A 109869-nucleotide genomic window follows, 5' to 3' on the forward strand; every position below is an offset into this window, starting at 1 on the left:
AGTGATGGCGATGGCCGTGATGGTGGTGCCTGTGCTGCGCGCTGATATCGGTTGACTGGGCGGCTGGCGCGTTCTGTTTCGCGCTTGAATAATTGGCCGCGTTCGCCGCCGATCCTCCGGCAAGCGCCGCAGCACCGACGGCTATCGCGACAATGAGATACTTCATGTCATCACTCCAGTTGAATGTCGTGTGACAACACATGGTCGTCAGGTGCGTTCCGGCCAGTGCGGGCGTCGAAACGACGCAGTTTCATGGGCCTCCGATTCGCGCGGCTGCGTGCATCTCGTGGGATTTATTGTCGCATCACGGGCGTCGATCGCAGCTCTGCCATCACTCTGCCGCGAATGACGCAATCACGTCATCGGTGGTGACGATGCGCGCGAAATCGCCGTTCAGGTTCGACAGCGTCATCGCATGGATCTCCTCGGCAGAATGCCTGTCGCCATCCGGCCCGACCCGTTCGAACGTCCAGGTCGCGTCGCGCACCAGCTGTGTGTCGAAGCCGAGATTGCCGGCCATCCGCGTCGTCGTCTCGACGCAATGATTGGTGGTGGCGCCGCAGATGACGAGCGTGCCGATGTTGCCGGCGCGCAGGCGCTTTTCCAGATCGGTGCCGATGAAGGCGCTGTTGACGCGCTTGACGATCACGATCTCGCCCGGCCGCTCGCGCGCCTCGTCCTTGACGGCATAGCCGGAGCTCTTAGGCAGAAATGAGGAGGACGGCTTGGTGCCCTCATGACGAATGTGGAAGATCGGCGCGCCGCTCGTTCGGAAGGCCGTCAGGAGATCGGCAATACGCGCCACCGCCTCCGGATTGTTGCGCTGCTTGCCCGCCGCCTCCCATTCGTCGAACGCATGCTGGACGTCGACGACGATGAGGGCGGGAAGGGCGAGGGACATGAGGGGCGGCTTTCAGACTTACCTGCAGATTTGCTTACTGCGCCGACTATGCGAGGCGATAGTGACAACACGCAATGCCAATCTTCCCTCGTTTCGCGACGCCTCGTGCCCCGGACGCAGCGCAGCGTCTCTTCGACGGTGCGCTGCAGAGCCGGGGCCCATGTCTCCAGCGGGATCTTGTGCGGCATGGGGTCCCTGCTCTGGGTCCCTGCTCTGCGCAGCACGCCGAGAGCATTGCAGCGCGTCCGGGACACGAGAGTCGCGCTGCCGGGGTTGATCAGTCGATCGCTCAACTCAACGTGATCCTCATGCGCGTTGCGCTTGATCCAGCGCAACTCAGGCCAGTGTCTCCCCATGCAATGTCGCCGCGAAAATTCGAAATTGCAGATCGAGGCAGGACATGAAGGCGTATTTCATCGGTGGCGGCATTGGATCGCTCGCGGGCGCGGCGTTCCTCGTTCGTGACGCGCAGCTGCCGGGGCGGGACATCGTGATCTACGAGGCGCAGCCGCTGGTCGGCGGCAGCCTCGACGGCGCGCTGCTCGCGAACGGCGCTTATTCGCTGCGCGGCGGGCGCATGCTCACCACCGATCACTACGAATGCACCTGGGACCTGCTATCGAGCATTCCCTCGCTCGAACATCCCGGCCTCAGCGTGCGCGAGGAAACCGTCGCGTTCAACACCGAGAACCCCGCGCATTCGCGGGCGCGCCTGGTCGATCGCAACCGCTTCAAGCTCGACGTCTCGCATATGGGATTTTCCGCGCGCGACCGGCTCGAGCTGCTGCGGCTCACGGAGGCCTCGGAGGAGACGCTGGGAAACAGCCGCATCACCGACTGGCTGTCGCCCAAATTCTTCGAGTCCAATTTCTGGTACATGTGGCAGACCACTTTCGCCTTCCAGCCCTGGCACAGCGCGGTCGAGCTGAAGCGCTATCTGCATCGCTTTATGAACGAATTCCCGCGCATCGAGACTCTCGCCGGCGTCAAGCGCACCGTCTACAACCAGTATGACGCGATCGTGCGGCCGCTTGCCGGCTGGCTCAAGGGGCAGGGCGTGCAATTCGTGCGCGGCACCGCCGTCACCGACATGGCGATCGAGAGCGAGGACGGACGCTTGCGGGTGCGCCAGCTCGTCCTCGACCGCGACGGCCGCACCGCCAATGTCCGGCTCGAGGACGGCGACCTCGTGTTCTTTCAGAACGGCTCGATGACGGACGCCTCGAGCCTGGGCTCGATGACCGAGCCGGCTCCGCGCCTGACCAGGTCCGACAGCCAGGGTTGGGCGCTGTGGGAGAAAATCGCGAACGGACGTCCCGAATTCGGCAAGCCGTCCGCGTTCAACGCGTCGATCCCGGAATCCTATTGGCTGTCATTCACTGTCACCTGCCGCGATCCGCGCTTCTTCGACAAGATGGAGGCGTTCTCCGGCAACAAGGCCGGCGCCGGCGGCCTCGTCACGTTCAAGGATTCCAACTGGCTGATGTCGGTGGTGCTGTATCACCATCCGCATTTCGCCGGACAGCCGAAGAACGTGCAGGTGTTCTGGGGCTATGCGCTGCATCCCGACCGCGTCGGCAATTTCGTGGCCAAGCCGATGTCCGATTGCGGCGGCGCCGACCTCCTGAAGGAGCTTTGCGGTCACCTGAATTTCGACGTTGGCGTGTTCGAGGATGCGATCTGCGTTCCCTGCCGCATGCCCTACATCACCAGCATGTTCATGCCGCGCACCGTGACCGACCGGCCGCTGCCGGTGCCGAGGAAATCCGTCAATCTCGCCTTCGTCAGCCAGTTCGTCGAAATCCCCGATGACGTCGTGTTCACCGTCGAATATTCGGTGCGCGCGGCCCAAATGGCGGTCTATCAGCTGATGAAGATTGATCGCCCGGTGCCGCCGGTGACGCGGCACGACAAATCGCTCGCGGTGATCTTCGCGACGCTGGAAAAGGCGTTCACGTGACGGGTGGAGCTACTTGAACGGATCCTGGATCGACGGCGCCGACTGATGGCTGACGTCTGGCGGAAGAACGCCCCGACTCACGATCGCGCCACAGCCAGTGGCAGGCTGATATGAAAGACGGCGCCTCCTGTCGGGGCGTTCTCGGCCCAGATGCGCCCGCCATGTGCCTCGATGATGGTGCGCGTGATCGAGAGGCCGATGCCCATCCCCTGCGTCTTGGTTGTGAAAAACGGCTTGAAGATTTCGGTTATCTTTTCTGTGCGGATGCCGTCGCCGGCATCTGCGATCGAGATCATGGCCTGATTGTTCGCAAGGCTGGTTCGACCGACGATGCGTCGCCGATCCTCCGGCAGATCGGTCACCGCTTCGATGGCATTCATGACCAGATTCAGAATAGCCTGCTGGAGCTGCCCTTTGTCGGCAGTTACGCGGATATCCGAGGACGATCGATCCGTCGCGAGCGCAACGTCGTAGGTCAGGGCCTGTACGGAAAGGAATCGAAACACCTCGCCGACCGTCGCGTTGAGCTCGAGTTCGCGCCGCTCTGTGCGGGCCTTCTTCAGAAATGAGCGCACCTGAACGACGATCTCGTTGGCGCGCATATCGTCTCGGCGAATGTCACCCAGTATGTCCTTGATTACGCCGAGGTCAGGTGCCGGTGTCTGCAGCACCTGCTCGGCGGTCTCAGCATTGATCAGAATGGCGGCGAGCGGCTGGCTCAGCTCATGCGCGATCGTGGCAGACATCTCGCCCGCGGTCGCAAGGCGATTCATGTGGGCTAGCTCCGACATGCGTTGGCGTGCCTCGATCTCCGCCAGGAATCGCAGTCTGCGCTCGCGCAGGAGGATGGCGATCATCGTCGTCTGCACCAGCAACGCGCCGACACTGATCATGACGCGCCAGTAATACTGCTCCCAGAAGCTTGGTTCTCGGAAACGCACCTCGCTGCCCGGAGGCAGATGGGCTTCGTCCACATTCCAGAGCTTGAGCTGCCGCCAGTCGAAGATCGGCTTCACGTTGTCCCCGGCAACGGGCGGGATGCTCGACGGCGATTCGCCGCCGAGAATACGCATTGCCAATTGGCCGGCTTCCTGTCCGATGGTTTCGGGCAGCAGCAGGAAGCCGCCAACTCCCGTCCGCCCGAGAAATGTATCGGAGGTGATGATGATCGGGCGGTTCGCGCGCTCGGCGACACGCGCAAGCGCCGCGGCCGGCAAATAGTGGGTGCCTTCGCCGTCGGAATACATCGCCGAGGTCAGAATTGCAGAGCCGGGGGGCAAGGAGCCGACCCGTTCGCGCACCTCCCGCAGCACCATGCCGGACAGATCGATAATCTTGAGATCCGGCATCGTGGCCGCGAATTCCTGTTTCCAGTGGCCATATATCAGCGGATTTTTCCATGCATCGCCAACGAGGACGACACCGGTCAAGTCGGGAACGACCGCGCGTGCCGCAGTCAGTATCTGCGCCGGAGACACCTTGGCAAAGATTGCGGTCGTGCCGGGCAGGAACAGTGCGCGCGTCTCGGGCAGATCGGGCACGAAGCCGTAAACCACGGGTGCGGCGGGCCAGATGTCGTGCTTGCGCCCCTGAAGGAATCTCGCCGACGCGACGCCGATCGAGACGATGACGTCAATCGACCGGTGCGCGTATTTGGTCTTGAGATGACCGACCAGGCTCTCCTCGTAGTCCGGTCCCGGGAAACGGGCGAGATCCAGGCTTTCGCCGTAGATCACGGTATGGATCTGTCCATTTTCCTTCGCCGCGGTGCGGATACCGGCAAAAATCTCCGAATAGAACGGCGAACGAAAGTCGGCGTCTTCCAGCACCAGGATCGAGCGCTGCCCCGGACCGTCGGCTGCAGGGCAATCATGTGCCAGGGTTGCGAACAGGCAGACGATCAGGAGCCGCTTGATCGCTATGACCATCCGCATTGCTGGACTCTGTGCCTGCCTGTGTCTGCAACGGGCGCCTCCTCAATGAGGACGCATCCGAGCATACCTGCCGGTTCCGAAGTTTCAACGAAAGGATTTGATCCGGCTGAGCCGCGCAGGCGGCAGTTCGCCTCGCCCGCCTCCAGAGCGAAGAAGGGTCGCTACTTGAACGGATCCTGGATCGACGGCGCCGACTGCCTGATACGACGCACGCTCACGGGCGTGCCGTCGGAAACGAACAGCAGTTCGTAGCTGCGGCCCTCGCTGTCGGTGGCAGAGCAGGTGACGTCAGTCACCTTCTTGGCGGCGAAATTCCCGGTCTGGCGGCAGAGGCCGGTGGAGGTCTGCTCGGCCGGCACCGGCAGGCCGTCGACCTTGGGGCGGTCCTTGGAATTGAGCAGCATGCGGTCGATCGGCAGCTCGTAGGAGTTGTCGTCGGCGCGCTTGCCGTTCTCGCCGGAGAACGACACGACGTGATTGTCATCGGCGGGATCGTCGACCGCGACCGCGAAATTGACCCGGCCCTTGTCACCATGGGCGTAGGCGACCGTCTTGCAGGCGAAGGTACGCCCGGCGACCTTCAGCGTCTTGCAGTGGCCGGACATCAGCGCCAGCAGGTCGACGTAAGCGTTTGGGGCCTGAGGGTTGTTGACGGGAATCGACAAGGAAGACTCGGCAAAACAAGGGCTTGCCAAGGCCATGAGGGCGGCGGTGAAGACTGGTCGGCAGAGGCGCATCGGAAGGCTCACATGCCAGGGAACCCCGGAAAAGTTCCGTCCAATAACCAGCGAACCGCAAATTGGTTGCGATCCCGTTTGTTCTGCCGAATTCGTCTGAAATACCACCGCGCCACCCTCAACGGCGATTCGTCCATATCGCCCAACCTATTCCCGACCGGCAATTGCCGCCCGGCCGGTGTTTTTTTCGTGGCGGAGCTAGCCCATCGTCGCCCGCCAGCGTGTATCGCGCAGGGAGGGACGGCGGTGCAGGCGCGCGTCGAGCAGCGCGCGGGCGCGCCGCAGGTCGCCGCCGCGCATGAGGGCAACGACAAAAGTGTCCTCGATCAACTCGCGCTGGGCGTGGCTGCCGCCGACGCGCACGACCTCACCGAGAACCGGCGCGAGCATTTGCACGCATGCCGCGTAATCCTCGTCCGCAAAGGCTGCCAGCGCGCGGCAGACCGCGGGCACCACGGGACCGGCCGGAAGCTTGCCATCGGCGAGCCGCTGCTCGATCGCGGCAAGACGTGTGGCGAGTGCCTCGCGATTTTGCGTCGCTGCCGCGAACAGCGCCATGTGGATATCGGCGAAGGGCAGGCTCGATTTCGGAAACAGCTTTTGCGCGGTGGCATCGCCTTCGACCCAGAGCGCTCTCGGCACGGCGTGGCCGTAAGCCGAAAGGCGCCAGAGCAGTGACGCGCTGTCGGTGACGGCATTCAGCGGCGGCGCCTGTGTCGCCTTCGGCTGCAGCACATCGGCATAGATCGCGAGCGCCCGCGCGGCATCGCCATGCTCCAGTGCGCCGAGCGCCTGATGCCAGCGGATGTGGCCGTGCAAGATGCCGGCGCGGTCGTAACTGGGGATCCAGTCGTCGACGAGCCGGTCAGCCGCTTCGATCGAACCGTCCTCGAACATCGCATGCAGCACGGCGTGCGCGGCATGGGCATTCTGCCGGCGCAGGTCGAAGCCGCGCTCGGTGACGCCGCGGCCGCGACCGACATTGCCGTTCTCGGTCATTGCCCAGCCGTACATGGTGAGGAACCACCAATCCTCGCCATAGTGATGCGCGACGCGCTCGCACAGCTCTTGCCGCGCGCGGTCGTGATCGGCCATGCCGGAAAACGCGAACAGGCCGAAGGCGCCGAGCGGCAGCGACAGCACCAATGCATCGCGCGGCCACGCCTCGACGTGCTTCATCGTCGCCGCGATCGCCTCGGGCAGCCGGCCCTCGATTGCGAGCGCCAGCGTCTCGACATGCGAACGCTCGCGTTCCGTGCCGCGTGTCGCCACGAGCTCACGCGCGAGTGCCGCCTTCTGCCGTGCCAGATCGCCTTGCTGATAGAAGCCATGCAGGCGGGCGCGGGCGATATGGGCCAGCGCAAAATCCGGATGGGCCGCAATCGCGCGCTCCAGCATCTCTGCCGTGCCGGTCCAGCCCGCGAGCATGAGGTCGATGCCCTCGCGATAAGCGGATGCCGCCTCAGGCGAAGAGGTGGTGATCGGCAGGCCGTAGCGATCTTCGAGGGCCATTCCTGTCTCCGTCTCAAGCCGTTCGCGCGCGACGTCCTTCGATCGGATAGGCCGGGTCGTTGTAGCCCGGCGTCGACGGATGACCCGGCACGACCAGTCTGTCGATCAGCGCCTCGTCCTCCGCAGTGAAGCGATAGTCGAGCGCGCCGGTGTAGCCGTCCCATTGCTCCTCGGTGCGCGGGCCGGCAACGATCGAGGAGACAAAGGCGGAGTTCAGCACCCAGGCGACCGCGAACTGGCCGGCGGTGATGCCTTTCTTCTCGGCGTGCGTCTTGATCTCCTGCGCCAGCTGGAGCGATTCCGGCCGCCATTCGGTCTGCATCATGCGGGTGTCGTTACGGCCTGCGCGCGTCTCCTTGTCGGGAGCTTCGTCGGGCTTGTATTTGCCGGTCAGCACACCGCGCGCCAGCGGGCTATAGGGCACGATGCCGAGGCCGTAATAGGAGCAGGCCGGGAAGTGCTCGACTTCGGGCATGCGATTCATGGCGTTGTAATAGGGCTGGCTCACCGCGGGCCGGTCGATGCCGAGCCGGTCGCAGATGTTGCAGATTTCGGCGACACGCCAGGCGCGGTAGTTGGAGACGCCGAAATAGCGCACCTTGCCGGCGCGGATCAGATCGCCCATCGCGCGCACCGTCTCCTCCAGCGGAGTCGTGTGGTCTTCCTTGTGCAGATAATAGATGTCGATGTGATCGGTGCCGAGCCGCTTGAGGCTCTCATCCGCTGCCTGCAATACCCAGCGCCGCGACAGGCCGACACGGTTGGGATCGGTGCCCATCGGGTTCGCAAGTTTGGTGGCGAGCACCCAGGCGTGACGGTTGTTGCCGATCGCGCGTCCCACGACCTCTTCGGATGCGCCCTTCGAATAGGCATCCGCGGTGTCGATGAAATTGATCCCGGCCTCGTGCGCCTTCGCGATGATGCGCTTCGATGTGGCTTCATCGGTCGGCCCGCCGAACATCATCGTGCCCAGACAGATCGGCGATACTTTCAGGCCGCTGCGGCCGAGCTGGCGATATTGCATGGGGCGCGTCCTTGCTGCTTCTTGTGGCATCAGCATAGCGGCCCAGTGCTGTCATTGCGAGCGCAGCGAAGCAATCCAGAAATGCGTATACGGAAAGATTCTGGATTGCTTCGCTGCGCTCGCAATGACGAGCTTGGGAAGCACGTCGCTCGTCAACGTCGTCCTGGACAAGCGGAGCGCCGATCCAGGACCCATTGCCCCGAGAGGAGATTTGACGAAGATTCGCGGTGAGCTGCTCGCGGCACGACGTCTCCCTGGGGTAATGGGTTTTGGCTTTCGCCAGGACGACAGTGGACCCTACCCCGGCCCCTTCAAAATCTTGAACACACCATTGGCCATCACCACGCAACGGCCGTCCACGCTGACCTCCGTGCTCATGAAGATCAGGCTGCGCGTCGCGCGCACCACGCGCGGGCGGGAGATCAGGATATCGCCGATCTGGCCGGCTTCGACGAAATGGGTGTCGAGCTGCACCGTTGCCATGAACTCTTTGCCGGAGACGTAGCGGGCGGTCATGCCGCAGGTACGGTCCGCGAACGTCATCATCACGCCGCCCTGGACCATGCCGCGTCGATTGTGATGCTTGTCTTCTGTCGCCAGCGCGAATTCGTGTTGGCCGTCGACCTTGCGCTCCCACAGAGGGCCGATCAGATGCATGAAGCCCGTGGTCTCCAGGATGGTCCAGCCGTCTGCTTTCAGCCGTGCGGCTGTCTTATTGGTCATGTCGTCCATTCCTGAAAGGGTCTTGCGAACTCATTTCATCGGGGCCGGACGTGGTGTAGTCAAGCATCATGAGACCGTTCGACGATGCCACACGGCGGAATATCGCGGCTGCCTGCGCGGCCTTCACGCGACTGCCGGAGGACGAGCAGCCGGCGGCGTTGAAGCGTGCTGCGGTGGTGATTGCGCTGACCGCGGCCAGCGAGGGCGATGACACGGCGTTGCTGCTCACGCTGCGCGCATCGCATCTGCGCGCCCATCGTGGTCAATGGGCTCTGCCCGGCGGACGCTGCGATGCCGGCGAGACGCCGGTCGAGGCGGCGCTGCGCGAACTCGACGAGGAGCTTGGCCTGCGCCTCACCGGCGCGGAGGTGCTCGGCACGCTCGACGATTATCCGACCCGCTCCGGCTATCTGATCACGCCGGTCGTGGTTTGGGCCGCTGATAGTGCCGCGATCAAACCAAACCCGGACGAGGTCGCGTCCGTCCATCGCATCGCGCTTGGGGCGGTCGAGCGCGAAGATGCGTTCGATTTCGTCGCGATCCCCGAGAGCACGCGCCGTGTCATCCGCTTCCATCATCAGTCGAGCTTGATCCACGCACCGACGGCGGCGCTGATCTATCAGTTCCGCGAAGTGCTGGCAGGACGGCACACCCGCGTCACCGAGCTGGAACAGCCGGTATTCGCCTGGAAGTGACGCGGGGGGCGAAAAAGAAGTAAACGGCGCGTTAACGTGACAGTTACCGGATGCCTGCTAAGAGGGCAGCATGCATCGATCGATTCGAATTGCCGTGAGACTGGTTCCACTCGCGCTCGTCCTGCTCGCGCCTGCCGCGCGCGGTGGCGAATCCGACGCGCTGCCGCCGGCCGTCCGCAATGCCAAAGCCCAACTGTTGTCGCAGTTTTTCGCGCAAGGCGGCGCGTCGCCCGCCGTGCTCGAATATCGCCGCAAGCTGCAGGATTATCAGGCGGCGCGTGCAGCCTTCGACGAGGAGGCCGGCGCCTATTGGAGCCAGATCTCCGAGAAGCGGAAAGGTCGCAACGCCAAGCGGCGCAACGGTCAGCAGGTCACGCTCGACGACTACGTGCTGGAGCATCCGCCGCTCTATAACGGGCCGAAACGGCCGGTGAATCCGGAGCCGGAGGAAACCCCGGACCGCCCGACCAAAAAGCCGATCCCCGTGGTCGCCGATCTGCTGCGCGCGGCGCAGGAACTCTATCAGTTCACGCCGCAGCGGCCGGCCAGCGAAGTCGAATTCAAGCGCGTCTATGCACGCTACGCGCTGGCCTCGGGGCTGACGCGCGAGCAGGCGGTGCGGGTCTATGCGTTCGAGACCGGCGGCACCGGAAGTTACGACGTGCAGGCGGGAATCGAGCATGGCGGCAAGCGCGCCATTTCGACCGCGATGGGCTACAACCAGCTGCTGACGACCAACAGCGTCGAGCTGCTGGCCGAGCAAGGCCATGAATTCATCCGCGCGCTCTCTGATAAGGTGGCGAGGACCTCGAGCCCGGCGCGCCAGTCGCTCGAGCACAAGCTCACCGTTCTGAAAAAAATGGTGGCGCACGCCAAGTCGGTGCCCGATACCTGGTCGGAGCACGAGAAGATCGGCAATACCGCGCAGGGCTGGGCCATGCATGCCATGGTGCTCGACATCGATATCGGGCCGATGCTGCAGACCCACAAGCTGCTCACCTCGGTGCTGTTCGCGCGCGCCAAGGGCTATAGCCGCCCGCTCAGCGCGGCCGAACTCGAGATGATGAACCTCACCGGCGACGGCACCGGCCTCGACATGGTGACGATGCCGCAGGCCATGCGCGAACAAGTGCCGACCTCGAACTTCTTCCAGCGCGGCGGCTACGAGCGCAACCCGGTCGCGATCCGCCACAACACGGTGGCGAAGCTGCTGGCGGTGACGGATACGAGGATGGACAGCAACAGCAACAACGCCGGCGCGCGGGAGCTGGCGGGGGCGTTTTAGACGGCGTCGTCCCGGCGAAGGCCGGGACCCATCACCACAGGGCGTGGTTTGGGAGGACAGTCGTTCGGTACTGCGACCGTCCGCAATCGAGGGATCACGCGGTATGGGTCCCGGGCCTTCGCCGGGACGACAGCAATGCGTGGCGTCGCCGCGACCCGCCCTACTGATCCGACCCGAACTTGAACTTGCCGTCGCCTTCCAGGTACGGGCCGCTGCGCATGTAGAGCTGACCGTTGTGGCCGAGGAAGAACAGCGTGCCCTTCGGCACCTTCTTGGCGCCTTTCAGGAGTTCGCCGGCATTGCTGGTCCCCATCTTGTAGGAAAGGGTCTTGCCGTCTTTGTCATAGGCGTAGCCGGTGTCGGGCTTGAGCTCCCAAGGTGTTGCAGCGGTCTGCGCCAATGCGGGTGTAGCGAACGCGCCGAGCACGGCCGTCACCAAAAAAATTCTTGTCGAAAATGCCATCACCCTATCCTCCCCATCGAGGCTCCCGGCTTGAACAAATCACGAACGGCGCTTGCAGGTCAATTTGCGAAAGCGCCGCAGCGCATCACGTCTTGCCGAGCAGTTTGTGATTTTCCCTTCGTCCCCGCGCGACTATGTTCCGCTTTCCGTCTAGAACGCAATTCGACAAAAACATTGGGTAGGGGATGATTCGAATGAACCTCGTCATTAAAGCTTGCTGGGCCGCCGGCCTGTTGCTGACGGCACTCGCGCCGGCCGCCCGGGCCGATGATTACCAGCTCAGCCACAACCAGAGGATTTCGTGCAGCCGCGGCCTGGCTCCGGGCAAGCTGAACACCGCGACCTGCAAGTCCTACACCTATCTCTTCAACACCAAGACCTCGGAATATTTCCGCTGCCAGGTCTCGCTGGCGCTGACCCGCGACAACAAGGAAGTTATCAACGTCCAGACCGACGGCGCCTGCACCAAGAAGCCGCGCATCTTTGAGACCGATGGCCACTACGATTTCGACGCCACCGAGACCGAGCCGCCGAACACCAATTCGTTCTTCGGCCCTGGTGGCTACTCGGTTTGGGCCGCCGACGTCAGCGCGCAGAAGGTGCGCGGCTGCATCATCATCTCCTCCGGCCTCGGCTCCGACATCTCCAAATGCCTGGACATGGCCTTCCAGTGAGGGGCTGACCAGACCTGACTGCGCCACCTCGCCGCACTCGCCGGGTTCCCCAAAAATCGAGCCAGGACAGCCATTTATCGCAGTCCTGTTTGACTTTTGGATGGGTTGACCCGCACCCCTCATCCGGCCAACTTCCCGGCCGGTTTGGGGAGTAGAAAGATCATGAAACGGACGATTTTCGGCGTGGCCACGGCTCTTGCTCTGGCGGCGTCGGCACCTTGCGCGCAGGCGCAATCCTTCATCAACGTGCTGACCGGCGGCACCTCCGGCGTCTACTATCCGCTCGGGGTCGCGATCGGGAAGATCTACGGCGACAAGATTCCGAACGTGAAGACGCAGGTGCAGGCCACCAAGGCGTCGGTCGAGAATCTGATCCTGCTCCAGCAGGGCCGCGGCGAACTGGCGTTCACGCTGGGCGACTCGCTGAAAGCCGCCTGGGACGGTGAGGAGGAGGCGGGCTTCAAGACCAAGCTCGACAAGCTCAGGACCATCGGCGCGATCTATCCGAACTACATCCAGATCGTCGCGACCGCCGAGAGCGGCATCAAGACGCTGGCGGACCTCAAGGGCAAGAGCCTGTCGGTCGGCGCGCCGAAATCTGGTACGGAGCTGAATTCGCGCGCGATCCTGGCGGCGGCCGGCATGAGCTACAAGGATCTCGGCAAGGTGGAGTATCTGCCGTTTGCCGAATCCGTCGATCTCATGAAAAACCGCCAGCTCGGCGCGACGCTGCAATCGGCCGGCCTTGGCGTGGCCTCGCTGAAGGATCTGTCGACCTCGAGCCCGATCGTTGTGGTGTCGGTGCCGAAGGAGACCGTCGACAAGATCGGCCTGCCGTTCATCGCGGCAACCATTCCCGCAAATACTTACACCGGGCAGGACAAGGACGTGCCAACCGCGGCCGTGGTCAACTATCTCGTCACCAGCTCGGCGGTGTCGGACGATCTCGCCTACCAGATGACAAAACTGGTCTACGAGTCGCTGCCCGAGCTCGCCAACGCGCATGCGGCCGGCAAGGAGATCAAGCTCGAGACGGCCGCCAGCGGCAGCCCGGTTCCGCTGCACCCCGGCGCGATCCGCTATTACAAGGAAAAAGGGCTGATCAAGTAATCAGCTCTCGTTATCGGACGTCATGGCCGGGCTTGTCCCGGCCATCCACGTTCTAAGAGCAGGCGAGAAAGTCCGTGGATGCCCGGGACAAGCCCGGGCATGACGGTCTGGAGGCGCTGTGCAATGTTATAAGCGCCACGGCGATCGGCGCGGGGACATATCGATGTTGCAAGCAGAGGGCAGCGAAGCGCCCATCAAGGTCGAGTTCGACAATTTCGAGCACGGTTTTCCGGAAGGCTTTGGCCCGGGCTGGTGGGGCGCTCTTGCGTACTGGAGCGGCATCGCCTTCGCGACCTTCCAGCTTTATGTCGCGGCCTTCAACTATCTGCCGAGCCAGGTGGTGCGCGGCGTCCACGTCGGTTTCCTCATTCTCCTCACCTTCGGCCTGATCGGCAACTTCACCGCCAAAAGCGATTTCGGCCGCGCGATCGGCTGGCTGATCGGCGGCGCCGGCTTTCTGTGCGGGCTCTATCAGTGGATATTCTATGCGGATCTCATCGCGCGTGACGGCGATCCGACGCGCCTCGATCTTATGGTCGGCACGCTGCTCGCCGTCCTGATCTTCGAGGGGACGCGGCGGCTGATGGGCGCGGCGCTCCCGCTGATGTGCGGCGCCTGCCTCGTCTACTGGTTCTTCGGCCAGTATCTGCCGTCGCCGCTCAACCATCGCGGCTATGATTTCGACCAGATCGTCACGCATCTGTCGTTCGGCACCGAGGGCTTCTACGGCGTGCCGATCTACGTCTCGGCGACCTATATCTTCCTCTTCATCCTGTTCGGCTCGTTCCTGGAGCGCGCCGGCATGATCCAGCTCTTCACCGACGTTTCTCTTGGGTTATTCGGCAGGACCCGCGGCGGCCCGGCCAAGGTCGCGGTGTTCGCCTCGGGCATGATGGGCACGATCTCCGGCTCCGGCGTTGCCAACGTCGTCACCGTCGGCCAGTTCACCATTCCGCTGATGATCAGGTTCGGCTATCGCCGCGCGTTCGCGGCCGGCGTCGAGGCGACGGCCTCGATGGGTGGGCAGATCATGCCGCCGGTGATGGGCGCGGTTGCCTTCATCATGGCGGAGACGCTCGGTGTGCAGTACTCGGAGGTCGTGAAGGCGGCCGCGATTCCCGCGATGCTCTATTTCGCCTCCGCTTTCTGGATGGTGCATCTGGAAGCCGGCAAGCACGGCCTCACCGGCATGAAGAAGTCGGAGACCCCGAGCGCCTGGAAGGCGCTGGTGAAGGGTTGGTACCTCGTGTTGCCGCTCGCAGCCCTCGTCTACATGCTGTTCGAAGGCTTTACGCCACTCTATGCCGGTAGCATGGGCCTCGCGCTCACAGTTGGTCTGATCCTTGGGACCGCCATCACGACGGGCGCGTCTTCGATGGCGATCCGCTACATCTTCTGGATCGGACTCGCGCTCGTCGTTGCCGCGCTGTCGCGCGACGGCCTTCAGATCGTGCCGGTCGCCTGCGTCGTCGTCGCATTGATCGTGATCACTGCGTTCGTGCGTGGCGGATTTTCCGCCTTGCGCGCCTGCCGCGATGCGCTAGCCGAAAGCGCGAAATCCGCCATCACCGTCGGCATGGCCTGCGCCATCGTCGGCGTCATCATCGGCATGATGTCGCAGACCGGCGTCGGAACCATCTTCGGCGGCTGGGTGATCGGCCTCGGCGAGAAGAGCCTGTTCCTGGCGCTGATCATGACCATGCTGCTGTCGATCCTGCTCGGCACCGGCATCCCGACCATCCCGACCTACATCATCACGGCAGCGCTCGCGGCGCCCGCGCTGGCGAAACTCGGCGTGCCGCTGATCGCGAGCCACATGTTCGCGTTCTATTACGGCATCATGGCCGACCTCTCGCCGCCGGTGGCACTGGCAGCGTTAGCCGCAGCACCGATCGCGAAGGAAAACCCGGACAAGATCGGCTGGGAGGCGATGCGCATCGCGCTCGCCGGCTACGTCATCCCCTTCATCTTCGTCTATTCGCCGGCGCTGATGCTGCAGGCCGGCGATCCCATGGCTGCCAAGCTCGGCTTCTACGGCGCGGTGGCATTGGCGGCCTTGAAGGCCCTGGTGGCGATCGCCCTATTCGGCATGGTCGCGATCGGCTTTTTGTTCACGCGGCTGACGCTGCTCGAACGTGTCGTCGCGCTTGCTGGCGCGCTGTGCCTGCTCGGCGACTTCCCGTTCAGCGACACCGCGGGCTTCCTGCTCGCCGCGGCGATCGTGCTGTGGCAGTGGCGGCAGCGTCCGCCGGCGCCGGTCGAGGCGGTGTGAGCCTCTGCTTCGTCACAGCCTCAGGCGTGAAGGCGCTGGCGCTGTCCGCGTTCACGCTGGTGTGGACGCATTCGATCGCGAAGGTCGACTGGCAGGAAGACTGGCGCGTCACCCCCGCCGGGCTCGAACTGACGCAGGCCCGCGTGAAGGGCACCGGCCCCGGCATGGAGCCGCCGCCCGAGGCGCGGCTGGTCGACGGCTGGTTTCAGTGGAGGCCCGCGCGGGCGCCAATGCCGGAGGTCGTGCTGGGCAATTCGGGCGCGGCTGGCGAATGGCGGCTATGCCATGACGGCAAGTGCCGGACGTTGTCCGAGATTGTCGGTCATCCCATTGGTGCTAACGTCACAAAGATGAGCGTCTGCAAAGATCCGTAGCCCGGATGGTGCGCAGCGCAATCTGGGGAAAGCGACCTCGGATTGCGCTGCGCTCCATCCGGGCTACAAAGAACAACAACACGGGAGACACGCGATGGATCGGCTCAAGGGCAAGGTTGCAATGGTGGTGGGCGCCGGCTCGATCGGACCCGGTTGGGGCAACGGCAAGGCCACCGCGGTGACCTTTGCACGCGAGGGCGCGCAGGTGTTTTGCGTCGATCGCAACGGCGCGGCCGCCGAGGAGACCGCGAAGATCATCACGGACGAAGGCGGCAAGGCGAGCGCGTTCACAACCGACGTCTCGCATGAGCGCGAGGTCGAGGCGATGGTCGCAGCGTGCCTGAAGGCCTACGGCCGCATCGACGTACTCGACAATAATGTCGGCATCGCCGAGATGGGCAGCGTCGTCGAAGTGACCGAGGAGAGCTGGGACCGCGTCTTCAGCGTCAACCTCAAGAGCGCCTATTTCGCCATGAAGCACGTCATCCCTTTGATGGTGAAACAGGGCGGCGGCTCGATCATCAACATCTCCTCGATCGCCTCGATCCGCCACATGGGCATCTCCTACGTCACCTACGGCACCTCAAAGGCGGCGATGAACCAGATGACGCGCACCACCGCGATCGAATTCGCGCGCCACCATGTCCGCGTCAACGCGATCCTGCCCGGCCTGATGAAGACGCCGATGGTGGAGCATTCCGCCGGTCTCGCCGCCAGCTATGCCAAGGGCGACGTCGAAGCGATGTGGCGGGCGCGCGATGCGCAAGTGCCGATGGGCCACATGGGCGACGCCTTCGACGTCGCTAACGCCGCGCTGTTTCTGGCCTCGGACGAAGCGAAATATGTGACGGGGATCGAGCTCGTGGTGGACGGCGGGATCACGTGCAAGGCGGGGGCTTAAAGCACTTCAGTCAGTTCCGTCATCCTGAGGTGCGAGCCATGGGGCGCAACGCGCGCCATGGGGAGCCTCGAAGGATGAGCGGCCACGATGCAGCCGGGCCGTCGCCCTTCGAGGGCGCTGAAGAAGCGGCCGCCTCAGGGTGACGGGTTACGTGGGCTGCTTTATTGCGCCAGCGCGAGAATCCCGCCGGCGAGTGAATGCCATGCCGCCGTTTCGCTGATCGGCCAGTTCAGCACCTTCACCGCCAGCAGCGCGAGCGTGCCGGTGATGTAGACCGGGTGCACGCGGCCCCCGGTGCGCCAGTCGCGCACCATGGCGACGACGAGCAGCAGCGAGGCGACCACGGCCGGCGCGATCGTGACCGGCACCGGCGGCGGCCCGGGCGGTCCGGGAGGTGCGAGGAAGGTGAGAAACCAGCGCGCGATCGCGGCATCAAGGATAGAGACCGCCGCGAGCAGCATCAGACGTTTGTGAATCTCAGGCTTTCGCGTGTTCATGATCGCCAGCACGAATACACCAGCGAAGAACGCGATCCCGCTCATCGGCACGATCGAGAAGGCGATGCCGGCCTCTTTCTGTCCGAGCGCCGCGGAATGCTGCATCACATGCACGGAGGCAAGGAAGCCGAAGATCGTCATCGCGGTCGCGAGCGAAACGCCGGCGATGCCGAGCGCACGGTGATTGACCACGCGACCTGAGGCGGCGAGCCAGGTCTGGATCACGAAATAGAGAGACCAGGTGAAGAACAATAGACCATGGAAATGAATGACGGGACTTGCGGACAGTGTCCGTTGCGCGAGCGGCACAAAATAGGTCGGTGCGAAGCCGAGAAAAGCGGTGGCCGCGCAGGCCATTGCCATGTGGAGATAGAAATATCGTGCGGGCGCCGCATCTTGCGCGCGCACACGACGGTCGTCGATCAGGGTCGTCATCTGGAGTGTGTCTGAAGAGATGGCGTTTGGTTCAAGCCCCTAACCACCTGTGCAGGGCGCTGGTCGTGTCCAACAGGATTTTAACCGCCGGCGCTCAATTCTGCGCGATCGAGCTCTTCCTCAATCCGATGGAACGCATCGTCGCCGATCACTTCCTTTGCGCGAAGGTCGAAGATCGACTTTCTCGCGGCCGCGATTCCACGACGGCGTAGCGGGTCGGCGGGCAGTTCGCCGTTGGCGATGCCGCCATGGGGATCGTCGTCGGCCTGCATCAGGATGGCGCGATATTCGAGCCGCAGGATTTCCGCTTCCTCCGACGGATCGTCCTCGATCGCGTCGAGCGCCGCGCGATAGGCGACGGCGCGGGCGCGCGCGACCTCGATGCCGACGGGATCGTCGTCCTTGAGACCGAACGCCAGGATCAGCGGCCGCAGCGTCAGGCCCTGCACGATTAGCGTGCCGAGCACGACGGCAAACGCCGAGAAGACGATGAAGTCACGATGCGGAAAGCTTTTCGGCAAGGCAAAGGCGGTGGCGAGGGTGACGAGGCCGCGCATGCCACACCAGGAGATGATGAGGCCGCCCTTGGCCGAGGCGACCTGCTTCGGGTCCTTGGCGTGATAGATCCCGTGCGCGATCAGCGCGCGCAGCGTCGTGCGGTAGAATGTGATCCAGGCCAGGCGCACCAGGACCACCGTGAGCAGGATCCAGGCCGCGGCCACGCAATACTCCCAGCGCACGTCCGCATCGAGCCGTGTCCAGATCGGCCGCATCTGCATGCCGATCAGCATGAAGGCGAGCACATTGAGCACGAACACCATGGTCTCCCACACCGCATAGGAAGGTACACGCAGCCGCGCAGGCATGCGTGCCCCCGCCGTGCGCGCGATGGTGATGCCGTAGACCACGATGGTGAGGATGCCGGAGAGCCCGAGATGTTCGGCGGCAATCCAGACCATGAAGGTGGTGGCGAACTGCACGATGATCGCGCTCGGCGCTTCCTTCACGCGTTCCATGAACAGCGGGATGATGCGGCCTGCGACCAGGCCCGCGACGACGCTGCCGACCAGCGCCAGCGCCATGGTCGGCGCGATCTGGCTCCATGCCAGATGCTCGGTGGCGACCGCGCCGACCGCGATGCGATAGATCAGGAGCGCGGTCGCGTCGTTGAGCAGGCTCTCGCCCTCCAGAACCTTGACCATGCGGTGAGGCAGCTTCACCTGGCTCAGGATCGCGACCGCGGCGGCCGCGTCCGGCGGGGCCACGATGGCGCCGAGCGCAACCGCGGCGACCCAGGGCATGTCAGGCATCAGCCGGTGCGCGACGTAGGCCACAGCGGCCGTGGTCAGGCCGACGGCGGCGACGACCAGGGTGGCGACCGGAACCCAATTGTTGCGGAGATCGCGCAACGACGTGTCGAAGGCGGCATCGAGCAGGACCGGTGCGACAAAAAGAGCCAATGCCAGATCGGGCTCCAGCGTCCAGGACGGGCTCGATGGCACAAACGCAATCAGCGCGCCCCCAATCGCGAGAAAGGTCGGGTAGGGGACCTTGATCCGCCGCGCCAGCGCCGATAATGCAACGGCGCCGAGCAGAAGCACAATGATCCATTCGAATGTCGACACGTTGACCCCCGAAACCGATTTGAGCGGCGCCACAAGCTAGCACCAATCCGGCCGTATGATGGATAGTGCGGCCATAAGGCAAGACCTCAACCCGGACCTTAACTCAAGACTTTCCAACTGTGGCGAGCATGCGTTCTCTCATTCAATGGTCCGGCGTCGGGTTGCTCTTCGCGCTCTCGTTCGCTGCCGCTCATGCTGCGACCGGCGGCGAACCGGCCGCGGTCCCGCAGGTCGACATCGCGCCCTGCCTCGCGGCTGCCGCAGCCGACGACATTGACAAGGCCGCCACGGCCTGCGCTGCCGTGATCGACAACGAGAAGACGGCGAAGGCCGACCTGATCAAGGCCCTGACCGCGCGCGGCGCGCTGTTTTCTCGGCGTGATCAGGTCGACCGCGCGATAGCCGATGACAGCCGCGCCCTGGAGCTCGATTCCGGTCTCGCCGATATCTTCAACGCGCGGGGCGAGCTCTGGCTGAGGAAGGGCGACAAGCCCAAGGCGGTGCAGGATTTCGCCGCGGCGTTGAAAATCGACCCGAACCACGAGAAGGCCAAGGCCAATCACAAGGCGATGGCGCGCGAGATCGAGCGGATCGGCGCGCAGATGGCGGTCGCGGGCAAGCCCAGCTTCAATTGCAGGGGTGCGCGCCGCCCCGTCGAGAAGGCGATCTGCGCCAACCGCGAGCTCGCCGATCTCGATCGCGAGGTCTTTGCGGCCAACGCGCGCGTCTTGCGCGAAGCGCGCAATGCAAGCGAAGCGAAGGCGCTTCAACGCGAGCAGGACGATTTCATCGCCCGCCGCAATGCCGGGTTCGGCCGGCCGGGGTACGATCTGAAGAAGGCGATGCAGGAGCGGCTGCGGCGGCTGAACGGGGCTGACGGGTATTGAGGCTCCTCGTGTCCCCGTAAGAGCGGGCGAGCAAGGGAGGGGTCGATACGCCCCTGACACGCCTCGATTTGAACCGATTCTTTGGCCGCCGCGACAATGGTGAAAGCCTGATGTCCCGGAGTCCTATGCCATGTGCGGCACGCATCCTTCCGCGCAAATGTTCTCGTTTGCAAAAATCTCGTTTCGCTCGCTCCTTCTCAGCGCGGCCATGAGCGTCATCCTCGTCGCCCCCGCGACGGCTGGTGTCGATTGCGTGATGGGGAGCAAGGCCGCCCCGGCTGAGCTGATCCCGGCCTGCAGCGCTATCGTCGACCAGGCCTCAAATCCATCCTCCGATCGCGCCGCGGCATTGCTGGTGCGCGCCGACGCCAATGCGCGGACCTCGGGCGGCCTCACGCAGGCGCTGCGAGATATCGATCGCGCCATTGCGCTCGATGGCAAAAACGCAAAAGCCTGGCGCCTGCGCGGCGATCTCCTCCGGGAGGCTGGCGGCGATCTCAACCGCGCCGCGGCGGACCTCAGCAAGGCCATCGAGCTCGATCCGCAGGATTCGGAATCTTACGAGCTGCGCGGCGTCGTCTACACCAACCAGCGCCGGCTAGATCGCGCGCTTGCCGATTACGACCAGGCGATCAAGCTGAAGCCTGACAATGCACAGGCCTGGTCCGACCGCGGCGTGACCTATTATCTCGGCGGCGACAACGAGAAGGCAATCCGCGATCTCAGCGAGGCGTTGCGGCTCGATCCGAACCGGCCGCGCAGCTACACCAATCGTGGCGCCGCCTACAAGAAGCTCGGCCAGCTCGAGAAGTCGGTTGCCGACGACGGCGAGGCGATCAGGCTCGATCCGAAGGTGCCCGAATATTACGACAATCGCGGGCTGTCGCTGGCTGCGATGGGCGAGTACGACAAGGCGATTGCCGATTACGATCAGGCGCTGCGGCTGGCGCCGCGGCCGAACTTCTTCACCAACCGCGGCGACTCCTATCACCTCAAGGGTGAGCTTGGCGCGGCGCTGAGCGACTACGAGGCCGCGCTGAAACTCGATCCGAATTTTGCGCAGACCTACAACAACCGCGCCGTGCTCTACAAGAAGACGGGCGAGCGCAGGAAGGCGCTGGCCGACTACGAAACCGCGCTCAAACTCGATCCCGGCAATGACAACGCCGCCGCCGGCCGCCGCGCTATGATCGCGGAGATCGCGAAATTCGGCGGCGAGCTGCTGCGGCCGCTCGCAGCGAATTCCGGCAATGGCCCGTCGTTCGATTGTGCCACTGCGAAGCGCGAGGTTGAGAAGGTAATTTGTGCCGATCCACAGCTGGGCGTGCTCGATCGCCAGATCGCCGAGACCTATGAGCGCGTGCTGAAATCGGCCAGGTCCCGCCCGGCCGGCGACCTCTGTCGCACCCAGCGCGATTTCCTCGCCGCCCGCAATACCAGCTTCGGCCGCCCGGGCTATGATCTGAAGAAGGTCATGCAGGAGCGGCTGCAGCGGCTGAATGCGATGGATAGCTGAGCATTGTTCTTTTGAGCTTGAACCGCGGCCCGTTCCCGGGAAAATACCCCTCAAACAAGGCCGGTACTTGATCCCTGTCATGGCGGAACGTTTGTCCTGCCACAAGGTCAAGGCCAGGCGGATAAGGGAACGGGAGCGCGGGAATGAACGTCCGAGGAAACGTCGACGGAAAAAGCCTCTATCACGAGGTTTATACGCGTTCGCTGGCCGATCCTGAGGGCTTTTGGGCCGAGGCGGCCAAGGAGATCGACTGGATCGAGCCGCCGAAAAAGATCTTCGATCCCTCGCAGGGCGTCTACGGCCGCTGGTACAGCGGTGGCGTCGTCAACACCTGCTACAACGCGCTCGACCGCCACGTCGAACGCGGCCGCGCCGACCAGATCGCGCTGATCCATGATTCGCCGCTGGCAAATAGCGTCACCAAACTCAGCTACGCCGAACTGCTGGCCGAAGTGCAGGCGCTCGCCGCCATCATGCAGGATTTTGGTGTCGCCAAGGGCGATCGCGTCATCCTCTATATGCCGATGGTCCCGGAGGCCGTCGTCGCGATGCTCGCCTGCGCGCGCATTGGCGCTGTGCACTCCGTGGTGTTCGGCGGCTTTGCCGCGAAAGAGCTCGCCACCCGCATCGACGATGCGCAGCCAAAGCTGATCCTGTCGGCGAGCTGCGGCATCGAGCCCGGCCGGATCGTGCAGTACAAGCCGCTGCTCGACGAGGCGATCAGGCTTGCGGGCGCAAAGCCGAAGGCCTGCATCGTGCTGCAACGTCCGCAGCTCGTCTGCGCCCTCACGCCCGGCCGCGACTATGATTGGGCGGGCCTGCGCCGCAAGGCGATGAACGACGGCAAGCAGGCGCCTTGCGTGCCCGTCGCCGCTACCGATCCGCTCTACATCCTCTATACCTCAGGCACGACCGGCATTCCCAAGGGCGTCGTGCGCGACAATGGCGGCCATCTTGTCGCGGTGAAATGGTCCATGTTCAACCTCTATGGCGTCAAGCCGGGTGAGGTCTGGTGGTGCGGCTCCGACATCGGCTGGGTGGTCGGCCACAGCTACATCGTCTACGGCCCGCTGCTGCACGGCGCGACCTCGATCATGTATGAGGGCAAGCCGGTCGGCACGCCCGATGCCGGCGCGTTCTGGCGCGTGATCAGCGAGCACAAGGCTGTCGCCTTCTTCACTGCGCCGACCGCGTTCCGCGCGATACGGAAAGAAGATCCGGAAGGAAAATTCATCCGGCAATACGACCTCTCGACGTTCCGCACGCTGTTCCTGGCCGGCGAGCGCGCCGATCCGCCGACGGTGGAATGGGCGGAGCAGCAGTTGAAAGTGCCTGTCATCGACCATTGGTGGCAGACCGAGACCGGCTGGTGTATCGCCGGCAATCCGGTTGGCTTAGGCCAGCTGCCGGTGAAGCACGGCTCGCCCACAGTGCCGATGCCGGGCTATCAGGTCGACGTGGTCGACGAAGCGGCAAAGCCGGTCGGTCCGAACACCATGGGCTCGATCGTCATCAAGCTTCCGATGCCGCCGGGCTGCCTGCCGACGCTGTGGAATCAGGACGAACGTTTCAAGGAAGCCTATCTCACCGAATTCCCCGGCTACTACAAAACGTCTGATGCCGGCTACAAGGACGAAGACGGCTATGTCTTCGTCATGGGCCGCACCGACGACATCATCAACGTCGCCGGCCATCGGCTCTCCACCGGCGGCATGGAGGAGATCCTGGCTTCGCATCCCGATGTCGCCGAATGCGCCGTGCTCGGCGTCAAGGACGCGATCAAGGGCGAGGTACCCTGCGGCTTCCTGGTGCTCAAGGCGGGTGTGAAGCGGGCCCCCGCCGAGATCGAGAAGGAGATCATCGCGCTGGTGCGCGACAAGCTCGGTCCCGTTGCCGCGTTCAAGCTCGCCATCACCGTCGGCCGCCTGCCCAAGACGCGCTCCGGAAAGATCTTGCGCGGCACCATCAAGAAGATAGCGGATGGTGAAGCTTGGACTATGCCGGCGACGATCGAGGACCCCAAGGTGCTCGACGAGATCGGCGACGCGCTGAAGGGGCGGGTGTGAATTTGCTTTGCGAGGATAGCCATTGAGGCGCGACGCCGCCTCTCCAATCCCGCTGTCATCGCCTGCGCAGGCAGGCCATTCCCCGCTTTCGCGGGGAATGACACTGGTAGCGGGAACGGCGTCCAGGGACTTACATTCTCCTCATTCCGCGCTAAACAGAGCGGGCCAATAGGGGACCTCGTATGCCACTCGCCGCTGCGCCGCGCCTGCTTGCAGCTGTGCTGCTTGCCATCATTCTCTCCGCCTGCTCCGCGCGCTACCAGACACCGGTGGCGATGGGCGGCGATGATGACGACGCGGTCTGCCAGGGCCGCGGCTATGCGGCCGGCTCGCCCGAATACGTGGCCTGTCGCAAGGACCGCGACGTCCAGCGCAGTGCCGCGACCACCCGCGCCGACCGTCGCCAGCGCGACCTCGGCGAATACATGCTGAACCATCCGGACCGGCCATGATGTAAGCAGCGGCACTATCCTGCCGCGACACATCTGCAACGCCGCAGCCGAATCGCAATCGCATTTGTCCTGATTTTGATCGGCATCAAATCCTTCACCATCGCCTTTCTGCTCTGACGCTGATGTCGCGCAACGAAGCGCGCACATGGCTGAAGGGGAGTGCAATGGACGGAATGATAAGAAACGTGGCGCGGCTCGCGGCGCTGGGTGCGGCGCTGGTGGGGGCTATTGCCTCGGCGCGGGCCGCCGATTTGCCGATCTACAAAAAGGCGCCGCCGTCGGTAGAAGCCTTCAATCCCTGGATGGTGCGTTTGCGGGTGCTAGGCGTGTTGCCGGATGCGGGCGGCTCCACCGTCAATGTCGCCGGCGTTCCATCGCTGTCGTCGCCGAATTCGGGCCTCTCGATCAGTGATCAGGTCGTGCCCGAGCTCGACATCAGCTATTTCTTCACCAGGAATATCGCGGCCGAGCTGATCCTCGGCGTGACCCGGCATTCGATCAGCGGCACCGGCTCGCTTGCAAATCTGCCGATCGGCAAGACCACGCTGCTGCCGCCGACGCTGACCCTGCAATATCACTTCGACAATTTCGGCGCGTTCAAGCCGTACATCGGCGCCGGCGTGAACTACACCGTGTTCTTCAACAATTCCGCCGCCAACGCGCCGGCCGCGATTGTCGGTCCGCCCGCGATCGTCGCCACCACCACGAGCTTGCATGTCAGCAACGCCTTCGGTGGCGCGGTGCAGTTCGGCTTCGACTACATGCTCGATCGGCACTGGGGCTTCAACGTCGACGTCAAGAAGCTCTGGTTGCGGCCGGACTATTCGGCGACGGTCAGTGGTCTGCCAGTGACCGGCACCGCGCATATCGACCCGTGGCTGGTCGGCGGCGGCGTGACGTATAAGTTCTGAAGTTTGCGGAAGCCACAAACAAAAACGCGGCGGGTTGGCCCCGCCGCGTTCGCATTCCCATTCGATGACCAGCAGGGAGCGGAGTCTTACTCCTCCTCCTGGTCCTGCTTCTTGCCGCCGAGCGTCTTCAGCTTGGCGAACACGGCATCGACGTTGAGATCGTCGCTGGACCTCTCCGCGGGTTCGTACTCGTCCTTCTTGGTGGTTTCGGAGGCCGGCAGCAGGGTGGCGCCGCCATAGGCTGCGTCGATCGGCTTTTCCTTGGCCGCGCGCGCGACCTCGAAATCGAGCTCGATCTGCGAGCAGAGGCCGAGGGTGACCGGATCAATCGGCGTCAGCTGGGAGGTGTTCCAGTGGGTGCGATCGCGGACACTGGCGATCGTGCTCTTGGTCGTGCCGACCAGGCGCATGATCTGGGCGTCCTTGAGCTCGGCATGGTTGCGCAGCAGCCAGAGGATGGCGCTCGGGCGCTCGTGGCGGCGCGAGACCGGGGTGTAGCGCGGGCCCTTGCGCTTGGGCTGCGGCGGCAGCACCACCTTGCTCTCCTGGAGGCGGAGCCGGTAGTCCGGGTTGTTCTCGCCCTTCTCGATCTCCTCGCGGGTCAGCTGGCCATTCGAGAGGGGATCCATGCCCTTGATGCCCTGGGCGGCGTCGCCATCGGCGATCGCGCGCACCTCGAGGGGGTGCATTTTGGTGAAATCGGCGACCTGATCGAAGGTCAGCGCGGTGTTGTCGAGCAGCCAGACGGCGGTCGCCTTGGGCATCAGAGGTGCGTTGCTCATGGCAAATCTCCTTTGTGCTTCGCCCACCCCTTTGGAGGCGAAACCGGTGGTCATCAGCGATGACTGGGAATTCGGGCTATATAAGCCCGGAGGGGGTAGCCACGCAATGGTTCTGCTATAGATAGTGCCTTGACAGCGCCCGAAAGGGGGCCCAATTCCCTCTGAAGTCCCTGTAAGACCGTACCCAAGCCCTATTCATTCATCGACCGCTTCCCGCCCATTTGGCGAGGTGATTCGGTCCCGAGATCGCTCAATGTCAGCCAAACCAGACCTCAAGATCGTGCTTTGTTCTCCCCGTGGCTTCTGCGCCGGGGTGGTCCGGGCGATCGACACCGTGGAACGGGCGCTCGATAAATACGGCGCGCCCGTCTATGTTCGCCATGAGATTGTGCACAATAAATACGTCGTCGATGGGTTGAAGAAGAAGGGCGCAATCTTCGTCGAGGAACTCGCCGAGATCCCGGAAAACACCACCGCGCCGGTGGTGTTCTCGGCCCATGGCGTGCCGAAATCGGTTCCGGCCGACGCCACGTCCCGCAATTTGTTCTCGCTGGATGCGACCTGCCCCCTGGTCACCAAGGTGCACCGCGAGGCCGCAATCCATTTCAAGCGCGGCCGTGAGATCTTCCTGATCGGCCATTCCCATCATCCGGAGGTGGTGGGCACGCTCGGGCAGCTCCCGACCGGCGCCGTGACCCTGATTGAGACCGCGGAGGACGCGAAGACCATCGCCCCGAAGGATCCCAACAACCTCGCCTTCGTGACCCAGACCACGCTGTCGATCGACGACACCGCGGAGATCGTGGCGCTCCTGAAGGAGCGCTTCCCGAACATCAACGGGCCGCACAAGGAAGACATCTGCTACGCCACCACCAACCGCCAGCTCGCGGTGAAGAAGGTGGCGCCGGTGGTCGACGCCCTGATCGTTGTCGGTGCGCCTAACTCGTCGAACTCGCAGCGCCTGCGCGAAGTCGCCGAGCGCGAGGGGTGCCCGATCGCCGTCCTGGCGCAGCGCGCCACCGAAATCGACTGGAAGCGGTTCGAGAACATCACCAGCCTCGGCATCACCGCTGGCGCCTCCGCCCCGGAAGTGATCGTCGAGGAGATCATGGACGCGTTCGCCGAGCGCTTCACGCTGCATGTGGAGACGGTCTCGGCCGCGGAAGAGAACGAGTTCTTCCCGCTGCCGCGTCAGGTGCGCCCCGAAGCCGCCGCCGAGTAGACCTTCATGGCGGTCTACACCGACGTTGCCGCCGACAAGCTTGCGGACTTCCTCAACCAATACGATCTCGGCGAGTTGCTCTCCTACAAGGGCATCGCCGAGGGCGTCGAAAATTCCAACTTCCTGCTGCATACGACCAAGGGATCGTTCATCCTCACGCTCTATGAGAAGCGCGTGGCGAAGAACGATCTGCCGTTCTTCCTCGCGCTGATGACGCATCTGGCCGAGCACGGCGTCAACTGCCCGCTGCCGGTGAAGGGCGCGGACGGCGAGGCGTTACGCGAGCTGTCGGGCCGGCCGGCCGCGATCATCACCTTTCTCGAAGGCGTCTGGCCGCGCAAGCCGAACGCGGCCCATTGCGCCGGCGTCGGCGAGGGGCTCGCCAGGATGCATCTGGCCGGCGCGAATTTCGCGATCAGGCGTGCGAACGCGCTGTCGGTTCCGGGCTGGCGGCCGCTGTTCGATGCCGCGTCACAGCGGGCCGACGAGGTGCAGCCCGGCCTGCGCGCGTTCCTGAGCCACGAGCTCGATTACATCGAGAGCGGGGTCTGGCCGACGCAGCTGCCCGAAGGCGTGATTCACGCCGACCTCTTCAACGACAACGTCTTCTTCCTCGGCGACAAGCTGTCGGGGATCATCGACTTCACCTTCGCCTGCAATGATATGCTGGCTTATGACGTCGCGATCTGCCTCAACGCCTGGTGCTTCGAGCCGGATCATTCCTTCAACGTCACCAAGGCGCGGGCCTTCCTCAATGCCTATGGCCGCGTGCGAAAGCTGTCCGAGGCGGAAGAAGCCGCGCTGCCGCTGCTCGCGCGCGGAGCCGCGATGCGCTTCCTGCTGACGCGGCTGGTCGACTGGCTAAACGTTCCGCCCGGCGCGCTGGTTCGGCCGAAGGATCCGCTGGAATATGTCCGCAAGCTGCGCTTCCACCAGAGCGTTTCCAGCGTGCGCGACTACGGGCTGTCGCCGTCGGGGCTGGTGGCGTGAGCGAGCTTCCGATTGTCACGATCTACACCGACGGCGCCTGCTCGGGAAATCCGGGGCCCGGCGGCTGGGGCGCGATCCTGAAGTTCGGCGACAAGGAAAAAGAACTGAACGGCGGTGAGCGCCACACCACCAACAACCAGATGGAATTGATGGCGGCGATCTCAGCGTTGGAAGCGCTGAAGAAGCCGTGCACCGTCGATCTCTATACCGACAGCCAATATGTCCGTCAGGGCATCACCGGCTGGATCCACGGCTGGAAGCGCAACGGCTGGCGCACCGCCGACAAGAAGCCGGTGAAAAATGTCGAGCTATGGCAGCGCCTCGATGCCGCGCTGAAGCAGCACGAGATCCGCTGGCACTGGGTCAAGGGCCACGCAGGGCATCCCGAGAACGAACGCGCCGACCAGCTCGCGCGCGACGGGATCGTGAAGGCGCGGTTGCAGGCGCGGGTGGCGGAGTAGGTCTCTCCGTTCGTCATCGCCCGGCTTGACCCGGCCATCCACGTCTTGCCGCGCACGACCAAGAACGTGGATGCCCGGGACAAGCCCGGGCATGACGCCATTCTTCGAAAGGGCTAGGTCTGAAGCTTACAGTTGCCCGAGCAGCGTATCGCCGCCGGATACCTCGACCTTGCCGGGCATCGCCTCGAGGTTCAGCTTCTTGACCACGCCGTCCTCGACCAGCATCGAATAGCGCTTGGAGCGGATGCCGAGACCGTTGCCGGAGGCGTCGAGCTCCATGCCGATCGCCTTGGCGAAGTCGGCATTGCCGTCGGCCAGGAAAATGGCCTCGTCGCGTTGGTCGGTGTCGCGCTTCCACGCGTTCATGACGAAGGCGTCGTTGACGGAGACGATGGCGATGGTGTCGACGCCCTTGTCCTTCATGGCGTAGGCGTTGAGGAAGATGCTCGGCAGATGCATCTTGTGGCAGGTGCCGGTATAGGCGCCGGGCACCGCGAACAGCGCCACTTTCTTGCCCTTGAATATCTCATCGGTGGTCTTCACCTGCGGACCTTCCGCCGTCATCACGCGGAATTTCGCCTCGGGCAGCTTGTCGCCAGTCTGGATCGCCATCGTTAGTCTCCCTGAAAATCGGTCCCGCTTTTTAGACCGTGCGGCGGGCCTGCACAATATTGCCGACACGGATAGTGATACGGGAAGCGGTGAGGGCGGGACCCTTCACCGTTATGTCATCAGCCGGCGAACCCGCCGCCGTCGAGGAAGGCCTGCTCGTCCGGGGTGGTGTCACGGCCGAGCAGACGGTTGCGGTGAGGAAAGCGGCCAAACCGCCGGATGATATCGGCGTGCTCACGCGCGTATTTCAGGTTTTCGGCATTGTCGGTGTTTTGAAACAGCGCGACGCAGTGCAATTGGTCGGGCAGGTGCTCGGAATGCATGAAAGGCAAATAGAGGAATTCGAGCAGCACCGGGTCGATCCTTTGATCTGCACCCCGCGCAATGGCGCGGCGGGCGACGTCGCGCGCCAGCGCGTCGCTGGCAAAGGCCTGCGACGTGCCCCGAAACATATTGCGTGGAAACTGGTCGAGCACGATGACGAGCGCGAGTGCGCCCTCGTCGGTCTCCTCCCATGACGCGAGCTCGCCGGCGACCGCCTTCTGCCACAGCGCGAGAAAGCGGCGCCTGACCTCCGCGTCGAATGCGTCGTCGCGCTCGTACCAGGCATCGCGGCCGGCCTCGTGCCAGAAGGCGAGGATGCCGGCCGGGCTGATGTTGCCGAAATCAGTCATGAACGAAAGAGGCGCTTAGGCCGCCTCCGCCTTCTTCTCGTCGCGCAGCTGCCGGCGCAGGATCTTGCCGACATTGGTCTTCGGCAGGTCGGTGCGGAATTCGATGTGCTTGGGCACCTTGTAGCCCGTCAGCTGCTCCTGGCAGAACTTGACCAGGGCCTCCGCCGTGAGGTTCGGGTCTTTCTTGACCACGAACGCCTTCACCGCCTCTCCCGACTTGGAATCGGGAATGCCGATGACCGCGCATTCGAGCACCCCCGGGTTGCTCGCGATCACTTCCTCGATCTCGTTCGGATAGACGTTGAAGCCGGAGACCAGGATCATGTCCTTCTTGCGGTCGACGATCTTGGTGTATCCCCTCTCGTCCATGATGCCGATGTCCCCGGTGCGAAAATAACCGTCCGCGGTCATCACCTTGGCGGTCTCCTCCGGCCTGTTCCAGTAGCCCGACATCACCTGCGGGCCCTTGGCGCAGATCTCGCCGGGCTGGCCGAGCGGCATCTCGTTGCCGTCGTCGTCGCGGATCGAGATCCAGGTCGAGGGCACGGGGATGCCGATGGTGCCGTTGAACTCGGGATCGGTCGTGGTGTTGCAGGTCAGCGTCGGAGATGTCTCCGACAGGCCGTAGCCTTCGGCGATGGAGCAGCCCGTGATCGCCTTCCACTGCTCGGCGACCGGGCGCTGCACCGCCATGCCGCCACCGTTCGAGATCTTCAGCTTGGAGAAGTCGAGCTTCTTGAAGTCGGGATGGTGCATCAGGCCGTTGTAGAGCGTGTTCACGGCCGGGAAGTTGTTGACCTGATACTTCGCCAATTCCTTGATGAAGCCCGGGATGTCGCGCGGATTGGGGATCAGGAGATTGCAGCCGCCGGCGCGCACGGCGAGCAGGTAGCAGGCCGTCAGGGCGAAGATGTGATAGAGCGGCAGCGCGCAGACGACCATGAGTTGATCGACATGCGGCGGCGCGGCCATCGCCGGCTGCAGCCAAGCGTCGTTCTGCAGGACGTTAGCGACGATATTGCGGTGGAGCAGGGTGGCGCCCTTGGACACGCCGGTGGTACCGCCGGTATATTGCAGGAAGGCGACGTCGCCCGGCGACAGCTTCGGCTTGTTGAAGGCCAGAGAGCGGCCGGCGGAGATCGCGTCGTTGAAGGACACCGCGCCTGGTAGCGACCAGGCCGGCACCATCTTCTTGACGCGGCGGACGACCAGATTGACGATCACGCCCTTGAAGCCGAGCAGGTCGCCCATGCTGCCGACGATGACGTGCTTGACTTGCGTCTTCGCGATCACCTGCTCGACGGTGTGGGCGAAATTCTCCAGCACGATGATGGCTTCGGCGCCGGAATCCTTGAGCTGGTGCTCGAGCTCGCGCGGCGTGTAGAGCGGATTGACATTGACCACCGCGAAACCGGCGCGCAGCACGGCTGCGGTCGCAATCGGATATTGCAGCACGTTCGGCATCATGATCGCAACTCGGGCGCCCCGTTGCAGGCCTCGCCCTTGCAGGTAGGACGCCATCGCCAGCGACATCTGGTCGAGGTCGCGATAGCTGATCGACTTGTCCATGCAGATGAACGCCTTGCGGTCGGCGAACTTGGCGAAGCTCTCCTCCAGGAGGTCGACCAGCGATGAATATTGCGTCGGCTCGATATCGGCGGGGACGCCGGGCGGATATTGCTTAAGCCAGATGCGCTCCATGGAAACTCCCCTCATTGACCAGAGCCCGTTGTGTCTCGGGCTTGCCTCATTGCCGTCAGTATCGAGCCTGCCGGAACGGGTGGCAAGCGGTCGAGGCTTAAGACAAACGTCAGGGAGTGGCTACCGGAATCCTCGCAAACGGCGCTGCCGCAAGTGCGAAGTGCGGCGCGGTCTCGCCTCGCGTCGGCGTTAACTGTTGTTGGCCGGCTTGGCGGGCTTGGTGGCGGCCTTGGGCTTGGCGGGCTTGGCCGCCTGCTCGCCGCCAGCCGCAGGCTTTGCCACTGCGTCGGGCTTGGCTGCGGCGTGCTTGGTGCCGGCCGGCTTGGCTGCGGACTTGCCGTCGGCCGACTTGGCGGCCGCCACTGGCTTGGCGTCGGGCTTCGCCGCCGCCGTCTTTGCATCCTTCGGCTTGTCTGCTGGCTTGTCTGCCGCGTCGGGCCTTTTGGCGACGCGCGACTTCTTGCCACGCGGCTTTGGCGTGACCTGCTGGTCGGCATCGGCCGCGACAGCCGCGATCAGGGCGGTCCCGGTGCGGGTCGGGCCGGTATAGACCAGCACGGGCTCGGCCGCTGCCGGGGCCGAGGCCATCAGCTCGGAGGCCTTCATCAGCGGCGGCTGAAGCCCGGCCGTGAAGAAGGTGACCTGGGCTTCGCCCCCCGTGGCGGAGGCCGATCCGGACAGGCCGCCATTGGTCGCGATCAGCGCGTCGTCATCGTCGCTGGCCGGCCGCTTGCGATGGCCGCCGCACATGTCGTCACGCAGGTTCGGCGGCGAGGCATCGACCGGCACCAGCTTGTCGACGGTGCCGAGTGAGGGCCGGAGCCAGGTGAGATTGTCTTGCGAGAAGCCGCGTTCCAGCAGCTGCGCCGCCTTCACCGCGCGCGCGGTCCCGGAGTTGGCGCCCAGCACGACGGCGATCAGCCGGCGGCCGTTGCGGGTGGCCGATGCGACGAGATTGTAGCCGGAGGCGCAGATGAAGCCGGTCTTGAAACCGTCGGCGCCGGGATAGCGACCGATCAGCTTGTTGAAATTGCCGGTGACGCGCTTGCCGAAGCGGATTGCCGGAATGTGCACGAAATACTCGTACTCGGGCAGATCGCGCAGGAACGAGCGTGCGAGAATGCCGAGATCCCGCGCGGAGGTGATCTGTCCGTCGGCGGGCAGGCCGTTCGGATTGACGTAGCTCGTCTGCGTCATGCCGAGCTTCTGCGCGGTGTCGTTCATCAGCGCCGAGAAACCGTCGATCGAACCGCCGACGCCTTCGGCGAGCACGACGGCCATATCGTTCGCCGATTTCACCATCATCATCTTGAGTGCGTTGTCGACGGTAAGCTGCGTCCCCGGGCGAAATCCCATCTTCGAGGGCGACTGCGAGGCTGCCGTCGGCGACACCGTGAGCAGTGTGTCGAGTGTGAGCCTGCCGTCCTTGACCGCCTTCAGCGTCACATAGGCGGTCATGATCTTGGTGACCGAGGCCGGATACCAGGGAATGGTCGCGTTTTCCGCCTGCAGCACCTTGCCGCTGTCGGCCTCGATCAGGAGCAGCGCTTCGGCGCTCGCCGCGCGCGGCGTGAGCAACGCGGCACATGCGAGTGCCGCGGCGAACAGGTTGAACAAGGATTGACGAAGCAGCGGGCGAAGAGCGTGCACTATCCGATTCCGGTCCTTGGAGACCCGCCGGTTCCGGTCGGCTCTCGTGATCTGATGTTCGGTTCTGAATCCAGCGCCGCCGCTTGCGGCGCCGCAAACCTATACCGGCTCGTGCGTCGGGAATAGGGGCATCAGCGGGGTATTCCGCAATGAAATGGGCCGAATTTCGACGATACCATGGGGACTTGCCAAGGCGACCTGCTAAGACTTGCCAAGGCGACCTGCTAAGGCGACTTGGCGGCAGTCGCAGCAGCCTCAGCCGCTGTCACGCTGGCCCGTGCGTTCTCCTGAACCATGAACTGCGCCCTGGCGAGGTCGGCGAAATGGCCGTCTTTGGCCACGAGTTCATCGAAAGTTCCGCTTTCGATCACACGCCCGTTCTCGAACACCAGGATCTGCGTGGCATTGCGGATGGTGGAGAGACGGTGGGCGATCACGAAGGTGGTGCGGCCTTTCATCACTTCGTCGAGAGCGGTATTCACCTTGGCCTCGGTGACCGCGTCGAGCGCGCTGGTCGCCTCGTCCAGGATCAGGATCGGCGGATCCTTCAGCAATGCACGGGCGATCGATAGCCGCTGGCGCTCACCGCCCGACAGCATGCGGCCGCGCTCGCCGGCGTTGGTCTCGAAGCCGCCGCTGCGCTCGATGAATTCGAGCGCCTGCGCGCGCTCCGCCGCCTTGCGCATCTCGGCCTCGGTGGCATCAGGCTTGCCGACGCGCAGATTCTCCGCGATCGAGCGGTTGAACAGCAGCGCCTCCTGAAAGACCACGCCGATGTTCCGCCGCAGCGAAGTCAGCGTCACCCCGCGCACGTCCATGCCGTCGATCCTGATGAAGCCGGACTGCGGATCGAAGGCGCGATGCAGCAGCGCAATCGCCGTCGACTTGCCGGCGCCGGTCGCGCCGACCAGCGCGATGGTCTGGCCGGGAAGCGCGGTGAAGGAGAGGTCCTCGACCGCCGGCCGCTTGCCGTCATAGGAGAAGGTGACGTCGTTGAATTCGACGAGGCCGGAGAGCCGACCCGCATCGATCGCGTCATGCCGGTCGTGCACCGCAGGCACCGCATCGAGCACGTTGAAGAACTCGCGCAGGCGCGGGGCTTCCATGAAAACGTTGTTGATGAAGCTCACGACCTGCTCCAGCTTCTGGATCAGCATCGTCGCGAAGCTCACGAACATCACGATCTCGCCGACCGAGGTCAGCCCCTGGTCGTGCAGCGCGATGCCGAAAGTGAAGATCGCGAGCACCGTGATCGTGGTGGAGGCGCGCGTGATGACGGTGACGAGTGCCCACCACGACAGCACAGGCATTTGCGCCGCTAGCAACTGGTCGGCGACGGAGCGCAGGCCCTTCACCTCGGACTCGACGCGGACGAAACTCTGTACCAGCGCGACGTTGCCAAGCGCGTCGGAAGCGCGCGCGGAAAGCTCGCTGTAGTGCTCCTCCACCTCCATCTGCATGCCGAAGGTTCTGCGCACCACGAAAGTGGTCAGCGCGGTGAAGACGATGCAGAGCACGAACAGCAGGATTGCAAGCCGCCAGTTCAAGTAGAGCGACAGCGGCAGCAGCACCACGACCGAGAGGATGGCGGCAAAATGCTCGCGGAAGAAGCCCAGCCACAGCCGCCACAGCGCATCGGTGCCGTTGAGCATGACCTTCATCAGCCGGCCCGAATGGGTACCGGAGTGGAAGGTCAGCGGCAGTTGCAGGATGTGCTCGAAATAGTCCGTCAGGACCGCCTGCCGCTGGCGGTGGGAGAGCCGGTCGGCCTGCAACGCCACGAGCGCGCTGCAGGCGATGGTGAACAGCCCGAATGCGACCCATGCAACCAGGAACGGCCAGGCCGAGTTGGAGCCTGCGACCGTCTTGCCGGAGAGAACATCGACGATCCGGCCGAACAGTACCGGCTCGGCGAATTGCGAGCCCGCAAGCAGGAGATTGACGATCGCGAGCAGCCAGCCCAGCCGTGCCTCCTTGCCGAGCAGCTCGAGAACGCGGGTGTAGAGGCGAAGAATGGGCATGGGCGAGGAGCTCGGGCGGATAGAACGGAGTGAGCCCATACTCTAATCAGGGATCGGCTGCGAGATATAGCGGAAGCTGTCGGTTTTGCTCAGTTGATCAACCGCCCTGCGACTGGCGGCAAGAACCCGCCGTCGAAGATGTCGCCCGCCGCCGGCCGTTTGCGGAATTTGAAATCCTGCCCGATCTGGTCGATCGAGCGATCCATGCGCGCCGGGTCGATGTCGCCGAGGCCGTTGCGACGGACCTCGTCAGTCAGGATGTTGTCGACGAGGACGGTGCGCAGGCGCTCCAGCTCAAGATCGCGGTCGCCGTCGTCGATGCGGCTCGCGCCCTCGCCCGCCGCGCGCGCCGGATCCTTGACGGTCGCGTTGATGCCGGCGATCAATGCGCGGACGAATCCCTTCACGGTGTCCGGCTTGGCCGCGGCGAAAGCCGGGTTGACCACGACGGCAAAGCCGTAGGCCTCGCAACCATAATCGGCATAGCGAAGCACGACGAGATCGCCGCCTGGCACGCCGCGGTCGCGCAGGTTCACTGCCGAGAGATAGCTGAAGCCGGCGACGGCATCGACCTGTCCCGCGGAGAGGATTGGCTCGCGCACCGCGGCGCTTATCTTGTGGAATTTCACGTGATTCGTGTCGATGCCGTTCTGCTGCGCCAGCGCCGGCCACAGCCGCATCGACAGATCGCTATCGGCAACGCCGACGGTCTTGCCGTCCAGGTCGGGCAGGAGGTGGATACCACGGCTCCTGCGGGCGATGATCGCGTAGGGCGCGCGGTTGAACAGCACGAACACCGCCTTGACCGGTGCCGCATCCTTGTCGCGGAAACGGATCAATTCGTTGATGTCGACCAGCGCGAGCTCGCTGTCGCCCTTGGCGACGCGCGCAAGCGCCTCCGGCGATCCGGCCGCGCTGCTGAAGGAGACGTTGAGACGTTCGGCGCCGAAGCTGCCGTCCTTTGCGGCAAGAAAGAACGGCGCCATGCTCGCATCGATCGGGCGGTCGAAGGTGAAGTGGATCGCAATGGAAGGCACGGCGGTTTCGGCGGCCGAGACATCGCGCGCCGTCAGCGCGGCAAGCAAGATTGCAAGGGCCGGCAGGCAGCGAAGGGCAGTGGTCCTGAATCCGAACATCAGTCGCGCCGGTCCCGCATTGTTGTGGTTTCGTCACGCTCGCAGCGCCGGCGGGCATCGCAGTCTGTTTGCGCCAATATGAACGGCGGATGAGCGGCGGTTGCGTCACGATCACGCAACCCCGTTCAGCTTGTGTTGGGGGAGGGGAACCCAACATGGGATGCGGGTGTTTGAGAGACACGAGCCTGTCATCAGGCACCATTCGAGGTCCCAAGGAGGGTCCAGGACATGTTTGATAGATTTTCGGGATTTGCCGGCCGTAAGGCCGTTCTCGCTACCACCGCGGTGCTGGCGCTGACCGCAATGGCTCCGACCGCTTCATACGCGGGCGGCCGTCATTGGCATGGTGGCGGCGGCGCGGCCTTTGCCGGCGCGGCCATTGCCGGTGCTATCGGCACCGGCCTCGCAATCGCAGCGACCCGTGACGCCTACGCTTATGATGCTCCTGCCTATTACGGCGGCGGCCCGGTCTACTACGACGACGGTCCGGTCTATTACGGCGGCGACTCGTATATCGGTCCGCGCCCGTATCACCGTTGCGGCGGCCCGTACCAATCCGCGCAGGGCGGCCAAGGTAACCTTTCGACTTGCTACTAGCTTTGGCTATCAAGGTTTGACCAGCCGGCCGTCGCGCTTGCCGCGACGGCCGGCTTTTTGCTTTTGTTGTCGTGCGTTAACGTCCCCGCTATGGGTTTAGAGTAGCTTTGCGTACATGAGTGATTCGCTTGAGCGGCTATATCTGGCTGTGCTCGCGGCCAAAGATCTCGATCCGGCAACATCGCGTACGGCCCGGCTGTTTCAGCGTGGGCCGTCCAAAATGGCGAAAAAACTGGCCGAAGAGGCCATCGAGGTCGTCATCGATGCGGTCAATGGCGACACCGAGGCCGTGGTCCGGGAAAGCGCCGATCTGCTCTACAATCTCACCGTGCTCTGGGCCTCGGCCGGCGTGCGCCCCGAGGACGTCTGGCGCGAGATGACGCGGCGTGAAGACATGCTCGGCATCGCGGAGAAACTGCCGAAATCGGCGATGAAGCTGCCCAAAGTTGCGTCACCGCGCGTCGCCGCCAGGCGGCCAATCGTCGCGCTCGAAGGCCGCACCGCGCGCAAACGCCACTAGTATTGGCACAAATCGGTCCCATCTCGGCATGGACAAATCCGTCCCATGGTGCTTCATCGCGGCGCCATGCTGAAACGTATCTACGACTGGTGCATCGACGCCGCTCACAAGCCTTACGCGCTCTGGATCATGGGCGCCGTGGCTTTCGCTGAAAGCTCCTTCTTTCCCGTCCCCCCGGACGTGATGCTGATCCCGATGTCTCTGGCGCGCCCGCAGCGCGCCTGGGTCTATGCGGCGATCTGCACTGCCACTTCGGTGCTGGGGGGCCTGTTGGGCTACGCGATCGGTGCGCTGCTCTTCGACTCGGTCGGCCATTGGCTGATCGAAGTCTATGGCCTCGGCGGCAAGGTCGACGCCTTCCGCGCCTCCTATGCCGAATGGGGCGCCGTGATCATCCTGCTCAAGGGCCTGACACCGATCCCCTACAAGCTCGTGACCATCACGTCCGGCTTTGCCGGCTACAATATCGGGCTCTTCATTCTGTGCTCGATCGTGGCGCGTGGCGGGCGCTTCTTTATCGTGGCGATCCTGCTCAACCGCTACGGCGACTGGATCCGGGTCAGGATCGAGAAGCATCTCGGATTGGTGGTTGCAGTCGGCGCCGCGGTGCTCGTGCTCGGCTTTGTCGTCGCCGTCAAATTGATCTAACCCCAAGGCGCTTTGCCACCGCGCCAGGTTCGGCTACGGTTGGCGTCATGATGCTTTCATCCGGCATTCCGGTCCTGCGACTGCGGACGCTGACATTTGCGGTGCTTTCGCTCCTGCTGGGTACCGGTGGTACCGGATGGCCGCAATCCGCGCCGCCGGCGCTCGGCTTGCAGGAGCAAGGACAGCAGGCCGCACCGGCGCCCTCGACAGCTCCTTCGTCGCCGCCGGCGCATGAGGAAAATCCCGGGCTGATCAACGAAATGGGCAAGCTGTTCGACAAGCTGCCCTCGATCCTGCCGCCGATCAAAAGCCCGAGCGAGACCATGAACGATTTGTCGCGCCTGGCGAAGCCGTCGACCATGGTGTCGGGGCGCGTGGCCTGTCCGGCCTCGTCGAACGGCGCGCCCGACTGCAAGCTCGCCGCCGACAAACTCTGCCAGAGCAAGGGCTACACGGAAGGCAAGAGCCTGAATGCCGACTCCGCGGAAAAGTGCTCGGCCAAGGTTCTGATCCCGGGCAGGCAACGCAAACCGGATGACTGCCGCACGGATACCTTCGTCACCAGCGCGCTGTGTCAGAACTGAGGACGTCGCGCGAGCAAGCAAGGAGCGCCCATGAGCCGCACGGAGCAGGACTTCCTCGGACAGCGTGAGATCGCCGACGACATCTATTACGGCGTCCAGACCATCCGCGGGAAGGAGAACTTCCACATCACCGGCATTCCGATGAACCAGGAGCCTTACTTCGTGAAGGCGCTTGGTTACGTCAAGAAAGCCGCCGCCATGGCCAACCGCGATCTCGGCGCGGTGGACGCCAAAGTCGCGGACGCCATCATCGTGGGCTGCGATCGCGTCATCGCCGGCGATATGATGGACCAGTTCGTCACCGACTTCATCCAGGGCGGGGCCGGCACCTCCACCAACATGAACGCCAACGAGGTGATCGCCAATCTCGCGCTGGAATCGCTCGGCTTTGCGAAGGGCGACTACCAGCACGTCAGCCCCAACGATCACGTCAATTACGGCCAGTCGACCAACGACACCTATCCGACCGCCTTTCGGCTGGCGCTGATCCTGCGGCTCGAGAGCTACATGACGGCGCTGCGTCAGCTCCAGGAGGCGTTCTTCGCCAAGGGCAGGGAGTTCGATCGCGTGCTGAAGATGGGGCGCACCCATTTGCAGGACGCGGTGCCGATGTCACTCGGCGCCGAATTCCGCGGTTGGGGCACCACCATGGGCGAGGAGGTCGATCGAATCTCCGAGGCCCGCGCGCTGCTGCGCGAGATCAATCTCGGCGCCACCGCGATCGGCACCTCGGTCACCGCGGCGCACGGCTATCCCAAGCTCGCGGTCCGGCATCTGAGCGCGCTCACCGGTGTCGACTTCATCCTTGCAGGCGACCTCGTCGAGGCGACGTCGGATACCGGCGCCTATGTGCAGCTCTCCGGCGTCCTCAAGCGCACCGCGAGCAAGCTGACCAAGATCTGCAACGACATCCGCCTGCTCGCCTCCGGCCCGCGTGCCGGATTCAACGAGATCAACCTGCCGCAGCTTCAGCCGGGCTCCTCGATCATGCCCGGCAAGGTCAATCCTGTGATCCCCGAGGTCGTCAACCAGACCAGCTTCCTCGTGATCGGGCTCGACACCACCGTGACGCTTGCGGCGTCCGCGGGTCAGCTCCAGCTCAATGTGATGGAGCCGGTGATCTCGTTCGCGCTGTTCTTCTCGATCCGCACCATGGAGCGCGCGGTCAACAGCCTGCGCGAGAATTGCGTGGTGGGCATCACTGCCAACGAGGAGCATACCCGCAACATGGTGCTGAACTCGTTGGGTATCGTCACCGTGATGAAGCCGCTGCTCGGCTACAAGCAATGTGCCGAGATCGCGCGCGAGGGCTACAAGAGCGGCAAGTCGCTGCACCAGATCGTCGTGGTCGAGCGCAAGCTGCTGACCCAGGAGAAATGGGATGAGATGTTCTCGTTCGAGCGGCTGATCAATCCGGATCTGATTGCGTGATGGCGTCGTCCCGCGTTGAATTCCGCGCGTTGGAATTGCGGTAACGACGTCCTCCACGGCGCCAAAACGCAATACTTGACAGTGGAAAGATTGCCTTGTTGGTATCGCTCCCAACTTCGATGTGACCGGCCAACAGAGGATCGTCTCGCAATGTCCATGCCTGCCTTGTTCAAGGGACGCCTGTCGATCCCCGTGATCGGTTCGCCGCTCTTCATCATCTCGGTGCCCGATCTCGTGATCGCGCAGTGCAAGGCGGGCGTGGTCGGCTCGTTTCCCTCGCTGAACGCGCGGCCGCCGGAGCTGCTTGACGAGTGGCTGGCGCGGATCACCGAAGAGCTCGCGGCCTATGACCGCGCGCATCCCGACAAGCCGTCGGCACCGTTTGCGGTCAACCAGATCGTGCACAAGTCGAACAACCGGCTCGACCACGACATGCAGCTCTGCGCCAAGTACAAGGTGCCGATGATCATCTCGTCGCTCGGCGCGCGCGAGGAGCTCAATCAGGCGGTGCACGGCTGGGGCGGCATCGTCTTCCACGATGTGATCAACCAGAAGTTTGCGCACAAGGCGATCGAGAAGGGCGCCGACGGCCTGATCCTGGTCGCGGCGGGCGCCGGCGGCCATGCCGGCACGATCTCGCCCTTGGCGTTCGTCGCCGAGACACGAAAATGGTTCGACGGCCCGATCGCGCTGTCGGGCGCGATCGGCAACGGCAAGGCGATCCGCGCCGCGCGCATTCTCGGCGCCGACTTTGCCTATATCGGCTCGGCCTTCATCGCCACCAAGGAAGCTAATGCGGTCGAGAAATACAAGGAGATGATCGCGGGCGCGACGGCCGACGACATCGTCTATTCCAACCTCTTCACCGGCGTGCACGGCAATTACCTGAAGCCGTCGATCCTCGCCGCCGGTATGGATCCGGACAACCTGCCGACCTCCGATCCCTCCAAGATGAACTTCGGCACCGACGCCTCCGGCGAGCGCGCCAAGCCAAAAGCCTGGAAGGAGATCTGGGGTTCGGGCCAGGGCGTCGGCAGCATCGACGGCATCGTGCCCGCCGCCGAAATGATCGCGCGCTTCAAGAAGGAATACGACGAGGCGGTCGATCCGCCGTTGTGAACTTAGTCGTCCCGGCCTAGTGCGCAATTGCGCACGGGGGGCCGGGACGACTACTCTTGCTGAGCGCCGGATGTGCATCACGGAGAAACGATGACCCCCATCTACCGCGTCGACGGCGACAGCGTCGTCACCAGCCCCGATGCTGCGGGCCCGTGGGACCGGCGTATGCAGCACGGTTCGGCGCCGGCCTCGCTGGTGACGTGGGCGGCTGAGCGCATTCCGACGCCTGTCACGATGGACATCGCGCGCGTCACCATCGACCTGATGCGCCCGGTGCCGGTGGCGCCGCTCACGATCGCGACCGAGATCTTGCGCGAAGGTCGCAAGATCCAGCTCTGCGGGGTCAAGTTGCTCGCCAACGGCGTCCAGGTGGTCGGCGCTACCGTGCTCAAGATCAAGCGCCAGGCGCTGACGCTGCCCGAGGACGTCAAGGCGCTGCCGGTTACGCTGCCGTCGCCGGAGGACTCGCTGCTCGAGGACGGTCATGCCGCTACCAGCCCGTTCGTACGTTCAGTCTCGATGCGCGCCGCGCGCGGCCGCTTCGGCCAGGCCGGTGCCGGCGCGATCTGGTTTCGCGTCGACCATCCCTTGGTCGCGGGCGAAACGCTGTCGCAGGCGATGCGCGCCGTGGTCGCGGCCGATTTTTCCAACGGCACCGCTTCGACGCTCGACTTCCGCGCCTGGACCTACATCAACGCTGATCTCACCGTGAGCTTTGCGCGCCAGCCGGTCGGCGAATGGATCCTGCTCGACGGTGATTCCTGGATCGGCCCCGATGGTGTCGGGCTTGCGATGTCACGGCTGGCGGACCGGACGGGGTATTTTGGCCGCGCGGTGCAGAGCCTGGTGATCGAGAAGCGGTGAGGGGCGGCCTGAGACTGCGTGGCGTCACGGGCAGGAGCTACCCCACCATCCGGTCCCGCCCGCTCCAGAATTCCCCGCGCAGCACTTTCTTGTCGACCTTGCCGACGCCGGTCATCGGCAAGTGCCTGACGAACTTGATCTGCTTGGGCGCGTGAGCCGAGCCCTTTCGCGTCCTCACCATGCTGATCAGCTCATCGGCATCGGGCGTAGCGCCCTCACGCGGCACGACGACGGCCGTAACGGCCTCACCCCATTTCTCGTCGGGGATGCCGACGACCGCTACCATGGCCACATCGGCGTGCTGTGACAGCACGTCCTCGATTTCCCGCGGAAAGATGTTGAAGCCGCCGGAGACGATCATGTCCTTCTTGCGGTCAAGGATGAACATGTAACCGCGTTCATCCTTGCGCGCGATGTCGCCGGTATGGACCCATCCGTTCTTGAGCGTCTCGGCGGTGGTGTCGGGCCGCTTCCAGTACTCCGCCATCGCGTGCGGGGCGCGCACGCAGATCTCGCCGGCTTCGCCCGTCTTCACCTCCTGATCGTTGTCGTCGAGGATCCGGACCTCGCAGGCCGCGATCGGGAAGCCGCAGGACAGGAACAGTTCGGGCGCCTTGGGATCGTGATCCGCCTTGCGCAGCACCGAGATTGGATAGCATTCGGTCTGGCCGTAAAGCTGTGAGAACACCGGCCCGATTCGTTCGATGCCCTCCATCAGCCGGCTCGGCGACATCGCGGAGGCGCCGTAGAGCACCAGCTCGAGCGAGGAGAGGTCGGTCCTGCTCAATGCGGGATGATCGAGCAGCACATAGATCATGGTCGGCACGAACAGCGTGAAGTTGATGGGCTCGCGCGCGATCGTCGCCAGTACCGCCTCGGGATCAAAACCCTTCAGCATGTGCACGGTGCCGCCCCGCATCAGGGTCGGCAGCACCTTCGTGCCGGCGACATGGCTGATCGGTGCTACCGCGAGGTAGTGCGCGCCATCGGGGATCTCGAAGTCGGCGAGGATCGCGGCCGCGGCCCCGGCATTTTCGCGGTGGTAGCGCAACGCACCCTTGGATTTGCCGGTCGTGCCACCGGTGTAATTCAGCGTGGAGAGATCGCCGGGGCCGGCGAGGCAATGCGCGCTGGCATGGCCTTCGATCTCGATCGTCTGCAAGAGATCGACGCCATAGTCGGCCGGTCCCACGGTGAAGACCGCCTTGAGCCAGCCCGCCTGCGCGGCGAGCTCGCCGCCGCGATCGCGGAAGGCGGCCGCATCGACCACCAGCACCTCGGCCTCGGAATCCTCGAGCTGGAACAGCTGGTCTCCCTGCGACCCCAAAGGATGCAGCCAGGTGACGCAGAGCCGCGACAATTGCGCGGCGACGCCGGCGCACCAGGTGTCGGCGCGGTTCGCGGTGAGGAAGGCGACCCGCGCGCCGGGCTGCAATGCAAGCCGCATGAACACCCGCTGGATGCGCCCGATCAGGTCGATGGCGCCCTGATAGCTCAGCGATCCACCGGGCCACGCGAACGCGGTTCGGTCCGGATAGCGCGACAGCGCCCGCAGCGCCTGCGCGCAAGTCGGGGACGATGCGTGGAGCGGATCGGACATATGTTTCCTCGCTGCTTTGTCATCGGCTTCTGGCGTGCCAATGTTTGCCGCGACGCTAGCATAGGGAATGCGGGATGGAACGACAAAGCCCGCGCGAGGGGAGGCATGCGTGACGTCAGATCGGCTGCAACGTTTCCACGGTCGTCTCGCCCTGCCGCTGATTGCCGCGCCGATGTTTCTGGTATCGGGCGTCGAGCTCATGGTCGCGGCCTGCCGCAACGGCGTGATCGGCAGCTTCCCCAGCGTGAATTGCCGTAGCACCGAACAACTCGATGAATGGCTCACTGACATCGAAGCGCGGCTGCGGCGGCATGAAGATCAAACCGGCCGAAAGGCCGCGCCGCTTTGTCCAAACCTGATCGTGCACCGCTCCAATGCACGGCTGGAGCAGGATCTCGCCGTGTTGCTGCAACACAGGCCGGAGATCGTCATCACTTCGGTCGGCTCGCCCACGCCGGTGCTCAAGCCACTGCACGATGCCGGCGCATTGGTGTTTGCGGATGTTGCCTCGATCCGCCACGCCGAACGCGCGGCGGAAGCAGGTGCCGATGGACTCGTGCTGCTCACTGCGGGCGCTGGCGGGCAGACCGGCTGGCTCAACCCGTTCGCGTTCGTCCGAGCGGTGCGCGCGTTCTACGATGGCATCATCGTGCTCGCGGGTGGCATCAGCGACGGCCACGCATTGCGCGCGGCCGAAGTGCTCGGCTGCGATCTCGGCTACATGGGCACGAAGTTCATCGCGACCCACGAGAGCATGGCGGACGAGCGTCACAAGCGAATGCTGGTCGACGGTAGCGCGGACGACATTCTGCTGACCACCGCGTTCACGGGACTTCAAACCAGCATGCTGAAGCCGTCGATCGTCGCCGCGGGGCTCGATCCCGACGACCTGCCGGCGCGCGGGTCCATCGACATCGCCAAGGACATCGACGTTACCGCACGGGAGAACCGGCCAAAGCGCTGGCGCGATATCTGGAGCGGTGGGCACTCGACATCCGGGGTGACCGATGTGCTCGCCATTGACGATCTCGTCGCACGGACCGTCGCCGAGTATCGAGGGGCGGGTGGCCGCGTCTCCCCGTGAAAATGCGGAGGCCGACAGGGCCCGTCGTCCCATCACAGTTAATCGAGCGCTCCTCCGAAGCCCCCACTTAACGGCAGATTAACCAACGCCCGGCAAGAATCCCTCTCACGGCGCCAATCAGGACCGAGAGGGACAGGCGATGGACTTCGACTTTCTCAACGCCAAGACGGCGGCTTCGCTGGACGAAATTCGCATTCGCGTAGCCCACGCTCTGGCCCGCCATCCGCTGTGCCGCAATGTGCGCTTCGACATCGTCAGCGTCCCCCGCACCCGCCGGGGCGGCAATTGGACAGTGGCGCTGCAGTCGGTCGAGCCGCGTGGAGTCTGGGAGGCCTCGGAGATCGTGGCCGACATCCAAGACGCTTACGATCTGGCGCTAGCTGCCTGATTTTGTTGAACTTTCTAGGCGATGTCGCCGTAGTCCGCGCGATTGCCGCCGCGATGGCACGGTTAAGCCTTAATTTTCGCCCAGTTTCCGGGCAGTGATCACGTGGACTTGAAGCCGGTTGCGGAGAGACGTTTGTCGAAAGCCATCACCATCGTCGTGCTGACCTGCTTCCTCGTCCTCGGCGCCGCCACCACTGCCATTCTCGGCCGCGACAGCGTGCCCAGCGTCAGCGCCGAAATGATCACGCAGGCGCCGGCACCCAAGCCGCTTGCAACCAATCGGGCGGCCAAGGCCGACCGTCTGGTTCCGACGCTGGCGCTAGCCTCGGCCGCGTTCGACCCGGTCCAGGTTCCTGCCGACAAGCTCTCGCAAATGCCCGTGCTGACCGAGCCGCTGCGCCAGGCGTTTGCCGCCGCCACGCCATCCGATTTCCCGATGCCCAAGGCGAGCGTGAACGAGGCTCCGGCCGCTGCAGAGATTCCTGCCGTCGAAGTCCCGGCCAAGCCGAAGGTCGTCGCCAAGCCGCAGCCGCAGAAATCCTATTCGCTGCTGTCCGACGTGCAGATTGCGGGCATCAGGGACCGTCTGAAGTTGTCGTCGTCGCAGGAATATTACTGGCCGTCGGTCGAGACCGCGCTGCGCAACGTTGTCCGCAAGATCTCGGCAAACAAGCTGTCCAATCCGAACGTGCAGGGCGTGCCGATCGATCCCAATTGCGACGAGGTCCAGCAGCTGAAGTCGGCCGCGATGCCGCTGCTGTTCCAGCTGCGTGACGACCAGAAAGAGGAAGTGCGCAAGCTCGCCCGCATCATCGGGCTGGAGAAGGTCGCACAGCAGATCTGACGCGCAAGTTCCTCCCGGAACTGCGCCTGTATCGGGAACATCCGGCAATCGATAAGCGTTGCCCGCTCCAAAGAGGGAGTGGACCAATGCGCGCCTCGACAGCCTATTTCGTCGGTGCAGGCACCATCGTCGCAGCCATCGCCATTGGTCTCGGCGGCGGCATTGTCGCCGGCAATATCATGAATCCGGTATCGCCCAAGCAGGGGCCTGATACCAGCAAGATCGCGCAGCGCGCCGACGCCAAGCCCGCTACGACGAACGCGCCATCCGAGAGCCTGCAATATCTCACCGGCTCGCAAGCCTTCGGGGCCATGGTCGCCTCGCCAGCGCAGGCCGAAGCCAAATCCGAATCCAAGCCTGAAGCAAAATCCGAAGCTGCGAAGCCCGACACGCAGACCACTCAGGCCAACGCTGAACAGCCAGCGCAACAGCCTTCGCAGGCGGCCGCGGTGGAGCCGCCGAAACCGGCACCGGCATCGCCTCCGCAAGTCGCAAAGCCTGCCGAGCGACAGGCATCGACAGAGCCGTCATCCTCATCCGACAACGCCTATGCCAAGGCCAGGGATTCTGACGTCAAGCGCGCCACGTCTGAACGGCGCCGGACGGAGCGCCGTGAGCGTTGGGCCGAGCGCCGTCATTACGATTTCCGCGAGCCGCGTGGGATGCGCGACCGCACCGATTGGGACGACGTCGCGCGCAACATCCGCGAGGATTCCGATGCGCGCGATGTCGCCAGCCGGCCGCGCAGCGGCTTCCCGCAGATCAGGCTGTTCGGCGACGACGATTAGCATCCATCCTCGCCATCGCGCACGCGCCCGACCTATGACCGGCGCATCGACGTCTATTGTCTGACGGCATTGGCGCCGGCGAGATTTGTGCCGCGGACAACGACCACTCACCCGCCGTGCGACTCCACGACCTTGCGGCAGCCATCCGAAAGCTTCGACTTGTTCTCGCGCAGGCAGGCATTCATCTGCGGCGGCTTGCCGATGTGTTCGGCGCAGAATTTGCTCGCGTCGCTACGGCAGGTCATCTGCTCCTGTGGCGTCGGACCGGATTGTGCAGCGGCGGTCTGAGCGGTAGCGGCGAGCAGCAGCACGGCAAGAACCGAAATCTTCATAAAGCACCTCCTTGGGAATGTCGTTGGTCCCGCCTGGGATCAAGCGGGCCGGACCATCTCGCGAGGGCCGGGCGCAGGTCCATGCCATGTTCATGGCATCGGCCAGTCCGCCCCGCCGCCGTACCCCCATTTTCATGGCATGTATCAGCGCGCCGTCTTTTGTCATTCAGGCTGCACGTCGGCTGCGAGACCCGGTGATTGCATCGGGACGCCGAACGGGAAGCAGGAGAGCAAGATGTCGAAAAGAGCGGGAGCGCTGAGCGCCGGGCTGACGATTTTGGCGCTGGCAGGTGCGGCGATGGTTTCGCTGGGCACGAGCCCGGCGCAGGCGGTGGTCTATTGCAAGACAGTTGGCATACCCAAGGGCTGCGTGGTGCGGCCGACAGCGGCAGTGGTGGTTGCGCCGGCCGCCGCGGTCGCGGTCGCGACACCCGGGGTCGGTGCGCCCGGTGTCGGCGTGCGCGCAGGCACGCCGATGAATCGCGGTGGTCCGGTCAATCGCGTCGGCGTGCGCTGAGAAAGACGAAAGAGTTCGGGCGAAGGAGCATTGCGGACGAACCCCCCGTCCTCCGCAAGCAAATCATCCGGCCCGTCCCTCTCTCCGCGCGTCCCACACGTTCGGAGAGGGGGCTTTTCAGCCGACGGCGGCATCGCTGTCGGGGAAAATCTGCGGCAATTGTAACCGCACACGCGTGCCTGACGAATCTGAACTCAGATCTAGCGTCGCCCCGCAGCGCGCGGCACGGCTCCTCATGTTGCGAAGGCCTCGCGCGGTCTGGCTCGCGTCGGCGGCCCCGCCGCTGCCGACCGGCGCAGAACGATTCGCAAAGCCCCTGCCGTCATCCGCGATCCTGATCACACCGTACGGTCCCTGACCTTCGTCGACCGTCTCGATGGTGACCGCGATGCGGCGGGCGTCTGCGTGCTTGACTGCATTGGTCACGGCCTCGTCGAGGATGCGCACGATCTGGATGACATGCCATGGCCTGAGCTCGGGATGCAGCGGCAGCCCCTGCGGCGTCGCCACGTGCCAGTCGAGCGCGATGTCGTGCGGTCGCAATTGCGCGGTCGTGCGCTCGCGCCAGGAGCCGAGCGCGAGCATCAGGTCGCCGCCGATGTCGTCCATGGAATCGATGACGAGGCGGAGGTCCTTCAGCGCCGCGCGGGCCGCGTCGGTGATCGTCGCGCCCTCGTGGCCGCGCTCGGACAGTGCCACGATACTGATGAGCTGGCCGCCGAGGCCGTCATGCAGATCGCGCATCAGCCGCGTGCGCTCATTGGCGAGCGCGGCGGCCCGTGCACGCTCCTCCTCGCGGGCAAAGCTCGCCTTCAGCCGCTCCTCGGCCTCGCGAACGCGCGTCACGAGCTGGCCGGCAAAGCTGTCGACCTGGTTCAGCGCGCGCGCGAACCGCCAGGTCAGGCCGGCGCCGATCGCGACCAGCATCGCCGAATAGGACAGGCGCGAGAGGAAGATGCGCTCGTCGGTTACGATCTCGAACACCGACAGCATGTCGTGGACCCAGCAGATCAGCACGATAGTCACCGCGCAGCCGAGCGTGAAGCTTGCCGCGTCCTGCCGCCGCACCACCGCGGCAGCTGTGACACAGGCCATCAGGATCAGGCAGAGCCCGACGGTGGGAATCCCGAGCACGAGAAACAGAATGCGCGGCAGCGGCGGGCCGGCGATCAGCCCGACACCGAACACGATGAGCCCCGGCGTGAACAGCAACATGCCGTAGCGCGGCCAGCGCCAGCCGAAGAACAGCACGCCGAAGACGACGACCAGGGCGCTCTCGATCGGTGCGGACGCGAGCAACACTGCGGCGAGCCGGGAGGTGCTGACGGGGGGCACCGGTGGCGGCGCGAAGGCCTGCACCACGCCGAGTACCATCGCCACGGCCAGCACGCCGTAAACCGGCTCGCGGCGGCGCATCAGCCACATGATCGCCAGGATGACGGCGAGAATCGACTGCCAGGCGGAGAACACCACGGGCAACGTGACGAACATCAGCGTGCGTGTCTCGTAGGCGGGCCGCAAGGCCGTATCCGGCCCGACATAAACGGTGTCGAGAAATCCCTTGAGCGGTCCCCAGACCAACAGCCGCACCGTGATCTCGTTCGCGCCCTCGCGCAGCAGCGAGGACGGGATCGACCCGATCTGCGGGGTGTTGCGGTCGGGCCGGTTGGCATTGGCATCGCGTCGGGAATCCAGGACGACGACGCCGTTGATTGCGACTTCCACCGCGTTGCTGAAGCGCGGCAAGAATACCGACCATCCGGTCGTCCCATCGCTGCGGCGGAACGTGAAGGCGCCGGTGTAGAGCGGCGGGTCGGCCAGGGAATAGCGTGACGACGTGAAATGCGGCAGCGTCACGGGACGCGCCACGCCGTCCTCGCGCAGCGAGAATTCGCTCAATGCAAAGTCGTCGGGGTCGCTGGGCTGGAGCAGCCGCAGCCCGAGGATGGTCGCGACCAATATCAGCGCCTGGAGCAGCAGATAGGGCACGAGCCGCGAGACCAGCAGCCGGCGGCGCGCGGGTTTGACCGGTGCCTTCGCCGCGATCTCGCTCACAGCTTGATCAGGCCCTGCTGGACCGCTTCGAACACCGCTTCGCTGCGGGTGTGCACCTCGAGCTTGCGATAGATGTTCTTGATGTGACCGGGCACGGTCTGCCGGGACAGGCCGAGATGGCTCGCGATCTCGGCGTAGCTGAAACCCTTCGCGATCCCCCAGAGGATGTCGATCTCGCGTGGGGTGAGCCTGGCGGTGTTGAGCGCGGGACCGGGCGGAGGCTCGGCCGCATTCTGCGCGGTACCTTGTGTTCTGCGCACGATGAAGCGAGCGATCGAGGCCGAGATCGGCGAATGACCGGCGACCAGATCGCGCACGGTGGTGGCGATATCCGTGGGGAACGCATCCTTCAGGAGATAGCCGGTGGCGCCGACCGTGATCGCGGAGATCACGCTCTCTTCGTCGCCGAGGGCCGAGATCACCATGATCTCGGTGTCGGGAAAGCGTTGCCTTGTCTCGCGGATCAGCTCGACACCGTGGCCGTCGGGCAACCGCAGATCGGTGAGCAGCACGCGCGGCGCACGCTCGCCGAGCCCGGAGCGCGCCTCTGCGAGCGTGCCGGCGCTGCGGACCTCGTAGCCGGCCTTGACCAGCGCGTCGTGGAGCCGCCAGCAGGTCGGCGCGTCGTCCTCGACGAGGAGGATGGTGATGGCTTCACCCGTCTCGCCCTGTTCGGTCATGATCATCGTCCTGCACCGCGTGTCCCCCGCGGCGCAGGGCCAAGTTTAGCCGCGGTGCGGGCGCCGCGACACCCATAATCATGGGGGCGCGATGACTGTCGTCTTGTACCAGCCGCAAGCGTATGGCGACATTGCGCGCTGCTACTTGCTCGCCAGCGGCGATGCCGTCTTCGCCGAGGGCAGCGGAGGTGCGGGCAGGCGCTGCACCGTGATCTTCGCCGTGCCGGTGTTGTTGTGGTAGTACAGATCCGGCGGCCCCTGGATGATCTGGAGCCAGGACGGGACCATCCATTCCGGCATGAGCTGCGGCAAGATTTGCACCGCATCGTTTACGTAGAAGAACAGCTCGCCGGAGTCGGGCGCGACGAACTCGGCGACGACGCGGTCGGTCAGCCCTTCCTTTTTCCAGACCTGCCCTGCATCATCGAGCATGGCCGGCGGGATTGGCTCGAAATTTCCAAGCGTTTTCAGCCCGGCCTTGAACTGGTCGATGTCGTCGAGGCTGACTGGGTATTGATCCTGTCCTTCGACATCGTCCTCGGCAGGAACGGTCGGCTTCGTCCGGCGCGGCAATGCGTCAGCCGGGATCACGTTGACCGCCTGCAACGGTAGGTCATTCATTCCTTTCGTTCCGATGCGGACCACTGGTTGGAACCAGTTTGCTGCGTACAGACGCAGCTCGGGCAAAGCGACATAATGGCGTAGCCCGTGGGTCTGGAAGCCGTTCGCTCCACTCATGGTGGTGCGGTCGAACCAAGGGTCTTTGACCTCGACAAAGACGCGGTATTTGCGACCCTTCTCGACGGCGAGCCCGCTCCACCAGCAGAAGGCCTTGGTGTCGAACAGCGCAATTGCGTCGGTCGGCTCGTCGCGGACCGGCGTGCCGATGCGAGGTACAGCAGGATCCTGGCTCGTCGTGCAGACCTTTCCAAGCGCAACGCGCCCGGTGAAGAGGCTGTTCGACAGCAGAAGCGCCGCCGAGCCGAAGACCGCAACCAGAAAGACTGCGGGCACCACGCCCTTGGCTATGAACAGCCGCGCCGGACCGGCATTCATCCGCATCCAGTGCCCGAACTTCAGGAGAGGGCCTGGCTCGTCGAAGTGACTGCGGCTTGCCTTGCGGCGCGGCGTATTCCAGGCAAGACGCGCTCGCTCCTGGATCGTGTCGCGCAGCTCAGAGTTCTTGTTCCAGGCCCACCAAGTCAGTGCCACCACGAGCGAGGTCAGGAAAGGATAGTAAATCGCGACGTTGAGCCAGGGCGCTGCATAGGACGGCAGTACCTCCCTGGCGAGATTGGCGAGCGGGGCCACCACGGCGCCAAACACCCAGTCGATGTTGGCGATGATGGAGATCCCCTGGTGACCCACCGGATGTTTGGACCATTGCACCAGCGGATGCGCGATCAAGGGCCAGACGGCGATCACGCCAGCCATGAACAGCAGCGAGAAATAGGCGACGCGCCGCCACCATACGGTGTCGCGCGCGAGCGAGGCCATCTCGGCGTCCGGCATGCTCATCGCGGTGAAGGCATCGGCCTCCTTCTGCCGTCGTGGTCCCCTGGCCTTGGACAGATAGGCCGTCTTCATCGCCTCGCGAGTCCTCTCGTCGGCGAGGTCGAGCTTGTCGCGGTTCGGCATCAGCACCCGGGCATCGGCCGGAAGCATGATCGGCGCATAGTCGTCGCAGCCGTGCAGCATGCGTTCGACGACGGCGAGATGCACGACCGGCGGGCCGCCGTTCTCGGCGCCTTCGAGTATCGGCCGCGGGCCGTAGCGATACAGTACCGCGGCTCCGCTGCGTGAATCGTGCATCGGCCCGATCGCGGACTGGTACTCGCGGAAATGCTCGATCGTGCCGTTCTGGAAGCGGAGCCGGCCGTCGAGCTGATCAGCCATCCAGACCAGGGGCACAAAGGACAGCGTGGATTCCGGATAGCCGCCGCCGATGTCGGAATGGACGCCGGTGAACCACACCTCCTCGACCGTCTGGCCGGGCGCCAAATGGCTCTGGTCGATCCGCAACGGATGGAAGGTGGTACGCTCGTCGTCCAGCGCCAGCGCATGCGAGATGTGCTTCACCTTGCGCGAGGGCCGATGATTGCGGAACGAGATGGGCCAGATCGCCCAGTCGATCGCGACGCGCAGCTCCTCGATCGGGACGCCGAAGGCCTCGACCGTGTCGAATAGCCCGAGAAATTCGATGTCGATCTCCTTGCGGCCGTTCATCGCCGCGCGGACATCGGCGTACGTGCGATGCCGGAAGATCGCATGATAGAGATAGAGCAGAGCATCGCGGATGAAGCGCGCGATCCAGATCGTCGGCAGGCTCTTCTTCAACGGAACGGTGTCGCGGCGGTATTCCCGCCACGCGGCCATGGCGTTGCGCTCCATCTCCGCGTGAGACACCGGCGCACCGTCGATCTCCGCCGGCACCAGGCCCTGGCTCGCGATCAGCGACGCCAGCGTGCGCGCGGTGAAGGCGCCGCGGCTGAAGCCGAAGATGTAGATCTCGTCGCCCTCGCGCCAGTTCCAGCACAGGAAACGGTAGAGCTTGCGGACGTTGCCGGGCACGCCGATGCCCGTGGCACCGTCGAGCGCGGCGAGCGGCGCCCAGCCGGCGGTGCCGACGCCCTTGATGTAGTAGGCAATCTGGTCCGGCTGGGTGTGGTCGAGCGCCTCGTAGAGTCGCCAGACGCTGGATTCCTGGACGGTAAACGCATTGCCGGTGCCGTCGGCGAACAGCACCAGCTTGCGTTTTGCCGGGATGGCGGTGGTCGTCGCGTCGGAATGCATCTCGATATGCGCGCGTTCTGGTCCGGCAGAATCAGCGTTCGGCGCGCCATCATGGTGCGGCATGAGCCCCTCCGACAATGCGACGGGGACGCGCTTCAGGCCCGAGCCGGGCAGCACTCCCCAGCGTCAATCAATGGTTGCAATGGTTGCGTCGTGAAAATGAAGATGCATTTTGCACACAATCCCGCTGAGGTAGCAAGCAGGAAGCGCAGCCGCGGGACGATATGGGTGAAGCAGGCCAGTGATACGGCATTGCTCGCCCTGGATTGATGGGCTGGCGAGATCCGCGCGTTCGTCCAGGATGGCCCCTCTACGAAGCCTCTCCCCGCGGCGGCGGATATCGTCGGGCCAGCGCCGACAACGGCAAGTGTCGCTCGCCCTCCGGCAGCTCCCGATAGGCGAGCACGAGCGGCCGTTTCCAGTCACCGACGCCGAAATCCATCGCCATCCATTTCTGCGGTTCGGGGCCCTCGAGACCGCGCACCCAGACGAAATAGCGGGGGAGATCGTCGGCTTCCGTTTCCGTCGCGCGTCTCCTGGCCATCGAAGCTGCTCGCTGCATCAATACATGTTGCCCCACGATATAGGGACTGGCACGGCGAAGTCGAACCGGCGAGAGAGGGCATGCCGGAAAGCACGCGGCCCTCTCCTGGCGAAGTGTCCCAGGGATGCGGATGCGAGCCGTACGGCCGCCCGCTCTCGTCACTGCCAGAGTTCGCAGGTCGCAACCCGGTTGATGTCCGCGAGCCGCCGGCTGGTGTCGCCCTCGAGATCGAGGCTGGCGACCAGCGTCAGCAGGCGATGATAGGCCCCATCAGCGACCGCGACGGGCAGTGGAGCCTCATCGAACGTCTCGACATAGCTGCCGACGAGACCGCTCAACAGACGGCACAGGCCGCGCTGTTCGGGGTCATCGCGGCCGAGCGTCTCGAGCTTTTGCTGAAAGATACGGAAGGTCCGCAGGCCGTGGTGCTGTTGCGAAAGCCACGTGTGCAGGTCGTTCATATGAGCTCCTTCGAATTGCGGAAGAAGCTACCGGTTTATACAGGTGGGATGTGACGATTGCTAGGGAGGGGAAAGTCGAGACAGTCCGTCTTCGCCAAGAGGCTTCGCCGGACACGCTTCACCCTTTTGGGCTTGGCGCGGGCTGCGCCACGCGAAGCCCGAAAGGGCGAAGCGTGGTGCCCCTGGCCGGAATCGAACCAGCACTCCTTGCGGAACTCGATTTTGAGTCGAGCGCGTCTACCAGTTCCGCCACAGGGGCCCTCGGTCGGCCCTAACGCGGGCGTCGCGAAGCCGGCGGACTATAGCCATGGACAAAGCGGGGTCAACCCGCGCCAAAGTGATCCCGGCCGTTCTCGACAGCCGCGTGAGCCGGGGTTACAGCCTTGGAAAGGGACCATCGAAAAGGGGCTGCCGTGACGACCCAGAGTGCCGCAATACCTGCATTCAAATCGGCGGCCACCAGCCCGGCTCTGACTGCCTCGCTCGCTGTGACCCTGGTTGCGGCTGCCACGATCGCGGGCGCCTGGTTCTTCCAGCTGGTGCTCGGGATCGTGCCCTGTCCGCTCTGCCTGGAGCAGCGCTACGCCTATTACCTCGCGATCCCGCTCGGCTTGCTCATCGCACTCGCGGCGCGGGGCGGTGCGCCGAGGCCGCTGCTGCTCGCGGGCCTTGCGATCCTTGTGCTGGCGAGCCTCGCCAACGCCGGGCTCGGCACCTATCATTCCGGCGTCGAATGGGGCTTTTGGAAGGGGCCAACGGACTGCTCCGGTCCCGTCGTCAATCTCGGCAGCGCCACCGACCTGCTGTCGCGGCTCGACACCGTGAAAGTGGTCCGCTGCGACGAGGTGCAGTGGCGCTTTCTCGGCCTCTCGCTTGCCGGCTACAACGTGCTGATCTCGCTGCTGATGGCTGGGATCGCCGCGTCGGGATTCGTTGCGACGGCGAAGCGCTGAGGCTCAATCATCCACATCGTCCTGCGTCCGGCCGAACAGGTGCACGATGCCCGGCGTCGCGATCGTCACGAAGACGAAACGCGAGAGGTGATGGGCGCCGACGAAGATCGGGTCGATGTGCAGCGTCAGGGCCAGCGCCAGCATGGCATCCATCGCGCCCGGTGCGTAGGCGACCACGACGTCGGAGAATTTCACCTGCGTGGTGAGCGCCACGATGCCGACGAAGATCGCGGAGACGGCGATGGCGACGGCAAACGAGCCCAGCGCCGCGTTGATGTGGCCGGCGAGCGTCTTGATCCGCATCCGCGCGAAGCGGCTGCCGATCAGGGCGCCGATGCCGACCAGTGCTACGCCGCGTACCCAGTCCGGCAGGCCGCCCTCGACCCAGCCTGCGCCATGCAGCACGCTTGAGCCGATCATCGCGCCGAACATCCAGCTCGCCGGAAACTTGATCAGCCGCAGGACGAGCGCCGCGGCTAGCGAGGCCGCGACCAGCTCGACGAGGTCGAGCGGCGAGGCAATCGTCGTCGCCAGCGACGGCGCGACGGAGGGGGCGACGCCGGAGAACGCCAGCACCATCGGCAGCGCCGCGGTGAGGATGATGACGCGCATGGTCTGCACCACCGCGATCCCCGGCAAATCGGCGCCGCGCTCGACCGCCAAAATCGTGATCTGCGACAGCGCGCCGGGGCTGCCGGCAAGGAAGGCCGAGGTGCGGTCCCAGCCGTGGAAGCACTGGAGATAATAGCTGGAGCCGAAGGTCGAGCAAAAGGTCGCGAGCGCGAGCAGCCCGATGGTGAGCGGATAGGCACTGACCTGTTGAAGCAGGTGGCGCGAGACGACCGAGCCTAATGAAATGCCGAGCAGCACCAGCACGGTCTGGGTCAGGATCGGCGGCAGCGTCAGCTGGCGACCGGCGATCGCGGCGATCCCGACCGCGATCATCGAGCCCGAGATCAATCCCCCCGGAAGGCTCGCGAGCAGAAACACGAGGCCACCGGCGGTGCCAATGACGAGCGTTTCCACCGTGCTCAAGATCTTGGCACGGCTCGGCCATTCGAACGGCGGGGAGGCGGTGATTTGCTTCACACCGCCTTATCGCAAATCAGCGAGAGGCGCACAATTGCGGCCACGTCATGCCGCAATGCGCGCGCCTCTCGCCGAAGCCGGCGAGGACCGTGACGGGTTTACTTCTTGTCGGCGGGGGCGGCGGTCGCGCCAGCCTTGGCTTCCTTCATGCATTCGCGGCGGAATTTCTTGCGCTCCTTGCCCTTCAATCCTTTGGTATCTGCCTGCTTGGAGCATTCGAGCGATCCGGCCGAGCGCTCCTTCGGCGCCTTCTTGTCGGTGGTCGCGGCGGCATCGGTTTTGGCTGCCGGCGCGGCGGTCTGCGCGAAGGCAGTGCCGGTGGCGAGCAGGGAGGCGAGAGCGACGACGGCGAGGCGAGATGAGAAGGTCATGGTGCTGCACTCTTCTTGCGGGAATTGCGAAGGGCGCGAAAGTCGGCTGGCGTTGCTGAACGCGACATGAATAATTTGAACGTAGAGGATCACTATATTTTGGCGGCAGGAGCCATCGCTTCCTTGTCGCGAGCAGGCGGCACGCTAGGATAGCAATGCTCGGTTCACTTCCCCCGGGGGAAGATCAAGGAGGAGACCCAGGATGACCGTTCAATCAAAGTTGCTGTGTGCAGTTGCGCTGTCGGGATTTGCCGCGCTGGTGGCGAGTGCGCCGGCGCAGGCGCTGACCTCGCAGGAGTGCAGCGCGAAATACCAAGCCGCCAAGAAGGACGGCTCGCTCGGCACCACGAAGTGGAATGACTTCCGCAAGGCCCAGTGCGGCGCGGACGCGACGCCAGCGGCTGCGCCGACCGCGGCCGCTCCCGCTGCGCCCGCCGAGCCGAAGCAGGCGAAGAAGGAGGCCGCCCCGGCTGCTGCGCCGACCCTGCCGGCCGGCCCCGCGATCTATCCGAACGCGGTCGATCCGAAATACGCCAAGGAGACCCCCGGCAAGGGGCGCCTGCACACCTGCGTCGACCAGTACAATGCCAACAAGACCACCAACGGCAATGGCGGCATGAAGTGGATCGAGAAGGGCGGCGGCTATTACAGCGAATGCAACAAGAAGCTGAAGGGCGCCGCCTGAAGCTTCAAGACGACGCAGAGGCCGGAGCCAAGCTCCGGCCTCTTGCTTTAATCCAGTAGCTTCTCGGCCGACTTCGCCACGAGCTGCGATCGCTTGCGCGGGCCGCGCTCGACGAACAGCAAGCTCTGGCCGAAGATGAAGCAGTAGAACAGGAAGGCCTGCGCTTCAGCTGCCTCGGTCTCGAGGCCGGTCGCGCGATAGAGTTCGGCGACGTGCTTCAGCCGCGCCGCGTCCACGTTCGCCACCGCTGCCGCGGCGCCCTCGTCCGAGCGGGCCCATTGCCGGATCGCAAGCTCGATTGCCATCCCGTCCGGATTGAGCCGCTCCGAATAGAGCTGGATCACTGCCCGCAGCCGTTCACGGGGCTCTTGGCCATCAAGACTCGTCTGCTGCGCGATCGCCGTTGAGCGCCCCTCGCGCCAGCGTTCCAGCATGGCACCGAGCAGGGCGGCACGGTCGGCGAAGCGGCGGTAGAAGCCGCCCTTGGTGACGCCCAGATTCTTGGCGAGCACCTCCACCCGCACCCCCTCGACCCCCGATCGGGCGAGCTCGGTGAGCCCTGCGTCGACCCAGACATCGCCTTTGCCGTCACTCATGCAGGCAGCCTCGCCGATTCTTGATACGGTGCCGTATTGCTAACGCGGGAGGGGGTTGATACGCTACCGTATCAATAATCAAAGGCAGAAAAGGCCAGGGAGAATTGCGATGGAGCAGGAGGCGACCTATCGCGGCACGGTCTATCCGTGGCAGTGCGATCACGTCGGCCATATGAACATCATGTGGTATGTCGGCAAATTCGACGAGGCCAACTGGATTCTGTTCGCCCGCCTCGGGCTGACGCCGAGCTATCTGCGCGGCTCCGGCCGCGGCATGGCCGCCGTGCAGCAGAACATCACCTACAAGCGCGAGCTGCTCGCCGGTGACATCGTCGAGATCCGCAGTCATCTGCTGGAGATCCGCGACAAATCGATCCGCTTCCGGCACGACATGACCAATGCCGAGACCGGCGAGATCGCCGCGTTCTGCGAGATCACGGGCGTGCACATGGACCGTAGCCAGCGCAAATCGGTGCCGTTCACGGATGCCATCCGCGAGGTCGCCTTGAGCCATCTCGTCGAGCCGGCGGAGGCCTGAATCATGGCCGCATTCGAGCCGAAGAACCCGGGCTATCGCGCGGCTGCCATCGCCATGTTCGACGGCCAGCCGGCGATGCACACGCTCGGCATCGTGATCGTCCGCCTTGCGCCGGGCGAAGTCGAACTGGCCATGCTGCATTCGCCGGCGCTCACACAACAGAACGGCTTTGTCCACGCCGGCATCATTACCGCAGGGCTCGACAACGCCTGTGGTGTTGCCGCCTTCACTCTGATGCCGCGCGAGGCCGATATCCTCACCGTCGAGTTCAAGACCACGCTGCTCGCGCCGGCGCGGGGCGAGCGTTTCGTCTTCAAAGCAGAGGTGGTCAAGCCCGGCCGCACGTTGACCTTTTGCGAGGCCAAGGCGTTTGCCGAGCACGAGGGCAAGGTCACGTTGATCGCCACGATGACCGGGACACTGATGGCAATGCTGCCCCGCGCTTCGGCTTCGCACGAGCCGCGCACGACCACCGCATAGCGGTGATTGACAAGACTGCGGGCGCGTCCCTTGATACTCCGGTCATGCTTGCAAGCCTTGGTCTCATTCTGCTCCGCCAGTTGATCGGCGAAGCCGTCGTGCGCAGCCTCGGGCTGCCGATGCCAGGCCCGGTGCTTGGCCTCTTGCTGCTCCTCATCCTGCTGCTCGCGCGCGACCGCTTTGCGCTTCTCGCGCGCGGGCCGCTGCGCGATGATGGCGTCGAGACGGCGAGCAGGGGTCTATTGGCGCATCTGTCGCTGCTGTTCGTACCGGCCGGGGTCGGGGTCGTGCAAAAGCTCGACCTGCTCGCATCCCACGGCATCGCTATCATCCTCGTGCTCGCGCTATCGGTGGTCGTCACGCTGCTCGCAACCGTACTCACCTTCCGCCTGGTCAGCCGCCTGTTGAGGCAACAGGACGCGCGATGAAGGACAATCCGTTCTCGCTCTGGGTCTATCTCTCGCAGTCGCCGTTGCTTTGGTTGACCGTGACGCTGCTGGTCTATGCGAGCACGGACGCGGTGTCGCTGGCAACGCGGCGCCATCCTCTCGCCAATCCCGTGCTGCATGCGATGTGGATCGTCGGCGCGTTTCTGCTGTTGACCGGCACCTCCTATACGACCTATTTCGCCGGCGCGCAGTTCGTGCATTTCCTCTTGGGGCCCGCGACGGTCGCGCTGGCCGTTCCCCTCTACGAGAACCGCAAGCGCGTCGTCGCGTCGATCGTGCCGATGCTGGTGGCGCTGGTCGCGGGATCGGTAACCGCCGTGGTGTCCGTGGTGTTGCTGGCCCAACTCGCCGGTCTGCCGCGCGACGTGGTTCTGTCGCTCGCGCCGAAATCCGTCACGGCCGGCGTTGCCATGGGCATCGCCGAATCCCTGCATGCCGATCCCTCGCTTGCTGCGGTTGCCGTCATCCTCACGGGCATCATGGGCGCGATCATCGTGACGCCGCTGATGAACCGCACCGGTATCAGCGATTTCCGCGCCCGCGGCTTTGCCGCCGGCCTTGCCGCGCACGGGATCGGGACCGCGCGCGCGTTCCAGGTCGACGAGATCGCCGGCGTCTTCTCCGGGATCGCCATGAGCCTGAACGCTTTGGTGACCTCCTTCCTGGTACCTTTGGCGGTCACGCTGCTGGTGCGATGACATCGGCACCGCGACACTCTATATGAGCTGTAACAATTCCCAGTCTCGAACCGTATCGACGGAGATGGGACCGAAATGGAACGAGATATGGCTGGATTCAGGAACAAGGGCCTTGTGCCGACGCGGCGCGCGGCGCTGACGCTGATTGGGGCGGGCGCCCTTGTCGCGGGTGGGATGACCTCGACGCGCGCGGCGACCGACGAAGACGAGGTGCTGACCGAAGCCAAGGTGCTGCGCGACCCCGATGTTCCCGTCGCCGGTAATCCCGACGGGAATATCAGCATTATCGAATGGTCCGACTACAACTGCCCCTATTGCCGCAAGCTCGAGCCCGAGTTGCGTCAGGTCATCCAGGACGACGGCAAGGTCCGGCTGGTGATGAAGGACTGGCCGATCCTCGGGCCGGTTTCGGTCACGGCGGCGCGGACCGCGCTCGCGGCGAAATTCCAGGACAAGTACCACCAGGCCCATGACGCCATGATGGGCGTCAGCTCGCGCCTGACCGAGCCACGCATCAACGAATTGCTCGCGGCCGCCGGTGTTGACATGGATCGGTTGAAGCGCGATCTCGCAGACCGCGCCAAGGACATCGACGCCGTGCTCAAGCGCAACAACGAGCAGGCCGAAGCCTTCGGTTTCAGCGGCACCCCGTCCTTCATCGTCGGCAAGTACCGCGTGCCGGGCGTGCTCAGCATGAACGAGTTCGAGCAGGTCATCGCCGACGCCCGCAAGGCCAAGATGAACTGAGCCGAGCGATATTCACCGCGCAATACGAAGGCGCCGCCGCGGACCCGCGACGGCGCCTCATTTCATTCATGATACCAAATCGTTACTTCGAGGAGATGCGGATCCAGTCCTTGTGCGCGCGATCGCGCAGCGCGTCCCAATCGGCCTTGGCGACATCCCAGTTTACGATGGTGCGATTGGTCGTCGCGACCTCGCCATTGGCGACCGACGACGTCTGCATGGAGTCATAGACATACACGCCGCAGCCGAGCAACAGCGCGCCCAAAATCATTCCAAGAAACATCCGCATCGCGAAACCTCCAATGACGGGCGATAACGTCGACCCGGATCGATTGTTCCGCGACAGTGCGGCGCAGATAAGGACGATCCGTTCACGCTTCATTCAGCCACTGCACCAACTCCGCGTTGATCTCGCGTGGGTAGGTGTGGCTGAGGTCGTCGATCTCGCGATAGGTGACATTCGCGCCGGCGGCGGCGAGGGCCGCCTGGGTCTGCCGCGCGGTCTGCACCGGAAACATCCAGTCGAGCTTGCCGTGCGCGATGAAGATCGGCAGGCGCTGAAGGCGTGTGGCGTCAGCCATCTCCGCCATCAGCGGATGGAAGGTCGCCGACACCGGCGCAAGATGCGTGAAGGGCGATGCGCCTTCGAGCCCGGTGACGTAGCAGAAGGTGCCGCCGTCGCTCATGCCTGTCAGCAGCATGCGCGAGGCGTCGATGGCCCAGCGGCTGCGCACGGTTTCGAGAATGCGCATGAGGTTCGGCGTGTCGGAATCGTCACCCATCAGTGCCCAGGTCGGGCCGGTCGCGGTGGGCGCCACCAGGATCGCACCAAGACTGCGGGCGTCGCGCAGCCAGCTCCACAGAAAACCGCGGCCGTTGCCGCTGCCGCCATGCAGCGCCATCACCAGCGGCATGGCGCGGTCGGGCGTGTAATATTCGGGTACGTAGACCGAAAAGCCGCCGCGGCTGCCGGGCTCGTTGTGATCGTGGATGATGCCGGTGTGCGCGTCCGCGCCGGCTTCGAGCCGCGACAACAGGTCGGCATTCTCGCGATTGGCGGCGTTGAGGAAGAAGCTGCTCACCGGCGGAAACTGCACTGCGAGCGGATAGAGTGCCTCCTGCGCGCGTGGCACGTGGCGCAGCGCGCGGAAGACCGCGACGAGATCGCCATTGCCACGTTCGACCTCGCGGATGCCGGCGAAGGCGGCGAGCGTCTCGTCGCAGGCACGGTCGAGTCGCTCGCGCAGTCCGGTGAATTGCTCCGGCCAATCTCCGATTGCCGCGCGCGCCGTTTGCAACGCCTCGTCGGGAGAGCCGATCGCGTTCATCACGGAGCCGAACGCCGGTGGGTGCAGTTTTCGCTGAAAGAAGGCGAGCGCTTCCAGCGCATTGAGCAGCGGCGGCAGCACGGCCACGATGTCGTCAACGACGGCCTCGCTCATCGTCGCGTCCTTGCGTCAGTTCTGATTGTCAGTGCAGCTTTGGCGCCTTCAAGAGCTTGTAGCGATCGGTCGAGGTCACCGTGACGTCGAAGGTGACGCCTTCATGGTGTACCGTCAGCGGCACGTCGACGCCGGCGGCGCCGAGGCCCCACAGCTTGTTGTAGAAGCCGGTCTGGCTCGTCACCTTCTCGCCATCGACCGCGAGGATGACGTCGCCGGTCTTGAGCTCGGCGCGGGCGGCCGGACCATTGGCAGAGATCCCGATCACCACCACGCGGTTGTCGATCTCTGTCGAATAGAGTCCAAGCCATGGCCGTGCCGGCTTGTTGACGCGACCGAACTTGCGCAGATCGTCCAGGATCGGCTTCAACAGGTCGATCGGCACGATCATGTTGACGTGCTCGGCCTTGCCGTCGCGCTCGCGTTCGAGCTGGAGCGAGCCGATGCCGATCAGCTCGCCGTGTTCGTTGAGGAGCGCCGTGCCGCCCCAGTTCGGGTGCGCGGGATGGGTGAAGACGGCCTCGTCCAGCAGATATTCCCAGTAGCCGGCGAATTCCTGCTTGGCCACGATCTGGCTCGCGACCGAACGCGTGCGTCCGCCGGCGCCGCCGACCACGACGCGGTCGCCGAGCCGGGTCTCGGCCGAGATGCCGAGCGGCAAGGGGTCGACGTCGAGCTGGCCGAGCGCCTGCACCAGGCCAAAGCCGGTGACGGCATCGAAGCCGAGCACATGTCCCTCCACCACGCGCCCGTCTCCGACGTGCAGCCAAACGGACTCTGCTTCGGTGATGAGGTAACCGATGGTGAGCACCAGCCCGTGATCGATCACGACGCCGTTGCCGGCGCGTTCGGTGCCCAGTGTCTCGGCACTGAAGGCGTCCGGCGGGATGATGGCATGCAGGCCGACGACGGAGGCGAGCGCACGGTCGAGATCGAAACCGTAATCGCTCGCACGCGGCTGATTGGCCGGCGGCACTCTCCATTCGGTCAGGGCGGGCATGGAGTTCTCCTGGCTGAGTGCATCGCTCGGCGCGGCTAGCGTAAAGACGCGCGAGGCACGCATAATTTAGGCCGGGGGAGGCCGTCTTGAAAGCCTCGCTCCCCAACTATTCCGAAGCGTCGTATGAAATTTTTGAAAGGCACTGGAACGGTTCATGCAAGGTCGGTCGGGCGACCTCCGGCATTGGCCGCATGGCTGCTCTCCGGCGAGGTGCTAGGCGCCGTACAATGAAGCTGCTAACCATTGCCGCTTCGTTTGACCTAGGGATCACGGACCGAAGCATGGACAACCGCAGCGACATCTGGCGTGGCATCGACACGATCAAGGCACGTTTCATCGACCTCAGTGACAAGGTCTGGGGCATGCCCGAAGTCTGCTACACCGAGGCGCGGTCCGCCGCAGAACATCTCGCCGAGTTGCGTCATCAGGGTTTTCGCATCACCGAGCAGGTCGCGGGCATTCCGACCGCGGTGATGGGCGAATGGGGCGAGGGCGGACCGGTCATTGCCTTCATGGGGGAATATGATGCGCTGCCGGGCCTCAGCCAGGAGGCGGGTGTCGCGGAGCATCGTCCGGTCGAGACCGGCGGCCACGGCCATGGCTGCGGCCACAATCTGCTCGGTTCCGCAGCTCTCCTCGCCGCGACGGCGGTGAAGGACTGGCTTGCCGAGAACAAGGTGCCGGGCCGCGTGCGCTACTACGGCTGCCCCGCGGAAGAGGGCGGCGCGGCAAAAGCCTTCATGGTGCGCTCCGGCGCATTCGAAGACGCCGACATCGCCATCACCTGGCATCCGCACAGCTTCTGGGAGGTCGCGGTGACGCCGTCACTCGCCAACACCCGCGCCGATTTCATCTTCACCGGCCGCACCTCGCATGCGGCGGCCTCGCCGCATCTCGGCCGCTCCGCGCTCGACGCCGTGGAGCTGATGAATGTCGGCGTGAACTATATGCGCGAGCACATGCCCAGCGACGCGCGCGTGCACTACGCGCTGCTCGACACCGGCGGCATCGCTCCGAACGTGGTGCAGGCGCATGCGCGCGTGCGCTATTCGATCCGCGCCCGTGATCTGCCTGGCATGAACGAGCTGGTCGGACGCGTGAGCAAGATCGCGGAGGGCGCGGCGCTGATGACCGAGACCAAGGTCGAGATGAAGATCATCTCCGCGGTCTCCAACATCCTGCCGAACACGCCGCTGGAGCAGGCGCTGCACCGGGTCATGGAAGAGCTCGGACCGCCGCATTTCGACGACGCAGACAAGGGCTTTGCCACGGAGATCCGCGCGACGCTGAGCGACAAGGACATCGAGTCGGTCTATTACGCGATCGGCATGGAGCCGACCGACCGGCCGCTGGCCGACTTCCTGGTGCCACTCGATGCCAAGCGCAATCCGCTGGTCGGCTCGACCGACGTCGGCGACGTGAGCTGGGTGGTGCCGACCGTGCAGGTCCACGCACCCACGGTTGCAATCGGTACGCCCTTCCACACCTGGCAGGTGGTCGCGCAGGGCAAGAGCGCGCATGCGCACAAGGCCATGGTGCAGGCCGCCAAGGCGATGGCCGGCATCGGCATCAAGGCGCTGACGGACCCGGAGCTGATCAAGGCTGCCAAGGCGGACCTCGAGAAGCGCACCGCCAAGACACCTTACGTCTGTCCGCTGCCAGACCACGTCGCGCCGCCGCTCGACATGTCCGTGGCGTAGAATTCGCCTCGATACTTCGTCTGATCCGGCGAACAAATTTTCTGCAGTGCAGCGCGGAATCCAGCCTGTTTTGATGCTGGATTGCCGAATGGATGGGCTGCGGAATATGGTTTTGCCCAACAGACAGTCAGAAGACCGTTTGCATACACACGGTCGCAGTTGACGCGCACCCCATTCGGTGTGCCATCTACCGCCAGCCAAGCCCGGTGGTCGCCTCGCGCGACCGCCTGCATCCATACGGGAACCAGACGGGGGACAACCATGCTGGATAAAGAACTGCGTTCGATGATCGGTGACGTGAAGGACGGGCGGATGGATCGCCGTGCCTTCATTCAACGCCTGGCTGCCGTGGGTCTCACCGCGCCTTTGGCCAACCAGATCCTCGCGCTCGGCGGGGTCGCCATGGCTGAGGGCGTCTCGACCTACAAGCCGACCAAGCGCGGCGGCGGTGGTGCGCTCAAGCTGCTGTGGTGGCAGGGGCCGACCCTGCTCAATCCGCATTTCGCCACCGGCACCAAGGACCAGGACGGCTCGCGCCTGTTCTACGAACCGCTCGCCTGCTGGGATCCCGACGGCAACATGAAGCTGGTTCTCGCGACGGAGATTCCCTCGACCCAGAACGGCCTGCTCGCGGCCGACGGCAAGTCGGTGACCTGGAAGCTGAAACCCGGCGTCAAATGGCACGATGGCAAACCCTTCACCGCCGATGACGTGGTCTTCACCTGGGAATACATCATCGATCCCGCGACCGCGGCCGTCACTGTCGCGACCTACCGCGATATTACGGTTGAGAAGGTGGATGATCTGACAGTCCGCCTCGGCTTCAAGAAGCCGACGCCGTTCTGGGCCGATGCCTTCGTCGGCGCGACCGGACAGATTCTGCCTAAGCACCTGTTTGCCGAGTTCAAAGGCTCGAAGTCCCGTGAGGCGCCGGCCAACCTCGCCCCGGTCGGCACCGGCCCCTACAAATTCGTCGAGTTCAAGCCCGGCGATCTCATCCGGGGCGTGATCAATCCCGACTATCACATGCCGAACCGTCCCCATTTCGATACGATCGAGATGAAGGGCGGCGGCGATGCCGTCTCGGCGGCGCGCGCGGTGATCCAGACCGGCGAATATGATTTCGGCTGGAATATCCAGGTCGAGGACGACGTGCTGCTGCGTCTGGAGAAGGGCGGCAAGGGCAAGACCATCTACGCCGTAGGCGGCGATACCGAGTTCATCGCGCTCAACTTCACCGATCCGACCACCGAGGTCGACGGCGAGCGCTCCTCGATAAAGACCAAGCATCCGCTGTTCTCGGATCCGGCCGTGCGCAAGGCGCTGTCGCTGCTGGTCGATCGCGAGTCCATCAAGAAAGCCATCTATGGCCGCGCCGGCCGCACTACCGCGAACTTCCTCAACGGTCCCGAAAAGTTCGTCTCCAAGAACACCACATGGGAGTTCAGCGTCGAGAAGGCCTCGAAGATCCTCGACGATGCCGGCTGGAAGCCCGGCGCCGACGGCATTCGCGAGAAGGACGGCAAGAGGCTGAAGATCGTGTATCAGACCTCGATCAACGGCCCGCGCCAGAAGACCCAGGCGATCGTCAAGCAGGCCTGTCAGAAGGCCGGCATCGATGTGGAATTGAAGTCCGTCGTGGCCTCTGTGTTCTTCTCCTCGGACGTTGCCAATCCCGACACGTACGCCAAATTTTACGCGGACATCGAGATGTTCCAGATCCCGATGAGCCAGCCGGATCCCGCCCAGCACATGCGCCGCTATCATTCGAGCAATGTCGCGGCCAAGGAGAACAAGTGGCAGGGCACCAATTTCCCGCGCTGGATCAACAAGGACTATGACGCGACCATCGACGCCGCCGACGGTGAGATGGATCCGGTCAAGCGTGTGGCGCTCTACATCAAGGCCAATGATCTCCTGTTCCAGGACACCGTGTTCATCCCGGCGCAGCATCGGCTGAAGGTGGAGGCGAGCGCCAACACGCTGCGTCCGGTGATCAGCGGCTGGGCCAACGAGACCGACAATTTGTTCGACTGGTACCGCGAGGAATGATCACGCACGCCTAGAGCGGTCCTTCTTCATGAGCCAGTATGTCCTGCGTCGCCTCCTGATCGCGATTCCGAGCCTGCTCGGAATTTCGCTCGTGCTGTTCGTCGTGCTCGCGCTAGCCCCGGGCGATCCCTTCTCGGAGCTGGCGACCAATCCGAACGTTCCGCCCGAAGTCGCTCTCGCGCTTCGGGCGAAGTTCGGCCTCGACGATCCGATCTACCTTCGTTACCTGCACTGGCTCAACGCCATGCTGCACGGCGACTGGGGTTTCTCCTTTGTCAGCCGGATGAACGTCGACACGCTCATTCTCCAGCGACTGCCAACGACGCTCTACGTGATCGGCTCGGCGCAGATTCTGGCGCTCCTGATCGCGATCCCGGTCGGGGTCTATGCCGCGACGAAGCCGTATTCGCTGTTCGACCAGGTTGCCAACACGCTGGCCTTCGTCGGCTTCTCGCTTCCGACCTTCTTCACCGGCATCCTGTTCATCCTGATCTTTTCGGTCACGCTGGACTGGCTGCCCTTCGTCTACACCACGGACATCAAGGGCACGGGCATTCACTGGCTGGCGGAGACGATCCGTCAGGCGATCATGCCGGTGGCGGTGCTCGGCCTGTTCCAGGCGGCGTCGATGACGCGCTTCGTGCGCTCGGCGATGCTCGACGTGATCCGGCTCGACTACGTCACCACCGCGCGCGCCAAGGGCATCGGCCAGCGGCGGGTGATTATCAAGCACGTGATGCGCAACGCGATGATCCCGGTCGTCACGCTGATTGCGTTGCAAATCCCGGCGGTGTTCGGCGGCGCCATCGTCACCGAGCAGATTTTCCGCATCCCCGGCATCGGCTCGCTGCTGATCTCCTCCATCCTTTCCAACGACACGCCGGTGGTGATGGCCGTCACCTTCGTCTTTGCGTGCCTGGTCGTGCTGTTCAATCTCATCGCGGACGTTCTTTATGGCTGGCTTGACCCTCGCATCTCCCTCCGCTGAGCGGCGCGTCTACTCGCCCTGGCGCGAGACGTGGCGGCGCTATAGCCGCCACAAGCTTGCGGTGGTCAGTGCGTTCCTGCTCCTCGTTCTGATCCTGGCGGTGGTGGTCGGCCCCTTTGTCTGGCGGGTCAAGATCGACGACATCGATATCGTGGCGGGCATGCAGGGGCCGTCGCTGGCCCATCCTTTCGGCACCGACGATCTCGGGCAGGACATCCTCGCCCGCATGATCTATGGCGGGCGCATCTCGCTCGCGGTCGGCCTCGCCGCGATGCTGGTCTCGGTCTTTGTCGGCGTGCTGATCGGCGCGCTCGCCGGCATGTCGCGCGGTGCGCTCGGTCATGGGCTGATGTGGCTCACCGATCTCTTTCTGTCGCTGCCGCAATTGCCCCTGCTGCTGCTGCTGATCTATCTCTTCCGCGACGGGCTGAAGGCGGCTTTCGGCCCCGAGGGCGGCATTTTCATCCTGATCGTGCTCGTGATCGGTGGCTTGCGCTGGATGCCGGTCGCGCGCCTCGTTCGCGCCCAGTTCCTGTCGATCCGCGAGAAGGAATTCGTCGAAGCCGCGCGCGCTCTCGGGGCAAGCCCGGTGCGGCAGGTGGTGCGCCATATCCTGCCCAATGCCCTCGGTCCGGTGATCATCGCCGGCACCATCGACGTGGCCGCCGCCATCATCGCGGAATCAACGCTGTCCTTCCTCGGCCTCGGCTTCCCTCCGGATACGCCGACCTGGGGTCGGCTGCTCTATGACGCCAAGGATTTTCTCGACATCGGCCCGCACTGGGCGCTGTTTCCGGGCGGCGCGATCTTCATCGCGGTGGTCGCCATCAACTTCATCGGCGACGGCTTGCGTGACGCGCTCGATGCGCGGCGGGTGATCTGATGGCGCCGCTGCTCGAGATCAAGGGACTGAAAACCCACTTCTCCACGGACGACGGCATCCTCCAGGCCGTCGACGGAGTCGATATTTCCATCAACCGCGGCGAGACGCTCTGCGTCGTCGGCGAATCCGGCTGCGGCAAGACCGTCACTGCGATGTCGATCCTGAAGCTGATCGCGATGCCGCCGGGCCGCATCGCGGCAGGCGAGATCATCTTCGAGGGCCGCGATCTCGTGCCGCTGACGAGCAGTCAACTCGACGAGATCCGCGCCAAGGAGATTGGCTTCATCTTCCAGGAGCCGATGACCTCGCTCAATCCGGTTCTGACCATCGGCGAGCAGATCGCCGAAAGCCTGCGCCGCCATGAGAACGTCACCAGGAAACAGGCGCTCGAGCGCACCATCGAGATGCTCAAGCTGGTGCAGATTCCCAACGCCGAAGGCCGCGTGCACAACTATCCGCATCAGTTCTCCGGCGGCATGCGCCAGCGCGTGATGATCGCGATGGCGCTCGCCTGCAAGCCGAAGCTGATCATCGCCGACGAGCCCACCACGGCCCTCGACGTCACCATTCAGGCGCAGATCCTCGACTTGCTCCAGGATATGAAGGAACGTTTCGGCATGGCGGTGATGCTGATCACCCATGCCATGGGAGTCGTCGCCGAGACCGCGCAGCGCGTCGTGGTGATGTACGCCGGCAAGGTGGTGGAGGAGGCGCCTGTCGACGACCTCTTCGGCAATCCCGGCCATCCCTATACCCAGGGACTGATCCGCTCGATCCCGCGCATCGATCTCGACAGCGAGCACAAGGTGCGGCTGGAGGCGATCGGCGGCTCGGTGCCGATCCTGATCAACCCACCGGTCGGCTGCCGCTTCGCTCCGCGTTGTCGCCACGCCATGAGCGTCTGCTCCGAGAGGGAGCCGCTGCTGCGCGAGATCGCGCCCGGCCACCGCATGGCCTGTCATTTGGGAGATACGCAGTTGGGAGGCGCAGCATGACCGAGCCCTTGCTCCGCGTCAGCGGCCTGAAGAAATATTTTCCCGTGCATGGCGGCCTGCTGTCGCGTCAGGTCGGCAGCGTTTATGCGGTGGACGGAGTCTCGTTCTCGGTCAACCGCGGCGAGACGCTCGGCCTCGTCGGCGAATCCGGCTGCGGCAAGTCGACGACGGGCCGCTGCGTGCTGCGCCTGATCGAGCCGACCGACGGGGAGGTCGTGTTCGATGGTCAGGATGTTCGCCAGCTCGGCGGCACCGATTTGCGCGCGATGCGGCGGAACATGCAGCTCGTGTTCCAGGACCCGTTCGCCTCCCTCAATCCGCGCATGACGGTCGGCGCCATCCTCGGCGAAGCGCTGATCATCCATAAGCTCGGCTCATCGGCCAAGGAGCGGGAGGATCGCGTCGCGAGCCTGCTGGTGAAGGTGGGGCTCAAGGCCGAGCACATGCGCCGCTATCCGCATGAGTTTTCCGGCGGTCAGCGCCAGCGCATCGTGATCGCGCGTGCGCTCGCGGTCGAGCCGAAACTGATCGTCTGCGACGAACCGGTGTCGGCGCTCGACGTCTCGATCCAGGCTCAGGTCATCAACTTGCTGGAAGATCTCCAGGCCGACTTGAACCTCACCTATCTCTTCGTCGCGCACGATTTGTCGGTGGTCGAGCACATCTCCGACCGCGTCGCGGTGATGTACCTTGGCCGTATCGTCGAGCTCGCCAAGGCCAGCGACCTCTACCGCAATCCGCAGCATCCCTACACGAGGGCGCTGCTGTCGGCGGTGCCGGTGCCCGATCCCAAGCTCAAGCGCGAGCGCATCCGCCTCAAGGGCGACGTTCCGAGCCCGATGAAGCCGCCGTCGGGCTGCCACTTCCACACCCGCTGTCCTATCGCCCAGCCGCGTTGCGCCGAAAGCGCGCCGGAGCTGAAGGAGGGAGCGGGCGGGCACCTTGTGGCGTGTCATCTCGCCTGACGCCTGGAAAAGCGGAGCGCGCATTCATGCGTGAAGCAGGCCGTGCTCCGAAAGGGCCTGCCTGAACGCTTCAACCGAAGTGTGGTGATGCGCGAACAGACCCGCCTCTCTCGCGCCGGCGACATTGGCCATGAGATCGTCGACGAACAGGACGCTCTCCGGTTTGACGTCGAGCTCCGACAGACAGAGGCGGTAGCAGCGCGGGTCCGGCTTCGCTGTCTTGAACCGGGCCGAGGCGTAGATTCGCGAGCCGAACAGCGGCGGCAATTCCGGCAGCAACGCAGCAATATGGTCGGCGACCAGCGTGGTGTTGTTAGTCAGGACGGCAATGTCGACGGTTTGACGCAAGCTGCCGGCAATCTCCAGCATGGCACGATCGGCCTGCATTGAACGGCGTCGCGCCTCGATCCACTCGTCCAGTGATAGCGGATAGCCGATGCGGTCGCCGAAACCCCGCAAATAGTCCGCGGCATCGAGAGTGCCGGAATCGCCGAGCAGCTCGAAACCGCTGTCCCAGATCGCCTTGTGGACGGATTCGCTCGTAGCCCCCGCAAGCTTCGCCAGCCATGCGACACGCTTTGCCCTGTCGTAGTCGCAGAGGACATTGTCCATGTCGAAGAGGACGAGCTTGATTCCACCAGTCACAGCGGCACTCTCGGATTGGCCGAACATCCGGCCGTGATCCCAGCCATACCGCGCTGGAGCGCAGGCGACAAATCCAGAGCAACAGTCGATCCCGTCACGCGCTTCTCGCGGGCCAGGGAACGACCTGTGCCGACATCGCCAGCCGGTCCAGGCCGTTGTCCTTGGCGGCGTAGAGCGCGCGATCGGCGGCGGCGACCAGCGTGCTGCAGTCCGTCGTGGGTTGGGACGGCAGACTCGTCGCGGCGCCAACACTTGCAGTCATCAGGGGGGAGGGGATTGTCGCTTTAACCAGGCTGGCTCAAGCGTCGGCTTGGCCCGGTGTTCTGCCTCACTCGTCCAGCGTGAAGCCGACGCGCAGCGTAACCTGGTAGTGGCGCACGGCACCGTTCTCGATATGGCCGCGCGTTTGCACCACCTCGAACCATTTCATCTCACGAACGGTCTTGGCGGCCCGGCTGACCGCGTTCTTGATCGCGTCCTCGATCGAGGTCTCGGATGATCCGACCAGTTCCAGGATCTTGTAGACGTGATCCGTCTCGCTTGTGGCCATGACTATTCTCCCCTTGTGCTGTGGCAGGGCTGGACACGTCTGGCGCGGACCGTTGGCGTGCGCGAGACATCCGGCCTTCACTCTGAACGGTCGGCGGCGCATCGAGTTCCGTCCCCGGCGAGAGCCTGCCGCGCGCCTGCCGGGCACCGCCCTGGCGCTTCCATTTTTTGTAAGTGCACGAAAATCTGGATCGCATGTCCGGCCAGCGCTCCCGAATTGACGCGCGGTCGCGGGCCTGCCCTTGCCCGTCCCGATACGAGCGAGCTAACCTCGGCTTTCCTCTGGCATCTTCGAAGAGCGGTGATGATCGCGCGTTGGACGAGGGGCGTTCTGGCTGCGATCGGTCTCTGCGTTGTGCCTGCGCCGGCCCTCGCGCAGGACGATCCCGACGGTGCCCCGGTGAGCATGTCGCTGCAGGTGACGACCGATCCCTCCGCCATCGCGTGCCGCCGGCTGGAAACGGTCAATCCGGCCTCGCTGATCTTCTTGCCGCTGCGCCGGACCTTCAACGAGGATTTTGACGAGCACCCGCTGGCGAACGGACGCTGGGTGCCGCATTACGCCGGCGGTGCGGCCTGGCCGGAGGCGCGCTACTGGGGCGGCGACGGCTCCGACTTCAAGCGCAAGACCAGCGCCAATGGCGAGCAACAGATCTATGTCGATCCGCGCTACGCGGGGCGGGCCGCGGCGCCGCTCGGGCTCGATCCGTTCAAGGTCAAGGACGGCGTGCTGTCGATCGTCGCCAGCCGCACCCCGCCGGAATTGAAACCGGTGCTGTTCAACAACGAGTACATTTCCGGGATACTTACGACCCAGGGCACGTTCGCGCAGAAGCACGGCTATTTCGAGATCCGCGCCAAGGTGCCGGTCGGGCATGCGGTGTGGCCGGCGTTCTGGATGCTGGCGGATGACGGCGGCTGGCCGCCGGAGGTCGATGTGCTGGAAGGCCGCGGCGAAAAGCCGGGCGATCTCGTGATGACGACGCATTGGCGGATTCCCTCGACCCAGAAGATCCAGTCCTGCGGCTTCGACTTCGCGGTCGGAGACGCTTCGAGCGCATTCCACACTTATGGTGTACTGTGGGAAGAGGATCGCCTTGTCTATTTCATCGACCGCAGGCCGGTGTCCGACATCAAGGTGCCGATCGGTTTCGACGACCCCATGTACATGATCGTCAATCTCGCGATCGGATCGAAATTCTTTCTCGGCGTCGGACCTGTCGACGCGGAGTCGCCCCCGGCCGTCGCATTCGAGATCGACCGGATTTCCGTCTATCAGATCGATATGGAGCAGGCCCGGAGATAGCAATGGCAGCTGATTTCTCGCGGCGCGATTTTGCAAAGCTCGCGGGCCTTGCGGCGGTCGGCGCAACGGCAGGTGCCAAGGCGGCGGAGAAGGCTGCGGTCGATGAAACGCTGATCGTGCCCGACCGCCACGCGCCCGCGCCCTTCCCGAAGAATTTTCTCTGGGGGACGGCGACTTCGTCCTATCAGATCGAAGGCGCCGTCGAAGAGGACGGTCGCGGCAAGTCGATCTGGGACACCTTCAGTCACACGCCCGGCAGAATCGAGGACGGCACGACCGGCGACCGCGCCAACGAACACTATCGTCGCTACAAGGACGACGTGACGCTGATCAAGGCGCTCGGCGTCAAGGCTTACCGTTTCTCGATCGCCTGGCCGCGGGTGTTTCCGGAAGGATCGGGACAACCCAATCCCAAAGGGCTCGACTTCTACAACCGTCTCGTCGACGAGCTGCTCGCGAACGGCATCGAGCCCTACGCCACGCTCTATCACTGGGACCTTCCGCAGGCGCTCCAGGACCGCGCCGGCGGCTGGCAGTCCAGCGACACCTCGAAGGCTTTTGCCGACTACGCCGCCTACGTCGCCCAGCGCCTGACCGATCGCGTGAAGAATATTTTCACCGTCAACGAGGTCGGGCGCTTCGTGAATTTCGGCTATGGCTGGGGCATCGACGCGCCCGGACTCAAGCTGCCGGCGGCGCAACTCAATCAGGCCCGCCATCACGTCGCGCTGGCGCATGGGCTGGCGGTGCAGGCGATCCGCGCCTCAGGGCGCGCCGGCACCCGCGTCGGCGCGGCCGAGAACATTGCCGCCTGCGTGCCGGCGATCGCGACACCCGAAAACATCCGCGCGGCCGAGATCGCGACGCGCGAGCTCAACGCCGGCTTCCTCGGTGTGGTGCTGGAGGGCAAATACACCGACGGTTTCCTCGCCTATGCCGGCGCGGACGCTCCGAAATTCACGCCTGATGAATTGAAGATCATCGGCACGCCGAACGACTTCGTCGGCCTCAACATCTACGCGCCGCAATATTACATCACGGCCTCCGATCGTGCGCCCGGCTTCCATGTACTGCCGTTCCCGACCTCGTTCCCGCACATGAACTCGGAATGGTTACGGGTTGGCCCCGAGGTCATCTACTGGGCGCCGCGCATCGCCGCAAAGATCTGGAACATCGACGATATCTATATCAGCGAGAACGGTACCTCGTCGGAGGACAAGCTCGCCGCCGACGGCCAGGTCTACGACCTCGACCGCATCATGTTCCTGCGCAACTACCTGACCCAGATGCAGCGCGCGATTACCGAAGGCGTCCCAATTCGCGGCTATTTCCTGTGGAGCCTGATGGACAATTTCGAATGGATTTTTGGTTACGGAAAGCGGTTTGGCCTGTACCGCGTCGATTTCGAGACGCAGGCGAGGGTGCCGAAGCTGAGCGCGGCGTTCTATCGCGACGTGGTCGCGCGGAATGCGATCGGGATGTGAGACCAGACGCAGACCTTACGGATCCAGCTCCGTATCCCAGTAGAGATAATCCAGCCAGCTGTCGTGCAGATAGTTCGGTGGGAACAGGCGGCCGTTGCGGTGGAGCTGGTGCACGGTCGGCGCGAACGCATGTTGGCGCGGAAACATCCTGGCCTGCACCGGCGTCAGATTGCCCTTGCGCAGATTGCAGGGCGAGCACGCCGCGACCACGTTCTCCCAGGTGGTCTGGCCGCCTTTGCTGCGCGGGATGATGTGGTCGAAGGTGAGGTCTTCGGGCGAGCCGCAATACTGGCAGGCGAAACGATCGCGCAGGAAGACGTTAAATCGGGTGAAGGCAGGATGGGTGGTCGGCTTGACGAAGGATTTGAGCGAGACGACGCTCGGCAACTGCATTTGCAGTGTGGGACTATGGACCGCCTGATCGTAATGCGCGACGATGTTGACGCGGTCGAGGAATACCGCCTTGATCGCGTCCTGCCACGACCACAAAGACAGTGGGTAGTAACTCAGCGGCCGGAAGTCCGCATTCAGCACCAACACCGGCCAATGGCCTTGCGAGACATGTGCGTTCAAGTAACGCTCCTGGCCTCCAATGTACGCTGCGAAGCAGCACGTAACTGACATACTACATGCAGCGTGACGGGATTGTGAAGCCCGTCGAGCGACTTATTCCGGCACAAGCAATGCGGCACGGGGGTGGCAAACCGCGCAAAACGCCGTGATTTCCAGGTCCGGGGCCGTGGAGGCAGCGTCCTCCCGACAGCGCAACGTGGATGTGCCGAGGCAGCTACTCCCGTACCCGCTCCAGCTTCTGCAAACATCGCGTCGCGCGCACCGCGGCCGGCATCTCCTCATCCGGAAAGCTGGTCTTCCAGTCGGTGACGCCGACCTCGCCGACATAAATGTCGCCCCGGGAATCCAGCGCAATGCCATGCGGTGCCAGGAACTTGCCGCTCGCAACGCCCGGGCCTTCCTCGCCGCCGAGCCGCGCGATGCGGTTGCCCTTGGCGTCCACGATCGAGAGCCGCGGGCCGAGATTGGGCACCTTGCGGTTGACCGCGAGGCCGGGCCCGAGTTCTCCGATGACGAAGGTCGGGCTCTTGCTGCCGCCGCAGCAGCATAGCGCACAAGGCCGGTGCAGATTGTTCCATTGCGTCTCGTACTTGCCGTTGCCATCGAACACCTGCACGCGGTGGTTCTCGCGGTCGGCGACATAGACAAAGCCGTCGGCATCTGTGGCGATGTTGTGGACGATGTTGAACTGGCCGGGATCGGTGCCGGGCTCGCCCCAGCTTGTCATCAGCTTGCCATCGGGCGTGAATTTGTGCACGCGCGCATTGCCATAGCCGTCGGAGACGTAGATTTCGCCCTTCGGCGACAGCGCCGTGTGGGTACAGCGGTGGAAGGGGTCGCCGCTCATGAACGGCGACGGCTTCTCGGGGATGCCGATCGTCAGCAGCACCTTGCCGTCGGTGGTGCACTTGCGCACGGTGTGGTCGCCGTCATCGGTGCAATAAAGATTGTCGTCGGCATCGATGTGCAGGCCATGGGCGCGCGAGAACAGGCCTTCGCCCCAACTGCGCAAGAAATTGCCCTCGCGGTCCAGCACGACCATCGGATGGGCCCCGCGGTTGAAGACGTAGACGCGGTCCTTGCTGTCGACCGCGACCGAAGCGACGTCGGTGAGCTGCCATCCGTCCGGCAGCTTTGCGAAGTTCTCAACGACGCGGTAGCGGTGCTCGCCGGTGCCGAGAATGGCTGGCATTGGTGTTCTCCTCTTATTCGTGTCGGCGATGCGCGATCGTCTCCACACTGTCATTGCGAGCGCAGCGAAGCAATCCAGACTGCGTCCGCGGAAGACACTGGATTGCTTCGCTGCGCTCGCAATGACGAGGAGGCTCAAATTGCGCCCGCCTCACGCCCCAAAATCCCTTCCTCGATCGCCTTGATCTGGAGCGCGAGATATTTCGAGTTGATCCGGCATTGCGCGAGGCTGCCAGCGATGAACCAGAGGCCGGGTTGCCCAGTGCGCGCATACATGTTGCGAAGCTCGAGGCCGTCGCCAAAGCCCCAGATCGGGCCGACGCGGTCGGCGACGCCGTCGCCGAACAGTTTTTGCACCAGATATTCCTGTGTCTTGTAACCGGTCGAAAGCACGATCAGGTCGGCCGGAAGGGTCGTGCCGTCCTTCATCCGCGCCCCCTCGGCGACGAAGCTCTCGATGTCGGAAAACTGCCTGAGCTTGATCGCACCCTCGACGATGAGGTTGGAGCAGCCGACATTGAAATAATAGCCGCCGCCACGGGTGAGATATTTGAACTGCCAGCCGGTGCCGGCCTCGCCGAAATCGAGCTTGAAGCCGACCTTGCGCAGGCCGTCGAGCAGCTCGTTATCGAGCTCCTTCGACTGCTCCGTCAGCATCACATGGGTCTTCTTCGCCAGCGGCGTCGGCATCGAGGCCGCGATCAAATCGTTGTCCTCGAGCGTGCCCTCATTGTAGGTCGCGTAGGCAAGTTGGGCCGACGGCTCGATATTGGTGACCAGCGTGGGTGAACGCTGCACCAGCGTCACTTCCGCGCCACTCGAGTGAAGGTCCTGCGCGATGTCGTGACCGCTATTGCCGGTGCCGATGACGATGGCGCGTTTTCCTGTCCAGTTTTCGCCGTCCTCGTAGCGGCTCGAATGCAGCAGCGTGCCCTTGAAGTTATCGAGGGTTGGAATAACAGGCACATTGGCGATGCCGCTGACGCCGGTAGCCATCACAACATGGCGCGGGTGCGTGGTCCGTTTGCCACCGTCGGCGCCTCGCAACGTGACGGTCCAGTTGCCCTTGGCATCGTCGTAGGCGCCGCATTCGAATTCGGTTCCGGTCCAGAAGTTCAGCTCCATCGCGTCGACGTAAGCTTCGAACCAGTTGGCAAGCTTGTCCTTGGGGATATAGGTCGGCCAGTTCGGCGGAAACGGCATGTAGGGCAGATGATTGACCTGCACCTGGTTGTGCAGGGTCAGCGCGTGGTAGCGCCTGCGCCAATTGTCTCCGATCCGCGCCTCGCGATCGACGATCAGGGTGTCGATTTTCAACTGCTTCAGCCGCGCCGCGATCGCGAGCCCGGCCTGGCCGCCGCCGACCACCAGCACGGCTGGATCGCGACCGGTGTAGTCGCGCGAGGCGTTGCGCAGGTCGAGCCAGTTCGGTCCACGGAAGTCGCGCGAATAAGCCTGGCCGCGCGGCCGGGAGGCGCCGAGTTGCTCCTCGAAGCCCTTGAGCTCGTCGAGCGCGGTGAGGAGCGTCCACGCTTTCAGGCGATCGCCGTCGGTGGCGTCGGGTACGAGCCGGACGATGCCGCTACCGCGGCCGATTGCGGTCTCGAAATTGAAGATCGCTTCGATCGTGTTGGTCCCGGCACGCGTCACCCAGCGCGGTGGCGCTCGGTTCGGCGCGATCTTGAAGCTGCCCGGCGCGACCTTTGCCGCGAGCGTTGTCAGCTCCCGCTTGATCGAGTCGCCGCCGGCGATGGTTTGCAGGTTCCAGCTCAGTGCCAGCACATCGCGCCAATAGCTGTCGGCGACGAAAAGAGGGTCCAGCCCAGCGCCACCGGGTACGCCAAACGTGCGCTCGAATTCATCGAGCCAGGCTTGCGCGGATGCGGCAATATCCTTCGTCCTGTCCAGCATGCGCGACCTCGTGCCGTCTTCGCGGCGTTTCCTCTAGGGTCGAAAGCTATACTGTTTCGCGGACGACCCATAGCCGATTACCCGAGCAGTGAGAGCATGTGCCCCTGCTTCAGCGGAATGCGCCCGTCAGCCCGTGAGAGAGGCCTGCGGCACTCTCGCGGTGTTTGAGAACGGACACGCGAAAAAGGCTCCACCTCGGTGGAGCCTCCCTCGCGCTCTTGGGATTCACAGCCGCTCGCGTCGCGGCGAGCGGAACATCCCTACCTCACCCGCGTGCCGGCGCCGTACAACTCACGCTCACGGCCGACATCGTCAGGCGACAGCGGCGGGCTTGCGGCGTCGAAGCCGTTCCAGCCGGACTTTTGCCAGGCGGCGCTCCGTTCCTGCAGGTTCACGGCCTTCTCGTGCAATAGGGCATCGAGACGTGAGCGGTCCTGGTCGGGCACCCGCGCCGATACCAGCGTTCCGCCGCGACGGACGCCCTCCGCGTACCGCGACGCATCGTCCTTGGAAACGCCGGCTTCGGTCAGCGCGCCAACGATGCCGCCCGTCGCGGCGCCCGCTGCGGCACCAACTGCCGTAGAAGCCAGCCATCCGGCAGCAACCACCGGCCCGAGCCCCGGAATAGCCAGCAAGCCGAGTCCTGCAAGCAGGCCCGCCGCGCTTCCGATTCCAGCGCCGATGCCGGCGCCCGTACCGGCGCCTTCGGCGCGGTCATCGACGCCGTCGCGGTCACGGTCGACCTTGCCGGTGGAGGAGGAGCCGTACCAATTATCGGAGTTGTTCGCGACGATGCTGATGTCGGAGTGCGGCACGCCCGCGGCCTCCAGACGCCTGACCGCACGTTCCGCATCCGAATAGGTGTCATAAAGTCGAGAAATGGTGGTGGTCATGTTTTATCCTCCTTACTTGGCGGGGTTCACGTTGCCCTGGAAATCGACGCTCACGTCCGCCTTGGTCCCAGCCTTGTCGGCCTTGCCGCGCCAGACGCCGTCGTCGTCCTTTTGCAGGCCGGAAACATTGGAATAGCCCGCGCCCTCGATCTTCGACTTGGCCTGTCCCTCGGTGAAGCTGTTGCGGCCAGCAACCGGTGCGTTGGAGTTGTTGTGATCAGAGCTGTTGACGGCGTTGTTGCCCGGCCCGCTTTGTGCCTTTTGGGACTGTGCGCTTACGGGCATTGATCCGAGCAGCAGGACAGCCGCAGCGAGCGAAATTAGACGTGACATAGTTTATCCTCCGGCAGTGATTGTGCCGGTCGACAACAGACGAGATTCGAATTGGTTGCTCTTCCATTTGCGACGGAAGCGCGCGTCTTCAAACTGCTCGATATTGAAGAGGCCCAGGAACGATTGCCACTCGTTCCCGTTTATACGGTCTCGCTCTCTCGGACGCGTCGCCTGTTTTCACGCCGCCCAATAGGGCTCCCGCAGCTTGCGCTTGAAAATCTTTCCCGTGGCCTCGCGCGGCAGCGCGTCGCGGAATTCGACGTCCTTGGGCACCTTGAAATTGGCAAGCCGCTCGCGCAGGAACAATCGGACAGCGTCGGCCGTGAGTTCGGCACCCGATTCAGGCTCGACAAAGGCGCACAGCCGTTCGCCGAATTCCGCGTCCGGGATGCCGAACACGGCACAGTCGCGCACGCCGGGCATTCCGATCAGCGCGTTCTCAATCTCCGCGGGATAGATGTTGACGCCGCCGGAGATCACCATGTCGCGCTTGCGGTCGCACAGGAACAGATAGCCGTCCGCGTCGAGGTAACCGACGTCGCCGACGCTGACGAGGCCGTCACGACCGGCCTCGGCCCTTGCCTGCGACCTGCCGTGATAGTCGAAATCGGGCACTGCCGTCTGGCGCATGTAGATCTCGCCGACTTCGTCGGCACCGCACGGGCTGCCGTCATCGCGGAAGATCCTGACGATGCCGCCTTCGATGGCGCGGCCGACCGTGCCGGGCTTCTTCAGTGCTTCCTCGGCCGAGTGCCACACCGGGATCCCGGTCTCCGTGGAGCCGAAATATTCGTTGATGACCGGTCCCCACCAGTCGATCATGGCGCGCTTGACGTCTGGCGGGCAGGGCGCGGCGCCGTGCACGACGAAACGCAGCGACGAGAGGTCGTAACGCTGTCTGACCGCTTCGGGCAACCGCAGCAGCCGGACGAACATGGTCGGCACCATGTGAATATGCGTGACGCGGTGGCGCTCGATCAGTGCCAGCAGTTCCTCCGCATCGAACCGCGCCTGGAGAATGATGGTGCAGCTGCTCCGAAATGCCAACATGCCGTAGGAATGCGGCGCCGAGTGATACATCGGGCCGTTGATCAGCACGATTTGGTCTTCCCGCGGCTTGATGCCATAGGCGATCGCGCCGACGCGTTCGGAGGCGGCCGCCTGTTCGGGCTGCATCGGCATACGCCGCACGCCCTTCGGCATGCCCGTCGTGCCCGATGTGTAGATCATCGCTGCGGCCCGCCGCGGCGGCTCCTGCGCTTGCGGATGGCCGTCGCGCCAGCGGTCCCAATCGGTCAGTCCCACCGGGATCTCGGTCAGCTCCCGAGGGATCGAGAAGGTCGCTGCGAGTTCGGGCGGCGTCGCGACCACCAGGAGAAGCACATCCGCCGGTACGTCCTCCCGGATCTGCGGCAGCAAATCTGCATGGCAGACGAGGATCTTCGCTCCGCTGTCGGCTAGGATGTAACGGACCTCCTCGGCCTTCAAATGCCAGTTGATCGGCACCACCGGACTGCCCAGCGCGGCGGAGGCCGCAACCACCTCGAACAGGGCGAAATCGTTGCGCAGCATCATCGCGACGGGCGCGGCCTCGGCAAGCCCCAGGGCGCGGAAGCCGCTCATCGCCCGCTTGATCCGGGCCCGGATTTCTTCATAGCTGATCTGGCGTTCGCCGCTGATGATCATGGCGTCTCCTCATTCTGCTCGTCTAGCGATCATCCAGCACGTCGCCGAAGCCGACCCAGCTCTTGCCGTTGAAGCGCCGCAGCTGAAGCTGCTGGAAAGGCAGATAGTCGTCGGGACCGGTCGTAACAGCCATTCCCGGCAGCAGCAGCGGCAGCTTCACATCCTTCAGCGAGGCCGCCTGGCGCATGATGTTGTCGCGGCTGATATCATCCTTGCACGCCCTCAGCACCGTCATCAGCAGCGTGGCATAGTGATAGCCCGCGGCGTAGTTGGAGTTGGAGAGGTCCGCGGTCGGCATGTAGCGCTTCATGAAGGCGAAGTAGTCCTTCACGCCGGGATCGTCGGCCCATTGCGGGTCCATCGTGTCCTTCTGGTTGCTGGACGAGATCAGGCCGACCGCGTTGTCGAGCCCTGCCGGTTCCAGGAAAGAGATCGACGACGCAGAGGTCGGCACGAAGAACAGCTCCGGCTTCCAGCCGATCTCGGCCACGCCCTTGACCATCTGCGAGGTGAATTTTCCGAGCACCACGCCGAACAACACGTTGGCGCCAGACGCCTTGAGTGTCGAGAGTTGCGAGCTGATCGTCGGCGCGCTGGTCTCGTAGCTCGCCTCCGCGATGATCATGCTTGCGGCCTTGGGCCCGAGCGCTCGCTTGAAGCCGGCAACATAGTCGCGGCCGAAATCGTCGTTCTGCGAGAGGATCGCGATCTTGGCGTCGGGCTTGGCCTGCAAAATGTATTTGGCATAGACCACGCCCTCGGATTCGTAGGCCGCCATGCCCGGCATCGTCCACGGGTTCTTCTGTGGTTCGGCCCATTTGGTGGCGCCGGAGAGCACGAACAGCTGCGGCACTTTCTTGGCGTTGAGATAGCGCTGCACGGCGCTGTTGGTGGCGGTGCCGAGCGAGCCGAACATCATCAGCACCTCCTCTTGCTCCACCAGCTTGCGGGTCTGCTCGACGGTCTTGGGCGGCGAATAGGCGTCGTCCAGCGTGATGAACTTGACCTTGCGGCCGTTGATGCCGCCATCGGCATTGACCTTCTCGAAGAACGCTTCCTGCGTCCGTCCGATCGCGCCGAAGCCGGACGCCGGGCCGCTGTAGGGCAGGGTCTGCCCAATGCGGATCTCGTCGCTGCCTTCGGCATGGGCGCTGCCGCCAGCGAGCGTCAGCAACGACATGCCGATCAGTGCGGCTGCCAGCTTCATGGTGTCCTCCCGTTTTATTGTCGGTCCGAGTCCTTAGGCGCTGGCGCGCATCAGGAAATCCTCTCGGGCCTGATCGAATTCCCGTTTCATCCGGTCGACGAGCTCGGCGACCGGCGGTGCATCGGCGATCTGGCCGATGCCCTGGCCCGAGCCCCAGATGTCGCGCCACGCCTTGGACTTCATGTTGCCGCCGGAGCCGAAGTTCATCTTGGTCTTGTCGGCGGCCGGCAGATTGTCCGGATCGAGACCAGCCGCGGCGATCGAAGGGCCGAGATAGTTGCCGTGCACGCCGGTGAAGAGGTTGGTGTAGACGATGTCGTGCGCGGCATGCTGCGTCAGCGCCGACTTGTAGGCTTCGTCAGCGTTGGCTTCCTTCGTCGCGATGAAGCGCGTGCCCATATAGGCGAGGTCGGCGCCCAGCGTCAGCGCAGAGGCGATTGCGAAGCCGTCGCTGATTGCGCCCGACAGCAGGATCGCGCCGTCGAACCATTGCTTGACCTCGCGTACCAGTGCGAAAGGCGAGAGCGTTCCTGCATGTCCTCCAGCGCCGGCGCAAACCAGGATCAGGCCGTCGACACCTTGCTCGGCGGCCTTGCGCGCGTGCTTGACGTTGATGACGTCGTGGAACACGAGGCCGCCGTAGGAATGTGCGGCCTCCACGAGCTCGGCGGGCGGTCGCAGCGAGGTGATGATGATGGGCGCCCTGTGCTTCACACAGGTCTCCATGTCCTTCATCAGCCGGTCGTTGGAGGCGTGGCAAATCTGGTTGACGGCGTAGGGTGCGACCTTCTTGCCGGGATTGCGCGACTTGTATTCGCCGAGTTCATTCTCGATGCGGCTCAGCCATTCGTCGAGCTTTTCCACCGGACGGGCATTGAGCGCCGGAAACGAGCCGACGATACCGGCCTTGCACTGGGCGATCACCAGCTCCGGGCCTGAGACGAGGAAGAGCGGCGAGCCGACCACGGGCAGCTCGAGCGAATCCTTCAAGAGAGCGGGCAGCGCCATGATGTCCTCCCGAAAACGCAGCCCGCCGGCAGGCGGATGACGAGGCGTTTCCCTGTTTGATTGTCGCGGGCGAGTTGCCGCCCATGTTTCATTTCACGCCATTATAGGGGTTGGAGTGCGGCCTCCCATCGTCCAATATTGAACAGACAACTATTCAGATTTGAACAGAGGCCGCTGATGGACTGGGACCTTTGCAAGACCTTCGTCGCGGTCGCCGATACCGGCAGCTTCACCGGCGCGGCACGTCGGCTGCACAGCAGCCATCCCACCGTCAGCCGCAAGATCGCGGCGCTGGAAGCCCAGCTCGGCACCAGGCTGGTGGCGCGCGCCGCCGACGGCCTGGCGCTGACCGCGGATGGACGGACACTGCGCGAGCACGCCGAGGCGATGGCGGCGGCGGCGCTGCGGGCGGAGACAGCAGTCTCGGCGGGAGGGCACAAGGCGCGCGGTACCGTCAAGCTGTCGATCGGCGCGACGCTGGCCTCGCATTGGCTGATGCCGCGCCTGCCTGCTTTTCTGCGCGCGCATGATCACGTCCAGCTCGAGATCATCACCCATCCGTTTCCGGCGAGCGTGCGCCGGCGCGAGGCGGACGTGGTGCTGCGACCCTTCGACAGCGGCGAGGAAAATCTGGTCGGCCGCAAGATCGGCCGTCTCGGCACCGGATTCTACGCCTCCCGGGAGTACGCTGGCGGGCGGTCCTTGCCGGAACGGCGCGGCGAGTGGAAGGGGCACAGCGTCATCGGTTTCGCCGACCAGACCTCCAACGTCCAGCTTGCGCGCTGGAGCGACGTCGTCACACGTCAGGCCAGGGTGGTGATGCGCTGCTCGTCCCAGGGCGACATGTTGGCGGCGGTCCGCGCCGGACTCGGAATCTCCGCCCTGTCGTGCTTCGTCGCCGAAAGCTATCCCGATCTCGTGCGTGTCGCGCCGCAGAAGCTCGCCAGCGTGGCGGACCTGTGGCTGCTGGCCCATCCCGACCTCGTCGAGCTGCCGGCGGTGCGGGCCGTCGTCGACTTCGTCGCCGATTGCGCCCGGACCGATCGCGCTAGGCTGCGGGGTTAAGCTGATCCCGCGATGACGCCCTCGCGTTTTTTTACCGCGCGGTAGTAGCTCCACCATAGATGCGCCGCCGCACCGCGCAGGGGGCGCCAGGGTTCGGCGAGCGGCGCCATCTGCTTCTCCGTCGGCCGCGCCTGCAAGCCAAGCCCGATGCGGATGCCTTCCTGCACGGCGAGGTCGCCGGCCGGCCAAGCGTCGCCATGGCCGAGGCAGAACAGCAGATAGACGTCCGCCGTCCACGGTCCGATGCCGGGCAGTGCGATCAGCGTGTGATGCGCGGCATCGGCGTCTTCTTCGGCGAGCACGTCGAGGTTCAGCCGCTGTGCGGTGATCTCGCGCGCGAGATGTTTCAGCGTCTTGATCTTGGCGGCGGACAGGCCGAGCCGCCCCAGCCGGTCGGTGCGGGCGCGGCGCACCGCCTCGTGATCGAACGGATCGAACGCGGCGGACAGCCGTCCCCAGATCGCTGCAGCGCTCGCTGTGGAGAGCTGCTGTCCGCAAACGATGTGGGCAAGCCCCGCAAAGCCCGGCTCGCGCCGGCGCAATGCCGGCATGCCGGCAGTCGCGAGCACGGGCTTCAGCCGCGGATCGCGCTTGATGAGCGCGTGGACGGCCTCTTCGAGATCGGATTGGGTTTCGAGGTGGATGGTCATGGCAATCGTCAACTCTCTCCGGCGTCATGGCCAGGCTTCCACGCGGCCATCCACGTCTTTCCAACCGTGCATTATTATTAGCACGGCTGGTGGTCATCGCATTCTCGGCGATCTTGACACGATCGGTGCGCCGCACCGAAGAACGTGGATGGCCGGGACACAGGCGAGCGGAAGCGACGCCGTCCGTCTGGACGGCTATGCCTGGCCATGATGAATTCCGAAGCATGTCGCCACCCGTTTTCCGATTTGCCCCCAGCCCGAATGGCTACCTGCATCTCGGCCACGCTTATTCCGCGCTGCTCAATTTCGATCGCGCGCGCGAGACCGGCGGGCGGTTTTTGTTGCGGATCGAGGACATCGACACGACGCGTTGCCGACCGGAATATGAGACAGCGATCTACGAAGACCTCGCCTGGCTCGGCATTGCCTGGGAGACGCCGGTGCGGCGGCAGTCGGAGCATCTCGACGCGTATCGGGCGGCGCTGGACAGGCTCTCGGCGCTCGGCCTGGTCTATCCCGCCTTCGAAAGCCGCGCCGAGATCACAAGGCTGGTTACGGCGCGTGAAGCGGATGGCCCGTGGCCGCGCGATCCCGACGGCGCGCCGCTCTATCCCGGCGACGCCAGATCGCTGTCCGCCGACGAGCGCGATCGCCTCGTCGACGCCGGCGCGCCTTATGCGCTTCGGCTCGACATGGCGGCGGCCTGCCGCCGCGCCGTCGGTCTGAGTTGGAACGAAATGGGCGAGGGCCCCGATGGTGAGCGTGGCGTCGTCCCGGCGCGGCCAGAAGCCTGGGGCGACGTCATTGTGGCCCGCAAGGAGACGCCAACGAGCTACCATCTGTCCGTCGTTGTCGACGATGCGCTCCAGGACATCAGCGAAATCGTGCGGGGCCAGGACCTGTTCCACGCCACTTCGGTCCACCGTCTGCTTCAGGCTCTGCTCCGCCTGCCCGAACCCGTCTACCGCCACCATGGGCTAGTTCGCGACGAGGGCGGCCGGAAGCTGTCGAAATCAACCAGCTCGACCGGCCTTTGTGAACTGCGCGCTGTCGGCGCCACGCCGGCCGGTATCCGCCAGCTGGTGGGATTAGGTTAAGTTTCTCTGGGGGTTAGCCAAACGGCGCCGTGACTCCAGGTGTTCCGCCGTGCCATGCTCGCCTGACAGCCCGGGGTTCGAAGGCGATACTTCGAAGGGGAGTTATGGCGGCGAAAACGCGCGCAGCGCGCACTACGGGGACGTCCAAGCGAGTGGCTGGGAAGCGCTCCGGGCCGACCGCCCGGTTGCGCAAGCGCAGCACCAAGCGTGTCGAGCCGGACGTCGTCCAGGCCGCGCTTGCCGCCTTTGCCCATGAGGTCCGCACCCCCCTGACCGGCATTCTCGCGATCAGCGACTTGCTCGCGACTTCGGATCTCGGTGAACGGGAAAGACGCTGGGCCGACACGATCAAGGCCGGTGCCGAGCATCTGGCGAACCTTGCCACCTTGTTCGTCGATGCGGCCAGAACCGGCAAGGGGACGGGCAAGGGCGTCGGAGGTGGAAGCACGCTGCGGCAGGATTTGTTCGACCTGCGGACCCTTGCCCGGAACGCTGGCGATTCGCTGGCCGGTCGCGCCGCGGCCAAGGGTCTCCAGGCCGAGGTCGATATCTCGGAGAAGCTGCCGGGGCTGGTAGTCGGTGATCCCGTCCGCCTGCGCGCCGCGCTCGAGAATCTGATCGACAATGCCGTGAAATTCACCGAGCACGGCGGCGTGGCGCTCACGGTCGCGCCTTGGCGTTCCGCCAAGAGCAAGGGAAAGACCAAGAGCAGAGGCAAAGCCAAGGGCAAAGGCAGCGTCGGTGTCGCCTTCGCGGTGTCCGACAGCGGCATCGGCCTCACCATGGCCGAGATCAAGCGGCTGTTCCGCCCGTTTACCCAGGCCAATGTCACCATTGCCTCGCGCTTCGGCGGCGCCGGCCTGGGCCTGTCGTCGGTGAAGCAGCTGGCGCGCGCGATGGGCGGCGACATCACGGTCGCCCCTCGGCCCGGCGGCGGCGCCACCTTCACGTTGACGGTGTCGGTGGATGCCACAGGATCGGGCAAGTCCAGCAAGTCGAAGGGCGAAGCCGAGATGGATGCGGTCCCGGCGCTGCGCTTGCTCAGCGTGGAGGACAATCCGTTCGGGCGCGTCGTGCTCAACACCATCCTGACCGAGCTCGGCCATCATGCCGAGTTCATCGGGCGCGGCGAGGACGCGGTGAACCGGCTTGCGCAGGGCGCCTTCGACGCGGTGCTGATGGACATGGTGCTGCCGGGCATCAATGGCGTCGAGGCGATCAGGCGGATCCGCACCATGGCGACGCCGCTGGCTCAGATACCCATCATCGGGGTGTCCGGTCGCGGAGAGGACGAAGTCGCCTCACGCGAGGCCGGCGCCGACGCCTTTCTGGTCAAGCCTGTGTCTCCGCGGGCGCTAGCGACTGCGCTGCTTGCAGCGACACGCCGTGAGGAAGTCGCGACTTAATGATCGCGGCGTTGAGTTCGCCGCCGTAGACGAAGATCGCGGCAATGAAATACAGGAACACCAGCGCGATGATCACCGAGGCGAGCCCGGCATACATCGTCACGTAATTGTTGGCGAAGCGCGCGAGGTACTGGCCGAATACGATGCCCGAGATCAGCGACGCCACGATGGTGAAGACGATGCCGGGCAGGATCTGAAGGAACCGGCGCCGTCCCGCCGGCAGCCAGGTATGCAGGATCATCAACGCCACCACCAACGCGCCGACGGTGATGCCGTAACGCAGCCAGGTGAGGATCCTCTCGTTGGATTCAACGAACAGCGGAATGTGCGCACGCGCGGCCTCGATGAGCAGCGGTCCGAGCACGATCAGAAATGCCATGGCGAGCGCGGTGAAGGCCGCAATCAGCGTGTAGGCGATCGATTCCAGCCGTAGCCAGTACCATGGCCGCATCTCCACGACCGCATAGGCGCGGTTCAGTGCGACCCGCAGCGCCTCGACGCCGTTGGAGGCGAAGTAGACCGACAGCACCGCGCCGATGGTGAATAGGCCGGTGCGGGTCGTGGTCAGCACGTCGTGGACTTCCCCCGAGATCGAATCCGCGACCTGCTTGGGCCAGACCTGGAGCATGAGGCTCGCAGCCTGGTCGGCGAGTTCCTTGGAGCCGAAGAAGCCGGCTAGCGATGTCAGGACGATCAGGAACGGGAATAGCGCCATCAGCGTCGACAGCGCGATATGGCTCGCGATCGCCCAGCCATCGTCGGCCAGGAACGTGTAGAACGCGTCCATCACGACGACGTAGATGGTGCGGATTGCCTTCACGCGCCACCTGCACTGCTGTTGCTGCTTCCTCTTTCCGCGCGCGGGAAACGCATTCCGACCTCTCCCCGCAGGCGGGGAGAGGCGAAGAGGATGGGCAATTCGCGCAAATCGGAAATCATCTAGCTAGCTTCTGATATTATTGGCTTAAAAGCCAGATCGGGAACGCCATGGCGGACCGGCGCGCAGGGTGTTATCTACCCTCGAATGGCATCTCTCCTGAGTACTTTCATCCTGCCGATCGCGGTCGGCGCCGTGGCGTTGGTGCTGCTGCTCGGTCTCATCAACATGATGCGCGGCGGCTCGCCCAGCACCTCGCAGAAGCTGATGCGCTGGCGCGTGCTGCTTCAGTTCGTGGCGATCGTCATCGCGATGGTCGCCGTATGGGCGATGGGGCGTTAACATGGTCGTGCTCAACCGCATCTATACGAAAACCGGTGACGACGGCACGACAGCGCTCGGCTCGGGCGAACGCCGGCCGAAATACGATCTGCGCATCGAGGCCTATGGCACGGTCGACGAGACCAATGCTGCGATCGGCGTGGTCCGGCTTCACACCAGGGATGCCCCCGAGCTCGACGCGATGCTTGGCCGCATCCAGAACGATCTGTTCGACCTCGGCGCGGACCTCGCGGTGCCCGAACGTGAGGGCAAGGCGGAGCGGCTGCGGGTGGTGGCGAGCCAGGTCGAGCGACTCGAGCGCGACATCGACGCGCTCAACGACAAGCTGGCACCGCTGACCTCCTTCGTGCTGCCGGGCGGCACGCCCGCCGCCGCCTACCTCCATGTCGCCCGCACGATTTGCCGCAGGGCGGAACGCGTGATGGTGGAACTGGCGGCCCGGCCGGAAGAGCCTGTTGGTGCCGCTGGCATCCAGTATATGAATCGCCTGTCAGACTTCCTGTTCGTCGCCAGCCGCGCCAGTAATGATGACGGCGCCGGCGACGTGCTCTGGGTTCCGGGCCAGAATCGCTGACCCATTAGGCCGCGCATTTCTGGGCGCCAAAATTAGACCCCTTCGCGCGTTGACCGGGCCGGATCAGGCCTTTAGGTTCCGCGCCAGTTGATAACCCCCTCCCAGATTGAGTGAAAGAGGATCGATGAAGGTCTTGGTACCGGTAAAGCGGGTGGTCGATTACAACGTCAAGGTCCGCGTCAAGAGCGATGGATCGGGCGTTGAACTCGCCAACGTCAAAATGTCGATGAACCCGTTCGACGAAATCGCGGTCGAAGAAGCGCTGCGCCTGAAGGAAGCCGGCAAGGCGACCGAAGTCGTGGTGGTCTCCATCGGACCGGCGCAGGCGTCGGAAACGATCCGCACCGGTCTCGCCATGGGCGCCGATCGCGGCATCCTGGTGAAGGCCGAGGGCGCGGTCGAGCCGCTCGCGGTCGCCAAGATCCTGAAGAAGATTGCGGACGAAGAGCAGCCGGGCCTGATCATTCTCGGCAAGCAGGCGATCGACGATGACAGCAATCAGACCGGCCAGATGCTGGCCGCGCTGCTCGGCTGGTCGCAGGCGACCTTCGCCTCGAAGCTCGAGGTTGAAGGCAGCGACTTCAAGGTCACCCGCGAAGTTGACGGCGGCTTGCAGACCGTGAAGCTGAAGGGACCGGCGATCGTCACCACCGATCTCCGTCTCAACGAGCCGCGCTACGCTTCGCTGCCCAACATCATGAAGGCCAAAAAGAAGCCGATCGCGGACAAGACCGCCGCCGATTACGGGGTCGATCTCACTGCGCGCCTCGAGGTTCTCAACACGACCGAGCCGGCGGGCCGTAAGGCGGGCGTCAAGGTCAAGGACGTCGCCGAGCTGGTGTCGAAACTCAAGAACGAAGCCGGGGTGCTCTGATGACGACGCTTCTGATTGCCGAACACGACAACGCGTCGCTCAAGGATGCGACCAACAAGGCCCTGACCGCGGCGGCCGCGCTCGGCGCGGACGTCGAGGTTCTGGTGGCGGGCGAGAACGCCAAGGCCGCGGCGGACGCCGCCGCAAAGCTTGCCGGTGTGAAGAAGGTGCTGCTCGCCGACGGCGCCCTTTACGCGCACGATCTGGCCGAGCCGCTGGCCGCGCTGATCGTCTCTCTGGCGCCGTCCTATGACGCCATCGTCGCGCCCGCGACCTCGCGCTTCAAGAACGTGATGCCGCGCGTCGCAGCCCTGCTCGACGTCATGCAGGTCTCGGAGATCACCAAGGTGATCGCCCCCGACACCTATGAGCGCCCGATCTACGCCGGCAACGCCATCCAGACGGTGAAGTCGAAGGACGCCAAGAAGGTCATCACGGTGCGCACCTCCACCTTTGCCGCAGCGGGTGAAGGCGGCAGCGCGTCGGTCGAGAGCGTCGCGGCGGCGGCCGATCCGGGCTTGTCGTCCTTTGTCGGCGAGGAAGTCGCAAAGAGCGATCGTCCCGAGCTGACCTCGGCCAAGATCATCGTCTCCGGTGGCCGCGCCATGCAGAGCCGCGAGAACTTCGCAAAGTATATCGAGCCGCTCGCCGACAAGCTCGGCGCCGGCGTCGGCGCTTCGCGCGCGGCGGTGGATGCGGGCTATGCGCCGAACGACTGGCAGGTCGGCCAGACCGGCAAGGTCGTGGCCCCCGAGCTCTATGTCGCGGTCGGCATTTCCGGCGCGATCCAGCATCTGGCCGGCATGAAGGACTCCAAGGTGATCGTCGCGATCAACAAGGACGAGGACGCGCCGATCTTCCAGGTTGCCGATTACGGCCTGGTCGCCGACCTCTACCAGGCGGTTCCGGAGCTGACCGCCGAACTCGGCAAGCTCGGCAAGTAAAACGCGCTAAAACACCGGCCGGAGCTATAAACTCCGGCCGGTGTTGCGTTTTGAGGCGTTTTCTTTGGCGTGGGACACGCCTTCGAAGCGATCCAATCTAGGTTTCGAGGCCGGGTTCTGATTAAATTGGATCTCCCGGCTCGGGGGATAGGCAGGCGCGGTTGATAGTGCGCCGTTCCGGTGGATGACATTATGGCGGCAGTAATCAAGAAAGTCGGCGTGATCGGCGCGGGGCAGATGGGCAATGGCATCGCGCATGTCGCTGCGCTGGCCGGCTTCGACGTGGTGCTCAACGATATTTCGACCGACCGCCTCAAGTCAGGCATGGCCACGATCAACGGCAATTTGACGCGCCAGGTCTCCAAGAAGGCCGTCAGCGAGGACGACAAAGCCAAGGCGATGGCGCGTATCGTGGCCGGCGAAAAGCTGGACGATCTCGCGGATTGCGATCTCGTGATCGAGACCGCGGTCGAGAAGGAAGAGGTCAAGCGCAAGATTTTCCACGATCTCTGCGCCGTGTTGAAGCCGGAAGCGATCGTCGCCTCCGATACCTCCTCGATCTCGATCACCCGGCTCGCCGCCGCCACCGACCGGCCCGAACGCTTCATCGGCATTCACTTCATGAATCCGGTGCCGCTGATGGAGCTGGTGGAGCTGATCCGCGGCATCGCCACCGACGACCAGACCTTCGAGGCGTCAAAGGAATTCGTCGGCAAGCTCGGCAAGCAGGTCGCAGTCTCCGAAGATTTCCCGGCCTTCATCGTCAACCGCATCCTGCTGCCGATGATCAACGAGGCGATTTACACGCTGTATGAAGGCGTGGGCAACGTCGAGGCAATCGACGCAGCGATGAAGCTCGGGGCGCACCATCCGATGGGCCCGCTGGAGCTCGCCGATTTCATCGGCCTCGATACCTGCCTGTCGATCATGCAGGTGCTGCATGAGGGCCTCGCCGACTCCAAGTACCGCCCGTGCCCGCTGCTGGTGAAATACGTCGAGGCTGGCTGGCTCGGTCGCAAGACCCAGCGCGGTTTTTACGACTACCGCGGCGCCAAGCCGGTTCCGACGCGATAAGCCGGTCTCGTGCCCCGGCTCTGCGGTGCGTCACTTCGTGCCGCGCCGCGTCCGGGACACGGACAAAGCCTACCTTACGGCGCTTCGCGACAATTCATGTCCCGTTAACCGCTCGCCTCTAGGTTACGGCCGGTACGAGGGTTTGCGTAATGGACATCATGGCGATGGTCAGCAGCATGCTGGCCTCTCAGCAAGGCGCGCTGCAGTCGAATATCTCGGCGACGCTGATGAAGCAGAACGCGGATGCGGAGAAATCCACCGTCCTGACGCTGCTCGGCGCCGGACAGCCCTCGCTTGCCAATGTCGGCGCCGGCGTCGGCAGCAACCTCAACGTCACCGCCTAAACATCATCGCTTAGAACGACGCCGCGGCTTTGCCGGTCGCAGCCCGGATCAGCTTGAGCGCATCCTCGCTCGCCCATTCCGCCGGCCCCGCGATCGTCGCGATCTCGCAGCCTTGGGGATCGACCAGCACCGAGGTGGGCATGCCTAAAGCCCGGCCTATTGCCTTAAGATCCTGAAAAACCTTGGCTTTCTGGTCATTGAAATAGCCGAGCCTGATAAGATTGGCCTCTTTCAGGAACGTCTTGGGCTTTTCGGGGTCGCGGGTGTCGATATTGATCGCCACCACCTCGAAATTCGGGCCCGAAAGCTTGCCCTGGAGCTCGTCCAGCGCCGGCATTTCCTTGCGGCAGGGCACACACCAAGTGGCCCAGAGGTTCACCAGCAGCGTCTTGCCGCGGAAATCCGACAGCTTCTTCGGCTTGCCGTCGGCGTCCTCGAAGGCCAGGTCCGGCAGCTTCAGCGGTGCGCTCGCCATGGTCAGCGCCGCCACCTCGCCATGGGCGAGCGGGGCGATCTTCCGTGCGGTGTTCACCGCCGCCCGGCAGGCGGGATCGCCGGATGGGGCCCGGCCCAGGCCCAGCCCGTACAGCGCGGCAAAGCCGGCCAGGCCCCCGACCACCACGGTGAGGATGACGACGGGGATACGGCGCGTGGCCGACCGTGCTGTCCGTTGGTCGAGCCTATCGTTGGGGTCGAGCATATCGTTTGTCATCCGGTCGCAGATATGGCTATCAGAGGCCTCTTAATACGGCTGGCAGCCGTCAGCAAACGTGCGGCGGCGACAGGCAGGGCGTGAGCAGGGGATCATGAGCAACAAGATGTGGGGCGGCCGGTTCTCGGAACGTCCCGACGAGATCATGGAAGAGATCAACGTCTCCATCGACGTCGATCGTCACCTCTTTGCCCAGGACATTGCCGCGTCCAAGGCCCACGCCGCGATGCTGGCCGCGCAGGGCATCATCACGGCCTCTGATGCGAAAAATATCGGCAAGGGTCTAGACACGATTTTGTCAGAGATCGGCAAGGGCGGCTTCGAATTCAAGCGCGCGCTCGAGGACATTCACATGAATGTCGAGAGCCGCCTGTCCGAGCTGATCGGCCCGGCCGCCGGCCGACTCCACACCGCGCGCTCGCGCAACGACCAGGTCGCGACCGATTTCCGTCTCTATGTCCGCGATGTCCTCGATGAAACCGACGCCGCGCTCGCCGCGTTCCAGCAGGCGCTGGTGGAGCGCGCGCTGGAGCATGCCGGAACGGTCATGCCCGGCTTTACGCACCTGCAGACCGCGCAGCCGGTGACCTTCGGCCACCATCTGCTCGCCTATGTCGAGATGGCCGCGCGCGATCGCGGCCGTTTCCAGGACGCGCGCAAGCGGCTGAACGAATCCCCGCTCGGAGCTGCCGCGCTCGCCGGTACCTCGTTCCCGATCGACCGTCACGCCACGGCGAAGGCGCTCGGTTTTGATCGTCCGATGGCGAACTCGCTCGATGCGGTCTCCGATCGCGACTTCGTGCTGGAGACGCTGTCGGCGGCCTCGATCTGCGCCGTGCACATGTCGCGCTTTGCCGAGGAGATCGTGATCTGGACCTCGCCGCTGGTCGGCATGATCCGCCTCAGCGACAAGTTCACCACGGGATCCTCGATCATGCCGCAGAAGCGGAATCCTGACGCCGCCGAGCTGGTGCGCGCCAAGACCGGCCGCGTGATCGGCGCGCTCAATGGGCTGCTGATCGTGATGAAGGGACTGCCGCTCGCCTATCAAAAGGACATGCAGGAAGACAAGCAGGGCGCCATGGAAGGCTTCGCCGCGCTGTCGCTCGCGATCCGCGCCATGACCGGCATGGTCCGGGATCTCGTGCCTGATGAAGCGAAGATGAAGACGGCCGCAGGCGAGGGCTACGCCACCGCGACCGATCTTGCCGACTGGCTGGTGCGGACGCTGAAGATGCCGTTCCGCGAGGCCCATCACGTCACCGGCCGCATCGTCGCGAAAGCCGCCGAGGGCGGCGTGGCGCTGCACGAGCTGCCGCTGAGGGAGATGCAGGCGATCGAAGCGAAGATCACGAAAGACGTGCTCGGCGTGCTCTCGGTCGAATCGTCGGTGAAGAGCCGGACCAGCTTCGGCGGCACCGCGCCGAAGAACGTGGCGTCGCAGGCCAAGGCCTGGCTGAAGCGGCTGGAAAAAGAGCGAAAATTGGGCTGAGGGGCAAAATTTCGCTTATGTTTCATGGCCATCCGGGTCTCGCCAGAGCGCGCCAATCTCTGTATGGTGCGCCGCGCGTAGTGGGGATTTCGTCGTGACGTCAAAGTTTCGCCCGGCCAGCTCGGGGTGGGCCATCATTGTCTTGAGCCTGACGGCGCTCGCGCTTGCCGGCTGTGGCCGCAAGGGCCCGCTGGATCTGCCGCCGACCGCCTCCAGCGCGTCCACGGCCAACGTCGCGCCGCCGACCGACACCGAGACCGAAGCCCAGAGGACGCCGAGCGTGTTCAATCCCACCTATGGCGCCGACGCCGCACCGGCGGCGACCAAGGGCAGGAAGAAACCGTTTATCCTCGACCCGCTTCTGGACGAAAGACCCAGCCGATAGGCTGGGGCAACTGAGCCAACGCCATGAACCATTTTGACTATCGCAACGGCGTGCTGCACGCCGAGGCGGTGAACCTGTCAGAGCTGGCCGCAGCCGTCGGCACGCCGTTCTACTGCTATTCGACCGCAACGCTCGAGCGGCACTATCGCGTTTTCGCTGACGCTTTCGCCGGCGAGAAGGTGCTGGTCTGCTACGCCATGAAGGCGAACTCCAATCAGTCGGTACTGCGCACACTGGCCAGGCTGGGGGCCGGCGCCGACGTGGTCTCCGGCGGCGAATTGAAGCGCGCGCTGGCCGCCGGCATCCCGGCAAGCAAGATCCTGTTCTCCGGCGTCGGCAAGACGGAAGACGAGCTGCGCGCCGCGCTGGCCGCCGACATCCTCTGCCTTAACGTCGAATCCGAGCCCGAGCTCGAGCTGCTGTCGCGCCTTGCGACAGAGACGGGCAAGACCGCGCGGATCTCGATCCGTGTCAATCCAGACGTCGATGCCGGCACGCACGCAAAGATCTCGACTGGCAAATCCGAGAACAAGTTCGGCATTCCGATCGCGCATGCCCGTGAGGTCTATGCCCGCGCCGCAAAGCTGCCGGGCATCGAGGTCACAGGTACCGACGTGCATATCGGCAGCCAGATCACCGACCTCTCCAAGATGGAGATCGCGTTCCGCATCCTCTCAGAATTCGTGCAGACGCTGCGCGCCGACGGCCACAACATCTCGCATGTCGATTTCGGCGGCGGTCTCGGCATTCCCTATTACATGGACCGCGAGGCGCCGCCGGCGCCCGACGCCTATGCCGCCATGGTCAAGCGCGTCAGCCACAATCTCGGCTGCACGCTGATGTTCGAGCCGGGTCGCATGATCGTCGGCAATGCCGGCATCCTGGTCGCCAAGGTGATTTACGTGAAGCACGGCGACGGCAAGAATTTCGTCATCATCGATGCCGCCATGAACGATCTGATCCGCCCGACACTTTACGAGGCCCATCACGACATTCTGCCGGTGACGCAGCCCGCGAAGGGGGCGGCCACAATCATGGCCGACGTCGTCGGTCCGGTCTGCGAGACCGGCGACTACCTCGCACTCGATCGCACGCTGCCGACGCCAAAGCCCGGCGACCTCATCGCCATCATGACCGCCGGCGCCTACGGCGCAGTGCAGGCCGGCACCTACAATACGAGACCTCTGGTGCCCGAGGTGCTGGTGAAGGGCGACCAGTACGCCGTCGTGCGTCCGCGCATCGAAGTCGAGCAACTGATCGCGATGGATACGCCGGCGCCCTGGTTGTGATTGTGTGATCGTCGACGATGAGCGCAGCTACCCCTGCGCCCATCGCTGCATTGATTCCTACTTCTTGAACCGGTCCCTGATCGCGGCGAGGCCGGAATCATAGACGCCGCCGAGGGCATCGATCGCGTCCTTCTCCCGCCCCGGGTCGGGCGTGTAGATGCCGGTCCATGTCACCACCGACGCGCCTTCACCTTTTGCCGTGACCTTGATGGTCGACTTGTACTGGCTCACCGGCAGTGGGCTCGACAGGAACGCGTAGGAATAGCTGTAGTCTTTGTCGCTCCGCGCAGTCTGCGTCTCCACGAACGAGGCCTTGCCGTCCCTGGTGACGAGCGTCCGGGTTGGCGGCGACTTGCCGTCCGTAATGCACTGCCCTACCGGCGGCAGCCAATCCTTGATCGCGCAGAACGGCCCGATGACGGACCACACCTCGGCCGCAGCACTGCTGACCTCGATGCTCCTCGTCAGATTGGCTGCGGACGCCGGCATGACGCCGACGCCCAGGCCGAGGGTGCAAATCGCGGCGCTGCGAAGCGAAACGAGCAATCTGGAAGCCGCTGAATCGTATTTCTTCATGGTAATCTCCTGTGTCCGGCGGGCCGCGATTGCGGCGGCCGGCTTGCCAATGCCGGTCGAATAGACGCTCACCACGGTCCGCGGCCAGTTCAGAGAATGAATCGCCGCTGATACAGAAACTGAACTAGGAAGCCGCGCGCATCGGCCCTAAGGTTCCGCCTTCGCTTGTCACGGAGGGCCGCATGACCATCGGCAGCTACAGGCAGTTCTGTCCGGTCGCGATGGCGGCCGAGATATTATGCACGCGCTGGACCGTCGTGCTCCTTCGCGAACTCATTGCCGGCTCGACGCGCTTCAACGAGCTGCGCCGCGGCGTTCCGCGGATGTCGCCTGCCTTGCTCTCTCAACGTCTCAAGGAACTCGAAGCTGCAGGCATCGTCATCCGCCAGCCGTCGGCTTCCGAGCGCGGCGTGATCGAGTATCAGCTGACCGCCGCCGGACGCGAACTCGGCCCCATCGTCGAGGCGTTCGGCATCTGGGGCCAGCGCCGCATCGAGTCGGATCTGTCGCTTCAGCATCTCGATGTCCAGCTGTTGATGTGGGACATGCGGCGGAATTTGAACACGACGCCGATGCCGACCCGCCGCAGCGTGCTGCAGTTCGCGTATCCGGAATTACCTTCGACGCAGCGATTGTGGTGGCTGATCGTCGATCCCGACGACAGTGTCGATCTCTGCTCGATTGATCCCGGTTTCGATGTTGACCTATACGTGTCGGTTGATCTGCGCACCATGACGGCGATCTGGATGGGACTTGATACCGTGCGCGCGGCCGTCGCAAGCCGGCGCATGCTGCTTACCGGCGACCGGCAGCTTGCCGCGGCCATGCAAAGCTGGCTGGGCCTCAGCCCGTTCGCCAAGGAACGCAAGCTGGCGAGCTGATCCAGGGCGGCGCAATTCAGTATTTGTATCGCCCCGCTACAGTTCCCGTACTGGCGAGCCCCGGCCGTGTTCTGGCACCCAAGTGATGCCCGCCCCTATCAACGCGGAGCTGAACTCGAGCCAGGAGACACGACATGACAGCGTATCTGATCGCAGACATCAAAGTGACTGACGGAAAGTGGGTGCCGGACTACGCGGCGTCCGTCCACGAGCTGGTGCACAAGCACGGCGGCAAGTATCTCTCGCGCAGCGGCAATGTGAAGACGCTGGAAGGTGCGCCTTTAGACACGTCGCTGATCGCGATCATGTCGTTTCCCACGGCGAAAGCGGCGGAGTCCTTCGTCACTGATCCCGCCTACGGCCGCTTCGCGGCAGCGCGCAGGGGCGGCAGCGAGAGTCGCTTCCAGTTGATCGACGATACCGACTTGGCCGGCACGATCCCCTATCTCGCCAAGGCTTGAACCGCGTCTTTGGCAAAAACTCGGCCGCAGGCGCAGACGTGCCCGGCCAACACAGGAGATTGGAATGAACGATTCACTGGCCGGCGCCGGCCTGCCTCGCATGTTTTTCGCAGCTTGCAGCGTGGCCTTCCTGATCGGATTGTCCGGCGCCGCGTCGGCCCGGGTGACGCGGTGCGACATTACGTGGGTCAGCTGCAACAACACCTCTGCGAAATGCTCGAGCGAGAGACGGTGCATGCGCAGGTGCGACGAGAAGTATATCAAGTGCAGTGGGGGTTCTGCCTCCCTGCAACTGGATCAGCCGATCGACCTTCTGGAACTTGGCAGACGCCGCTCCTAGCAGATCGATCCAAGGAGGACAACGCAGCGCCGGTCGTCGGCGCTGCGTTCTCGTGTTGGCGCTAGCTGGCCGGCCTGCCGCCCACCACAACACCCGCCTTCTTCTCGATCGGCTTGATCGCCGCGGTGAAATCGGACTCGGCGCCTTCCGCGCTGATGACCGTCTCCCACAACCGGCCGACCGCATCCGCGACCTCCATCGACAGGCCGAGCTGCTTCATCTCCTCCAGCGCCAGCCGCACGTCCTTCACCATCAGTCCCGTGGCGAAGCCGAAGTCGAAGCTGCGCGGCAGCACCGAGCGCGGAAACTTGTCGCGGCTCGCGGTATTCATGCCGGAGCCGGCATTGATGACGTCGATCATCACGGCAGGATCGAGCCCCGCCTTGACGCCCATCACCACCGCTTCCGAGGTCGCCACGATCGCGGTGGCCGACAACAAATTGTTGGCAAGCTTCATGGTCTGCGCCGCGCCGGGCTTCTCGCCGATGAAGAACACTTTTCCGATGATGTCGAGCGCGGGCTTGAGCAGCTCGAACTCGGTCTTCGGCCCCGAGACCATCACCGCCAGCGTGCCCTTCTCGGCGCCGCCGACGCCGCCGGAGACGGGGCAGTCGATCTGCACGATGTCATGCTTGGCGAGCAGGCCGTGAATCTTCACCGCCATCGCTGAACCGACGGTGGAGAGATCGATGAAGCGTTTTACGCGGCTCCCCTCGATCACGCCGTTCGGCCCCGTCGCAACCGCGAGCGAGGCCTGCAGCGAGGGCAGGCTCGCCATGACCGTCTCGACCTGGTCGGCGACGTCCTTCGGCGACGTCGCCGCAGTGGCGCCGCGCGCCACCAGCTTGTCGACGACCTCCTGGCGCGTGTCGAACACGACGAGTCGGTTGCCGGCCTCGATCAGCCGCCGCGCCATCGGGAAACCCATGTTTCCGAGGCCGATGAATCCGATGTCCATGGTGTTTCCTTGTGTTGGATATTCGTTGTTGTTGATCGGCGCGCTTCCATCCTCGGTGTCGTCCTGGCGAAAGCCGGGACCCATTACCCCAGGGAGAGGTTGTGGCGCGAAGTGGCAACTCCGAGTGCCCGTAACCACACCTGCCGGTGGCTATGGGTCCTGGCTTTCGCCAGGACGACATGGGGACGTCGCGGCCCCGTCCCTCACACCGGCCCCCCTCACGCCTTGCCGTCGATCTCCGCGAACACCTCGCGCGCGATCCGAAAGCTGTCGACGGCGGCCGGCATGCCGCCATAGATTGCGACCTGCATCAGGATCTCGCGGATCTCGTCGCGGCTGACGCCGTTGGTGAGTGCGCCCTTCAGATGCGCGCGGAATTCGTGCTGACGATTGAGGATCGCGATCATCGCGATGTTGAGCATGCTGCGGGTTTTGCGCGGCAGCTCCTCGCGGCCCCACACCGTGCCCCAGCAATATTCGTTGAGCATCTCCTGGAACGGACGATTGAAGTCGTCGACGGTCTTCAGGGCGTTGTTGACATAGGCCTCGCCCAGCACCGCTTTGCGGACTTCCAGGCCCTTGTCGTGCATCTTTTTGTCCATGGCGTTTCCTTTGCTTCTCTTACGTTTTCCTTGGCTGGCGGCGCGGAAATTACGGGGTTGCGGCGTGCCAGTCACGTCCTCGTGTTATGCGGGAAAAGGGGTGTCTCCCGTACAGGAACGGATGCCTCAGTGCTGCCGTTGTGGTACGCTTCTCTACCGGGCAACCTGGAGAGTTGATTGAACGGCGTCACCCCCGACCCGTCAGACCCGATCCGCGATGGCGACGCTCTGTCGCGGCTGAAGCTGGCGCAAGCCCTGCAGCGGGCCACTTATGCCATCGCGTGGGAGCGTGCCTGGCCGAATTTGGCGCGGCTTCTCACTGTCGTCGGCCTGTTCCTGGCGGTCTCCTGGGCCGGCCTCTGGCTGGCGCTGCCGTTCATTGCCCGCGCCATCGGGCTCGTCGTTTTCGCCGGCATCGCAATTGTCGTCCTGTTCCCGTTGACTCGCTTTCGCTGGCCGAGCCGCGAGGAGGCGCTGGCGCGGCTCGACCGCGGCTCCGGCATCCGTCATCGGCCGGCCACCACGCTAACGGACACGCTGAGCTCGCAGGACCCGGTTGCGCAGGCCTTGTGGCGGGCGCAGCGCGAGCGCACCCTGACTTCGATCAAGCGCATCCGCGCCGGTCTGCCGAAGCCCCGGCTCGCTCTGCATGATCCCTGGGCGCTGCGCGCGCTGGTCATGGTGATGCTGGTTGCGACCTTCTTCGCGGCCGGCGACGAGCGCGCGATGCGGCTCGGGGCCGCCTTCCACTGGAACGGCATGCTCGCGCCGACGAATGTTCGCGTCGATGCCTGGGTTACGCCGCCGCTCTACACCGGCAAGCCGCCGGTCATCCTGTCGGCTGCGAACAAGGAGGCCGCCGCGCTGCCGGCCAGCGGCCCGCTTGCCGTTCCCGCAGGCTCGACCCTGATCGTTCGCTCCTCCGGCGGCAGCCTTGATGTTGTCGTCTCCGGCGGCCTCAAGGAAGTCGCGCCTACCGAAGCCGCGCCCAAGGGCACCAACGAGAAGCATTTTGCCATCAGCGGCGACGGCACCGCGCATGTCCGCGCGCCCTCCGGCCAGCCGCAATGGGCGTTTGCGGCAACGCCGGACCGCGCGCCGACGATCGCGCTGGCCAAGGATCCCGAGCGGCAGGCCCGTGGCGGACTCCAGCTCACTTACAAGATCGAGGACGATTACGGCGTCACCGGCGCCGACGCGCAAATCGGCCTGCGCCCCGCCGATGCCAAAGATGGCAGCAAGGAGGCCGACACCAAGGCCGCCGCGCGGCCGCTATTCCAGCCTCCGCAATTCCCGCTCGTGCTGCCGAATGCGCGCACCCGCAACGGCGTCGGCCAGACGGTGAAGGACCTCAGCGAGGATCCCTATGCCGGTGCCGACGTCACGCTGACCCTGACCGCCAAGGACGAGGCCGGCAACGAGGCCAGGAGCGAGCCCTTCAACATGCGCCTGCCCGAGCGGCTGTTCACCAACTCGCTCTCGCGCGCGCTGGTCGAGCAGCGCCGCATCCTCGCGCTCGACGCCAACAAGAATTCGGATGTCTACGCCGCGCTCGATGCGCTGATGATCGCGCCCGAATTGTTCACTCCGGATGCGGGCTGCTATCTCGGCCTGCGCAGTCTGGCGCAGCAGCTGGAAGCCGCCCGCACCGACGACGCGCTGCGCGAGGTGGTGGGAAGCATGTGGGCGTTCGCGGTCACCATCGAGGACGACGGTGTCGCCGGCAGCGTCAACGCCGCGCTGCGCTCGGCCCAGGACGCGCTCAAGCGGGCGCTGGAACGCGGTGCCAGCGAGGACGAGATCAAGGCGCTGACGCAAAAGCTTCGCGAGGCGATGGCCGGCAAGGTGCGCGATCTCGCCCGGCGCGCCGAGCAAAATCCGCTTGGACCGCGGCAGCCATTCCCGGCAGAGGTTCAGCTCATCCTCGACAAGTCCGTCGAGCTGAAACAAAAGACCCAGAACGCCACGCCCGAGCAGCTCGAAGAGCTGGCTAAGCAGCAGGACGCATTGCGCGAGCAGCTTCAGGCCTATCGCAAGTCGGCGAACAACCGGGCGAAGGCGGGCAACGACGGGGCCAACCAGTCGACGCGGGACCGTAAATGCGGAAGCTAGCACGCGTGCCACTCTTGAAGGCGATCTCGATCGCCTGCCTCGCCTTCCTGTTGGGAGGCGTCTCGCCCGTGGCTGCCCAGCAGGATCTGGATGTCGATGCCCTGCTCGATGGCGCTGAAAAGGCGATGCAGGATTCCGGCGACAGCCTCAGGCAGAAGGAATCCGGCAAGAGCCTGAACAATCAATCCGATGCGATTCAGAAGCTCGAGGACTACAAGCGTGCGACGGAAAAGAGCCAATCCTCCAATCGCGATCGTTCCGTCATCACGCAGCGCGACCTGGACGAATTGCTGAAGCAAATCGAGAAGGCGGCGCGCGAAGGCAATAAAGAAGCGGCCCAGCGCATGCTCGAGCAGCTCGCGCAGATCATGGAAAATCTCCAGATGGCGCAGCCCGGGCAATCCGGCGACAGCGACATGGAGCAGGCGCTCAACGAACTCAGCGACATGATCCGCAAGCAGCAGCAATTGCGCGACAAGACTTTCAAGCAGGGGCAGGATTCCCGGCGTGAGCGCTCGCGCGGCAAGCAGCAGGGCGACCAGTCGATGTCGGACCTGCAGCAGGATCAGCAGTCGCTGCGCGATCGTCTGAAGAAGCTGCAGGACGAACTCGCCAAGCGCGGCCTCGCGCAGAAGGGGCAAAAGGGCCAGAAGAGCCAGGGCCAGAAAGGGCAGAAGGGTCAGCAGGGCGAGCAGGGACAGCCAGGCCAGGATGGCGATCAGGACGGCGACCAGGGCGATGACGACGGCAGTCTGGACGCCGCCGACGGGGCCATGGGCGATGCCGGCTCGCAGCTCGGCGAGGGCAATTCGGACGGTGCCGTGGACTCGCAAGGGAAAGCTCTCGAGGCCTTGCGCAAGGGCGCGCAGAAGATGGCCGAGGCGATGCAGCAGGGCGATGGCGACGGGCAGGGCGATGGTCCGGGCAACCGTGCCGGCCGCCAGCAGAGCGGGGGTAATCAGACTGATCCGCTCGGCCGGCCCCTTCACGGGCGCGATCTGAGCGACGACTACACGGTGAAGATCCCCGGCGAGATCGACGCGCAGCGCGTCCGCCGCATCCTCGAGGAGCTGCGCCGCCGCTTAGGGGATAGCTCGCGCCCGCAGATCGAGCTCGACTACATCGAGCGGCTGCTGAAGGATTTTTGAGTTCTCTGTCATCGCCCGGCTTGACCGGGCGATCCAGTACTCCGAGACGGTTGTGATTCAATCGAGAGGCCGCGGCGTACTGGATGCCCCGGTCAAGCCGGGGCATGACAGCGGAATACGTGGCGCCCGCGCTATGCCTTCTTCGCCGCCAGCGCATCTGCCACCGCCGTGCGGATGTCGGCGACCGAAAACGGCTTGGTCACGACGTCATGCACCAGCGCATTGAGGTTTGAGGCGCGCTCGCGCTGGTCGGCAAAGCCGGTCATCAGCAGAATGGTCAAATCGGGGAAATCGCGTGCGACCGAAAGCGCCAGCGCGATGCCATCCATCACCGGCATCTGGATGTCGGTGAGCAGCAGGTCGAACCCGCCGTTCGCGCGAGTCAGGATCTCCAGCGCCTCGGTGCCGTCTTGCGCGGTGACGATCTCGTGGCCGTCCATGGCGATGGCCCGCGCCACCAGCTGGCGCATCGAATCCTCGTCGTCGGCGATCAGGATTTTGGACATGAGACCAACCTTGGGATCAATCTCGCCACGAACTTTGCCTGCGAGACCTGCGAAGTCGATTATACGCTGCCGCCGGCGACGTCGCGCCGGTTGAAGAAGCGAACGTCGATATTGCGGCCCTCCGGCGGCGGCGAAGCCAGGCGCGAGCGGAAGAAGGCGCGCTCGCCGGGCTGTAGCACGGTCTGTTCCAGAACGGCGTTCCAGGCGTAGATTTCCGCGCCTTGTGCGTCGCGCACCGCGAAGCGCAACCGGGGAATGTCGAGCGGCTTTTTGCCCTGGCCTACGATCACGCCCTCGATCACCAGTACCTGCTTACCGTCCACGGTCTCGCTGGAGAGCTTGACGTCCTTGAAGGCCAGTGCGCGCAGGTTAACTTCAAGGCCGACCATCCTGTAGAAGGCGGCCGTCTGCGGCAGCAGCCGCACCATGTCGCCGCGCCAGATCACCAGCGCCAGCACCAGCGCGCCCAGGGCGGCGCAGGCGGTTGGCAGGCCAAAAAGGGATTTTCGCGGGGCAGCCGTGGGAACCGGACGGCGCACCCGCGCGCCGCGGCGGCGGCCGAACAGGCCGCGGAACCAGGACTGGTGCTGTTCGCCGACGACTTCCTCCTCGGCGGACCGGGCGGCCGCCGACCATTCGTCCTCGGTGTCCCCGGCTTCCTGGTCCGGCCAGTCGCTGGCGATAGAGGGGCTGTCAACGACAGGCGCCTCAGCGGCGCCCTCGTCCTGGGCATAGGAGTTCCACTGCTCGGCGAGATCGGACTGGTCGTCGGCCTGGCTGGCGGCGGCCATGGCCGGGACGGATGCCTCCTCGATGGCATCCTCGGCATGGGCGACCCAGGTTTCCTTGCATCGGGAACAGCGCACGGTCCGGCCGTTCGCCCCAAGGCTCGCGGGCTTGATGGCGTAGGATGTCGTACAATGAGGGCAGACGATATGCATGGACGAGCCTTGATGCATGGACAAGTCTTGACGGTGACACGGTCGCGGAGAACCGAGCGGGAAAGATGCTACCAATCATGCTACAGGACGACCGTTAACGAACCGGAAACCATAACGGCCGCAAAACCCGCTGATCGCCTATGGCGGAGCACAGCCGTGCGGGCCGCGGCCTCTCTCGAACGGAGCTGAGCTTGGTTCGGTTCGAAAATGTCGGATTGCGTTACGGCCTGGGGCCCGAGGTCCTGCGCGACCTCAACTTCCAGATCCCGGCGCATTCCTTCCAGTTTCTCACCGGCCCGTCCGGCGCCGGCAAGACCTCGTTGCTGCGCCTGTTGTTCCTGTCGCATCGCCCGACGCGGGGCCTCGTCAATTTGTTCGGTCACGACATCTCGCAGCTCGGCAAGGACGAGATCGCAAACTTGCGCAAGCGCATCGGCATCGTGCTCCAGGATTTCCGTCTGCTCGACCACATGACCACCTATGAGAACGTCGCGCTGCCGTTCCGCGTCATGGGCCGCAGCGAATCGAGCTACCGCAAGGAGGTCATCGACCTCCTGAAATGGGTCGGGCTCGGCGAGCGCATGGACGCGCTGCCGCCGATCCTGTCCGGCGGCGAAAAGCAGCGCGCGGCGATCGCCCGCGCCGTGATCTCGCGGCCGCAGCTGCTGCTGGCCGACGAGCCGACCGGCAGCGTCGATCCGACGCTCGGTCGCCGCCTGCTGCGGCTGTTCATCGAGCTCAACAAGTCAGGCACGGCCGTCATCATCGCCACCCACGATATCGCCCTGATGGACCAGTACGAGGCGCGACGCTTCGTGCTGCACCAGGGACGGCTGCACGTCTATGAGTAGGCCCGACGAACGCGGCGTGCTGGTCGATCTCGGACAGGAGGGGCCGCCGCTTCCGGCCCGGGCGCGCAACATGTCGCCGATCGTGCCGCGCGCCTCGATCCACGGCCGCGCGCTGGTCGCCGTCGTTGCCATCATGACCTTCCTGGCTTCGATGACGACCGGCACGGTGCTGCTGGTGAGCGCCTCCGCCGCCGAATGGCAGTCGGACGTCGCGAGCGAAATCACCATCCAGGTCCGCCCGCAGACGGGACGCGATCTCGAACGCGACACCGCGGCGGTAACCGAGGCCATGCGCGCGCAAGCCGGCATCGTCGAGGTCAAGCCGTTCACCAAGGACGAGAGCGGCAAGCTGCTCGAGCCCTGGCTCGGCACCGGCCTGTCGATGGACGATCTGCCGGTGCCGCGCATGATCATCGCGCGCGTGCAGCCCGGCACGGCGCTCGATCTCGTCGCCTTGCGCGCCCGCGTGACCCAGGTGGCGCCAAGCGCCAGCGTCGACGATCACCGCGCATGGATCGAGCGCATGCGCTCGATGACCAACGCCACCGTGCTCGCCGGCCTCGGCATCCTCGCGCTCGTCATCGTCGCCACCATCATCTCGGTGTCGTTCGCGACCCGGGGTGCCATGGCGGCGAACCGTCCGATCGTCGAGGTGCTGCATTTCGTCGGCGCCGGCGACCGCTACATTGCCAACCGCTTCCTGCGTCATTTCCTCAGGCTGGGGCTGGAGGGCGGCGTGATCGGCGGCGGCGCCGCCATGCTGGTGTTCGGCTTCTCCGAGTCGATTGCAGGCTGGTTTTCCGGCACCCCCGTCGGCGACCAGTTCGCCGCGCTGCTCGGCACCTTCTCGCTGCGGCCGTCCGGCTACATCGTGCTTGCGGTGCAGGCCGTGCTGATCGGCGCCATCACCGCAGTCGCCTCGCGCCAGACGCTGTTCGCGACGCTGAATGATGTCGATTGAGGCCGACAGACCGGACTCCACTTCGCCTCAAAACGTCCTAAAATCGCCTCTGGGAAGGGATCACCGACATCGCATGACCGCGCCGACCGACGATCGATCGCCGAAACTGCCGCGCGGCTGGCTGCGCGCGGCCGTGATCTCGACGATTGCGCTCGCTTTCGTCGGCGCCGCGGCGGGCTTCATTGCGTTTCTGTCGCAATTGCGCGGCGCCGAGATCGCGCCGGACCGCAGGGCGGACGGCATCGTGGTGCTGACCGGCGGCTCATCGCGGGTGTCGGATGCGATGGAGCTGCTCGCTGCCGGCTACGGCAGGAGGCTCCTGATCTCCGGCGTGCACCCGACCTCGACGGCGAGCGACATCTCCCGGACGTTGCCGGAGAACCAGTCCTTCATGCGTTGCTGCGTCGATCTCGACCGCACCGCGGTCTCGACCCGCGGCAATGCCGCGGAAGCGCGGCGCTGGGCCGCGGGGCGCGGCTTCAAATCGCTGATCGTCGTCACCTCGAACTATCACATGCCGCGCGCGCTGGTGGAATTCTCGCATGCGATGCCGGAGACGACACTGATCCCGTTCGTGGTGGTCGGCGACAAATGGCGCGAGGAGCCGTGGTGGACCTCCGCGTCCACCTTGCGGCTGTTGCTGTCGGAGTATGTCAAGTACATCGCGGCCGAGCTCAGGGTGCGGCTGGAGGATTTCGGGATTGACCTTTCGCCCGAGATGTCGGAGCAGCCTCCCGGGCTTCAACCGAAGCGGCCCGCCACCGCACAGGCCAACTGATCGGCAATTGATCGGATCCTCGATGTTCTTGATTTTCCTGCGATCGCTCGTGTTCAACGTGCTGTTCTACACCGTGCTGGTGTGCCTCGCGATCGTGGCGCTGCCGACCTTCGCATTGCCGCCGCGCGCCATGCTCACGGTCGCGCAATGGTGGGCGAAGGCGACGCTGTTTCTGATGCGGGCGGTCTGCAACATCAAGGTGGAATTCCGCGGCCTCGAAAAGATTCCGACGGGACCATTGGTCGTCGTGGCGAAGCACCAGTCGTTCTGGGAGACGTTCGTCCTGCCGGGTTTTTTCGACCGTCCGATTTTCATCCTCAAGCGTCAGCTCATGCAGATCCCGGTGTTCGGTCAGTTCCTGGTCAAGACCGGGATGATCGCGATCGACCGCAACGCCGGCGTCAAGGCGCTGCTGGACATGACGCGGCGGGCCCGTGAGGCGGTGCGCAGCGGCGGGCAGCTCGTGATCTTTCCCGAAGGCACGCGCCGTGCCCCGGGCGCGCCACCGGACTACAAGAGCGGCTTCGCGCAGATCTACTCGTCCTGCGGTGCGCAGTGCCTGCCGATCGCGCTCAATTCCGGCCTGTTCTGGCCGCGCCGCACCTTCATGCGCTATCCCGGCACGCTGGTGGTGGAATTCCTCGATCCGCTGCCGCCAGGCTTGCCCAAGGACGAGTTTCTCTCCCGTGTGCAAACGGCGATCGAAGACGCGACCGGCCGCCTTGTCGAAGCGGGCCGCAGGGAGCAGGAGCAGCTGATCGGCTCGGCGCCGAGCTATGCGCCGTCCGAGAGCTAGCGGTTTTCCCGACCGTCCACTGGAGCCGGCGCGTGCTGAGAATGCGCATCACCATGCAGCATCGTGGCGAGCTGATGCAGCGGCGCATCGCGAAAACCTTCGGCCTCGATGGCCTTCACCGTCGCGGTCACGTAGTCGCGGTTGGCGCCGGACTGGCCGTGGCCCTGGAGCACGTGGCGATGCTGGTCGGCGAGCGACAGCCGGCCCGCATATTGCACATGGCCGCGGTCGACGACATAGGCGAGCGCGGAGACGCGCTGCCGTGCGTCGTTCTCCAGCCACACCGAGCGCATGACTTCGCGATAGACCGACGTCACCTGCTCGCGCGCGCGCAAATAGCCGACGACGTCGGCGCGGTTCTTTTCGGCGACGCGGAAGGCGATGCCGCGGCAGGCGCCGCCGCGGTCGAGGCCGAGCACCAGACCCGGCTTCTCCGGCGTGCCACGGTGCACGAAGGAATAGACACAGAGCGCGCGATGCTCGCCGACCAGCCGCGCCGGGACGCGCTCCTCGAATTCGAAGCCCGGCCGCCACATCAGCGAGCCGTAGCCGAACACCCAGAGGTCGCCCTTGGCAGTGGTGACGGAGGGGAGGGTGATTTCCGACATTTCGGGCACGGCTACCAGAACCGCGCCCCCAAACGAAGCGAATTCTCCGCCTTTCGGAGCATGCCAAGCTCGCTTACATTTGACAAAATCAGGGGTCAAAGGGTCGCCGCATGTCCGATATGACCGTTGCCGCAGGCCGGCGCTCCCGTTGGGGCCTTTTCATCGCCCCTGTCATCCTCCTGATCCTCGCGGTGGCGTGGAGCGGGTTCTGGTTCTATGCGGCGTCGCAGGCCGAAATCGCCGCCGATGCCTGGCGCGCGAAGGAGGCCAAATCCGGCCGTATTTATGATTGCGCCAAGCGCTCGGTCGCGGGCTTCCCCTTCCGCTTCGAGGTCCAGTGTTCCGGCGCCAGCGTCGCCCTGGTGTCGCAGAACGCCAGCAAGACGCCGTTCACGGCGAAGCTCGACAACATCCTGGTCCTCGCCCAGGTCTACGATCCCAAGCGCGTCATCGCCGAATTCACCGCACCCGCGACGCTCACTGACGGCGTCACGCAAAACACCTTCGTCGTGAACTGGAGCAAGGGTCGCAGCAGCGTGGTCGGCTTGCCCGCCGTGCCGGAGCGCGCCTCCATCGTGTTCGAGGAGCCCACCGTCAATCGTGTTGACGGCGGCGTGCAGGTGCCGCTCGCGCGTGCAAAACAAATCGAGCTGCATGGACGCCTTGCGGATGGATCGCCGTCCGATCATCCCGTGATCGAGACCGTGCTCCAGATCGCGCAGGGCAGCATCCAGGGCGTTCATCCTCTGCTCGCCGA

The 109869-nt window shown here is 64.6% G+C and carries 114 protein-coding genes and 1 tRNA gene (2 of these 115 running past the window's edge); 64 read left to right on the top strand and 51 right to left on the bottom strand.

From position 1 onward, the window contains the following. Both ABIC03_RS21995 and ABIC03_RS22000 read right to left on the bottom strand, forming a co-directional pair. Positions 1–166, bottom strand: partial view of a hypothetical protein gene (locus ABIC03_RS21995; RefSeq protein ID WP_354061003.1) — the 5' portion only. Its footprint begins 155 nt before the window's first position; the window shows 166 of its 321 coding nt (coding positions 1–166); it begins with the start codon at positions 164–166; the stop codon falls past the left edge of the window. Between the two features lie 165 nt (positions 167–331). After that, positions 332–901, bottom strand: a complete 570-nt coding sequence (locus ABIC03_RS22000) for a cysteine hydrolase family protein (RefSeq protein WP_354061005.1) — start codon at positions 899–901, stop codon at positions 332–334. A 400-nt stretch (positions 902–1301) separates the two neighbouring features. On the opposite strand from ABIC03_RS22000, the gene ABIC03_RS22005 reads away from it, so the two are divergent. Next, entirely contained in the window at positions 1302–2861 is a 1560-nt protein-coding gene (locus ABIC03_RS22005) for an oleate hydratase (protein WP_354061007.1), read from the top strand. A 77-nt stretch (positions 2862–2938) separates the two neighbouring features. Here ABIC03_RS22005 and ABIC03_RS22010 read toward each other — a convergent pair whose 3' ends face one another. The 5 genes from ABIC03_RS22010 to ABIC03_RS22030 all read right to left on the bottom strand — a co-directional run bounded on the left by ABIC03_RS22010 (position 2939) and on the right by ABIC03_RS22030 (position 8791). Then, positions 2939–4402: an ATP-binding protein gene (locus ABIC03_RS22010; protein WP_354061009.1), complete on the bottom strand. Its 1464-nt coding sequence runs from the start codon at positions 4400–4402 to the stop codon at positions 2939–2941. A 554-nt stretch (positions 4403–4956) separates the two neighbouring features. After that, entirely contained in the window at positions 4957–5532 is a 576-nt protein-coding gene (locus tag ABIC03_RS22015) for a hypothetical protein (RefSeq protein WP_354061011.1), read from the bottom strand. Between the two features lie 198 nt (positions 5533–5730). Next, positions 5731–7044, bottom strand: coding sequence for a tetratricopeptide repeat protein (locus ABIC03_RS22020; protein ID WP_354061013.1), 1314 nt, complete (start codon positions 7042–7044; stop codon positions 5731–5733). Positions 7045–7057: 13 nt separating this feature from the next. Beyond that, entirely contained in the window at positions 7058–8068 is a 1011-nt protein-coding gene (locus tag ABIC03_RS22025; protein ID WP_354061015.1) for an aldo/keto reductase, read from the bottom strand. 297 nt (positions 8069–8365) lie between these two features. Then, positions 8366–8791, bottom strand: coding sequence for a PaaI family thioesterase (locus tag ABIC03_RS22030; protein WP_275170853.1), 426 nt, complete (start codon positions 8789–8791; stop codon positions 8366–8368). 65 nt (positions 8792–8856) lie between these two features. Here ABIC03_RS22030 and ABIC03_RS22035 point away from each other — a divergent pair, with 65 nt between their 5' ends. Together ABIC03_RS22035 and ABIC03_RS22040 are read left to right on the top strand one after the other, a co-directional pair. Next, complete coding sequence (locus ABIC03_RS22035; protein WP_502916949.1) at positions 8857–9486, top strand: NUDIX hydrolase; 630 nt, start codon at positions 8857–8859, stop codon at positions 9484–9486. 70 nt (positions 9487–9556) lie between these two features. Further along, positions 9557–10771 carry a hypothetical protein gene (locus tag ABIC03_RS22040; RefSeq protein WP_354061020.1) on the top strand — a complete coding sequence of 405 codons (1215 nt, stop codon included), beginning with the start codon at positions 9557–9559 and terminating at the stop codon, positions 10769–10771. Between the two features lie 160 nt (positions 10772–10931). Here ABIC03_RS22040 and ABIC03_RS22045 read toward each other — a convergent pair whose 3' ends face one another. Then, positions 10932–11234 carry a hypothetical protein gene (locus tag ABIC03_RS22045; protein WP_275170856.1) on the bottom strand — a complete coding sequence of 101 codons (303 nt, stop codon included), beginning with the start codon at positions 11232–11234 and terminating at the stop codon, positions 10932–10934. Between the two features lie 194 nt (positions 11235–11428). Between ABIC03_RS22045 and ABIC03_RS22050 the strand changes: the two genes are divergently transcribed. The 5 genes from ABIC03_RS22050 (at position 11429) to ABIC03_RS22070 (ending at position 16565) form a co-directional block, all read left to right on the top strand. Further along, positions 11429–11908: a hypothetical protein gene (locus ABIC03_RS22050; RefSeq protein WP_275170857.1), complete on the top strand. Its 480-nt coding sequence runs from the start codon at positions 11429–11431 to the stop codon at positions 11906–11908. A 162-nt stretch (positions 11909–12070) separates the two neighbouring features. Further along, positions 12071–13018 (top strand): TAXI family TRAP transporter solute-binding subunit, encoded by a 948-nt coding sequence (locus tag ABIC03_RS22055; RefSeq protein ID WP_354061022.1) that lies wholly within the window; start codon positions 12071–12073, stop codon positions 13016–13018. A gap of 163 nt (positions 13019–13181) precedes the next feature. Further along, positions 13182–15290, top strand: coding sequence for a TRAP transporter permease (locus tag ABIC03_RS22060; RefSeq protein ID WP_354061024.1), 2109 nt, complete (start codon positions 13182–13184; stop codon positions 15288–15290). Beyond that, complete coding sequence (locus ABIC03_RS22065; RefSeq protein WP_502916948.1) at positions 15251–15664, top strand: DUF1850 domain-containing protein; 414 nt, start codon at positions 15251–15253, stop codon at positions 15662–15664. Before ABIC03_RS22060 ends, ABIC03_RS22065 begins: the two co-directional genes overlap by 40 nt. Positions 15665–15758: 94 nt before the next feature. Then, positions 15759–16565: an SDR family NAD(P)-dependent oxidoreductase gene (locus ABIC03_RS22070; protein WP_354061028.1), complete on the top strand. Its 807-nt coding sequence runs from the start codon at positions 15759–15761 to the stop codon at positions 16563–16565. Between the two features lie 161 nt (positions 16566–16726). Here the strand turns inward: ABIC03_RS22070 and ABIC03_RS22075 are convergent, their stop codons facing one another. Both ABIC03_RS22075 and ABIC03_RS22080 read right to left on the bottom strand, forming a co-directional pair. Next, positions 16727–17497, bottom strand: a complete 771-nt coding sequence (locus tag ABIC03_RS22075) for a hypothetical protein (RefSeq protein WP_354061030.1) — start codon at positions 17495–17497, stop codon at positions 16727–16729. An 80-nt stretch (positions 17498–17577) separates the two neighbouring features. Then, entirely contained in the window at positions 17578–19155 is a 1578-nt protein-coding gene (locus ABIC03_RS22080) for a cation:proton antiporter (protein WP_354061032.1), read from the bottom strand. 95 nt (positions 19156–19250) lie between these two features. Between ABIC03_RS22080 and ABIC03_RS22085 the strand changes: the two genes are divergently transcribed. From ABIC03_RS22085 to ABIC03_RS22105, 5 genes are all read left to right on the top strand, one after another. Then, complete coding sequence (locus ABIC03_RS22085) at positions 19251–20009, top strand: tetratricopeptide repeat protein (RefSeq protein WP_354061034.1); 759 nt, start codon at positions 19251–19253, stop codon at positions 20007–20009. Between the two features lie 130 nt (positions 20010–20139). Then, positions 20140–21525: a tetratricopeptide repeat protein gene (locus ABIC03_RS22090; RefSeq protein WP_354061035.1), complete on the top strand. Its 1386-nt coding sequence runs from the start codon at positions 20140–20142 to the stop codon at positions 21523–21525. Between the two features lie 143 nt (positions 21526–21668). Continuing rightward, positions 21669–23591: a propionyl-CoA synthetase gene (locus ABIC03_RS22095; protein WP_354061037.1), complete on the top strand. Its 1923-nt coding sequence runs from the start codon at positions 21669–21671 to the stop codon at positions 23589–23591. A 182-nt stretch (positions 23592–23773) separates the two neighbouring features. Then, the gene (locus tag ABIC03_RS22100; RefSeq protein WP_354061039.1) at positions 23774–24043 is read left to right on the top strand and encodes a hypothetical protein; all 270 of its coding nucleotides are present in this window, start codon (positions 23774–23776) and stop codon (positions 24041–24043) included. A gap of 164 nt (positions 24044–24207) precedes the next feature. Continuing rightward, a complete protein-coding gene (locus tag ABIC03_RS22105; RefSeq protein WP_354061041.1) occupies positions 24208–24954 on the top strand; it encodes an OmpW/AlkL family protein in 747 nt (248 codons plus the stop codon). 86 nt (positions 24955–25040) lie between these two features. Here the strand turns inward: ABIC03_RS22105 and ABIC03_RS22110 are convergent, their stop codons facing one another. Then, positions 25041–25736, bottom strand: a complete 696-nt coding sequence (locus ABIC03_RS22110; protein WP_027565675.1) for a DUF1013 domain-containing protein — start codon at positions 25734–25736, stop codon at positions 25041–25043. A gap of 253 nt (positions 25737–25989) precedes the next feature. Here ABIC03_RS22110 and ispH point away from each other — a divergent pair, with 253 nt between their 5' ends. The 3 genes from ispH to rnhA are packed head-to-tail and all read left to right on the top strand — an operon-like array spanning position 25990 to position 28409. After that, entirely contained in the window at positions 25990–26958 is a 969-nt protein-coding gene (gene ispH / locus ABIC03_RS22115; RefSeq protein ID WP_007597506.1) for a 4-hydroxy-3-methylbut-2-enyl diphosphate reductase, read from the top strand. Positions 26959–26964: 6 nt separating this feature from the next. Further along, complete coding sequence (locus ABIC03_RS22120; protein WP_354061043.1) at positions 26965–27948, top strand: homoserine kinase; 984 nt, start codon at positions 26965–26967, stop codon at positions 27946–27948. Beyond that, positions 27945–28409, top strand: a complete 465-nt coding sequence (rnhA, locus tag ABIC03_RS22125) for a ribonuclease HI (RefSeq protein WP_354061045.1) — start codon at positions 27945–27947, stop codon at positions 28407–28409. The genes ABIC03_RS22120 and rnhA overlap by 4 nt, the downstream gene beginning before the upstream one ends. A 126-nt stretch (positions 28410–28535) precedes the next feature. Here rnhA and ABIC03_RS22130 read toward each other — a convergent pair whose 3' ends face one another. The 6 genes from ABIC03_RS22130 to ABIC03_RS22155 form a co-directional block, all read right to left on the bottom strand. Then, entirely contained in the window at positions 28536–29021 is a 486-nt protein-coding gene (locus ABIC03_RS22130) for a peroxiredoxin (RefSeq protein ID WP_275170869.1), read from the bottom strand. Positions 29022–29140: 119 nt separating this feature from the next. After that, positions 29141–29695, bottom strand: a complete 555-nt coding sequence (locus tag ABIC03_RS22135) for a DUF924 family protein (protein WP_354061047.1) — start codon at positions 29693–29695, stop codon at positions 29141–29143. Between the two features lie 15 nt (positions 29696–29710). Beyond that, positions 29711–31396 (bottom strand): long-chain fatty acid--CoA ligase, encoded by a 1686-nt coding sequence (locus tag ABIC03_RS22140; protein WP_354061049.1) that lies wholly within the window; start codon positions 31394–31396, stop codon positions 29711–29713. A gap of 189 nt (positions 31397–31585) precedes the next feature. Next, entirely contained in the window at positions 31586–33046 is a 1461-nt protein-coding gene (locus ABIC03_RS22145) for a serine hydrolase (protein ID WP_354061051.1), read from the bottom strand. 224 nt (positions 33047–33270) lie between these two features. Next, complete coding sequence (locus tag ABIC03_RS22150; protein ID WP_354061053.1) at positions 33271–35067, bottom strand: glucan ABC transporter ATP-binding protein/ permease; 1797 nt, start codon at positions 35065–35067, stop codon at positions 33271–33273. 89 nt (positions 35068–35156) lie between these two features. Then, positions 35157–36203: an ABC transporter substrate-binding protein gene (locus tag ABIC03_RS22155; protein WP_354061055.1), complete on the bottom strand. Its 1047-nt coding sequence runs from the start codon at positions 36201–36203 to the stop codon at positions 35157–35159. Positions 36204–36431: 228 nt separating this feature from the next. Between ABIC03_RS22155 and ABIC03_RS22160 the strand changes: the two genes are divergently transcribed. The 7 genes from ABIC03_RS22160 to ABIC03_RS22190 all read left to right on the top strand — a co-directional run bounded on the left by ABIC03_RS22160 (position 36432) and on the right by ABIC03_RS22190 (position 41966). Beyond that, positions 36432–36800, top strand: coding sequence for a hypothetical protein (locus ABIC03_RS22160; protein ID WP_275170875.1), 369 nt, complete (start codon positions 36432–36434; stop codon positions 36798–36800). Positions 36801–36915: 115 nt separating this feature from the next. Further along, positions 36916–37320, top strand: coding sequence for a phosphoribosyl-ATP diphosphatase (gene hisE / locus ABIC03_RS22165; protein WP_275170876.1), 405 nt, complete (start codon positions 36916–36918; stop codon positions 37318–37320). Positions 37321–37365: 45 nt separating this feature from the next. Continuing rightward, a complete protein-coding gene (locus ABIC03_RS22170) occupies positions 37366–37968 on the top strand; it encodes a YqaA family protein (protein ID WP_354061056.1) in 603 nt (200 codons plus the stop codon). Positions 37969–38015: 47 nt separating this feature from the next. After that, positions 38016–38552, top strand: a complete 537-nt coding sequence (locus ABIC03_RS22175; RefSeq protein ID WP_354061058.1) for a hypothetical protein — start codon at positions 38016–38018, stop codon at positions 38550–38552. A 30-nt stretch (positions 38553–38582) separates the two neighbouring features. Beyond that, a complete protein-coding gene (locus ABIC03_RS22180; RefSeq protein WP_354061059.1) occupies positions 38583–39983 on the top strand; it encodes an aspartate ammonia-lyase in 1401 nt (466 codons plus the stop codon). Positions 39984–40133: 150 nt separating this feature from the next. Beyond that, complete coding sequence (locus ABIC03_RS22185; protein WP_354061061.1) at positions 40134–41102, top strand: NAD(P)H-dependent flavin oxidoreductase; 969 nt, start codon at positions 40134–40136, stop codon at positions 41100–41102. A gap of 90 nt (positions 41103–41192) precedes the next feature. Beyond that, positions 41193–41966 carry a thioesterase family protein gene (locus ABIC03_RS22190; RefSeq protein WP_354061063.1) on the top strand — a complete coding sequence of 258 codons (774 nt, stop codon included), beginning with the start codon at positions 41193–41195 and terminating at the stop codon, positions 41964–41966. A 37-nt stretch (positions 41967–42003) separates the two neighbouring features. On the opposite strand, the gene ABIC03_RS22195 is transcribed toward ABIC03_RS22190, so the two are convergent. Continuing rightward, the gene (locus ABIC03_RS22195; protein WP_354061065.1) at positions 42004–43566 is read right to left on the bottom strand and encodes an AMP-binding protein; all 1563 of its coding nucleotides are present in this window, start codon (positions 43564–43566) and stop codon (positions 42004–42006) included. Positions 43567–43675: 109 nt separating this feature from the next. Between ABIC03_RS22195 and ABIC03_RS22200 the strand changes: the two genes are divergently transcribed. The 4 genes from ABIC03_RS22200 (at position 43676) to ABIC03_RS22215 (ending at position 46669) form a co-directional block, all read left to right on the top strand. Beyond that, positions 43676–44650 carry an NAD(P)H-dependent flavin oxidoreductase gene (locus ABIC03_RS22200; protein ID WP_354061067.1) on the top strand — a complete coding sequence of 325 codons (975 nt, stop codon included), beginning with the start codon at positions 43676–43678 and terminating at the stop codon, positions 44648–44650. Between the two features lie 139 nt (positions 44651–44789). Then, positions 44790–45038: a hypothetical protein gene (locus tag ABIC03_RS22205; RefSeq protein ID WP_007615367.1), complete on the top strand. Its 249-nt coding sequence runs from the start codon at positions 44790–44792 to the stop codon at positions 45036–45038. 132 nt (positions 45039–45170) lie between these two features. Further along, a complete protein-coding gene (locus tag ABIC03_RS22210; protein WP_027514200.1) occupies positions 45171–45881 on the top strand; it encodes a hypothetical protein in 711 nt (236 codons plus the stop codon). A gap of 86 nt (positions 45882–45967) precedes the next feature. Beyond that, positions 45968–46669 (top strand): hypothetical protein, encoded by a 702-nt coding sequence (locus ABIC03_RS22215; RefSeq protein ID WP_354061069.1) that lies wholly within the window; start codon positions 45968–45970, stop codon positions 46667–46669. Between the two features lie 107 nt (positions 46670–46776). Here ABIC03_RS22215 and ABIC03_RS22220 read toward each other — a convergent pair whose 3' ends face one another. Beyond that, positions 46777–47001, bottom strand: a complete 225-nt coding sequence (locus tag ABIC03_RS22220) for a cysteine rich repeat-containing protein (protein ID WP_007597470.1) — start codon at positions 46999–47001, stop codon at positions 46777–46779. A gap of 235 nt (positions 47002–47236) precedes the next feature. Between ABIC03_RS22220 and ABIC03_RS22225 the strand changes: the two genes are divergently transcribed. Beyond that, positions 47237–47518 (top strand): hypothetical protein, encoded by a 282-nt coding sequence (locus ABIC03_RS22225; RefSeq protein ID WP_007597469.1) that lies wholly within the window; start codon positions 47237–47239, stop codon positions 47516–47518. 117 nt (positions 47519–47635) lie between these two features. Here the strand turns inward: ABIC03_RS22225 and ABIC03_RS22230 are convergent, their stop codons facing one another. From ABIC03_RS22230 to ABIC03_RS22255, 6 genes are all read right to left on the bottom strand, one after another. After that, the gene (locus ABIC03_RS22230) at positions 47636–49573 is read right to left on the bottom strand and encodes an ATP-binding protein (RefSeq protein ID WP_275170886.1); all 1938 of its coding nucleotides are present in this window, start codon (positions 49571–49573) and stop codon (positions 47636–47638) included. Next, positions 49570–50253: a response regulator gene (locus ABIC03_RS22235; RefSeq protein WP_354061072.1), complete on the bottom strand. Its 684-nt coding sequence runs from the start codon at positions 50251–50253 to the stop codon at positions 49570–49572. The genes ABIC03_RS22230 and ABIC03_RS22235 overlap by 4 nt, the downstream gene beginning before the upstream one ends. Positions 50254–50394: 141 nt before the next feature. Then, the gene (locus tag ABIC03_RS22240; protein WP_354061074.1) at positions 50395–53109 is read right to left on the bottom strand and encodes a T6SS phospholipase effector Tle1-like catalytic domain-containing protein; all 2715 of its coding nucleotides are present in this window, start codon (positions 53107–53109) and stop codon (positions 50395–50397) included. A gap of 247 nt (positions 53110–53356) precedes the next feature. After that, complete coding sequence (locus ABIC03_RS22245) at positions 53357–53590, bottom strand: hypothetical protein (RefSeq protein WP_354061076.1); 234 nt, start codon at positions 53588–53590, stop codon at positions 53357–53359. 158 nt (positions 53591–53748) lie between these two features. Then, the gene (locus ABIC03_RS22250) at positions 53749–54051 is read right to left on the bottom strand and encodes a hypothetical protein (RefSeq protein WP_275170890.1); all 303 of its coding nucleotides are present in this window, start codon (positions 54049–54051) and stop codon (positions 53749–53751) included. Between the two features lie 174 nt (positions 54052–54225). Beyond that, positions 54226–54310 (bottom strand) — tRNA-Leu (locus ABIC03_RS22255). A 154-nt stretch (positions 54311–54464) separates the two neighbouring features. On the opposite strand from ABIC03_RS22255, the gene ABIC03_RS22260 reads away from it, so the two are divergent. After that, positions 54465–55004 (top strand): disulfide bond formation protein B, encoded by a 540-nt coding sequence (locus ABIC03_RS22260; protein WP_354061078.1) that lies wholly within the window; start codon positions 54465–54467, stop codon positions 55002–55004. Between the two features lie 3 nt (positions 55005–55007). Here ABIC03_RS22260 and ABIC03_RS22265 read toward each other — a convergent pair whose 3' ends face one another. Both ABIC03_RS22265 and ABIC03_RS22270 read right to left on the bottom strand, forming a co-directional pair. Next, positions 55008–56093 (bottom strand): AbrB family transcriptional regulator, encoded by a 1086-nt coding sequence (locus tag ABIC03_RS22265; RefSeq protein WP_354061080.1) that lies wholly within the window; start codon positions 56091–56093, stop codon positions 55008–55010. 98 nt (positions 56094–56191) lie between these two features. After that, positions 56192–56464, bottom strand: a complete 273-nt coding sequence (locus ABIC03_RS22270) for a PsiF family protein (protein ID WP_275170899.1) — start codon at positions 56462–56464, stop codon at positions 56192–56194. Positions 56465–56666: 202 nt separating this feature from the next. On the opposite strand from ABIC03_RS22270, the gene ABIC03_RS22275 reads away from it, so the two are divergent. Continuing rightward, a complete protein-coding gene (locus ABIC03_RS22275) occupies positions 56667–57149 on the top strand; it encodes a hypothetical protein (RefSeq protein WP_354061083.1) in 483 nt (160 codons plus the stop codon). A 47-nt stretch (positions 57150–57196) separates the two neighbouring features. On the opposite strand, the gene ABIC03_RS22280 is transcribed toward ABIC03_RS22275, so the two are convergent. Then, positions 57197–57745 carry a TetR/AcrR family transcriptional regulator gene (locus tag ABIC03_RS22280; protein ID WP_354061085.1) on the bottom strand — a complete coding sequence of 183 codons (549 nt, stop codon included), beginning with the start codon at positions 57743–57745 and terminating at the stop codon, positions 57197–57199. Positions 57746–57854: 109 nt separating this feature from the next. Here ABIC03_RS22280 and ABIC03_RS22285 point away from each other — a divergent pair, with 109 nt between their 5' ends. The 5 genes from ABIC03_RS22285 to ABIC03_RS22305 all read left to right on the top strand — a co-directional run bounded on the left by ABIC03_RS22285 (position 57855) and on the right by ABIC03_RS22305 (position 60657). Beyond that, the gene (locus ABIC03_RS22285; RefSeq protein ID WP_354061087.1) at positions 57855–58283 is read left to right on the top strand and encodes an acyl-CoA thioesterase; all 429 of its coding nucleotides are present in this window, start codon (positions 57855–57857) and stop codon (positions 58281–58283) included. A gap of 3 nt (positions 58284–58286) precedes the next feature. Continuing rightward, a complete protein-coding gene (locus tag ABIC03_RS22290) occupies positions 58287–58763 on the top strand; it encodes a PaaI family thioesterase (RefSeq protein WP_354061089.1) in 477 nt (158 codons plus the stop codon). Between the two features lie 44 nt (positions 58764–58807). Then, positions 58808–59191 carry a CidA/LrgA family protein gene (locus ABIC03_RS22295; protein WP_354061091.1) on the top strand — a complete coding sequence of 128 codons (384 nt, stop codon included), beginning with the start codon at positions 58808–58810 and terminating at the stop codon, positions 59189–59191. Next, positions 59188–59910, top strand: a complete 723-nt coding sequence (locus ABIC03_RS22300; RefSeq protein ID WP_354061093.1) for an LrgB family protein — start codon at positions 59188–59190, stop codon at positions 59908–59910. The genes ABIC03_RS22295 and ABIC03_RS22300 overlap by 4 nt, the downstream gene beginning before the upstream one ends. Positions 59911–59997: 87 nt before the next feature. Beyond that, positions 59998–60657: a DsbA family protein gene (locus tag ABIC03_RS22305; protein WP_354061095.1), complete on the top strand. Its 660-nt coding sequence runs from the start codon at positions 59998–60000 to the stop codon at positions 60655–60657. Positions 60658–60739: 82 nt separating this feature from the next. On the opposite strand, the gene ABIC03_RS22310 is transcribed toward ABIC03_RS22305, so the two are convergent. The 3 genes from ABIC03_RS22310 to ABIC03_RS22320 form a co-directional block, all read right to left on the bottom strand. Further along, the gene (locus tag ABIC03_RS22310; protein WP_354061097.1) at positions 60740–60946 is read right to left on the bottom strand and encodes a hypothetical protein; all 207 of its coding nucleotides are present in this window, start codon (positions 60944–60946) and stop codon (positions 60740–60742) included. Between the two features lie 82 nt (positions 60947–61028). Then, positions 61029–62099 carry a phospholipase gene (locus tag ABIC03_RS22315; protein WP_354061099.1) on the bottom strand — a complete coding sequence of 357 codons (1071 nt, stop codon included), beginning with the start codon at positions 62097–62099 and terminating at the stop codon, positions 61029–61031. Between the two features lie 28 nt (positions 62100–62127). Then, positions 62128–63099, bottom strand: a complete 972-nt coding sequence (locus tag ABIC03_RS22320; RefSeq protein ID WP_354061101.1) for a S1C family serine protease — start codon at positions 63097–63099, stop codon at positions 62128–62130. A 281-nt stretch (positions 63100–63380) separates the two neighbouring features. On the opposite strand from ABIC03_RS22320, the gene ABIC03_RS22325 reads away from it, so the two are divergent. The 6 genes from ABIC03_RS22325 to ABIC03_RS22350 all read left to right on the top strand — a co-directional run bounded on the left by ABIC03_RS22325 (position 63381) and on the right by ABIC03_RS22350 (position 70682). Beyond that, positions 63381–64799, top strand: coding sequence for a M20 family metallopeptidase (locus ABIC03_RS22325; protein WP_027514180.1), 1419 nt, complete (start codon positions 63381–63383; stop codon positions 64797–64799). A 261-nt stretch (positions 64800–65060) separates the two neighbouring features. After that, positions 65061–66851: a peptide ABC transporter substrate-binding protein gene (locus ABIC03_RS22330; RefSeq protein WP_354061103.1), complete on the top strand. Its 1791-nt coding sequence runs from the start codon at positions 65061–65063 to the stop codon at positions 66849–66851. 28 nt (positions 66852–66879) lie between these two features. Then, a complete protein-coding gene (locus ABIC03_RS22335; RefSeq protein ID WP_106941042.1) occupies positions 66880–67839 on the top strand; it encodes an ABC transporter permease in 960 nt (319 codons plus the stop codon). Continuing rightward, complete coding sequence (locus ABIC03_RS22340) at positions 67805–68722, top strand: ABC transporter permease (protein ID WP_007615333.1); 918 nt, start codon at positions 67805–67807, stop codon at positions 68720–68722. Before ABIC03_RS22335 ends, ABIC03_RS22340 begins: the two co-directional genes overlap by 35 nt. Then, the gene (locus ABIC03_RS22345; RefSeq protein ID WP_354061106.1) at positions 68722–69717 is read left to right on the top strand and encodes an ABC transporter ATP-binding protein; all 996 of its coding nucleotides are present in this window, start codon (positions 68722–68724) and stop codon (positions 69715–69717) included. Before ABIC03_RS22340 ends, ABIC03_RS22345 begins: the two co-directional genes overlap by 1 nt. Further along, positions 69714–70682, top strand: coding sequence for an ABC transporter ATP-binding protein (locus tag ABIC03_RS22350; RefSeq protein ID WP_354061108.1), 969 nt, complete (start codon positions 69714–69716; stop codon positions 70680–70682). The genes ABIC03_RS22345 and ABIC03_RS22350 overlap by 4 nt, the downstream gene beginning before the upstream one ends. Positions 70683–70706: 24 nt before the next feature. Here the strand turns inward: ABIC03_RS22350 and ABIC03_RS22355 are convergent, their stop codons facing one another. The 3 genes from ABIC03_RS22355 to ABIC03_RS22365 all read right to left on the bottom strand — a co-directional run bounded on the left by ABIC03_RS22355 (position 70707) and on the right by ABIC03_RS22365 (position 71877). Next, positions 70707–71354, bottom strand: a complete 648-nt coding sequence (locus ABIC03_RS22355) for an HAD family hydrolase (RefSeq protein ID WP_354061110.1) — start codon at positions 71352–71354, stop codon at positions 70707–70709. 67 nt (positions 71355–71421) lie between these two features. Further along, positions 71422–71589 (bottom strand): hypothetical protein, encoded by a 168-nt coding sequence (locus ABIC03_RS22360; RefSeq protein WP_354061112.1) that lies wholly within the window; start codon positions 71587–71589, stop codon positions 71422–71424. 66 nt (positions 71590–71655) lie between these two features. Next, positions 71656–71877: a dodecin gene (locus ABIC03_RS22365; RefSeq protein WP_018453224.1), complete on the bottom strand. Its 222-nt coding sequence runs from the start codon at positions 71875–71877 to the stop codon at positions 71656–71658. A gap of 303 nt (positions 71878–72180) precedes the next feature. Here ABIC03_RS22365 and ABIC03_RS22370 point away from each other — a divergent pair, with 303 nt between their 5' ends. Both ABIC03_RS22370 and ABIC03_RS22375 read left to right on the top strand, forming a co-directional pair. Continuing rightward, complete coding sequence (locus tag ABIC03_RS22370) at positions 72181–73182, top strand: glycoside hydrolase family 16 protein (RefSeq protein WP_354061114.1); 1002 nt, start codon at positions 72181–72183, stop codon at positions 73180–73182. 2 nt (positions 73183–73184) lie between these two features. Beyond that, entirely contained in the window at positions 73185–74666 is a 1482-nt protein-coding gene (locus ABIC03_RS22375; RefSeq protein WP_354061116.1) for a GH1 family beta-glucosidase, read from the top strand. Positions 74667–74681: 15 nt separating this feature from the next. Here the strand turns inward: ABIC03_RS22375 and ABIC03_RS22380 are convergent, their stop codons facing one another. The 8 genes from ABIC03_RS22380 to ABIC03_RS22415 all read right to left on the bottom strand — a co-directional run bounded on the left by ABIC03_RS22380 (position 74682) and on the right by ABIC03_RS22415 (position 83468). Beyond that, positions 74682–75239, bottom strand: coding sequence for an HNH endonuclease (locus ABIC03_RS22380; RefSeq protein WP_247357783.1), 558 nt, complete (start codon positions 75237–75239; stop codon positions 74682–74684). A 214-nt stretch (positions 75240–75453) separates the two neighbouring features. Next, positions 75454–76431: a peptidyl-alpha-hydroxyglycine alpha-amidating lyase family protein gene (locus ABIC03_RS22385; protein ID WP_354061119.1), complete on the bottom strand. Its 978-nt coding sequence runs from the start codon at positions 76429–76431 to the stop codon at positions 75454–75456. Positions 76432–76565: 134 nt separating this feature from the next. Continuing rightward, positions 76566–78341: a flavin-containing monooxygenase gene (locus ABIC03_RS22390; RefSeq protein WP_354061121.1), complete on the bottom strand. Its 1776-nt coding sequence runs from the start codon at positions 78339–78341 to the stop codon at positions 76566–76568. Positions 78342–78601: 260 nt separating this feature from the next. Continuing rightward, on the bottom strand, positions 78602–79234 hold the full coding sequence (locus tag ABIC03_RS22395) for a general stress protein (RefSeq protein ID WP_275170916.1): 633 nt from the start codon (positions 79232–79234) through the stop codon (positions 78602–78604). A gap of 12 nt (positions 79235–79246) precedes the next feature. Beyond that, positions 79247–79567, bottom strand: coding sequence for a hypothetical protein (locus ABIC03_RS22400; RefSeq protein ID WP_354061124.1), 321 nt, complete (start codon positions 79565–79567; stop codon positions 79247–79249). Between the two features lie 177 nt (positions 79568–79744). After that, positions 79745–81253: an acyl-CoA synthetase gene (locus tag ABIC03_RS22405; RefSeq protein ID WP_354061126.1), complete on the bottom strand. Its 1509-nt coding sequence runs from the start codon at positions 81251–81253 to the stop codon at positions 79745–79747. Between the two features lie 22 nt (positions 81254–81275). Next, entirely contained in the window at positions 81276–82460 is a 1185-nt protein-coding gene (locus ABIC03_RS22410; protein WP_354061128.1) for an ABC transporter substrate-binding protein, read from the bottom strand. Between the two features lie 33 nt (positions 82461–82493). Further along, the gene (locus ABIC03_RS22415) at positions 82494–83468 is read right to left on the bottom strand and encodes an NAD(P)H-dependent flavin oxidoreductase (protein WP_275170920.1); all 975 of its coding nucleotides are present in this window, start codon (positions 83466–83468) and stop codon (positions 82494–82496) included. A 177-nt stretch (positions 83469–83645) separates the two neighbouring features. Here ABIC03_RS22415 and ABIC03_RS22420 point away from each other — a divergent pair, with 177 nt between their 5' ends. Then, a complete protein-coding gene (locus tag ABIC03_RS22420) occupies positions 83646–84533 on the top strand; it encodes a LysR family transcriptional regulator (protein ID WP_354061130.1) in 888 nt (295 codons plus the stop codon). Here the strand turns inward: ABIC03_RS22420 and ABIC03_RS22425 are convergent. Further along, entirely contained in the window at positions 84530–85183 is a 654-nt protein-coding gene (locus ABIC03_RS22425) for a DNA-3-methyladenine glycosylase family protein (protein WP_354061132.1), read from the bottom strand. The two genes, ABIC03_RS22420 and ABIC03_RS22425, sit on opposite strands and share 4 nt — an antisense overlap. A 224-nt stretch (positions 85184–85407) precedes the next feature. Between ABIC03_RS22425 and gluQRS the strand changes: the two genes are divergently transcribed. Next, positions 85408–86280 (top strand): tRNA glutamyl-Q(34) synthetase GluQRS, encoded by an 873-nt coding sequence (gluQRS, locus tag ABIC03_RS22430; protein WP_354061134.1) that lies wholly within the window; start codon positions 85408–85410, stop codon positions 86278–86280. 104 nt (positions 86281–86384) lie between these two features. Beyond that, positions 86385–87686 (top strand): ATP-binding protein, encoded by a 1302-nt coding sequence (locus ABIC03_RS22435; RefSeq protein WP_354061136.1) that lies wholly within the window; start codon positions 86385–86387, stop codon positions 87684–87686. Here ABIC03_RS22435 and ABIC03_RS22440 read toward each other — a convergent pair. Next, positions 87613–88506, bottom strand: a complete 894-nt coding sequence (locus ABIC03_RS22440; RefSeq protein WP_275170925.1) for a YihY/virulence factor BrkB family protein — start codon at positions 88504–88506, stop codon at positions 87613–87615. The genes ABIC03_RS22435 and ABIC03_RS22440 overlap by 74 nt on opposite strands. Positions 88507–88710: 204 nt before the next feature. On the opposite strand from ABIC03_RS22440, the gene ABIC03_RS22445 reads away from it, so the two are divergent. The 6 genes from ABIC03_RS22445 (at position 88711) to ABIC03_RS22470 (ending at position 92715) form a co-directional block, all read left to right on the top strand. Continuing rightward, on the top strand, positions 88711–88905 hold the full coding sequence (locus ABIC03_RS22445; RefSeq protein ID WP_247427614.1) for a twin transmembrane helix small protein: 195 nt from the start codon (positions 88711–88713) through the stop codon (positions 88903–88905). Position 88906: 1 nt separating this feature from the next. Further along, a complete protein-coding gene (locus ABIC03_RS22450; protein WP_247285810.1) occupies positions 88907–89479 on the top strand; it encodes a cob(I)yrinic acid a,c-diamide adenosyltransferase in 573 nt (190 codons plus the stop codon). 124 nt (positions 89480–89603) lie between these two features. After that, a complete protein-coding gene (locus ABIC03_RS22455; RefSeq protein ID WP_007597346.1) occupies positions 89604–90353 on the top strand; it encodes an electron transfer flavoprotein subunit beta/FixA family protein in 750 nt (249 codons plus the stop codon). Further along, a complete protein-coding gene (locus tag ABIC03_RS22460) occupies positions 90353–91297 on the top strand; it encodes an electron transfer flavoprotein subunit alpha/FixB family protein (protein WP_085350745.1) in 945 nt (314 codons plus the stop codon). The genes ABIC03_RS22455 and ABIC03_RS22460 overlap by 1 nt, the downstream gene beginning before the upstream one ends. Before the next feature lie 192 nt (positions 91298–91489). Next, the gene (locus ABIC03_RS22465; RefSeq protein ID WP_007597339.1) at positions 91490–92371 is read left to right on the top strand and encodes a 3-hydroxybutyryl-CoA dehydrogenase; all 882 of its coding nucleotides are present in this window, start codon (positions 91490–91492) and stop codon (positions 92369–92371) included. Positions 92372–92520: 149 nt separating this feature from the next. Beyond that, a complete protein-coding gene (locus tag ABIC03_RS22470) occupies positions 92521–92715 on the top strand; it encodes a hypothetical protein (protein ID WP_354061140.1) in 195 nt (64 codons plus the stop codon). Positions 92716–92725: 10 nt separating this feature from the next. On the opposite strand, the gene tlpA is transcribed toward ABIC03_RS22470, so the two are convergent. Then, complete coding sequence (gene tlpA, locus ABIC03_RS22475; RefSeq protein WP_502916947.1) at positions 92726–93427, bottom strand: thiol:disulfide interchange protein TlpA; 702 nt, start codon at positions 93425–93427, stop codon at positions 92726–92728. 94 nt (positions 93428–93521) lie between these two features. On the opposite strand from tlpA, the gene argH reads away from it, so the two are divergent. The 3 genes from argH to lysA all read left to right on the top strand — a co-directional run bounded on the left by argH (position 93522) and on the right by lysA (position 96593). Next, positions 93522–94919: an argininosuccinate lyase gene (argH, locus tag ABIC03_RS22480; RefSeq protein ID WP_354061142.1), complete on the top strand. Its 1398-nt coding sequence runs from the start codon at positions 93522–93524 to the stop codon at positions 94917–94919. Positions 94920–95013: 94 nt separating this feature from the next. Next, a complete protein-coding gene (gene lptM, locus ABIC03_RS22485) occupies positions 95014–95304 on the top strand; it encodes an LPS translocon maturation chaperone LptM (RefSeq protein WP_275170928.1) in 291 nt (96 codons plus the stop codon). A gap of 23 nt (positions 95305–95327) precedes the next feature. Further along, positions 95328–96593 carry a diaminopimelate decarboxylase gene (gene lysA, locus ABIC03_RS22490; RefSeq protein WP_354061144.1) on the top strand — a complete coding sequence of 422 codons (1266 nt, stop codon included), beginning with the start codon at positions 95328–95330 and terminating at the stop codon, positions 96591–96593. Positions 96594–96650: 57 nt separating this feature from the next. Here lysA and ABIC03_RS22495 read toward each other — a convergent pair whose 3' ends face one another. Continuing rightward, positions 96651–97169, bottom strand: coding sequence for an SRPBCC family protein (locus ABIC03_RS22495; RefSeq protein ID WP_354061146.1), 519 nt, complete (start codon positions 97167–97169; stop codon positions 96651–96653). A 182-nt stretch (positions 97170–97351) separates the two neighbouring features. Here ABIC03_RS22495 and ABIC03_RS22500 point away from each other — a divergent pair, with 182 nt between their 5' ends. Further along, entirely contained in the window at positions 97352–98050 is a 699-nt protein-coding gene (locus tag ABIC03_RS22500) for a winged helix-turn-helix transcriptional regulator (protein WP_354061148.1), read from the top strand. A 134-nt stretch (positions 98051–98184) separates the two neighbouring features. Continuing rightward, the gene (locus tag ABIC03_RS22505) at positions 98185–98511 is read left to right on the top strand and encodes a DUF1330 domain-containing protein (protein WP_018453248.1); all 327 of its coding nucleotides are present in this window, start codon (positions 98185–98187) and stop codon (positions 98509–98511) included. 401 nt (positions 98512–98912) lie between these two features. Here ABIC03_RS22505 and ABIC03_RS22510 read toward each other — a convergent pair whose 3' ends face one another. Both ABIC03_RS22510 and ABIC03_RS22515 read right to left on the bottom strand, forming a co-directional pair. Next, positions 98913–99809: an NAD(P)-dependent oxidoreductase gene (locus tag ABIC03_RS22510; RefSeq protein ID WP_354061150.1), complete on the bottom strand. Its 897-nt coding sequence runs from the start codon at positions 99807–99809 to the stop codon at positions 98913–98915. A gap of 218 nt (positions 99810–100027) precedes the next feature. Next, positions 100028–100411 (bottom strand): carboxymuconolactone decarboxylase family protein, encoded by a 384-nt coding sequence (locus ABIC03_RS22515; protein ID WP_007597318.1) that lies wholly within the window; start codon positions 100409–100411, stop codon positions 100028–100030. Between the two features lie 177 nt (positions 100412–100588). On the opposite strand from ABIC03_RS22515, the gene ABIC03_RS22520 reads away from it, so the two are divergent. Both ABIC03_RS22520 and ABIC03_RS22525 read left to right on the top strand, forming a co-directional pair. Next, a complete protein-coding gene (locus ABIC03_RS22520) occupies positions 100589–102523 on the top strand; it encodes a TIGR02302 family protein (RefSeq protein ID WP_354061153.1) in 1935 nt (644 codons plus the stop codon). Then, the gene (locus ABIC03_RS22525) at positions 102511–103671 is read left to right on the top strand and encodes a DUF4175 family protein (RefSeq protein WP_354061154.1); all 1161 of its coding nucleotides are present in this window, start codon (positions 102511–102513) and stop codon (positions 103669–103671) included. Before ABIC03_RS22520 ends, ABIC03_RS22525 begins: the two co-directional genes overlap by 13 nt. A 131-nt stretch (positions 103672–103802) precedes the next feature. Here ABIC03_RS22525 and ABIC03_RS22530 read toward each other — a convergent pair whose 3' ends face one another. Both ABIC03_RS22530 and ABIC03_RS22535 read right to left on the bottom strand, forming a co-directional pair. Continuing rightward, entirely contained in the window at positions 103803–104177 is a 375-nt protein-coding gene (locus ABIC03_RS22530) for a response regulator (RefSeq protein WP_354061156.1), read from the bottom strand. A gap of 59 nt (positions 104178–104236) precedes the next feature. Then, positions 104237–105118 carry an MJ0042-type zinc finger domain-containing protein gene (locus ABIC03_RS22535; RefSeq protein ID WP_354061158.1) on the bottom strand — a complete coding sequence of 294 codons (882 nt, stop codon included), beginning with the start codon at positions 105116–105118 and terminating at the stop codon, positions 104237–104239. A 191-nt stretch (positions 105119–105309) separates the two neighbouring features. On the opposite strand from ABIC03_RS22535, the gene ftsE reads away from it, so the two are divergent. From ftsE to ABIC03_RS22555, 4 genes are all read left to right on the top strand, one after another. Beyond that, positions 105310–105969 carry a cell division ATP-binding protein FtsE gene (ftsE, locus tag ABIC03_RS22540; RefSeq protein ID WP_354061160.1) on the top strand — a complete coding sequence of 220 codons (660 nt, stop codon included), beginning with the start codon at positions 105310–105312 and terminating at the stop codon, positions 105967–105969. Continuing rightward, the gene (locus ABIC03_RS22545; RefSeq protein ID WP_354061162.1) at positions 105962–106930 is read left to right on the top strand and encodes a cell division protein FtsX; all 969 of its coding nucleotides are present in this window, start codon (positions 105962–105964) and stop codon (positions 106928–106930) included. The genes ftsE and ABIC03_RS22545 overlap by 8 nt, the downstream gene beginning before the upstream one ends. A gap of 73 nt (positions 106931–107003) precedes the next feature. Next, positions 107004–107708, top strand: a complete 705-nt coding sequence (locus ABIC03_RS22550) for a YdcF family protein (protein ID WP_275170938.1) — start codon at positions 107004–107006, stop codon at positions 107706–107708. Positions 107709–107730: 22 nt separating this feature from the next. Then, entirely contained in the window at positions 107731–108504 is a 774-nt protein-coding gene (locus ABIC03_RS22555) for a lysophospholipid acyltransferase family protein (protein ID WP_275170939.1), read from the top strand. Here the strand turns inward: ABIC03_RS22555 and ABIC03_RS22560 are convergent. Further along, positions 108501–109112: a gamma-glutamylcyclotransferase gene (locus ABIC03_RS22560; protein ID WP_275170940.1), complete on the bottom strand. Its 612-nt coding sequence runs from the start codon at positions 109110–109112 to the stop codon at positions 108501–108503. The two genes, ABIC03_RS22555 and ABIC03_RS22560, sit on opposite strands and share 4 nt — an antisense overlap. Before the next feature lie 110 nt (positions 109113–109222). On the opposite strand from ABIC03_RS22560, the gene ABIC03_RS22565 reads away from it, so the two are divergent. Continuing rightward, positions 109223–109869, top strand: partial view of a DUF2125 domain-containing protein gene (locus ABIC03_RS22565; protein WP_354061165.1) — the 5' portion only. Its footprint extends 538 nt past the window's final position; the window shows 647 of its 1185 coding nt (coding positions 1–647); its start codon is at positions 109223–109225; its stop codon lies off the right edge, out of view.

Source organism: Bradyrhizobium sp. RT6a, from assembly GCF_040547675.1.
GTDB lineage: Bacteria > Pseudomonadota > Alphaproteobacteria > Rhizobiales > Xanthobacteraceae > Bradyrhizobium.

Excerpts from the sequence above, each read along its gene's own strand:
- ABIC03_RS22000 (WP_354061005.1), bottom strand. The coding sequence starts at position 901 with ATGTCCCTCGCCCTTCCCGCCCTCATCGTCGTCGACGTCCAGCATGCG.
- ABIC03_RS22005 (WP_354061007.1), top strand. The coding sequence starts at position 1,302 with ATGAAGGCGTATTTCATCGGTGGCGGCATTGGATCGCTCGCGGGCGCG.
- ABIC03_RS22015 (WP_354061011.1), bottom strand. The coding sequence starts at position 5,532 with ATGCGCCTCTGCCGACCAGTCTTCACCGCCGCCCTCATGGCCTTGGCA.
- ABIC03_RS22020 (WP_354061013.1), bottom strand. The coding sequence starts at position 7,044 with ATGGCCCTCGAAGATCGCTACGGCCTGCCGATCACCACCTCTTCGCCT.
- ABIC03_RS22025 (WP_354061015.1), bottom strand. The coding sequence starts at position 8,068 with ATGCAATATCGCCAGCTCGGCCGCAGCGGCCTGAAAGTATCGCCGATC.
- ABIC03_RS22030 (WP_275170853.1), bottom strand. The coding sequence starts at position 8,791 with ATGACCAATAAGACAGCCGCACGGCTGAAAGCAGACGGCTGGACCATC.
- ABIC03_RS22040 (WP_354061020.1), top strand. The coding sequence starts at position 9,557 with ATGCATCGATCGATTCGAATTGCCGTGAGACTGGTTCCACTCGCGCTC.
- ABIC03_RS22045 (WP_275170856.1), bottom strand. The coding sequence starts at position 11,234 with ATGGCATTTTCGACAAGAATTTTTTTGGTGACGGCCGTGCTCGGCGCG.
- ABIC03_RS22050 (WP_275170857.1), top strand. The coding sequence starts at position 11,429 with ATGAACCTCGTCATTAAAGCTTGCTGGGCCGCCGGCCTGTTGCTGACG.
- ABIC03_RS22055 (WP_354061022.1), top strand. The coding sequence starts at position 12,071 with ATGAAACGGACGATTTTCGGCGTGGCCACGGCTCTTGCTCTGGCGGCG.
- ABIC03_RS22060 (WP_354061024.1), top strand. The coding sequence starts at position 13,182 with ATGTTGCAAGCAGAGGGCAGCGAAGCGCCCATCAAGGTCGAGTTCGAC.
- ABIC03_RS22070 (WP_354061028.1), top strand. The coding sequence starts at position 15,759 with ATGGATCGGCTCAAGGGCAAGGTTGCAATGGTGGTGGGCGCCGGCTCG.
- ABIC03_RS22075 (WP_354061030.1), bottom strand. The coding sequence starts at position 17,497 with ATGACGACCCTGATCGACGACCGTCGTGTGCGCGCGCAAGATGCGGCG.
- ABIC03_RS22085 (WP_354061034.1), top strand. The coding sequence starts at position 19,251 with ATGCGTTCTCTCATTCAATGGTCCGGCGTCGGGTTGCTCTTCGCGCTC.
- ABIC03_RS22090 (WP_354061035.1), top strand. The coding sequence starts at position 20,140 with ATGTGCGGCACGCATCCTTCCGCGCAAATGTTCTCGTTTGCAAAAATC.
- ABIC03_RS22095 (WP_354061037.1), top strand. The coding sequence starts at position 21,669 with ATGAACGTCCGAGGAAACGTCGACGGAAAAAGCCTCTATCACGAGGTT.
- ABIC03_RS22100 (WP_354061039.1), top strand. The coding sequence starts at position 23,774 with ATGCCACTCGCCGCTGCGCCGCGCCTGCTTGCAGCTGTGCTGCTTGCC.
- ABIC03_RS22105 (WP_354061041.1), top strand. The coding sequence starts at position 24,208 with ATGGACGGAATGATAAGAAACGTGGCGCGGCTCGCGGCGCTGGGTGCG.
- ABIC03_RS22110 (WP_027565675.1), bottom strand. The coding sequence starts at position 25,736 with ATGAGCAACGCACCTCTGATGCCCAAGGCGACCGCCGTCTGGCTGCTC.
- ispH (WP_007597506.1), top strand. The coding sequence starts at position 25,990 with ATGTCAGCCAAACCAGACCTCAAGATCGTGCTTTGTTCTCCCCGTGGC.
- ABIC03_RS22120 (WP_354061043.1), top strand. The coding sequence starts at position 26,965 with ATGGCGGTCTACACCGACGTTGCCGCCGACAAGCTTGCGGACTTCCTC.
- ABIC03_RS22130 (WP_275170869.1), bottom strand. The coding sequence starts at position 29,021 with ATGGCGATCCAGACTGGCGACAAGCTGCCCGAGGCGAAATTCCGCGTG.
- ABIC03_RS22135 (WP_354061047.1), bottom strand. The coding sequence starts at position 29,695 with ATGACTGATTTCGGCAACATCAGCCCGGCCGGCATCCTCGCCTTCTGG.
- ABIC03_RS22140 (WP_354061049.1), bottom strand. The coding sequence starts at position 31,396 with ATGGAGCGCATCTGGCTTAAGCAATATCCGCCCGGCGTCCCCGCCGAT.
- ABIC03_RS22150 (WP_354061053.1), bottom strand. The coding sequence starts at position 35,067 with ATGCCCATTCTTCGCCTCTACACCCGCGTTCTCGAGCTGCTCGGCAAG.
- ABIC03_RS22155 (WP_354061055.1), bottom strand. The coding sequence starts at position 36,203 with ATGTTCGGATTCAGGACCACTGCCCTTCGCTGCCTGCCGGCCCTTGCA.
- ABIC03_RS22160 (WP_275170875.1), top strand. The coding sequence starts at position 36,432 with ATGTTTGATAGATTTTCGGGATTTGCCGGCCGTAAGGCCGTTCTCGCT.
- hisE (WP_275170876.1), top strand. The coding sequence starts at position 36,916 with ATGAGTGATTCGCTTGAGCGGCTATATCTGGCTGTGCTCGCGGCCAAA.
- ABIC03_RS22170 (WP_354061056.1), top strand. The coding sequence starts at position 37,366 with ATGGTGCTTCATCGCGGCGCCATGCTGAAACGTATCTACGACTGGTGC.
- ABIC03_RS22175 (WP_354061058.1), top strand. The coding sequence starts at position 38,016 with ATGATGCTTTCATCCGGCATTCCGGTCCTGCGACTGCGGACGCTGACA.
- ABIC03_RS22180 (WP_354061059.1), top strand. The coding sequence starts at position 38,583 with ATGAGCCGCACGGAGCAGGACTTCCTCGGACAGCGTGAGATCGCCGAC.
- ABIC03_RS22185 (WP_354061061.1), top strand. The coding sequence starts at position 40,134 with ATGTCCATGCCTGCCTTGTTCAAGGGACGCCTGTCGATCCCCGTGATC.
- ABIC03_RS22190 (WP_354061063.1), top strand. The coding sequence starts at position 41,193 with ATGACCCCCATCTACCGCGTCGACGGCGACAGCGTCGTCACCAGCCCC.
- ABIC03_RS22195 (WP_354061065.1), bottom strand. The coding sequence starts at position 43,566 with ATGTCCGATCCGCTCCACGCATCGTCCCCGACTTGCGCGCAGGCGCTG.
- ABIC03_RS22205 (WP_007615367.1), top strand. The coding sequence starts at position 44,790 with ATGGACTTCGACTTTCTCAACGCCAAGACGGCGGCTTCGCTGGACGAA.
- ABIC03_RS22215 (WP_354061069.1), top strand. The coding sequence starts at position 45,968 with ATGCGCGCCTCGACAGCCTATTTCGTCGGTGCAGGCACCATCGTCGCA.
- ABIC03_RS22220 (WP_007597470.1), bottom strand. The coding sequence starts at position 47,001 with ATGAAGATTTCGGTTCTTGCCGTGCTGCTGCTCGCCGCTACCGCTCAG.
- ABIC03_RS22225 (WP_007597469.1), top strand. The coding sequence starts at position 47,237 with ATGTCGAAAAGAGCGGGAGCGCTGAGCGCCGGGCTGACGATTTTGGCG.
- ABIC03_RS22235 (WP_354061072.1), bottom strand. The coding sequence starts at position 50,253 with ATGACCGAACAGGGCGAGACGGGTGAAGCCATCACCATCCTCCTCGTC.
- ABIC03_RS22240 (WP_354061074.1), bottom strand. The coding sequence starts at position 53,109 with ATGCCGCACCATGATGGCGCGCCGAACGCTGATTCTGCCGGACCAGAA.
- ABIC03_RS22245 (WP_354061076.1), bottom strand. The coding sequence starts at position 53,590 with ATGGCCAGGAGACGCGCGACGGAAACGGAAGCCGACGATCTCCCCCGC.
- ABIC03_RS22250 (WP_275170890.1), bottom strand. The coding sequence starts at position 54,051 with ATGAACGACCTGCACACGTGGCTTTCGCAACAGCACCACGGCCTGCGG.
- ABIC03_RS22270 (WP_275170899.1), bottom strand. The coding sequence starts at position 56,464 with ATGACCTTCTCATCTCGCCTCGCCGTCGTCGCTCTCGCCTCCCTGCTC.
- ABIC03_RS22275 (WP_354061083.1), top strand. The coding sequence starts at position 56,667 with ATGACCGTTCAATCAAAGTTGCTGTGTGCAGTTGCGCTGTCGGGATTT.
- ABIC03_RS22280 (WP_354061085.1), bottom strand. The coding sequence starts at position 57,745 with ATGAGTGACGGCAAAGGCGATGTCTGGGTCGACGCAGGGCTCACCGAG.
- ABIC03_RS22285 (WP_354061087.1), top strand. The coding sequence starts at position 57,855 with ATGGAGCAGGAGGCGACCTATCGCGGCACGGTCTATCCGTGGCAGTGC.
- ABIC03_RS22290 (WP_354061089.1), top strand. The coding sequence starts at position 58,287 with ATGGCCGCATTCGAGCCGAAGAACCCGGGCTATCGCGCGGCTGCCATC.
- ABIC03_RS22295 (WP_354061091.1), top strand. The coding sequence starts at position 58,808 with ATGCTTGCAAGCCTTGGTCTCATTCTGCTCCGCCAGTTGATCGGCGAA.
- ABIC03_RS22300 (WP_354061093.1), top strand. The coding sequence starts at position 59,188 with ATGAAGGACAATCCGTTCTCGCTCTGGGTCTATCTCTCGCAGTCGCCG.
- ABIC03_RS22305 (WP_354061095.1), top strand. The coding sequence starts at position 59,998 with ATGGCTGGATTCAGGAACAAGGGCCTTGTGCCGACGCGGCGCGCGGCG.
- ABIC03_RS22310 (WP_354061097.1), bottom strand. The coding sequence starts at position 60,946 with ATGCGGATGTTTCTTGGAATGATTTTGGGCGCGCTGTTGCTCGGCTGC.
- ABIC03_RS22315 (WP_354061099.1), bottom strand. The coding sequence starts at position 62,099 with ATGAGCGAGGCCGTCGTTGACGACATCGTGGCCGTGCTGCCGCCGCTG.
- ABIC03_RS22320 (WP_354061101.1), bottom strand. The coding sequence starts at position 63,099 with ATGCCCGCCCTGACCGAATGGAGAGTGCCGCCGGCCAATCAGCCGCGT.
- ABIC03_RS22325 (WP_027514180.1), top strand. The coding sequence starts at position 63,381 with ATGGACAACCGCAGCGACATCTGGCGTGGCATCGACACGATCAAGGCA.
- ABIC03_RS22330 (WP_354061103.1), top strand. The coding sequence starts at position 65,061 with ATGCTGGATAAAGAACTGCGTTCGATGATCGGTGACGTGAAGGACGGG.
- ABIC03_RS22335 (WP_106941042.1), top strand. The coding sequence starts at position 66,880 with ATGAGCCAGTATGTCCTGCGTCGCCTCCTGATCGCGATTCCGAGCCTG.
- ABIC03_RS22340 (WP_007615333.1), top strand. The coding sequence starts at position 67,805 with ATGGCTGGCTTGACCCTCGCATCTCCCTCCGCTGAGCGGCGCGTCTAC.
- ABIC03_RS22345 (WP_354061106.1), top strand. The coding sequence starts at position 68,722 with ATGGCGCCGCTGCTCGAGATCAAGGGACTGAAAACCCACTTCTCCACG.
- ABIC03_RS22350 (WP_354061108.1), top strand. The coding sequence starts at position 69,714 with ATGACCGAGCCCTTGCTCCGCGTCAGCGGCCTGAAGAAATATTTTCCC.
- ABIC03_RS22355 (WP_354061110.1), bottom strand. The coding sequence starts at position 71,354 with ATGTTCGGCCAATCCGAGAGTGCCGCTGTGACTGGTGGAATCAAGCTC.
- ABIC03_RS22360 (WP_354061112.1), bottom strand. The coding sequence starts at position 71,589 with ATGACTGCAAGTGTTGGCGCCGCGACGAGTCTGCCGTCCCAACCCACG.
- ABIC03_RS22365 (WP_018453224.1), bottom strand. The coding sequence starts at position 71,877 with ATGGCCACAAGCGAGACGGATCACGTCTACAAGATCCTGGAACTGGTC.
- ABIC03_RS22370 (WP_354061114.1), top strand. The coding sequence starts at position 72,181 with ATGATCGCGCGTTGGACGAGGGGCGTTCTGGCTGCGATCGGTCTCTGC.
- ABIC03_RS22375 (WP_354061116.1), top strand. The coding sequence starts at position 73,185 with ATGGCAGCTGATTTCTCGCGGCGCGATTTTGCAAAGCTCGCGGGCCTT.
- ABIC03_RS22385 (WP_354061119.1), bottom strand. The coding sequence starts at position 76,431 with ATGCCAGCCATTCTCGGCACCGGCGAGCACCGCTACCGCGTCGTTGAG.
- ABIC03_RS22390 (WP_354061121.1), bottom strand. The coding sequence starts at position 78,341 with ATGCTGGACAGGACGAAGGATATTGCCGCATCCGCGCAAGCCTGGCTC.
- ABIC03_RS22395 (WP_275170916.1), bottom strand. The coding sequence starts at position 79,234 with ATGACCACCACCATTTCTCGACTTTATGACACCTATTCGGATGCGGAA.
- ABIC03_RS22400 (WP_354061124.1), bottom strand. The coding sequence starts at position 79,567 with ATGTCACGTCTAATTTCGCTCGCTGCGGCTGTCCTGCTGCTCGGATCA.
- ABIC03_RS22405 (WP_354061126.1), bottom strand. The coding sequence starts at position 81,253 with ATGATCATCAGCGGCGAACGCCAGATCAGCTATGAAGAAATCCGGGCC.
- ABIC03_RS22410 (WP_354061128.1), bottom strand. The coding sequence starts at position 82,460 with ATGAAGCTGGCAGCCGCACTGATCGGCATGTCGTTGCTGACGCTCGCT.
- ABIC03_RS22415 (WP_275170920.1), bottom strand. The coding sequence starts at position 83,468 with ATGGCGCTGCCCGCTCTCTTGAAGGATTCGCTCGAGCTGCCCGTGGTC.
- ABIC03_RS22420 (WP_354061130.1), top strand. The coding sequence starts at position 83,646 with ATGGACTGGGACCTTTGCAAGACCTTCGTCGCGGTCGCCGATACCGGC.
- ABIC03_RS22425 (WP_354061132.1), bottom strand. The coding sequence starts at position 85,183 with ATGACCATCCACCTCGAAACCCAATCCGATCTCGAAGAGGCCGTCCAC.
- gluQRS (WP_354061134.1), top strand. The coding sequence starts at position 85,408 with ATGTCGCCACCCGTTTTCCGATTTGCCCCCAGCCCGAATGGCTACCTG.
- ABIC03_RS22435 (WP_354061136.1), top strand. The coding sequence starts at position 86,385 with ATGGCGGCGAAAACGCGCGCAGCGCGCACTACGGGGACGTCCAAGCGA.
- ABIC03_RS22445 (WP_247427614.1), top strand. The coding sequence starts at position 88,711 with ATGGCATCTCTCCTGAGTACTTTCATCCTGCCGATCGCGGTCGGCGCC.
- ABIC03_RS22450 (WP_247285810.1), top strand. The coding sequence starts at position 88,907 with ATGGTCGTGCTCAACCGCATCTATACGAAAACCGGTGACGACGGCACG.
- ABIC03_RS22455 (WP_007597346.1), top strand. The coding sequence starts at position 89,604 with ATGAAGGTCTTGGTACCGGTAAAGCGGGTGGTCGATTACAACGTCAAG.
- ABIC03_RS22460 (WP_085350745.1), top strand. The coding sequence starts at position 90,353 with ATGACGACGCTTCTGATTGCCGAACACGACAACGCGTCGCTCAAGGAT.
- ABIC03_RS22465 (WP_007597339.1), top strand. The coding sequence starts at position 91,490 with ATGGCGGCAGTAATCAAGAAAGTCGGCGTGATCGGCGCGGGGCAGATG.
- ABIC03_RS22470 (WP_354061140.1), top strand. The coding sequence starts at position 92,521 with ATGGACATCATGGCGATGGTCAGCAGCATGCTGGCCTCTCAGCAAGGC.
- tlpA (WP_502916947.1), bottom strand. The coding sequence starts at position 93,427 with ATGACAAACGATATGCTCGACCCCAACGATAGGCTCGACCAACGGACA.
- argH (WP_354061142.1), top strand. The coding sequence starts at position 93,522 with ATGAGCAACAAGATGTGGGGCGGCCGGTTCTCGGAACGTCCCGACGAG.
- lysA (WP_354061144.1), top strand. The coding sequence starts at position 95,328 with ATGAACCATTTTGACTATCGCAACGGCGTGCTGCACGCCGAGGCGGTG.
- ABIC03_RS22495 (WP_354061146.1), bottom strand. The coding sequence starts at position 97,169 with ATGAAGAAATACGATTCAGCGGCTTCCAGATTGCTCGTTTCGCTTCGC.
- ABIC03_RS22500 (WP_354061148.1), top strand. The coding sequence starts at position 97,352 with ATGACCATCGGCAGCTACAGGCAGTTCTGTCCGGTCGCGATGGCGGCC.
- ABIC03_RS22505 (WP_018453248.1), top strand. The coding sequence starts at position 98,185 with ATGACAGCGTATCTGATCGCAGACATCAAAGTGACTGACGGAAAGTGG.
- ABIC03_RS22510 (WP_354061150.1), bottom strand. The coding sequence starts at position 99,809 with ATGGACATCGGATTCATCGGCCTCGGAAACATGGGTTTCCCGATGGCG.
- ABIC03_RS22515 (WP_007597318.1), bottom strand. The coding sequence starts at position 100,411 with ATGGACAAAAAGATGCACGACAAGGGCCTGGAAGTCCGCAAAGCGGTG.
- ABIC03_RS22525 (WP_354061154.1), top strand. The coding sequence starts at position 102,511 with ATGCGGAAGCTAGCACGCGTGCCACTCTTGAAGGCGATCTCGATCGCC.
- ABIC03_RS22530 (WP_354061156.1), bottom strand. The coding sequence starts at position 104,177 with ATGTCCAAAATCCTGATCGCCGACGACGAGGATTCGATGCGCCAGCTG.
- ABIC03_RS22535 (WP_354061158.1), bottom strand. The coding sequence starts at position 105,118 with ATGCATATCGTCTGCCCTCATTGTACGACATCCTACGCCATCAAGCCC.
- ABIC03_RS22545 (WP_354061162.1), top strand. The coding sequence starts at position 105,962 with ATGAGTAGGCCCGACGAACGCGGCGTGCTGGTCGATCTCGGACAGGAG.
- ABIC03_RS22550 (WP_275170938.1), top strand. The coding sequence starts at position 107,004 with ATGACCGCGCCGACCGACGATCGATCGCCGAAACTGCCGCGCGGCTGG.
- ABIC03_RS22555 (WP_275170939.1), top strand. The coding sequence starts at position 107,731 with ATGTTCTTGATTTTCCTGCGATCGCTCGTGTTCAACGTGCTGTTCTAC.
- ABIC03_RS22560 (WP_275170940.1), bottom strand. The coding sequence starts at position 109,112 with ATGTCGGAAATCACCCTCCCCTCCGTCACCACTGCCAAGGGCGACCTC.